Here is a 103,989-nt window from a genome sequence, read left to right on the forward strand (position 1 = left end):
TTGATGTCCGCAAGGCACTGAGCATGGCTGTTGACCGCGACCAAGTCACCAAGATCGGCATGAGCGGCTACGCCAAGCCCGCGGACTGCACTGGCCTTTCCGGGAACTACGAGAAGTGGAAGAACTCCGAGGTCAAGGACAACTGCACCTGGACCAGGCTGGATGTGCAGAAAGCCAACGAGCTGCTGGACAAGGCCGGCTACGCCAAGGGTGCTGATGGCAACCGCAAGCTGAAGGATGGCTCGCCGTTCGAGTTCAAGATCTCCGTGGGCGCATCGTCTTCCGACTGGCTTTCAGTAGCCAACGTGATTTCGCAGAACCTCGCCGAGGTTGGCGTGACGGCAAAGGTTGACTCGCCGGACTGGGCTGCCGTGGTTGCGGGTTACGAGACGGGCGATTTCGATTCCGGCATCGTGTGGAGCGCCAACGACCCCAGCCCGTACAAGTACTTCAACACCTCCATGGGCACGGCAACCGTGAAGCCGGTGGGAACCAAAACGTTCGATAACTACCACCGCTTCGGTGACACCAAGGCTGATGCCCTGCTGGCCGACTTTGCAGCAGAGTCCGACGAGTCCAAGCAGAAGGACATCGCCAACAAGCTCCAGGAAGAGTACAACGACGTCGCACCGCTGGTGCCGCTGTTCTCGGGCCCGGAATGGGGTGCCTTCAATGACACCCGCTTCACCGGCTGGCCCACCGAGGGCAACCCGTACGCAACCCTCTCGGTACGGTCACCCACCACAGTCCTGGTGCTGACCACGCTGGAACCGCGTAAGTAATCCCCACCGCCGCCCTAACCTCGCTGCGCTTCGGCCAGGGAACCCGGGCGGCGTGGGCCCATTCGCCTGAATGTAGGCCCCAACCGGCCTGACACTGCACGCCCGGCGGCGAGCCGCCACCTGGTAACCACCGCCGGGCGTGCCCCAAACTTTCCGTAATTCCCGAATGGAGGGAAACCGTGCGCTTTATCCTGCGCCGCCTGGGTTTCTACCTGATCGCCTTCTGGGCATCCATCACCCTGAATTTCCTGCTCCCGCGCTTCATGCCCGGCGACCCCGTCTCCCGCATGTTTGCCCGCTCCCAGGACAGAATGCAGCCCGAACAGATCGAGGCCCTGCGCAAGCTTCTTGGCGTGGACGATCGGCCCATTTGGGAGCAATACGTCGACTACATGCACAACATTTTCACGGGCCAGATGGGCGTCTCCATCTCCCGTTTTCCAACACCGGTCACGGAGGTTATCTCCTCCCAGATCGGGTGGACCCTCCTGCTGGGCGGGACCGCGCTGGTGATTGCCGCCGTCGTGGGTAACCTGCTGGGCATCCTGGCCGCTTGGCGGCGGGGCGGCGCAGTCGACTCGGCACTGCCGCCGGTGCTGGTGTTCATCGGCTCGTTCCCGTACTTCTGGCTCGCGATGGGTGCGCTGTACCTGTTTGGCGTGGTGCTGGGTTGGTTCCCGATCCGCCATGCGTTCACGGATGGTTTGGAACCCGGGTTTACGTGGGAGTTCATCGGCGACGTCGGTGCGCACCTCGTGCTGCCGGCGCTGACGATCGTGCTGGTTTCCATTGGTGGCTGGATGTTGGGCATGCGCAACACCATGATCGCCACGAACTCGGAGGACTACATCACCATGGCCGAGGCCAAGGGGCTCCGGCCGGGGCGCATCATGCTCCGGTACGCAGCCCGGAATGCGATGCTGCCGTCCGTCACGAGCTTCGGCATGGGACTGGGTTTCGTGGTGGGAGGTGCACTGCTCACCGAGGTGGTGTTCGCATATCCCGGTGTGGGCTACCAACTTCTCAACGCCGTCCAGGGTTTGGACTACCCCCTTATGCAGGGCCTGTTCCTGACCATCACCGCCGCCGTGCTGCTGGCGAACTTCCTGGTGGACATCCTCTACGTCCGCCTCGACCCGCGCGTGCGCAGCAACTAGAGGACTGATCATGACAACCGCACTTCTGAAGCAGCCAACTCCAACCCCGGCTGTCCGCAAGCCCAACCGCAGCTTCGTCCACGGACTCCTCACCAATAAGAAGGCCATGCTGGGCATGGCCGTGATGTTCGTGTTCATCGCACTTGCGTTGCTGGCGCCCGTGCTGTTCCCTGGCGACCCATCGCGCATCACCGGGATGGCCTCGCTGGAACCCTCCCCCGAGCATTGGCTGGGCACCACCGCCAAGGGACAGGACGTGCTCGCGCTGACCGTCCACGGCTCACGGAGTTCCCTCTTCGTCGGCCTGACCGTAGGCTTCGCGTCCACGTTCGTCGGCATCCTGGTGGGCCTGGCGTCGGCGTACTTCGGCAAGTTCATCGACGAAGCACTCTCCTTGGTCACCAACGTCTTCCTGCTCCTTCCCGGCCTGCCATTGCTGGTCATCCTCGCCGCATTCCTGCCACCGGGCCTTGGCACAGTGATCCTGGTACTCGTTGTCACGGGATGGGCCGGTTCGGCACGTGTGCTGCGCTCGCAGGCACTGTCCATCCGTTCCAAGGACTTCGTGGCCGCATCTGTGGTGTCCGGTGAGCGGGCGGGCCGGATCATGTTCCGCGAGATCCTGCCGAACATGGCCTCGATCGTCATGGGCACGCTGCTGGCTTGCGTCATTTACGGCATCGGTGCACAGGCCGGTCTGGAGTTCCTGGGCCTGGGCGACGTCAGCACGGTCTCGTGGGGCAACAACCTCTTCTGGGCCGGCAATGAGGGCGCCCTGCTGACCGGTAGCTGGTGGGTCTTTGTTCCCTCCGGTGTCTGCATCGCTTTGGTCGCCTTCGCGCTGGCACTTATCAACTACGCCGTGGACGAAGTTACCAATCCGCGGCTGCGGAAGATCAAAATCCCGAAAACTACCCCAAGGAGCGCCGCCAAGTGACCGTCTCCCAAGTCTCCTTCGGCTCCCACGAGCCCGTCCTGGATGTCAAGGACCTCACCGTAAAGTACGTGGGCGATACCCGCTCAACCACCGCCGTCGATCGCGTTTCCTTCAGCATCGGCACTGGTGAGGTGTTCGGGCTGGCTGGTGAATCGGGTTGTGGGAAGTCGACCATCGCCAACTCGATCATGCGGCTCCTGAAGGATCCCGCCAAGATCGCCGGGGGCAGCATCTCCTTTGGCGGCAAGGACGTCCTGGCCATGAGCCCGGAGGAACTGCGGCGCTTCCGGTGGCAGGACGTGGCGATGGTGTTCCAGTCGGCCATGAATTCGCTCAACCCGGTGCTGACCATCGGCGAACAGATCGTGGACATCTTCACCACCCACGCCGGCTACTCGCGCAAGGAATCCCTCCGCCGGGCGGGCGATCTGCTGGAGCTCGTGAGGATCGACCCCGCGCGCCTCAAGTCCTACCCGCACCAGCTCTCGGGCGGCATGCGGCAGCGCGCAGTGATTGCCATGGCCGTTGCCCTCAAGCCGTCGCTGCTGATCCTGGACGAACCAACTACTGCACTGGACGTTGTGGTGCAGCAGGAGATCATGGCCCAAATCAAGGAACTCCAGCGCGAACTCGGGTTCTCCGTCCTCTTCATTACGCACGACATGTCCCTCATGGTGGAGCTCTCGCACCGCATGGCCGTCATGTACGGCGGCCGGATTGTGGAGACGGCCAAGGCGCAGGACGTCTACGCCAACCCGCGCCACCCCTATACACAGGCGCTCATGGGTGCGTTCCCGCCTCTCACAGGTCCTCGCGTTCCGCTCACAGGACTGCCCGACGGCGTGAAATTCCGGAACATCCCGGACCTCACCGAGGTGGCGCCCGGCCATCTGGTGGCACCTTTTGATGCTTCGGTCGCTGCTTTAGCGGTGCCCGGCGCTTCAACGGTTGATCCCGCAATCCTGGAAGGAGTCGCACGATGAGCCACTCTGCACTGTCCCCTACGTCACTGTCCGCTGCGATCGAAGGTTCGGCCCGCCAAGCCGCTGCTTCCGAAACACCCGCCCTCGAAGTCCGCGGTCTGGGCAAATCGTTCCCCATCGGCGGCCTGTTCTCCCGGCAATCCGTGCGGGCCTTGCACGGCGTGGACCTCACCATTGGCCGCGGTGAAATCGTGGCACTCGTGGGGGAGTCCGGTTCCGGCAAGAGCACCCTGGCCCGCTGTGTTGCCCGGCTCGAAAAGCCGAGCTCCGGCGCGATCCTGGTTGACGGCGTCGACGTCCTCAAGCGCGACCGGTTCCAAGCGTCCCGTGCCTTCCGGTCACAGCTGCAGATGGTCTTCCAAGACCCGTTCGGTTCGCTGAATCCGGCCCACAGGATCGAGCACTTCCTGCGGAGGTCGTTGGCCATCCACGGGAAGGGCGGTTCGGAGTCCGAGACCCAGCGCCGTCTTGAGGAACTCATGACCACCGTTGGCCTGCAGGCCGACATGCTGAACTCCTATCCGCACGAGCTCTCAGGCGGGCAGCGGCAGCGCGTCGCGATCGCCCGTGCGCTCGCTGTGGAGCCGCAGGTCATCCTGGCTGACGAGCCCACCTCCATGTTGGACGTGTCCGTACGGATCGGTGTGCTGAATTTGATGCGCAAACTCCGCGACGAACAGGGCATCTCCATGCTCTACATCACCCACGACCTCGCCTCGGCACGCTACCTGGCCGACCGGACCGCCGTGATGTTTGCCGGCGAGCTCGTGGAGGAGGGGGAGTCCCTGGACCTGTTGGCCAACCCGGCCCACCCCTACACTCAGCTCTTGGTGTCGGCCGTTCCGGACCCGGCGCGCGCAGGTTCCTACGATCCTGTCCGCCGCGCTGAACTGCGGCAGGCCGTCATGGCTTCCACGGGTTGCGCTTTCGACGGCGATCCCCACCAGGCCTGCTCCGCTTCCGAACCTGTACGCCATCAGGTGGGCGATACCGCAAACCGCCACTGGGTGCGCTGCCACCTCTACCGGCCGCGGGCTGGAGCGGGCGGACATGCGCTGGCTACCGAACCGGCTGAGGCTGTAACGGCTGCGACGACTGAACACCTGGCGACCGAAACGACTGACAAGAAGGCTTCCGCATGACTGAACTGACCCACCCGCTCGCCACAGTTCCGCGTGACGAGCTGGTTGCCCGCGCCGAAGCCGATCCTCTCCGACCGCGATTCCACTTTGTTTCCCCGGCTGGCTGGCTCAACGATCCCAATGGCGTGAGCCAGTGGAACGGCGTGTACCACCTCTTCTACCAGTACAACCCCGAGGGTGCTTTCCACCACCGCATCCAGTGGGGCCACGCCACCAGCACCGACCTCGTCACCTGGACTGACCAGCCAATTGCCCTGGAACCGTCGTCGGGTCCGGATGCGGACGGTTGCTGGTCCGGTGTGTTGGTGAACGACGGCGGTACGCCAACCTTGGTGTACTCCGGACGAGCTGACGAGCGTGAGCTGCCCTGCGTGGCCGTGGGCTCTGCTGACCTCACCACCTGGACCAAAGTGCCCGAAAACCCGGTGATCGCGGCCCCTCCGGCCGGCGTCGACATCACCGCCTACAGGGACCACTGCGTGTGGCGCGAGGGCACCACATGGCGGCAGTTGGTTGGCTCAGGCATTCGAGGGCGCGGTGGGACGGCGTTCTTGTATGAGTCCTCGGATCTTCGTTCGTGGACCTATGTGGGTCCTTTGTTCATTGGCGACGCATCCCAGGGCGATCCTGCAGATACCGACTGGACCGGAACCATGTGGGAATGCGTGGACCTGTTCAGGACGGGTGAGGGTGCTTTGGGCTCTGTTGTCAGTCCTGGCGCGATCGCGTCCGTGCAGGCGGGCGAGGATCCTGATGTGCTGGTTTTCTCTGCCTGGGACGACGGCGAGACCCGCCACCCGTTGTACTGGACTGGGCGCTACTCAGGGGACACCTTCGAACCTTCCGCTCTGCACAGGCTCGACTATGGTGGGCGGTTCTTTTACGCCCCTCAATCGTTCGAGGATGAATCGGGTCGGCGCATCATGTTCGGTTGGATGCAGGAAGGCCGCAGCGATGCCGCCATGGTGGAGGCGGGATGGTCGGGTGTCATGAGCCTGCCGCGCGTCGCCACTTTGGCCGATGACGGAACCCTGGACTTTGCGCCGGTTCCTGAGATCGAGAAGCTCCGGCGGAACCACGTGAGCGTACCAAGCGAGGTGCTCGTCGGGGGCGGTACGCCTGTGGATACCGGTGTGTCCGGGAATCAGCTGGACCTTGAACTGGACGTGCAGCTCGCGCCGGGTGCTGTGCTGCGACTGGGCATTCTGGGGTCGGAAGATGTTGCTGAGGAGACGGTTATCGAACTCAGCTGCTCTCCTGAGGGCGAAAACGGCACCCTCCGACTCGACCGCACCAGAAGCAGCCTGGCTCCAGCCGGTGCTGACGGCCCTGACGTGGATGTGGAGGACAAGTCCGGCCCCGTCCCGATGCCCGACGGACGCGTGCGCCTGCGCGTCCTGGTGGACCGGTCCGCCATCGAGATTTTCGCGAATGGCAAGCCGCTCACGGCCCGGGTTTACCCAACTCTGGGCGGCGAGCGCGTAACCCTGACAGCCGCAGAGGGCACCGTCAGCTTGGCGAGCTTCAACGCCTGGACCATGGCCGACTCCTGGGGAGGCCCGCGCCCGCTCTTCCCGTAACACCGCCGCCCAACCATCCTTCTCTCACATCCCGAGCGTTTTCCGCCGATCTTCTCTCACATCATGGGAGGTTTTGGCGAACGCTCTCTCACCCCTGAGATCAAAGGCGATCTGAATGCATAAGAGAATAGTTGCCGGCCTCACGGCCGCGGTCCTTGGTGTTGGCTTGGCCGGGACGGGGGTCACTGCTCCGGCAGTGGCCCTCGACCCCGCGCCCGTCACCCTCAACAGCACCACGAGCCCCATTCCAGACGTCGTCGGAGTCAGCGGTTCGTGGACCCGGACAGCGCAGGGCGGGTACACCGCCGTCGCGCCTTCCGGCCGGAATGCGGCGGCCACCAGCGAGCAAATGGTTGCAGGAACCGCCCGATACACCGCCTCGGTGAAGGTCGACGCCGGGAGTCCCTACGGTGTGGGGGCGCTCGTCTTCCGCGCAACTCGCGACGCCGGTGCGGGTTACGCCGCGACGATCGACCCCAACCTGGACCGCGTGAGGTTGTTCGACCTCGCAACCGGACAGGACGTGGTTGCGCCGGTGTCCCTGCCACTGAATTCAGGGCAGTCCTACACCGTGGATGTTCACGTGGACGGCCCGCGGATCCATGTGGCCGTCGATGGCATCAGCAGGATTGACGCCACGGACTACCGCTACGAGTCGGGTCGAGTGGGCCTGCACGCGTTCAACGGAACCGTGTCTTTCGGCGCTCCCGGCGTGCGGACCATTGATGCGAACGTCAGCGGCTGGGCTGTCACAGCGAACGGCTGGCAGGCCTCGGCCACCGGCTTCCGCGGAGTCGCGCCGTCGAACAGCAACATCCGGGCCATCGCGACCGGGCAGTCACCCACAGACGTTGACTTTTCCACAGACATCCAAGTCACCTCACAATATGGCGTGGGCACGGCACTGTTCCGCACCAACGCCTCGGGCACATCGGGTTACGCCGCGGAGGTGGACCCGAACGCGGGACGTTTGCGCCTCTACAGGATCTCGGACAACGCCACGCTGGGGACGTTCACCACTGCCATCACCGTCGGCCAGGTCTATCGCCTTCGGGTCACCGCGTTCGGTAATCAGTTGGCCGTCTACTGGCAGACCGACTTCCTGGACCCGAACGGCGCCAACCCGGCTATTACCGCCACGGATTCCGCCCACGCTTCCGGCTATGTCGGGCTGGGTTCCTTCAATGGCACCGCCGTGTTCCAGAGCATGACGCTTCGAGGCCTTGAGACTTCATTGCAGGGTTGGCGCGTTGGCTCCGGCTCGTGGGAGCCCGATGCCAAGGGACTCCGCGCTTTCGTGGCGAGTGGCACCGCGGCGCGGTTCATCCCGGCGGTGGCGTCCGACGTCGTTGCCTCCTTGGACCTGACTGTCACCCAACCGGCAACCGCCTCAGTGGTGGTCCGCAGCGGTGCCGACGGCACGGGCGGTCTTGAACTCCGGATCGATCCCGGGGCGGGCACCGCGAAGCTGTACAACCGGGCCACCTCGGCGTTGCTGCATTCTGGCAACCTTCCCTCCACAAGCTTCAAAACCGGCCAACTCAACCGCGTCCAGCTCACTGTCCAGGGCAGCGAAGCGTCGGTGCTGATTAATGGCACGCCCGTGCTAAATGGGGCGGTTCCGATTTCATCCGGAGAAGGTTTCGCCCTGCTGGCCACCGGATCGGTGTGGTTCCAGAACGTCCGTGCAGACGATGTGGACCAATATATGAACGGCCTCTACCAGCCTGGCTACCACTACAGCCAGAACTCCGGGAACAGCTCCGACCCCAACGGGCTGGTCTTTTTCGATGGCGAATATCATCTCTTCCATCAGGACCGAGGACGCTGGGCGCATGCCGTCAGCACAGATCTGATGCACTGGAAGCAACTGCCGATCGCCCTGCCGCACATGGCGGCGGGGGAGTCGTGGTCCGGTTCGGCGGTGGTGGATGCCTCCGATTCCAGCGGCCTCTTCAACGGAGGATCCGGGCTCATCGCCTACTACACCAGCTTCAACCACGATGCCTGGAACGGCAACCAGTCCATCCGCGCCGCCTACAGCAAGGACAAGGGGCGCACCTGGCAGACGGTCCAGGCAGCTCCGGTAGTGGAAAACCCAGGCGGCCCCGACGGCGGGTGGGACTTCCGCGACCCCAAGGTCACGTGGGATGCGGCTTCCAGTAAATGGGTGATGGTGGTGGCCGCCGGCGACCACGTCCGCTTCTACTCCTCCACAGATCTCATCCACTGGACGTTCTCCAGCACCTTCGGCTACGGCGAGTGGGTCCGCGGGGGCGTGTGGGAATGCCCGGACTTCTTCGAAATGCCTGTGGAGGGACAGCCCGGCGTCAAGCGCTGGGTGCTGTGGTGGAGTACTGGAGCGGTCCGCTCTACCAACGGCTCCGCAGCGCAATACGTGACGGGCACGTGGAACGGTACCGCATTTACGCCCGACACTCCCTCTTCGCAGGTCCTGCAGGCTGACCATGGCCGGGACTACTACGCGGCGATGAGCTTCTTCGGGGCGCCCGATGGCAGGCGCATCATGATCGGTTGGATGAGCAACTGGGACTACGCGTTCAGCCCGCCCACAGGACGCTGGAATGGGCAATTGTCCATCCCGCGCGAGCTCAAACTCGCTGACGTTCCCGGCTCCGGGCTCCGGCTGACGCAGACTCCCGTTGTGGAGGAAGAGTCACTGCGCACGTCAACCTGGCAGGCCTCCGATGTCACGGTGACGCCGAACTCCGCGAACGCACTCGCTGGTGCTTCGGGCCGCTCCTTCGAGCTCGAGGCGGAGGTCGGGATTCCTTCTTCCGGAGGTGCCACTTCCTTCGCGTTCGGGCTGCGGAAAGGGACCGGATCAACTGGCGCTCAGGAGGCAGCCGCCCAGGAGACAACAGTAAAGTTCGACGCCGGCGCTGCCGCACTCACCGTGGACCGCGGTACTGCCGGACGGGAGGACTTCACCCGGTACTTCGCGTCCTCGGCGACCGACAATTCGACAGCACCGTGGAGTTCCACCGTGGTGGGATCCGAGCGCCGCGTGAAGCTCCGGGTTCTGGTGGACGCATCCTCGGTGGAAGTCTTCGGTGGGGACGGTACAGCGGCCATCACTTCACTGATCTTCCCTGACCCTTCCTCCACAGGCTTGTCCTTCACAGCCATCGGAGGGAATGCACGGCTGGTGTCCGTCAAAGTACACCAGCTCAGCGACGCGGCCCGGCTGACTACCGCGCCGCCGTCGAACGTTTTTCCTGCTGCGGGCGGGACGGCGCGTCATAACCTCGGCGCATATTCAGTGGTCCCCGGCGGCAAATGGGAGAGCACAGGCGCAGGCCTGGCAGGTACGTTCGACAAGGACTCGACGGCCATGGGCGCAGCCTCGTTCACTAATGTGCGGGTGCAGGCAACGGTGCGGTTCGGCGGCGAAGCCTTTGCTGGCGAGACGCTGAACCGGGACCTTGCTCCGGAAAAGGGCTATGGCGGTGCCGGCTCGGTGTTGCTGAGATCCTCCGCCGATGGAGCCAGCGCCTATTACGTGAATCTGGACCCAAATCTCCGCGTGGCGCGGGTGTTCTCGCTGAACAACGGCGTGTTTACGGTTCTCGCGAGCGTTCCGGCGGCCTTGAGCCATGGAGTGAGCTACGCCGTGGACACGTCAGTTGTTGGCAACAGGATCGCGGTGTCCGTGGATGGGGCCCAGCTGATTGACGTCACGGACTCCGCGCTGGCCTCCGGGAAGGTCGGTGTCAACGTGTTCGATGGACGTGCGGCCTACCAGGATGTGGTGGTCACGGCGCTGCCATAGGCTTGGCGCTCAGGCCGGCGAGCCCGATTCGATGACTCGCTGCAGACCAGACGACTCCTACCGTCTAGTGCGCAGCGAACCGTCTAATCGGCGGGTTGCTGGATCCGGAGCTTCGTGGGAGCCCCGGGCGCGGAAGCCGGGGAACCCGCGATGTTCTTAGGTTGGAAGCCCTGCCAACCCGGCGTGATCGAACCAAGGATGCTGGCATGGCGTGCCCCCGTGCAGCTGGCCACCGTACCAGGGAAGTTGTTTGCCGTCAGGTAGCCCAGAATGGCGAAGGCCGCGCCCTCCTTGGCGGAGGAGGGCATGCCGAGCTCGTCGGACGTCAAAAGCTCGACGCCGGCTGTTCCAGCACGGCCGAGTTCCCCGCGAAGAGTACCCATGAGCGAGGGGTTCTGCGTTCCGCCGCCAGAGGCAATGACCGACGTTCCTCCTGCGGCGGTTACGGCGTCTGCGACAGTGCGGGCCGTGAGCGCCACCAGGGTTGCCACGACATCCTCGATGGGCAAGGTCCTGGTTCCGGTAGCGTCCATGGCCCTTTCCAGGTAGGGCAGGTGGAATAGTTCTTTTCCGGTCGATTTGGGGGCAGGCAGGCGGTAGTACGGTTCGGCAAGCAACTCGTCGAGCAAAGCGGAGCTGACGCTGCCGCGGGCGCCGAGTTCGCCGTCGTGGTCGTATTGCTGGTGTCCCGCGGTCATGGAGGTGACCGCGGCATCGATCAAGGCGTTGGCCGGACCCGTATCAAAGGCAGTTGGTTCGCCGGAGGCTACGGTGATGTTGGCGATGCCTCCCAGGTTCAGCGCGACCGGCGTTCCCGGCAGTCCTCTAAGCCACAGGGTGTCGAAGAGGCTGACCAAAGGTGCACCTTGGCCGCCGGCGGCTACGTCCCGCGTACGGAAGTTGGATACCACGGTGCAGCCCGTCGCTTCGGCGATCCAAGCCGGTTCGCCGAGCTGCAGTGTTCCCTTGACCCCACTGGACTCCACCCAGTGGAACATGGTTTGGCCGTGGGAGGCGATCAGCTCTGCCCGTCCCTCGCAGAGCTCGTGGTTGGCCCTGACGGCGAGCTTGGCGAAGGCCTGGCCAACGCGGGTATCGAGTTTGCAGACCTGTTCCATGGAGCTCGTTGCGGGCGGCAATTGTGCCGCCACTTCCGCCCGCAACTCGTCAGGGTAGGGCTCGCTGACAGCCCCCAGGAGGGTCAGCACCAAGGCATCGCCGTCCCTGTCGACGTCGACGGCTACAGCGTCGATCGCATCGTAGGACGTTCCGGACATCATGCCGATGATACGCATGGCACTGCTCCCTTATCTGATTCTCTGTGTGGTCGGCTGGCGGCTGCGGGCTTAGTCCCGCAGCGCCTTCTTGTGGGCGGAACCGCGCAGGGTGGCCAACGCGAAGGCGCTGACCACGCACGTGGCCATCACGTAGTAGGCCGGAATGTCCTTGTTTCCCGTGGAAGCGATGAGGCCGGTGATGATGAGCCCGGCGGATCCGGAGAACACGGCGTTGGACAGCGAGTATGCCAGCCCCAGACCGGTGTAACGGACTGTGGTGGGGAACATTTCGGAAAGCATGGCGGGTCCGGGACCGGCCAGCATGCCAACGATCGCTCCGGCAAGGAAGACTCCTGCACCCATGAGCCACGGCGAACTGGTGGGGTCCTGCAGGACCTTCAGGAGCGGCAGCGCCAGCACGGCAATGAGGACTGCACCGGCGAGCATCACCGGTCGGCGTCCCCAACGGTCGCTGAGCATGCCGCTGGGGATGATGGAGGCGGCGAAGCCGGCATTGGCCAGGACGGTGGCGATCAGTGCGGCTTGGAAGGTGGCGTTCAGGCTGGTCTGCAGGTAGGACGGAAGGACCACCAGGAAGGTGTAGCCGGCGGCCGACCAACCCATGAGACGCCCGATTCCGAGCAGGATTGCCTTGGCCGTTTCAGCTTTGCTGGGGTGCACGACAACGACGTCGGAACCCGGGCTCCGCTGGGCGGCAACGGTCCGCTGGAAGTTGGGGGTCTCTTCGAGTTTCAGCCGCAGGTACAGGGCCACGAGGCCGAGGGGTAGTGCCAGCAGGAAGGGGAGGCGCCAGCCCCAGTCGGAGAGCTCCTTTGCGCTGATCGCGGAGGACAGGAGGGCAGCAACACCAGCGCCGGCCAAGAGGCCCAATGCGACCGTGAATGACTGCCACGCTCCATAGATGCCGCGCTTGCCCGTGGGGGCGAACTCGGTCATGAGCGATACCGCCCCGCCGAACTCCCCGCCAGCCGAGAGCCCCTGGAGAATGCGCACCAAGGTCAGCAATATGGGCGCCATGATGCCCAACGTTGCGTAATTGGGGAGGACGCCGATGAGCGTCGTGGCTCCGGTCATGAGCAACAGGACGATGATCAGGGTGGGACGCCTGCCGATCCTGTCGCCAATCCGTCCGAAGATCCAGGCGCCCACGGGACGGAAGAAGAACGCAATGGCAAAGGACGCGTAGGTCTTGATGAGTGCCTCGAAGTCGGTGGCACCGGCCGTGGTGAAGAAGTTGGCGGAAATGATGGTGGCGAACGAGCCGTAGATGCCGAACTCGTACCATTCGATGAAGTTGCCCACCGAACCGGCCACCAGGGCGCGCCGGGCCTGCTTGGCAGGTGGTTGCTTGACGAGTGTGGGATTACTCATGATGGTCCTCTGTGGTGTGGTGGGGATGGTGGGAAGTTGTCGTGGGGGTTGTGGGGTCCTGGAGTGCTTCGTCCAGGAGTTCCAGGATGTGCCGGTATTGATGGCCGGTTGCTTGTGTCATGCCTAGCTCGCAGGTCCGGTTGGTTGAGGCGTATGCGGTGTGTGGGCGTTGGTTTACTTCTCCGGCCTGAACGTCTGTTGCGGATGCCGTGAGTTCCGGGTGCAGCAGTCCGCGGTCCCCGGCATAGGCGCAGCAGCCCCAGCTGGGAGGAATGAAGACGTCCTCCGCCAGCGCAGCGGCAACTGCGGTGAGGGAATCGTTGATGCCGAGTCGAGTGGACGAACATGTCGGGTGCAGCGCAAGGGAGTCCATGCGCGCTGGTGTCCCGAGGTGTGGCAGGAAGTGTTCCTGGGCGAACTCGACGGCGTCGATGAACTGCAGCCGCGAGTAGACCTCGGGTGAGTCGTGCGACGCAGCCGTATCCCGCAAGGTCTCCAGCCCTTCCGTGCAGGACGAGGCATCGCAGATGATCGGCAGTCGCCCGTGATTGCTCGCTTCCCACAGTGCAGGAAGGACCGCGTCCCGCATGGAGTCGTAACCGGAAGTGAACCCCTTGGACTTCCACGGCGTTCCGCAGCAGAAGTCGCCGATTCCGTCCGGAATGACCACCTCGACGCCGGCCCGTCCGGCGAGGTTCATGAAAGCCTTGGTTACGCCTTCCCCGGTGCCGCGTCCGCCGTCGTTGGCTGGACGGAACCCTGCCGGACCAAACATGGCTCCGATGCAGGCGGGGAAGTAGACCGCCTCCGCCGTTGTTTTTCCTTGCGCGGACGGCTCATGGCTGGTTCGTTTGTGTCCGCCTCTGGGCAGTGCGCCGCTGTACAGGGGCACGTTCTCCGCGCCCAAGACCAGGCGTCCCGCCTGGGTGACGGCTTTGACCAATCGTTCTGGGAGTACCTTGGCAGTGCTGAGGCCCAGCGAACCGGCGGCGGAAACGGCGCCCCAATGCTTCGCGGCTACGGCCCAACCCTTGTCTGCGAGCCTGTTGCTGTTTTCGGCCCGGAGACGCCGGACGAGGTCTCCGGTATTGATGAGCACAGGGCAGGCGCGTTGGCACATACCGTCTGCCGCGCAGGTCTGGACTCCGTCGTACTCGTAGTCCTTGGTGAGCTTGCCCGCGAGCTCGTGGTCGCCACGCGCTTCCGCCGCAGCGATTTCCCGCCTGATCACGATGCGTTGCCGTGGGGTCATGGTCAGGTCCTTGCTGGGACAAACCGGCTCACAATAGCCGCACTCGACACATCGGTCCACCTCTTGTTCCACCACGGGCGCCGTCTTCAAATGGTCCAGGTAAGAGCGGTGGTCCTCGGACAGGACCACGCCAGGATTCAGCAGGCCGACGGGATCGGCCAGGCGCTTGACAGACGCCATGACCTCATACAGTTCGCGGCCGTATTGCCGCTCGACGAAGGGCGCCATGATCCGGCCGGTCCCGTGCTCGGCCTTGAGTGTGCCCTGCCTGCGAAGGACCAGATCCACCATGTCTTCGGTGAAAGCTTCGTAGCGGGACAACTGGGACGAGTCGTCGAATCGCTCCGTGAGCATGAAGTGGATGTTGCCGTCCTTGGCATGGCCAAAGATCACACTGTCCGGATAGCCGTGGAGATCGAAAAGGCCAAGGAGTTCCTCGCAGGTATCGGCAAGTGCGGGGACGGGAACAGCGATGTCCTCCAGTAGCGCGTTCGTGCCGGCTGGGCGGCTGCCGGCGACGGCGGTATAGAGGCCCTTGCGGATATGCCAGAGGGCCGAGCGCTCGGCGGGATTGCTGGACAGGTTGAAGGGCATGGCCAGGTCCAGGGAGTCGAAGAGTCCTTGGCTTTCGGCGCTCTTGTGGCCGAGTTCCGCGGTTGATGCGGCTTGGTGCTCCACCAGCAGCGCCGCGTGGCGATCGACATTCATTGCTGCCAGGGACGTGGGCGTGCCGGCTTGGAGCTGGGCCACCCGCAACGACGCGGCGTCCAGCAACTCCACGGTGGAAAGTCCCGAGGCAACGAGCTCAGGCAGTGCGGAGGCGGCAGCGTTCAGAGAACGGAACATCATCAGGCCTGTGGCGGCGTGCTGCAGGGATGGGATGGTGCGGAACGTGGCTCGGGCGATGAAGCCGAGCGTCCCCTCGGAACCGATCATAAGGTGTTCCAGGATCTTCACAGGTTCCTCGAAGTCGAGGAAAGCATTGAGTCCGTAGCCCATAGTGTTCTTCATGGAGAATTGGTGCTCAATGGTGCGGATCGAATCCGGGTTGGCCAGGATGCGGCGCCGGAGACGTACGAGGCCTTCATGCAGCTCGGGTTCCTTGTCACTTAACATCGGGCCGGCTGCGGGGTCCGCGGTGTCGATGACTGTCCCCGAGGGCAGGACAAAGACCAGGGATTCCAGGGTCTGGTACGTGTTGAACTCTGTGCCGCAGGACATGCCAGAGGAGTTGTTGGCAACCACCCCGCCGATCGTGCAGGCGCTCTCGCTGGCCGGATCAGGGCCGAGCTTGCGGCCATAAGCGGCCAATCGCGCATTCACGCTCCGCACTGTGGCGCCGGGTCCGACGCGAACCCGGGCACCGTCGTCGAGCACTTCCACGTTACGGAAGTGCCTGCGCACGTCCATCAGAAGGCCGTCCGTGATGCCCTGTCCGCTCAGCGACGTCCCACCGGACCGGAAAACCATAGGCATCCCGGATGCAGCGGCCGCGGCCATGACCCGTCCCACCTCGGACGGATCCACGGGCGCCACAATGGCCTGTGGCTCCAACAGGTAGTGGGAAGCGTCATGCGCCAACGCCAGGCGATCCAACTCACGGGTGGAGTACCCATTGAATTCGCTCAAGGCCGGGTGCGTGCCCTGCCCAGGGTCCTTTGTCCGTAGTGACATTTTGCTCAACGCGCTCTCTTGATGAGGGCGGCGGTGGCGCTGCGGACATCGCCGGACGCAGCCTCCAAGGCATCGCGGGCTTGTGTTGTTGCCTCGCCGGAGAGCATGGCCGTGAGCGCAACTTTCAGCTCGCCGTCGGCAGATTGAAGTGCTTCGCGGCAGCGTTCTTCATTCTCGCCGGTGGCCTCCATCAGGATCCGTACCGTGCGGGAGCGCAACTTCTGGTTGGTGGCAACCACGGACACCATCAGGTTGGACCAAGTGCGGCCGAGCTTGATCATGAGTGCCGTGGAGAATCCATTGAGCATGAGCTTTTGGGCGGTTCCCGCTTTGAGGCGGGTGGAGCCGGCCAAAGCCTCAGGCCCAGTGTCAGCGGCCAGCACGAAGTCGGCAAGGGGCCCGAGTTGAGGATCCGTGGCACAGGCGATGAGGGCAGTCACTGCACCGCGCTCGCGGCCCGCCGTCAAGGCTCCGCCCACATAAGGCGTCCTTCCGGAGGCCGCGATGCCCACCACAATGTCTCCGCTTTGAACGTCCGCCGCGGCTTCGGCTCCGGCTTCCCAGGAGTCTTCAACATTCTCAACGGCGCGGACCAAGGCATCGGCGCCGCCTGCATGGTGGGCGATGACGATGTTGTCCGCCAGGTTGAACGTGGGTTTCAGTTCCGCTGCGTCCAGGACGCCCAGCCGCCCCGAAGTTCCCGCGCCGAAGTAGTGGACACGACCGCCGTTCTGCACGGAAGCCGCCGCGGCATCAACAAGCCCGGCCATGGCCTGCAGGATCCCGCGGACCGCCTCCGGCGCCAAGCGGTCTTCATCGTTGAGGGCTGTGAGAATCTCCAACGTGGTGCGCTTGTCCAGGTCAAGGGTTCGTTCATTTCGTGCCTCGGTGCTGATTTCCAGCCAGGCAGAGTTCTCCTTGTGGCCCAGTTCCGTGCCCATCGTTGTCCTAACTGTCGTTTGGTGTTGCTGACTGTTCTGACTACGACGGTAGGACCCGGGTCACATGTATGTCAATGATTTACACAAACTCCATAAATTAGGTAAGATTCATACATTCGGTGGTAACCCACCACCGGGTAGCGTGTTCCATGACGGTTCGCAGAGGCGGGGCGCCAGAAGGAGGTCGTGTGGAAGGGCTCATGAACGAGGAATCGTCGCGGACGGTCCTGGTCAGGATCCGTGCCATCTTGCCCGCGTTGCGGCCCTCCGAGCGTGCCATCGCTGAAGTGGTGCTCGCAGAGCCATCGAAGGTTGCCACTATGTCCATTGGGGACCTGGCAGAACAATGCGGGACATCAACCACATCCGTGGTGCGCTTCTACAAGAAGGTGGGCTATACCGGATACTCGGAATTCCGCCTTGATTTGGCGCGGGAAGCAACCCGCGAGAGCGTGGTCAACAATGTTCCCGCTGACGTCTACGAGGACATCGACAAGTCGGATTCTCTGCAGGATGTCGTGTCCAAGATCGCCTTCAATGAGAGCATGTCCATCGCGGACACCGCACAACTCCTTGATGTGGGGAAGTTGGACGAGGCGGTGGCCGCAATTTCCGCGGCGCGAAGGACCGAGGTCTTCGGTGTCGGCGCAGGGGCCCTTGTGGGTCAGGACCTACAGCAGAAACTGCACCGGATCGGCAAGGTAGCCTTCAGTTGGTCCGAAGCGCATGCGGCCTGGACATCGGCGTCACTGCTCGATTCCACGTGCGTGGTAGTGGCCATCTCGCATTCCGGAACCACCATGGACACAGTTGAATTTCTGCGGATCGCCAAAACGGCGGGCGCAACCGCAATCGTCATCACGAACCATGCTGACTCGCCGTTGGGGCGGGAAGCTGACATCCTGCTCAGCACTGCTGCGCGTGAGACGCCCTTCCGTCCCGGCGCACTGGGCAGCCGTATCGCGCAGATGATGGTGATCGACGTCCTCTTCGTTGGTGTAGCGCAGCGTTCCTACGACGCGTCAATCTCCGCACTTCGCAAGACACACGCCGCCATTCAGTCCCGACGGCTGCCCCAAACGCCACGGAAGTAGGGCTGAGTCGCCCGATTCGATGACTCGCTGCAGACCAGACGACTCCTACCGTCTAGTGCGCAGCGCATCATCGAATCGGGCAACCAAGGCAGGCAAGCCGCCAAGCCCGCCCGCCAGCAAGAACTACACCGCGTCCAGATCCGTCTCCAACAAAGCCACCAGCGCGTCCAGGGCAGCGTCGGCGCCGTCGCCCTCAGCCCGCAGCACAACGACGTCGCCCTTAGCGGCACCGAGCGTCATGAGCGAAAGGATGCTGGCGGCGTCGAGGGCTTCATCCGCGGGTTCGCCTTGCATGGCAATAGTGACCTCCACCGGCTGCTCACCTGCCGCTTCGGCGAACAGGGCGGCGGGCCGGGCGTGCAGGCCGGAGCGGCTGGCGATGGTGGCTGTGCGTTCGGGCATGGGTTTCTCCTAGCGGTATTACGTAACGGAACGGAACTTAGAGGCCGAGCTCTTCGAGCACGGGGAGCTTGGCCCTGACCCACTCGCGGGCCTCGGTAGCGCTGGGCGCCGTGAGGGCCAGCCGGGCGAGTTCCTGCGCCTGCTCCAGGGTGACGGTTTTCAGCACAGTCCCGACGGCGGCCAGCGAGCGCGCCGTCATGGACAGTGTGCTGACGCCGAGTCCGGTAAGTACGATGGCGAGGGCCGGGTCCGCGGCTGCCTCGCCGCAGACGCCCACGGGTTTGCTGTTACCCTCCCGGCCGGACGCTTCCTTCGCTGCACCTTCCACCGTGAGCTGCACCAGCCTTAGGACAGCGGGCTGCCATGGGGTGTTCAGTTCCGCGAGGGGTCCGAGTTGGCGGTCGGCGGCCATGGCGTACTGGGTGAGGTCGTTGGTGCCCAGTGAAGCGAAGCCAACTTCCCGGAGCACAGAGGCTGCGGTCAAAGCAGCCGAGGGAACTTCCACCATGACACCAGGGGTTTGGATGCCGGCAGCAGCACACAGTGAGGCGAACCGTCCGGCCTCGGCGGCCGTGGAGATCATGGGGGCCATGACCCAGACATCGGCCTCGGATTCAGAAGCTGCCCGGGCAATGGCTTCCAGTTGACGTTCCAGAACACCGGGCGTGGTGAAGTCTGTCCGGTAGCCGCGAACACCAAGGGCAGGGTTGGGTTCGGTGGCGTCGGTGAGGAAGGGGAGGGGCTTGTCCGCGCCGGCGTCGAGGGTCCGCAGCACAACTTTCTTGCCCGGGAACGCGTCAAACACGGCCTTGTACGCTGCGGCTTGTTCATCGACAGAGGGTTCGGTATCGCGCTCGAGGAAGCAGAACTCGGTACGGAACAGGCCAACACCCTGGGCGCCGAGGCCAGCTGCTGCCACTGCATCCTTTGCTCCACCCACGTTGGCGAGGAGCGGGACCAAGTGGCCGTCCGCCGTCGTGCCGTTTCCGTCGAAGGCGGCAAGCGTTGCGGACGTTTCCGCCCAGGCGGTTGCTGCAGCGCGCTGCTCCTCCGAGGGGGAGATAACCACGAGGCCAGCTGCCCCGTCTACGTAAACCTCGCTGCCATCCAGAACAGAATCAACGCCATGAGCCGCGACAACAGCAGGAAGGCCGAGCGAGCGGGCGATGATCGCCGTGTGCGACTGCGGCCCGCCGCCCGAGGTGACCAAGGCCAGCACCTTCTCGGGGTCAAGAGTTGCGGTATCCGCCGGGGCGAGGTCCTCCGCCAGCAAAATGAAAGGCGTCTCCGAAGAAGGGATGCCGGGCGCGGGGACGCCCCGCAGCTCAGCCACAATGCGGGCACGCACGTCCAGCACGTCCGTGGCGCGTTCGGCCATGTAGCCGCCCAGGTTGTGCAGCATTTCGGAAACGGAGGCGCCTGCTTCCCAGATGGCCCGTTCCGCGGATGAGCCCGCATTGATGAGCTTGGCCGCGGATTTCAAGAGCATGGTGTCTTTGGCCATGAGCGCGGTGGCCTCGAGGACGGCCTTGCCGTCGCCGGAGGCAGAGTCCGCGCGCCCCTTGAGCTCGTCGTGGACGGCTTGCGCTGCGGCTTTCAAGCCCGCTACGGCGTCCTCCGGACTGATGTCTGCGGCCAACCGCTCGCCCGACGGCGGTTCACTCACCGGTTTGGGCATCTGGCGGACGGAACCAATGATGCGGCCAGGGCTTACCCCTACTCCTTGGAAATTCTGCACTGAATCCTCTGTTCCTGCGTGTTGGTTCAGACCCACCGGCAACGGCACCACGAGCCTGCGAAATTAGCCTACAAAATTCTGTTGTGAGCCACTTCATATAGCAACGCTATAGGTGCTAGGGTAGCGGTTATGAGTTTCGATGACCAGCTTCCGCCAAAAGTTCGGTTGCTCCGTGCAGCTGCTGAATTGTTGGCAAATTCGGAAGGGTCAGCGGTCTCCACGCGCCAGATCACAGCGTTGGCCGGGGTTACGGCCCCAACGCTCTACCACCACTTTGGAGACAAAGAAGGACTGTTCGACGCCGTCGTTTCCGCCGGCTTTGAAGAGTACGTTGCAGGAGAGCGGGACTTTGCCCCGTCCGGGGAGCCCTTGGAAGACGTCCGGCGGATGTGGGACAACCACGTCCAGTTCGGGCTGAGCCAACCCCACCTGTATCTGGTGATGTTCGGCAATATCAGGCCGGAAAGCCGCCCAGCAATCGTGGCCGATGCTGAAGCGCTTCTGGAAGAAATGCTGAACAAGGCCGCCATCGCCGGTCAGATCAACGTGCCGCCCCGTGAAGCGGCGCGAAGCATCCTCGCGGCCAACGTGGGTGTAACGCTCATGCTCATCGCCGAACCGGTGGAAGAAAGGAACCTCGAGCTCTCAACGATGACCCGGGATTCCATGATTTTCGCCGTCTCCACGGATACCGCCCGTGGCGCCGCACAGGAGGACTCCGGTAAGTCCTCCGTGGTTGTTGCGGCAATCGCCCTGAATGCGGCACTGCAGGCCTCGCATTCGGACCAACTTTCCAGCTCTGAATTGAAGCTCTTCCTTGAGTGGCTTCACCGCATTTCCAGCAGCTCCTAAGGCTGTTCTCTCTCGATCTATATCGACTGACCCCGCGACGCCGCGGGACACACGTTAGGAATTCACATGGCAACAGAGACCGTTGCGAAGCCCCGCACCAGCCTGCGCGTTGGCGTCCAAAAGTTCGGAACATTCCTGTCCGGCATGATCATGCCCAACATTGGCGCCTTCATCGCCTGGGGCCTCATCACGGCCCTGTTCATCAAGGAAGGGTGGATTCCAGTCGCGGAACTTGGCGGTTTCGGGACCAACGCTGAGGGAGTAACCAACCCCGGCCTGGTTGGCCCCATGGTCAAGTACCTGTTGCCACTGCTGATTGCCTATACCGGCGGCCGGATGGTCTACGACGTCCGTGGCGGCGTGGTGGGTGCCATCGCCACCATGGGTGTCATCGCGGGTACAAGTTCTCCGATGTTCATCGGCGCCATGATCATGGGCCCGCTGGGCGGCTGGACCATCAAGCAGCTTGACCGCCTCTGGGATGGCAAGATCCGTCCCGGCTTCGAGATGCTGGTGAACAACTTTTCCGCCGGCATTTGGGGCGCGGTACTGGCCTTGGGCGGCTTCTACGGCCTCTCATATATCGTCAAGATCTTCACCGACGGCGCAGGAACGGTGGTCCAGTTCCTGGTCAACAATGGCCTGCTCCCACTGACCAGCATCTTCATTGAGCCGGCAAAGGTTCTCTTCCTCAACAACGCCATCAACCATGGCGTCCTGACCCCACTGGGTATCCAGCAGTCCCTGGACCAGGGCAAGTCCATCCTGTTCCTGCTTGAGGCCAACCCCGGCCCGGGCATGGGTATCCTGCTGGCCTACATGTTCTTCGGCCGGGGCGCAGCAAAAGCATCGGCACCGGGCGCAGCGATCATCCACTTCTTCGGTGGCATCCACGAGATCTACTTCCCTTACGTACTGATGAAGCCGATCCTGATCCTCGCTGCCATCGGTGGCGGCATGACGGGTATCGCAACCCTGGCCATCACCAACTCCGGCCTCGTAGCTCCCGCAGCGCCAGGTTCCATCATCGCCGTCATTGCCCAGACGTCGCGTGACAGCTACGTCGGCGTGATCCTTGCGGTAGTCCTCGCCACCACCGTTTCCTTCCTCATTGCTTCACTGATCCTGCGCACCTCCAAGAACAAGGGCGAGGACGATCTTTCCGAAGCCACGTCCCGCATGGAAGCCATGAAGGGCAAGAAGAGCTCCGTCTCATCGGCCCTGGTGGGCGACCGGGCAGGCGACCGCAGCGGCACCGTCCTTACCCGTCCCGTCCAGAACATCGTGTTCGCCTGCGACGCCGGCATGGGCTCCAGCGCCATGGGCGCATCCGTCCTGCGCAACAAGATCAAGGCTGCCGGCTTCCCTGAGGTCAAGGTCACCAACTCGGCAATCGCCAACCTGAGCGATTCCTACGACGTCGTCATCACCCACGAAGACCTCACCGAACGCGCCCAGCCGAGGACAGCCAGCGCCATGCACTTCTCGGTGGACAACTTCATGAACAGCCCGAAGTACGACGAAATCGTTGAACTGGTCAAGGCGAGCAACACCGACGAAGGCACCGCTTCCGGCGCAAGCACGACGGCGGAGCCCACCGCCGGTGCGCAGCCCGCCGCAGCTGCCGGAGCCGGAGCAGCCGCCACGCACGGTGCCCATGCCGCCGAGCCGGCCGCCGCCGTCGGGGGTAAAGGAGTCCTGCTCCCCGAGAGCGTTGTGCTGAACGGAATGGCACACGACCGCGATGCGGCGATCGACGAAGCCGGGCAGCTCCTGCTGGACCGCGGCGCCGTGGATGTCAGCTACGTGCACGCGATGCACGAACGCGAGGAATCCGTGTCCACGTACATGGGCAGCTTCCTGGCGATCCCGCACGGCACCAACGATGCCAAGGAACACATCCGGCACTCCGCAGTTTCCATCATTCGGTACCCCGAGGGCATCGACTGGGGCGGCAAGCAAGTGAAGTTCGTGGTCGGCGTCGCTGGCCTCAACAATGAGCACCTCCACATCCTGTCCTCGATCGCCAAAATCTTCACCAACAAAGCCCAAGTGGCCCAGCTGGAGGAAGCGACCACGGTTGAGGAAGTACTGGAGCTGTTCGGAAAGGTCAACGCATAGTGAAGGCAGTCCATTTTGGGGCAGGCAACATCGGACGCGGCTTCGTGGGGCTGTTGCTGCACGAAGCCGGCTACGAGGTGGTGTTCGCGGATGTTGCGGACGCGCTGATCAGCCAGCTCGCCTCCGCCAGCAGCTACGACGTCCATGAAGTTGGCGAGAACCCTGCGGTCAAAACCGTGGACGGGTTCCGCGCGCTGAACTCGAGCACGCAGGAAGCGGCCGTTGTTGAGGAAATCTCGACGGCGGATGTGGTCACCACCGCAGTGGGGCCACACATCCTGAAGTTCGTGGCACCGGTCATCGCGCGCGGGCTCGCGGCACGGGAGCCATCATTGCCGCCGCTGCAGGTGATGGCATGCGAGAACGCCATCAACGCAACGCACCTCCTGCAGGTGGAGGTCCGGGCAGCTTGGGACGACTCCGCCGCTGATTTGGACTCTGTGGCTGTCTTCGCCAACACGGCAGTGGACCGCATAGTCCCTAATCAGGAGCCGGGCCAGGGCCTGGATGTCACCGTGGAGACGTTCTACGAATGGGTCATCGACCGCACACCGTTTGGTGATCACGTCCCCGCCATTCCGGGAGCGACGTTCGTGGACGAGCTTGGCCCCTACATCGAGCGCAAGTTGTTCACCGTGAATACCGGGCATGCATCTGCTGCGTACTTCGGCTACGCGGCGGGCCTGGAGAAGATCTCCGATGCCATGGCCGATCCGTCCGTGGCGGCGAAGGTCAGGGCTGTTCTTGAAGAGACAAAGGAACTGCTGGTGGCCAAACACGGATTCGTGGAGGCGGAGCAGGAAGCGTATGTGCAGAAGATCCTGTCCCGCTTCAACAACCCGTACCTGCCGGATACCGTGGTCCGCGTCGGCCGGGCACCGCTGCGGAAGCTCGGCCGGCACGAGCGGTTTGTCGGCCCAGCGGCTGAGTTGGCGGAGCGAGGTGTAACTCCGGTCGCGTTGCTGGAGGCGATGTCGGCCGCCCTTCGTTTCGACGACGGATCCGACGACGAAGCTGTGGAACTCGCAAACATGCTCTCCGAGCTGGACGCGGCTGCCGCCGTCGAACGCATCACCGAACTTCCGCCGTCGCACCCGCTGTTCCCGGCCCTCCAGAAGCTCATAGAGGATCGAAAAGCCGAAGCCTGATTCCTCTCTCACGTCGTGAGGCCTTTTGGCGGACGTTCTCTCACATAAGAGCGCGACATCGGCACCCAGCCTTGGGTGCCGACGTCGAGGGTTTTCCTACCAATCCGTCCCAGCCGCGATGAACTCACCCGAACCACGTTGGATGTGAGAGAACGTCGCCCACAAACCCGTGGGATGTGAGAGAACATCGGGAGGGGGTTAGCGCGCTGCCGCCGTTTCGGCTTCCGCCATCGCCTTCCATTCCGCCACGCGCGCCTGGTGCAGCGGTGATTTGCGGACCACGGCGTAAGCGATGCCAAGAACCGCGAACCAAATGGGCGTCACCAGCAGGGCCGTGAGCGTGTCCGGCTGCGTGGTGAGCGCCCAGACCAGGAAGGCGAAGAAGGCGAAAACAACCCACACCATCGGAATGCCGCCGGGCATCTTGAACGGCGACGCCGCGTGCTGCTCGGGACGGCGCTTGCGGTACACGAGGTAGCTGGCAAGGATGATGGACCAGACGAACATGAAGCAGACCGCGGACACCGTGGTCACCATGTCGAACGCCGCGCCGACGTCCTTGCCCGCGTAGAGGAGCACGACGCCGGCCAGCAGCAGGACGCAGGACAGGAACAGTGCGTTCTGGGGTACTTTGCGGCTGGAGAGGCGGCCGAAGACCTTGGGTGCGTCGCCATCGTTGGCCAGGCCGAACACCATGCGCGACGTCGAGTAGATGCCCGAGTTGGCCGAAGACATGGCCGAGGTGAGCACCACGAGATTGACCACGGTTGCCGCCATGCCGAGGCCTGCCAGGGAGAACATGGCGATGAACGGGCTGTGTCCTGCCTTGAACTCGGTCCACGGGGTGACCGACATGAGGATGATGAGGGCGCCTACGTAGAAGAGCATGACGCGCAGCGGGATGGCATTGATGGCGCGGGGCAGGTTGTGCTCTGGGTTCTTGGTTTCGGCTGCGGCGGTGCCCACCAGTTCGATGCCCACGAACGCGAAGACAGCGATCTGGAAGCCGGCCACGAAGCCCATGAATTCCTTGGGGAAGAACCCGCCATGGCTCCAGAGGTTGGTGAAGCTGGCGGCGCCGGCGTTGGACTGGAAGCCGGTGAAGATCATGACCAGGCCAACGACGATCAGCGCGACGATTGCAACGATCTTGATGAGCGCGAACCAGAACTCGGTCTCGCCGAATGCCTTCACGGTGGGGAGGTTCAGGAGGAGCAGGATGATGATGGTCGCAATTCCCGGGACCCACAGCTGAACGCCTGGCCACAGCTCATTGGCATAGCCGGCAATGGCGATAACGTCCGCAACACCGGTGACCACCCAGCAGAACCAGTAGGTCCAGCCGGTGAAGAAGCCTGCCCACGGGCCAAGGAGATCGCCGGCGAAGTCGCTGAAGGACTTGTAGTTCAGGTTGGACAACAGGAGTTGGCCCATGGCTCGCATGACGAAGAAGAGCATGAAGCCGATGATCATGTACACGAAAATCACGGAGGGCCCGGCCACGGAGATGGTTTTGCCCGAGCCCATGAAGAGGCCGGTTCCGATGGCCCCGCCAATGGCCAGGAGCTGGATGTGGCGGTTGCTGAGCGAGCGTGACAGGTGGGGCTCGCTGTCCCTGCTGGAGACGCCGGTCTGCGCCTGTGTTGTCTGATCGGACATTAGTTCAAGAACCCTTCGAAGAGCCCACCAAAATGGTGACGGCCGTTACAAATCTGTTTCGATAAAGCTATAGCTAATGTCTGACCAATGGCTAATCGGCTCTCACGGCGAAAGCTCCCCTGTGGAAAACGGGGGAGCTTAGGCCTGGTTCAAACGCCAAGTCCTTAGGCGATCTGCCGCCGATACGCTGCCGCCGCGAAAGCGTAGGCGAGCACGAGGATCCCCAGGCACCAGGCCAGTGCAACCCAGATGTCGCCGCCAACGGGACGCTGTGCGAACAGGTCCTGGATGGTGTTCACGATGGACGTGACCGGCTGGTTCTCGGCAAACCATCGGACCGGGCCGGGCATGGTCTCCGTCGGGACGAAGGCGGAGCTGATGAACGGCAGGAAGATCAGCGGGTAGGAGAACCCGCCGGCGCCGTCCACGGACTTCGCCGAGAGGCCGGCGATGATGGCGATCCATGTGAGTGCCAAGGTGAAGAGGGCCAGGATCCCCGCAATGGCCAGCCAATCCAGCACGTTGGCCGAGGTGCGGAATCCCATGAGGAGCGCCACCAGGACGATGATTACCAGCGAGAGCCCGTTGGCTGCCAGTGACGTGAGAACGTGGGCCCACAGAACAGAAGAGCGTGCGATCGGCATGGACTGGAACCGCTCGAAGATACCGCTTTGCATGTCCGTGAACAACCGGACTGCCGTGTAGGCGATGCCGGAGGCGATGGCGATCAGCATGATGCCCGGCAACAGGTAATTCACGTAGTTGTCCGTATCAGTCCTGATGGCGCCGCCGAACACGTAGACAAACAACAGCATGAGGGCGATCGGGGTGATCGCGGTGGTGATGATGGTGTCCACGCTGCGGAAGACGTGCCGCATTGAGCGGCCCAGCAGCACGGACGTGTCGGCGAAGAAATGGGTGCTCATGACCTGTCCTTTACTGACTCGTTGTTGCCAGTGCCAACCAGTGCAAGGAAGATGTCCTCCAGGCTCGGCTGCTTCTCGACGTACTCGATCTTGGCCGGCGGCAGCAGTTGCTTGAGCTCGGCGAGGGTGCCGTTCGCAATAATGCGTCCTTCATGAAGGATCGCAATTCGATCCGCGAGTTGCTCAGCTTCATCCAGATACTGGGTGGTCAGCAGGACCGTGGTCCCTCGGTTTGCGAGGTTCTTGACGATGTGCCACACCTCGAGGCGGGCTTCGGGGTCCAGGCCGGTGGTCGGTTCGTCCAGGAAGATCACCTTCGGGTTGCCGATCAGGCTCATGGCAATATCCAGACGGCGACGCATGCCGCCGGAGTACGTCGCCACTTTGCGGGAGCCCGCATCGCTGAGGCTGAACTGCGCCAGCAACTCATCTGCGATCCGGCCCGGGTTTTTCAGGTGACGCAGTTTCGCCACCAGGATCAGGTTCTCCTTGCCGGACAGGACTTCATCCACTGCCGCGAACTGCCCCGTGAGGCTGATGGACTGCCTCACCTGGAGCGACTCGGTGGCAACATCAAAGCCCTCGACGACGGCAGCGCCGGCGTCCGCCTTGAGCAGGGTGGACAGGATCTTCACCATGGTGGTCTTCCCTGCTCCGTTGGAGCCGAGGAGGGCAAAAATGCTGCCGGACGCTACCTCAAAATCCACCCCGCGCAGAACATGCAGATCCTTGTACGACTTCTCGATGCCGTCTACCCGGATTGCGGTTGCGGTCATGATTCAGCCTCCCGTGCTTTATCAACGGCCTTCGTGAGGCGCTCGCGTTCCTTATCAATCCAGCGCTTTCCGCCGTAGGCCTGGGCAAAAGCCTCGGCGAACTCGATCGGATCTTCGCCGACGATCCCGCTCACGGGCGTTCCGTCGATGGCGGCGCGTTCCCACAGGTCCGCCAGATCCGTGAACATCTGCACCATGGTGTCCCCTTCGGTAACCCCGCCGTAGTACATGAGGTACCGGTTGAAGGCCGTGGCCACCGTGAGGTAGGGCTCGGGCAAGGCATCCAGCCGCGCCTTGGCCTGCTTGTACTGCTTCTTCTGTTCGAGCGAACCGGTCACCAGTTCGATCCATTTTGCTGCCATCTCAGTTTCCTTCCTTGCGGAGCTCTTCAAGCCGTTCGGACAAGAAGCTCCAGGTGTTCCAGAATTCGTCCAGTTCGTTTTTGCCCTGCGCGTTGAGCGTGTACACCTTGCGGGGTGGTCCCTTTTCGGACGGGCGCTTTTCGACGTCTACCAGCCCCTTTTGTTCGATCCTGACGAGCAGTGCGTACACAGTGCCCTCAGCGATCTCGGTGAAGCCCTGCTCCCGGAGCAGCGTGGTGATCTCGTATCCATACGCTGCCTTTCCGGTCAGGAGGGCCAGCACTATGCCCTCCAATGTGCCTTTGAGCATCTCCGTCATCTGCTTGCCCATCGGACACCTCCCTCGCTACTCAGTATTACTAGCTACCACTACATAGTAGAACTAAGTACCGGTACTTAGCAATACTAGGTTCCAAATCAAGTGGCATGCTGGGGTGGTGACTACGGACCCCGCCGCCATACCCGCTTTGATGACTGCCGCCGTCGACTCTGGAACCTTCAGTCTTCGGCGCGCTACCAAGGCTGATTTGCCGCGAATCCTTGCGTTGCTGGTGGATGACCAGCTGGGCGCTACCCGCGAAAATCTGGACGACCTCGCGCCGTACGAGCGCGCTTTTGAAATGATCGACGGCGACCCTGCCCACCTTTTGGTGGTGGGCGAACTCGGCGGTGAGGTTGTTGCCACTTTTCAGCTCAGCTATCTCCCGGGCCTGTCGCGCAGGGGATCGTTGCGCGCCCAGATCGAGGCCGTCCGTGTGGACGATGCGCTGCGCGGGCAGGGCGTGGGTGCGCTCATGATCCAGTGGGCCATCGGCCAGGCGCGTGCGCGGGGATGCTCCCTGGTCCAGTTGACGACCGACAAGTCCCGTGCGGCGGCGCATCGTTTCTATGAGCGTTTGGGTTTTGTCGCGAGCCATGAGGGCATGAAGCTGAAGCTCTGAGCCGCTTGAGCTTGACTCTTAGGCAGCCTAACTATTAGGCTGCCTAAATATGACGAGCACTTCGGCTTCCGACCCCCGGCTTCTCCATATCGCGCAGGAATTCCGCGAGTCACTGCGCCTGGGCGTGTACATGTTCCGCCGTCTGGATCCGGAAGGTGAACTCACCGCGGCGCAGCTCAGCCTGCTCTCCATGATTTCCGATGGCGGACTCCGCGTCGGTGACATCGCCAAGAATTTGGGGATCAAGGTCCCCAGCGCCACCGAGCAGATCATCAAGCTCGAACGCTCAGGCCTCGTCAGCCGGCAGCCTGACGTCAACGATTCCCGCGCAGTCCAGGTGGTCATCACCAAAGCCGGGACCGCCGCCGTCGAATCTGCCAACCAGCGCCGAAACGCGATGGTGGCCGGGTTGCTCCAAGAGCTGAGCAGCGATGAAATCGAGCAGCTCGCCGCAGCGCTCCCCATCATCAGCAAGCTCAACAGCTCATTCCAGAACTAACCAGAACCAAACGCACCGACAAGGAGCCCTTGAATGTCACGCCAACTGGCTGACGCTTCAGAAAGCGCCGAGACAACAACAGAAACCACCCTCGAAGCTGAAAAAGCTTCACTCCTCAAACAGCCGAAGGCCGTGTGGGCCACCGCGCTCGCAGCCGTATTCGCGTTCATGGGCATCGGACTCGTGGACCCGATCCTGCCGGCAATCGCCAAGAACCTGGACGCGTCCACCAGCGAAGTTTCCTTGCTCTTCACGAGTTACTTCCTTGTGACGGCGATCGCGATGTTGATCAGCGGCTTCGTGTCCTCGCGTATTGGCGGGAAGAAGACGCTGCTGATCGGGCTGGCCGTGATCGTGGTGTTCGCATCGTTGTCCGGCTTGTCCGGCAGTGTTGAGCAGTTGGTGGGTTTCCGTGCTGGTTGGGGATTGGGTAACGCCCTCTTTGTCGCGACCGCCCTGGCCGTGATCGTCGGTGTGGCCAGTGGTGGTACCGGAACGGCCATCATTCTTTACGAAGCGGCGCTCGGCCTGGGTATCTCGCTGGGCCCGCTTCTTGGGGCATTGCTGGGCGGCTGGCAGTGGCGGGCACCGTTCTTTGGAACCGCAGTCCTCATGGCTGCTGCATTCATCGCACTGCTGGCTTTGCTTCCCAGGACGCCCGCTCCCGCCAGGAAGTCACGTCTGCGGGATCCGCTCCTTGCGCTGGGGCACAAGGGCCTCAGCACCACGGCAGCAAGCGCCCTGTTCTACAACTACGGCTTCTTTACCATCCTCGCCTTCACGCCGTTCATCCTCGGAATGGACGCATACGGCATCGGCGGAGTGTTCTTCGGTTGGGGCGTTGCCGTTGCCGTGTTCTCGGTGTTCGTGGCTCCCGTGCTGCAGAAGCGTTTCGGCGCTGTAAAGGTCCTGACCGGCACCTTGGCCGCGCTAATGCTCGACCTCCTTGGACTGGGACTTGCTGCCGGGCACTCGGTGACTGCCGTCGTCGTGCTTGTCATCGCGGCCGGTGCCCTGTTGGGCATCAACAATACGATTTACACCGAACTGGCCATGGGCGTTTCCGATTCTCCGCGACCCATCGCATCCGCCGGCTACAACTTTGTGCGTTGGATGGGCGGTGCGCTGGCCCCGTTCGCCGCCGCCCAGCTGGGCGAGCACTTTGGGCCGCAGGTGCCCTTCTATGCCGGTGCCGTTGCCATGGTGATTGCGATTCTCATCGCCTTCGGAGGCCGCGGGTACCTGAGGTCGCACGAACCGCACCTGGTGTAGTCCCGCCCTTAACCACGAATAAAGCCCGACGGAATCCGTCGGGCTTTTTCGTGTTATTTCGGCTCGTTGGACGTGACCGGCAGCGGCGCTACCGGTGCGCCCTTGGGAACGAATAGCGTCTCGGCCTGCTCCAGCGACATCCCGTTCGTCTCGGGAACCTTGAACATCACAAAGAAGAACGACGCCGCAGCGAACGCCGCGTACAAGGCGTACGTCAGTGGCAACGAACCCGCCGCCATGATGGGGAAGCTGAGCGTGATGGCAAAGTTCGCGATCCACTGGGCGGCCGCCGCCAGTCCGAGCGCGCGGGCTCGGATTCGGGATGGGAAGATCTCGCCAAGCAGCACCCACACGAGCGGGCCCCAGGAAGCACCGAAACTGATGACGAAGACGTTCGCCGCCACGAGGGCAACCGGGCCCCAAGCGCCGGGGAGGCTGATCTCGGAGCCCTTGCCAACAGCGGAGGAAAAGGCCAACGCCATGACGCCGAGCGAGACAGCCATGCCGATGGAGCCGGTCAGCAGGATGGGGCGGCGGCCAATGCGGTCCACCAGCGCGATGGCTACCAGAGTCACCAAAATGTTGGTCACCGAGGTGGCAACAGAGATGGTGAGGGAGTCCTTCTCCTGGAATCCGACCGCTTTCCACAGCGTGGTGGAGTAATAGAAGATCACGTTGATGCCAACGAATTGCTGCAGTACGGAGAGGATGATGCCGATCCAAACCACTGCCTGCAGGCCGAATGTCTTGCCGCGCAGCGAGCCCTTCTTGGTGGACAGCTGGTCCTGCTGGATGGACTCGCGGATGTCGCGGATGTGCCGCTCGGTATCGTCGTTGGGGATGAGGGTATCGAAGATTGTTCGAGCTTGGTCTTCCTTGCCGTTGAGCACCAGGAAATGCGGCGACTCGGGCAAGCGGAACGCGATCCAGCCGTACACGGCGGCCGGCACGGCGCAGGCGATGAACATCCAGCGCCAGGCTTCCATCCCGAGCCAGAACGTGCTGCCGGCGCTGCCGGCAGAATTAGCCAGGACGGCGTCCGACAGCAGTGCCGCGAAGATGCCGGTAGTGATGGCGAGCTGCTGAAGCGACGCCAAACGGCCACGCACGTGCCGTGGGGAGATCTCGGAAATGTAGGCCGGGGCGATGACCGAAGCAAGGCCGATGCCCAAGCCTCCCACCAAGCGCCAGAAGATCAGGTCCCACACACCAAAAGCCAGTCCTGTACCCACGGAGCTCACCAGGAAAAGGAGGGCGCCGATCTTCATTGCCGGAATGCGGCCGTAGCGGTCGGCGACTTTGCCGGCCAGGTAGGCGCCCAGCGCGCACCCCAGCAAGGCGACTGCGACAGCAAACCCAGTGACGGCTTCGCTCATGAGGAATTCGTCCTTCATGGCATCCACGGCACCGTTAACCACGGAAGAATCGAAGCCGAACAGGAACCCGCCCACCGCTCCAGCGACGGCCAGGCCGATCACTTTCCTGGACACTGGGGGCACGCCTTCGGTGCTGGGATTGGACATGGGTCTCCCTTGGGAATGGTGGTGTGGGATTCACGGTGCGGGACGTCGTCGGCTGTTCCGACGGGGACGCCGGTGCACACGCGCTACACAGTGTGGCACGCCCCATCCGCCAAGTTCCAGTCAAGGCGCTTCAGATGACGTGCATTCACTAAATTAACGCACGGATCCTGATTGGTGGCTGGGAGTGCGCTGGAAGGTCCGAAGATGCCTTCCCGAGGCCTGGAAGGTTGCCTTTGGCGTCACTACTTGAACGCAAAGCACGACGGCGGCAGCTGCGTCGCGAGTGGAACGCACCGTGCCGCCGTAGTCCGCTTAGGGCGCGTCTCCTAAGCTGGTGGCCAGATACGATTGCTCTGAGGACTGCTCCGCCGCGGTAGGTGAGGGCGAGTTTGTCGTAGCGGGTTGTCAGGGCCCGCCACTGCTTGATGCCGCGGTCGCGAAGATGGGTCCTGATGGCTCTGGACGAGTATGCCTTGTCACCGCGAATACGGTTTGGGCGGGTGCGTGGCCTGCCCGAACCGACGCGGTTGATCTTCAATGGTCCATCAGGTGGGTGAACATGGGTGCATCTCCGCCTTGTCCGGGGGCAACGAGCTTCTGTTTGCTGAGCCGGACGATCACACAATTGGGCGCTCCCGCGGCGGACTAAGCACCAAAATTCACGCCTTGGTCGACGGTAAAGGTAGACCGCTGATGCTTTTCATGTAATTCGAGTGGGCCCCGTGTGGCGCGGGAAATGCTGGTGGGCGCGGTTCACCGTCGAGTCGACTGAGATCGACGAGTCCACTTCACCGCGGGTATCCGCAGTTGTCAGCAGCGCCGCCAGGATGGTGTCCCAGTACCGTCTCCGCTGTAGCGGCGGTGACGCTTCCAGATCGTCTGCCATGGACCAAACTCCACCGGGAGATCCCGCCAGGCGATCCCGCACCGGTACCGGTAGATGATGCCCTCGACCACCCGGCGGTCTTCCCGGAAGGGACGACCTCTGCGGCCAAGCGAGGACGGCAGCAACGGCTGAACCTAGGCTCGGCAGAAGCTGTTCGACCAAGTACGAAGCCAAGTGTCCAAAGAACTTTGGACACTTGAACCGGGGTTTCTGAAGTGTCGTCTCGACTCATCCGCCATCCGAAATCAGGGAAACAGTGCAGAGAAATCGCTTGCCTACATGTCTTGGTTGGCGGGGGTAATGACCCACAACACTACGGCAGACTGGCTTCCGTGATTCGCAAATCCGTGTCCGACCTGCGGATCGATCAGCAGGGCATCGCCGGATTCCAAGAAATACTCGCGGCTGCCTGTTCGTACTGTGAGTGTCCCTTCGAGGACGATAATGCATTCCTCATCGCCTTGGTGGGTATACAGTTCCGGCCCCGACGAGCGTCCGGGTACGACGATGGTCTGATGGATCTGCAGTTTCCGTGCGTCACGCGGAGTGAGCATGAACTCGGCGCTGCCATCGGGGCGCAGGATACGCCGCCGGTCCCCGACGCGGACCAGTGGACTGCCGTTTTCCGTGTCAGCGGGATCGGCAAACAGCGCCCCCATAGGCTCACCGAGGGCTTGACAGATCCGGCGTAGCGAGGCCACGGACGGGCTTGCCTTGCCGCGCTCGACTTGGGACAGAAATCCCTCGGATACGCCGGCCTCGGCCGAAACCTGTCGGAGCGAGAATCCCTTGCCGCGACGAATCCTGCGAAGGCGGCGGCCGAGATCCAAATCATGGGGCGATTCCTGGGCCTCCCGGGTTTGATTCTCAGGCGGTTGCATTGGACCGGTACGGGTGGGCATGCGTGGGCTCCTCAACTGTTGATGGCTGCACGGCGACATGTTGCTCGAGTTCACTTCATCGTCTTGACTGTAGTGGAACTTCAGAATTCTTACATCTGCTCCAAAGCCAGGGGTGCTTTACTACTGAACTTATCTTTAGTCTGACTGCGGGTGGGGGAGTTCGGGTTTTGGACGACCAACACTCCTCCCGCCTCGCATTTCCCCGACACTTCAGGGATTCCGGCGTGATGGCGAAATCACTGCCTTCGATGTCTACAACCTCCTCCAGTCAGCCTCTTGCCAGAAACTTAAGTATGAGTATAGTCTCTAAATAGAACTTATGTGTGACTTAAGTCTCAAAGATTCGAGAGTTGCGTTCCAAGCAGACGGAGGCGGGAGCAGCGGCGCGAGGGTGCGCCACATGCTGATGACCCAGCGAGGTCCTGCCCTCCTCCGGCTCACGATGAGCGTCATATGGATCATGTCCGCTCGTCACTGCTATTTGCCTTTAGTTCCATTTTTCGAGACAAGACAGGTTGAATAATGCCATTCAGCAACAACTCCTTATCGCTTTGGCGGCGCGTCGGCCTTGGGGCGGCTTTGGCCGGCCTGATGTTGAGCAGCGCGGCGTGCTCTTCGCCGGAAAACGCGACTCAACCCAAACCATCGCTCGTCATCGCGAGCTGGGGCAACCCGCTCTCTGGAGCGACAAAGACCTACCTCGTTGACCCGTTCGTCGCCGAAACCGGGATCGAAGTCAAGATCGTCGACGCCCCCGGAAAGTACGTCGCGAACCTCGAGTCCCAGAAACAGGCCAACAAGATCGAATGGGACCTGTTGGATTCGACCTCGGGCCCGGATGCCTACATCGCTTATGACAAGGGACTCATCGAGAAGATGCCCGAAGACGTCAAGGCCCGCATCCTTCAGTCGCTCCCGCAAAGCGCCGTCACCGAGTTCGGTATCAGCTGGTCAGCCCTCGGATACGTCTCTGCATGTTCCACCCGAGCCGTCGAGAAGTGCCCGGCAAACACGACGGAGTTTTTCGACACTGCATCGTTTCCGGGTACCCGCACCAGCATCGCCACTTCCCCCTTGGTCAACCTGAGTCTCGCAGAGGTTGCGGCTGGGGTTCCCGTCAAAGATCTGGCCACCCACGAGATCGACCTTGACCGGGCATTCGAGACTCTCAAGAAGTTGAAGCCGTCTATGGGCACCTGGTGGTCGTCCGGCGATCAGAACATGCAGGTATTCGCATCCGGCGAGGCGGACATGGGAATCAGCTACAGCGGCCGAGCCTATGCCGTGGACAAGCAGGGGACTCCAATGACGGTTAGCTGGGACCAGGGACTCTATAACCCCGGCTTCTGGAACGTCGTCGCCGGATCCCCGAACAGCGCAGCGTCCTGGCAGTTTATTGAGTGGATCGCCAAGCACCCTGAGGCGGAAGCCAAGTGGGCCGAGGCCCTTGGCTATTCGGTGCCCAACCCCAAGGCTTTCGACTTCCTGCCGGCCGACGTTGCCAGCAAGCTCGCGGACTTCCCCGCCAACCGCGAGGTCCTGGCTGCCCTGAATTACACGTGGTACGTCAAGAACTACAAGGAAGTCAACGATCGCTGGCAGGAGTTCCTGCGTGGCTAAGCATCTCGTTGGTCAGTCGATGATGTGGAAAAGGAGAGCAGGATGCCTGTAATCAGTCCGCAGCCACAAATTGACTCCGTGAAGAGAACCCGACAGTGGAGTGCAGTACTGCCCACAGTTCCCAGCCTCCTAATGATCGCTCCGCTGGTAGTGGTTGCTCTCCTCTTCATCGTTTACCCTCTAGTGAAACTCGGCATCGATTCCTTTACCGGGGGCTCCGGCGGTTTTTCGAACTACGCGGCAGCGTTCGGTTCACCTGCCATAAGGAACGCGCTGCTCAGCACCTTGGTCATGTCGCTGACCGTAACGGCTCTGTGCCTAGTGCTTGGCGGAAGCCTTGCCTGGCAATTGGCGAAAGCGCAAAAGCCTGTGGCCAAGGCGCTGCTGTGGACAGCTGTGCTCTTGCCCTTCTGGATGGGAGTGGTAGTCAAGTCCTACGCATGGGCGGTGCTGCTGTCCAAGAATGGGCTCGTCAACACACTCTTGCTTCAGTCCGGCCTCATCGAGGAACCTCTGCCCTTGTTGTACACGCCACTGGCAGTGGTGCTGGGCATGACCTACACCATGCTTCCCTACGCGGTCTTGGCTATGTATCCGACAATGGTGAACTTTGACAAGGAACTGCTCAACTCGGCGAGCGTGCTGGGATCGTCCCGTACCTGGGCCATGCTTTCAGTCTGGCTACCCCTGGTACGCTCCGGGGCCGTCGCGGCCGGTGCCATCGTTTTCGCGATCAGCATAGGTTTCTACATCACGCCGGTCCTGCTGGGCGGTGCGCAATCGCCCTTCATGGCCACCGTTATCGGCGACGACATCTTCTCCTACTTCAATTACCCGCGGGCAGCCGCATCATCGGTCATCCTCCTGCTGACTGCGCTGGTGGTTCTGCTGGTGACATTCAAATTCGTCGGGGCGAAGGCTCTTCGAGAGGGAATCGGAAAATGATGGACACAATTCCAAGGTTCCGGAACCGGGCGCTCGATAAGGCCGCGGGCATCATTGGCCGGGTGCTCGTTGCCTGCGCCGTGATCTTCTTGCTGGGTCCGGCGGTCTTCATCGCGATCCTCTCTTTCTCCAAAGACCAGAGGGTTTCATTTCCGCCCAAGGACTGGGGGTTGGACCGGTACGTCGATGTGTTCACGTCAGGCAAATGGGGGGCTCCGACCCTACTCTCATTGGAAATTGGAGCGTACGTTTCCATCGGCTCATTGCTCGTCGCCCTACCTCTGGTCTTCGCCCTGAAGCGCAGCGCGCTTAAAGGCCGGGGCATCCTGGAAGCAACAGCGATTGCCCCGCTGATCATCCCGGCATCGGCCTACGCGGTGGGAATGTACGCCGTCTTCGCTCAGCTCGATCTGTTGGGAACAAAGCCGGGCATCGTCCTCGCACACACAGTCCACGCGCTGCCTATGGTCGTGATCGTGCTCTCAACCTCGCTCGACCAGGTAAGGACCGATTTGGAGCTGGCAGCGATGACGATGGGGGCCAGTCGCCTAAAAGCGTGGACAAGCGTAACGATCCGTCTCCTTGCCCCGTCGATCGTGGCGGCCATGCTGTTCGGTTTCATCAGCAGCTTCGACGAGGCCGTGTTCATCACGTTCCTCGGCGGTGCCGGCCTGGTTACGTTGCCGAAGTACATCTTCGATTCCGTTCAGTACGCGGTGGACCCCGCCATCACGGCGATGGCCACACTCCTCATGATTACGACCGCGGCAATCATGCTCGTCGGTTCCGCCCTCAGGAAGGACATCAAGTGATCACCTCGCCGCAGGCACCCGCCGTGGACATGCACAGCAAACCCGAACAGGACAGTGCACTTCACATAAGAGCACTCACCAAGAGCTTCGGAAACATCGATGTCCTCCGGTCCATAGACCTGGACGTGCGGCCCGGAGAATTCCTGACGCTGTTGGGGCCCTCCGGATCAGGAAAGACGACACTGCTGCGAATCATCGCCGGCTTCGAAGCTGCCACATCCGGAGTGCTGAGGCTCGGCGGCGTGGACATTGGAAGCCTGGCTCCATCAGAGCGCAGACTTGGGATGGTTTTTCAGAACTACGCCCTCTTTCCGCACATGACCGTGGCGCAGAATGTGGCCTACGGGCTGAAGCTGCGCAAGTGGACTGGCGCCAAACTGGATTCGCGCGTCCACGAAATGCTCGAGATCGTCGGACTGGGTCAACACGCCGGGCGCAAGCCAGGTCAGCTCTCGGGCGGCCAGCAGCAGCGCGTCGCCTTGGCCCGGGCGCTGGCCTATGAGCCGGACATCTTGCTCATGGACGAACCCCTCGGCGCCTTGGACCGAAGCCTCCGTCTGCAGATGGAGGAAGAGATAAAACGTGTCCACCGGCAGATCGGAACCACAGTCATCTACGTCACCCATGATCAGGAAGAGGCGTTGGTCCTCTCCGACCGGGTGGCAATTATGAACGAGGGTCGTTTCGCCGGGCTAGACACCCCTATGGCGCTCTACCATCGACCACCTAATTCGTTCGTCGCACGGTTCTTCTCAGACTCCAACGTTCTCCGAGGCGAACTACGGGACGGAACGGTTCATGCCTATTCGCAGAATTTCGCCACTACGGCGGATTTCGCCGGCCCAGTTTGCCTTGCGGTACGCCCCAAAGCCTTCATCCTCGGGGCAGGACGTTTCCAGGCCCCAGGACTGCACTTCCGCGCACGGGTCGAAGAACGCCATCTCCTGGGAGAGCACGAGCAGATCCAAGTAGAAGTGCCGGAGATCGGCCGCATCATCGTACGCCGTGATATCGACGGCGTGAGCGCGGTCGACACCGGCGATGAGGTCGACCTCTTTGTTCCCGCCGACGCCATCAACGTAATGCGCGACTAGCGCTACCCATTCAGAAGAATCACTAAATCCAGCCAGGAGAAAAATGTCTCAGAGAGTTGTCATTGCAGGAGCCGGCATTGCCGGACTTGCTGCCGCTGCCTCCTTCAGGTCGTTCGGGTTCGAGGTCGACATCTATGAACAAGCCACAGAGCCGCGTGAGATCGGTGCTGGCATATACCTAAAGGAAAACAGCTTTGCTGTGCTCGACCGTCTTGGGCTGTCCGACCTGCTGACGAAGAAGGGAGTCAGAATCCAAGCCGCACGCATAGTTGACGAGGAAGGGCGCGTGGTCACGAACCGTGATTTGAGCCAGGAACGACTGGTCGTCACCCTGCGGTCTGAGCTGCACAACTCTTTGCAGGAGCGAGCTCTGGATCTAGGCGCGCGCCTGCATACCAGCCGCAGGGTTGTCGGGGCAACGCCTGACGGAACGCTCCGGTTTGCAGACGGGACCGAGGAGACGGCAGACCTGGTCATCGGTGCGGACGGCCTCCACTCCCGCGTCCGCGACTCGCTGGATCTGGCCCGCTACAAGATCGGGCTGGGAGACGGCGCCACGCGAGTGCTAGTGCCCCGTCAGGAAGATGAGGGCCCGTTCAGCACCGAACATTGGTCCGGGCAGCTGCGCGTCGGCATCGCACCCTGCTCCGAGGACTACACGTACATGTTCATCATCGGCCCCGAGCGGGAGAACCGGGCAACCCGCGTCCCCCTGGACAAGTCCTACTGGACACGCCATTTCCCCCACCTTGAGGAACACTTTGCCGCAGTAACGCCCGAACTTTCCATCCACCACAGGCACCACCTCGTGCACTGTGACACGTGGGTTAAGGGAAACGTGGCCATCATTGGCGACGCCGCCCACGCCCAGCCGCCGAACTTCGGCCAGGGGGCAGGAGTTACTATCGCCGCGGCCTGGGAACTCGCGGAATGCGCCGCTTACGCACCCGATATCCGCACGGCTTTGTCAGACTGGGAAATCTCATCCCGGCCGCGCATCAACATGGTCCAACGGCTCACGACCGCCTACGACATACTCAACTACAAGTGGCCCCGCCCACTGACACCACTGCGAAGCAAGCTCTTCTCTGCCATCTCCAAGTCCCCCGTCCTCGGATCGCGCTGGGAGTTCTATTGGCGCGGCGGCGCCGTCGCACCACGGCCTCTGGGTAACACCATCCCGGCCGAACAGTGACCAAGGGAAGAGACAGATGCACCAGCACCAATTCGCTTTAGTCAACGCCAATATCCTGACAATGGACAACGAGAGCCGCGTCGCGGACTCGATTGGTATCCAGGGGGACCGAATCATCGCCGTCGGAGACAAGGCGTCCGTCCTTGACAGCCTCAGCCCAGATGCGCCCATCTTCGACCTCGGCGGTGCCACCGTCCTTCCAGGGTTTATCGACGTCCACACACATGTCGAGCTAATCACCATGTCGCGACATTTCTGGCAGGATATTCGGGCCCTGGACCGGCCCCAAATCCTCGACGAGATCCGGTCGCGATGCAGCACAACAAAGCCAGGCACGTGGCTTGTTTTCCAAGGAACATTCAGCCAGGACCTACCGTCTCGCGATGAGCTGGATCGGGTGGCCCCAGACCATCCAGTAGCAATTCGTTGGACTCTGCATAAGTTCGTTTTGAACGCTGCGGCGCTGGAGGCAAGCTGCATCTCGGAGGATACCGTTGCCCCTATCGGCGTCCGTCTTCAGAAGAACCCGGATGGGACTCTGAACGGAGTCATCGAAGAGGGGTGGGATCTCGTTGCTGCTCCCGTCCCTGAAGCCGACGCTCTTACGGAGGCCTTGGAGGAGACCCTCCGATCACTATTCATGAGGAACGGCGTAACTACCGTCCACGAAATTGCCGCATCCACCAAGGGGATTTCGGCTTTGAGGACGCTGGCCGCCAGAGGAAGCATCCCCCGGATGGGGCTGCTGCTGACCGCCGGACCAGGACACCAACCCCTCGCGTCAGCATCCGATGCGGCGTTTCGGGGACTCGGTTCCGGATTCGGCAACGACGATATCTGGCTTCAGGGGCTCAAGATCTTCATGGACGGCGGCCGAGACGGAGCGTTCCGGTCGGATCTCGTGGGGAAGGACGCTGAAAAATGGGGACTACTGACAAGGCTGTATCCAACGCTGGTGCAGGAACTTGTTGAAGCTACGAGCCACGGAGTCCAAGTCTGTACGCATGCCATCGGAGACCTCGCCCAAGAGATTGCGGTTTCAGCGGTGGAACGCGTCCACGACCTGTATCCGGAGCTGGACCACCGCCTGAGAATCGAGCATTTCTTTAACGAGAGCTTCGGTACCGCTCAGCTGAAGCGCCTGGTAGCGGCCGGCGGCATTGCAGTACCGAACCCAGGATTCGTCTATGCCGAGCCAGACGAGCCGGAACGGCGTCAGCCGCAGGGAGCCTCCAAGTACGCGCTCAAGACGCTTCGATCGATCCAGGGGATTCTTCCCGGGAACTCGGATACCGCGGGGGCCCAGCCTTTTACGACAAATCCCTGGTTCACCATGAGATGCATGCTTGAGCTGCGAAACAAGAATGGCGTCTCGGTCAATGATGCCGAGCGCGTCGACGTGCACGCCGCCCTACGCGCTTTCACCACGGATGCCGCATACGCCACCAGGCAGGAGACTCAGAAGGGAAGCCTTGAGGTGGGAAAGCTGGCAGATGTGATCGTTATTGGCAGCGACCCGCACCAAACCGACCTGGCAGAGTTCGACAAAATCGATACCAAGGTTTCCATCATCGGCGGCCGCGAGGTCTTCGGCCAGCTCACAGATATCACCGTGAAGGCGGCCCTATGATGGGCGAACGCATTGTCAACCTCGGCGTTGCTTCAGGGTGTTCGGCCTGTCCCTGATCAGGATGACCGGCGCCCATGCCCTCTAGCCGCAAAGATGTGTTGACTCCACCCGAACTGGCGTCCGGGCTTCAACGAAAGAACCTGGGGCCACTTGGCGGTCCCAGGTTCTTTCGCATGCCTCCGCACGCGATAAATGCCAATGCTTACGGACGAACGGGCGGTTAAGCATGAACGCAGATTCGCTGTCCGCCGCCAGCATGGCCGAAAGTACACAATGCCAAAAGGCCGATTCCGCCGCGCGGAAGCCGCCAAGTCAGTCTTCCGTTATTGACGGCATGCACCACGGTACGGTCGATTGATCGACGGCTAAAGATATACATTCGTCGATTAATGAGCACCCATATAGACGGATGTCCTCCTGTGAGTCCCTGATTCCTTGGCTACGGTGGATCCAGATACTTCACCCATCGACCGTCGTCAGGAAAGAGAACGCAGTGTCTGAAATCAACGAACCTCAGGTAGTCCCGCACTGGATCGGAGGCGCTCAGTCGCCGTCGTCCGGCGACCGCACCGCCCCCGTGTTCGATCCCGCCTTGGGCAGGGAGACAAAGGTGGTCAACCTTGGCAATGCCGAGGACATTGAGTCGGCCATCTCCTCGGCGCACAAGGCGTTCCCTGCCTGGCGCGACCTGTCCATCACCAAGCGCCAGCAGATCCTGTTCCGCTTCCGGGAGCTGCTGAACGAGCGCAAGGGCGAGCTCGCAGAGATCATCACCTCCGAGCACGGCAAGGTGGTCTCCGACGCCCTCGGTGAAATCACCCGGGGCCAGGAGGTCGTGGAACTGGCCACCGGCTTCCCGCACCTCATCAAGGGTGAGCATTCAGAGAACGTCTCCACCGGCGTCGACGTCTATTCCACCAAGTCGCCGCTGGGCGTGGTGGGTATCATCAGCCCGTTCAACTTCCCGGCCATGGTGCCGCTGTGGTTCCTGCCGATCGCCATCGCCGCCGGTAACACAGTGGTGTTGAAACCGAGCGAAAAGGACCCGACGGCGGCCAACTGGCTCGCCGCCCTCTTCACCGAGGCGGGCCTTCCGGACGGCGTTTTCAACGTCCTGCACGGCGATAAGGAAGCCGTCGATGGGCTCCTCGAGCACCCGGACGTGAAGGCGATTTCCTTCGTTGGATCCACCCCGATTGCCCAGTACATCTACGAGACCGCTGCCCGCAACGGCAAGCGGGTCCAGGCACTCGGCGGCGCAAAGAACCACATGCTGGTCCTGCCCGACGCCGACCTCGAACTGACCGCCGACGCCGCCATCAACGCCGGCTTCGGTTCCGCCGGGGAACGCTGCATGGCCATCAGCGTGGTGGTCGCCGTCGAGCCTGTTGCCGACGCCTTGATCGACAAGATCACCGCCCGCATGTCTACCCTGCGGATTGGCGATGGCCGCCGCAACTGCGACATGGGCCCGCTGGTCACCCGCCAGCACCGCGACAAGGTTGCCTCGTACATCGACGTCGCCATCGAGGACGGTGCCAAGGTCGTGGTCGATGGCCGCGGCATTGACGTGGACGGCGACGAGAACGGCTTCTGGCTCGGCCCAACGCTGATCGACGACGTCCCGGTCACCTCCCGGGTGTACACCGAGGAAATCTTCGGCCCCGTCCTGGCAGTGGTTCGCGTCGAGAGCTACGAAGAGGGCCTCCACCTGATCAATTCCGGCGCTTTTGGCAACGGCACAGCCATCTTCACAAACGACGGCGGTGCGGCCCGCCGCTTCCAGAACGAGGTTGAAGTGGGCATGGTCGGCATCAACGTACCGATCCCCGTCCCGGTAGCCTATTACTCCTTCGGCGGTTTCAAGGACTCCATCTTTGGCAGCTCCAAGGCCTACGGCCTGCAGGGTTTCCAGTTCTACACCCGCGAAAAGGCCATCACCTCACGCTGGCTCGACCCTAGCCACGGAGGCATCAACCTCGGGTTCCCGCAAAACTAGTGCATCCCTAATAGACGTCAGGGTGCCCTGCAGAAGCCCTGACAAACAGTGTCTCCGGCCCGCCGGCGCCGGAGACACTGCTGTCCTGCGCGCCTCGGTCAACCAAGTGTCGAATTCTCCGGTCCCACGATTTCGACGGCGGCATACAGTTCCAGTCGGTCGCGCAGGCTGTCGAGATTGAGACCCATGACGGCCCCGGCAGCATCGATCCGGTTCCTCAACGTATGCCGGTGAATGCCCAACTCCCGCGCGGTGCGGTCCCAAACGCAGTTGTTCCGCAACCACGCAGACACGGTTGGGAGCAATTGGGTTTGCTCGGTTTCGTCGTGCTTGGACAGCGGTTCAATGAGCCGATGTGCCACAGACTCCGCTCCGCCCACACGCAACAAACCCAGCATGCCGCCTTGGGAAATTTCCGCGAAGGAGACCAGTGGGCGGGAAAGCTCAATGGCCCGTCGCAAGGACCGTTCTCCTTCCTTTAACGCCTTGACCAAGTCCACAAAGCCGGTCTCTCCGGACTCTCCTGCAGGGGCGTTGTATCTTTCCAGGAGGACCCGGACTTTCTCCTGGAGTGCCGATCCTGCCAGGACGACGATGTTCTCGTTACGCTGGGCATAGAAGACGGCCCCGCGGTGATCGTCCGACAACAGTTCAAGAGCTTCGAGCAGGTTCTGTCCTTCTCCCGGCTGGTGTGCCACGGTCACCACCAAGGGCTCTGCCGGCAGCCTTCCCCAGACCTGACGGGCCGTCCGCTCGGCAAGATCCGCGCTTCCTGCCAGCAACTGTTCGAAAACCCCCGCCCGGAGGTGGCGCCGTGCGGTATCCAGTGTGCGGGTTTGCTCCAGTGCCAGGCTGGCCAGCGCGATCACGCTGTTGATGATGTCTGTGCGAGCCGGATCCAGGGGTTCAACCGCGCCAACCACCAATACGCCGCGCAGGTAATGCCTGCGCCCCAGCGTCTGCAAGGTGACTTGTTCGCCGTCGACCGTCAGCTGCGATACCGACCGTGATCCTTGATCCAACGCCTTTGTTACCGCCTCTTTCAACCCCGGCATCAACGTCGACGGCACAGGACGATTATTGGGCATCAGGATGTGGTTCCCGGCAGCGTCGAACAACGCCACCCAGCATTGAAGTTGGCGTTCAAGTTCAGCCAGAATCGATCGGAGCCCGTCAGGCCGTAAGGCTGCCCTCGCGATGGCACGCTGAGCCTGGAGGGACCACTCGGACCGTGCGTGCTCTTCCCTGGCGAGCCAGTCGGCCACGAACCGGATGATCGCAATGAACGGAGTCCTGTCCGGCACTTCGAGCAGTGGCAGCCCTCGCTGGCGGCAAGCGTCCTCCAAGCCCTGGGGCAAGGCTCCGTGGATCACCTCGGTAGCGAATCCGAGTCCGCTGATCCCATGGTTGACCAGCCGTTCCACGTACTCGCTGTACAGCGGCCCGGACGCGTCGTCGAGCGGAAACTGGGTCCCGTCCGTCAGCAGCAATTGCCCGGCATCGAGGAAGGGAGTGGGATCGTCCAGGTCGGAACTATGCACCCACGAGATGGGTGCGTCCAAGCCATGTTCCGAGGCATCCGGCGACACCAGCCGCAAGTTCAACGTCTTGTTATGAAGGATGGTGTTGATGGTTGGCGGCACGCTCAAACCCTCTCTGGAAAAACGTAGTTCCACGCTCTGCTAACTATACAAATGTCGAGAGACTTCCTGACGCCCTGAAGCACATTATGAAGGGGAAGCCCCACCATCCCTTTCGAGAGGACCTTCCAATGTCTCCCACCCGGACCGCGCTGGCCGCCCCGCTCACCAACTCCGAGGTGACATCCTTGGATACGGCCAACGTCTTCCACTCATGGTCTGCGCAGAGCACTTTGAATCCCCTGGCCATTGCCGGAGGGTCGGGCAGCACCGTGTGGGACCACGAGGGCAGGACGTACCTGGATTTCTCCAGCCAACTGGTCAACACCAACATCGGCCACCAGCACCCCCGCCTCATCGAGGCCATCAAGCAGCAACTGGACACGCTCGCTACTGTTGCGCCCTCCCATGCCAACCACACCCGCGCCATCGCAGCCGAAAAGATCCTGGCCCATGCCCCGTCAAACATGGACAAGGTATTCTTCACCAACGGCGGCGCGGACGCCAACGAGAACGCCATCCGCATGGCCCGCCTGCACACCGGCCGGGACAAAGTCCTCTCCCGCTACCGCTCCTACCACGGCAACACCGGCGCGGCGATCGTGGCCACCGGTGACTGGCGCCGCATCCCCAACGAATACTCCCGTGGCCACGTCCACGTCTTCGGCCCCTACCTCTACCGCACCGAGTTCTGGGCCGAGACCCCGGAACAGGAGGCCGAGCGCGCCCTCCAGCATCTGCGCCGCACCATCGAGCTCGAAGGACCACAGTCCGTCGCCGCGATACTCCTCGAAACCGTTCCCGGCACCGCAGGGATCCTGCTCCCGCCGCCCGGCTACCTTGAAGGCGTCCGCGCCCTCTGCGACCAGCACGGAATCGTCCTGATCCTGGACGAGGTCATGGCAGGATTCGGCCGCACCGGCGACTGGTTCGCCTTGGACGCCTACAACGTCCGGCCGGACCTCATCACCTTCGCCAAGGGCGTCAACTCCGGCTACATCCCCGTAGGCGGGATCATCATTTCCAAGGAAATCTCCGCGACCTTCGACGACCGCGTCTTCCCCGGCGGCCTCACCTACTCCGGCCACCCCCTCGCCGCCGCATCAATCGTCGCCTCCATCGAAGCCTTCGAGGAAGACAACATCGTGGAGAACGCCGCACGCATCGGCACCGACCACCTGGAACCCGGCCTGAAAGCCCTCGCTGCCAAACACCATGTCATCGGTGAAGTCCGCGGCCGCGGCGTGTTCTGGGCCCTTGAACTCGTCGAGGACCGCGACACCCGCAAGCAAGTCAGCGCCGCCTTCATGGGCAAGCTGAAAGCGGAACTGCTGGGCCGCGGACTGTTGCCCTTCATCGCCGACAACCGCGTGCACGTGGTGCCACCCGCCGTCGTCACCGCCGACGAAGTACGTCAGGCATTGGCTATTTACGACGACGCCCTCACCGCCGTCAACGGGTGACCGGATTAACTGGAGGTAGAAGTGAGCATCGACCTAGATAACAATCAGTTGGTTCTCAAGGTAGGCGAGTAGACGCATCAGGTTAAGAGAGCTCCTTCAGTGCCGCCGTCAGAAGGCTGCCCGGGCTGCCGAGCTGTGTGTGGACGCCGTGCGAGGCCACCAGGTCTCCGGCGATGATGACCTCGGTGACGTCGCTGGCTGTTGCGCTGAATGCCATCTGCAAAGGTCGGGACCCGGCAGTGCGGGTGGATCCCGGATCAATAACCATGAGATCGCAGACGGCGCCCACCTCAAGAGCGGACGGGGCAATAGGCGTAGCCATGGACCGGGCAGCTCCCTCCGTTGCGGCCCGCAGGAGTTCCTGCGGTGAGAACCTGCCCCGTTGGCCTGTGCCCAACCTCTCGCCGTGTTCCAACGTGCGCATCTCGGTCCATGGATCGATCACTGCGTGCTGGTCCGTGCCCAGGGCAATGGCTGCTCCCGCGTCGGCAAGCTGCCGCGCGGGACCTATCCCGTCTGCGAGGTCAGCTTCTGTGCTGGGGCACATGACCACGGTGGCGCCGGCGGTTCCGAGCAGCGCGATATCTTCTTGCGTCATGTGCGTGGAATGGACGGCGGAGAGCCTGCCCGAAAGCAGTCCGTGGCGTTCCAAAAGGCCCGCTGGCGTGGTGCCGTACGCCTCCAGGCAGGCTTGGTTCTCGGCAGGTTGCTCACTGAGGTGGATGTGAAGGGGGATATCTTCGGGCAGCTGCCTGGCCACAACTTTCAGGTCCTCTTCGGGGACGGCCCGGACGGAGTGAAGTGCCGCTCCGACGCTGACAAGTTCCTGCGGAAATTGCTCGGCAACAACCGCCCGGAGGGAGCCTAAGCGATCGAGCCAGGCGTGCACGTCCGCATCCCCGAACCTTGCCTGTTCGGGGTTGAGGGGTGTCCCGATTCCTCCTGCCAGGTACAAGGTGTCCAGGAGAGTGAGGCGGATCCCGGCAGACATGGCTGCACGGGCGAGCGCCAGCTCCATGGCATGGGGTTCTGCGTAGGGCGCGCCGTCGGGTTGGTGGTGGACGTAGTGGAATTCGGCCACGCTGCTGAAGCCGGTCACCACCATTTCAGCAAAGACAGCAGTGGCGAGCTTCTCGTATTTCTCCGGAGTCAACTCGGACGCGCTCCGGTACATCTGCTCCCGCCAGACCCAGAAGTCTCCGCGGCCTTCATGGGTTCGTCCGCGCAGGACTCTGTGGAAGGCATGGGAGTGGGCGTTGGCAGCGGCCGGGAAGGTGATCCCGCTCAGTCTCATGTCATCAGGTTGTGGTTCAGCATCAGTGGTAATGCTGGAGATCCGGCCGTTGTGCGTTTCGACGCGCACTCCGGCGGCAGCCTCTAGCTCAGGACGGTCCGGACCGTCAGAGTTGATGATGGCCGTTTCGCACCAGAACGCGTTCACAGGAGTCCCTCCAGAACATCCGCGAGGGCAACGGTGCCTGCCGAAGCATCTTCGTCGGCCACATATTCTTCGGGTGAGTGTGAGATTCCGCTGGGATTGCGGACAAAGAGCATGGCCGAGGGGACATATCCGGCCAAAACGCCTGCATCGTGCCCCGCTCCGGTCGCCAGCACGGGGGCTCCGGGCAGGAGCCCGCCGATGCGTCGGCTCAGCGCCGGGTCAAAGTGCACGGTGTCGCTGTAGGACTCTTCCGTGAGGGTTGCCGTGCACCCTTCGGCTGCGGCGACTTCCTGCGCCGTGCTGTAGATGGCTTCGATAAGGTGAGCGGTCACGGCGTCGTCGGGGTGGCGGGCATCAAGCCATAGATCGACGCGCGAGGCGATCACATTGGTGCCGCCGGGGACGGGCGATAAACGGCCGACCGTTGCGCGGGCATCGGGTTGTTTGGCGGCGGTATCGCGGACAGCCAGGACGATTCGGGCGGCAGCAACCATCGGATCGGCCCGGTCAGCCATGAGGGTGGTGCCGGCATGGTTTCCTTGACCGCGGACGCTGATCTTCCAGCGCCCGTGACCCAGGATCGAACTTCCGACGGCGATGGCCGGCCCGTCCTGTCCCAGTCCCTTGCCTTGTTCCACATGCAATTCAACGAAATCGCCGATCCGCGCCAAGGCCTCAGAGTCGGGGCCAACGTGCCGGGGGTCCAGGCCATTGTCCCGAGCGACGTCGGCGAAGGTGTTTCCGGCGGTGTCGCGCAGGTTCAATGCTTTGTCGACGTCGATCGCGCCGGTGAGGAGCCGGGAACCCAAACAGGCCACGCCAAAGCGGGACCCTTCTTCTTCAGGGAAGACCGTGATGGCCAAAGAACGAGGCGGCTGAACCCCGCGGGACTTGAGGATGTCGACGGCGGCCAGGGCCGAAGCGACGCCGAGGGGTCCATCGAAGGCACCGCCACCGGGAACGGAATCGAGGTGGCTGCCGGTGACGAGGGCCCCATCCTGTGGTTCTCCCCACCAGGCCCAGATGATGCCGTTGCGATCTGTCTCAACGTCCAGGCCGCGTTGTTTGGCTTGCTCGATGAACCACTGCCTGAGATCAAGTTCGGGCGTTGAGTAGACGGCCCTGGAGTAGCCTCCGCGCACCGCATCGCGGCCCACATCCTGTATTGAGGCAAGGAGCTGATTGACGGTTTCCACGTGTTCCTCCGATTGATGAAGACTGCCACCAAGTAAAAACCAGATACCACCAGATGGCAAGGGTTCGCGCGACTATTAACAGGCTCGAAACCTGCGCGCGCCATAAAGGAGCAAGCCACGTCTCACATCCCGGAATGTCACGTAATCTGCAGCGAACCCTTGCCATTCGATGAAAATTGATTTTTACTTAGTGGCAAGACATGGTGATTTGGACCACTTGAAAGCAGGTCAGGCAGTGGCAGCAGATTCCTCCACCCGCACAGTCGAAAGGGCGTTGGCTCTCCTTAGCGCAGTCTGCACTGATGGCTCCATCAGCCTGAGTGACGCCGCGCGGGTGGTTGACCTTTCTGCCAGCACCGCGCTCCGCCTCCTTCGCACTCTGGAAGGCAGCGGCTTCGTGACGCGGGATCCGGGCGGTAATTTCCGTCCGGGAGCCAGCGTCATCCAGCTGGGAGCCCTCGCCTTGGGACAGGAATCCCTGGTGTCGCTCTGCACGCCGCACATGAAGCGGCTCGTCGCGGAAACCGGCGAGTCCTGCTATTTGAGTATTCCCGGTCCTGGGGAAACCGGGATCTACATCGCCATCGTCGAAGGTACGCGCTCTGTCCGGCACACCAGTTGGGTCGGAAGGAGCATCCCCTTGGAAGGGTCCGCCGCTGGCAAAGTCCTCACCGGCGGACAGAATGGCCGCGGTTACGCCATTGTGCGAAGCGGCGTTGAAGACGACATCACTGCGGTTGCCGCGCCCATCGTGATCGGGGGCCGAACCGTGGCAGCCCTCAGCATCGTCGTTCCCAGTTACCGCTTGGACGAGGCGAAGGCCCAGACATTTGGCGAGGAACTGGTGAAGGTAGCGAACAACATCCTCGTGGAACCCGACGGAAACCATGAAGTGCCCCAGGAAAGCATGGAAGAGAAATGATCAAATTTGAAAATGTCACCAAGGCGTACCCTGACGGTACTGTCGCCGTCGATGGCCTCAACCTGGAGGCCCCGACCGGAAAGCTGACCATTCTGGTGGGCCCGTCCGGCTGTGGCAAGACCACCTCGCTGAGGATGATCAACCGCCTCATCGAACCCACCAGCGGCACCATCTACCTTGATGACGAGCCCACCTCCGGCATGGATGCAGCGTTGCTCCGCCGCAGGATCGGATACGTCATCCAGCACGCAGGGCTTTTCCCGCACAAGACCATCGTGGACAACGTCTCCACCATGCCGGTCCTTCTGGGTGAGAGCCGCCAAAAGGCGCGCACCAAGGCCCTGGAACTCATGGAGCGCGTGGGTTTGCCCGCAAGCTTCGCCAAGCGTTATCCGTGGCAGCTTTCCGGTGGCCAGCAGCAGCGCGTGGGCGTGGCCCGAGCACTGGCAGCGGACCCGGCGTTCATGCTCATGGACGAGCCGTTCAGTGCCGTGGATCCTGTGGTGCGCGGGCAGCTGCAGGAGGAGTTTCTCCGGCTCCAGCGTGAGATCGGCAAGACCATCATCATGGTCACCCACGACATCGATGAAGCCCTCAAGCTCGGCGATCAGGTTGCCGTGATGCGGGTGGGCGGCAAGCTCGCACAGATGGCAACACCGTTAGAGCTTCTCACCTCGCCGGCGGATGAGTTCGTGGCTGACTTCGTGGGCCGCGACCGCGGATATCGTTCCCTCGGCTTCACGAAGACCGCAGGCAGTGTGGCTATCGGCGAGGAAGCGGTGGTCCAGCTCGGTGCTTCCGCGGATGAGGCCCGCGCCAAGGCGTCGGGTGCTTGGGTGTTGGTGGTCGACGGCGGCCGGAAGCCACTTGGGTGGGCCCAACCCGAGCTCCTCAACGGTGAGCTCAAGCGTGAAAACCTGAACCTCAGCGGTATCCCGGCAGCTGCCTCGGGAACGATGCGCCAACTGCTGGACGCCGCACTCTCCTCGCCCAGCCGCCGCGGTGTCGTTGTCAACGAGCACGGTGAGCTGATCGGAACCGTAACGGCCACCGACGTCGTCAAGGCCATCGAAGCTGAACCACACCTGGAGACGGCCCGATGAACTTTGAGTGGCTGGGCCGCCAGTTCGACAATATCGTTTTCCTTCTCGGCTGGCACGTCCTGTTGGCCGTCATCCCCTTGGTCCTTGGCCTGCTGATCGCCTTGCCTTTGGGTTGGTGGGCGCACCGGAGCCGTCGAATCTATCCCCTGCTGGTGGGCGTCGCGGGACTCCTCTACACCGTCCCGTCCCTGGCCCTCTTCGTGCTGCTGCCCCTTGTCCTTGGCACCAAGATCCTGGACCCGCTGAACATCGTGGCCGCGCTGACCATCTACACGGTGGCGCTGTTGGTGCGAGTCGTGGCAGATGCCCTGGATTCCGTCCCTGAAGACACCGTCCAAGCTGCCAAAGCCATGGGCTACCGCGGTTACCAGAGCCTGCTGAAGGTCGAGCTGCCCGTGGGCGTGCCCGTCATCTGTGCAGGCCTTCGCGTGGCCGCTGTATCCAACGTCAGCCTGGTCTCCGTTGCCGCGCTGTTGGGTATCCCGCAGCTCGGCTCCCTGTTCACGCAGGGTTTCCAGCTCCGCTTCTTCACGCCGATCATCGCGGGCATCGTGCTCTGCGTCATTCTGGCCATGATCCTGGACGGGCTGATCATCCTTCTCAACCGGTGGCTGACACCGTGGACCCCCAAGGTGGTGGCATCGTGAACTACTTGTTCGACCCCAAGCACTGGAGCGGCGCAGACGGTATCCCGACCTTGATCGGTGAGCACCTCCTGTATTCCCTGATCGCCCTGGCCATCGCTGCCATTATCGCCGTACCGCTGGGCATCTACATCGGGGTAACCGGCAAGGGCGTGTTCATGATCGCCGGACTGGCGAACGCCTTGCGCGCCCTGCCGAGCGTCGGCCTGTTGATCCTTTTGGTCTTGCTCATTTCGCCCGCGTTCCCATCGAGAATGGGCTACATCCTGCCAAGCCTTATCGTTCTGGTACTCCTTGCAGTGCCGCCTATCCTGACCAACACATATGCCGGCGTGCGCGCAGTGGATGCTGCCGCCGTCGACGCCGCCCGGGGCATGGGCTTCCGCACCATGAAGATCCTCACGGATGTCCAGCTGCCGTGCTCACTTCCGCTGGTTTTGTCTGGTGTCCGCAGCGCCCTGCTGCAGATTATCTCGACCGCGACTATCGCAGCGTACATTTCGCTCGGCGGCCTGGGCCGGCTCCTGATCGACGGCAAAGCTCAAAATGACTACAGCCAAATGGTCGCCGGCGCTGTCCTCGTTGCTTTGCTGGCCCTGTTCTTCGACCAGCTTCTCGCTTTCATCACCCGTCGCGTTGTCTCACCCGGACTGACACGGCGAACCATCAAGTCGGTTCCAGTAGCCGAACCCGTGAAGACCCCCGTCACGGTCTAACCAACACCCGGCGCTGGTTCCGGCGCACAAGTTTCACCTCCACCCCACCCCCACCTGGCTGCTGCATGCCTGTAAGCGCCATTTCAGGAGAGTTGACATGAAGAAGTACTTGACCGGTTTCACCCTTGCCGCCGTTGCGGCCATCACCTTGAGTGCCTGCGGCGGCGGTGACCCTATGAGCACGTCCAACACTGCGGCAGCAGGAGGATCCGGCGACAACATCATTGTCGGTTCGGCTGACTTCCCTGAGAGCCAGCTCGTCGCCAAGATTTACGCCGAGGCCCTCAAGGCCAAGGGCGTCAACGTCACGGAAAAGCCCAGCATTGGCAGCCGCGAGGTCACCATCCCCGCACTCAAGGACGGCTCCATCGACCTCATGCCGGAGTACGGCGGCGCGCTCCTCCAATACCTGGATTCCGCTACCAAGGCAGTCTCTTCCGAGGAAGTCACCAAAGAACTCGCCACCAAGATCCCCTCTGGCCTGACCGTTCTGACCGCTTCCGAAGCGCAGGACAAGGATGTCCTCACCGTGAAGAAGGACATCGCCGACCAGTACAAGCTGAAGACCATCGAGGACCTCCAGCCCGTCGCCAAGGAACTCGTCCTGGGCGGGCCGCCGGAGTGGAAGACCCGCCTCAACGGCGTTGCCGGACTGAAGTCCGTTTACAACCTTGAGTTCAAGGAATTTTCAGCGCTCGACGCCGGTGGGCCGCTGACGCTGAACGCCCTCCTTTCCGGCCAGATACAGGTCGCGGACCTCTTCAGCACCGATCCGGCTCTGGCCGAGAACAACCTGGTGGCGCTCGAGGACAACAAGAACCTCTTCCTCTCAGAGAACATCCTGCCGGTCATCAACCAGAAGAAGTCCACGGATACCGTGAAAGCAACACTGGATAAGGTCTCCGCTGCACTCACTACGGAGGACCTCATCAAGATGAACGGCCGCGTGGCGAAGTTCGAGGACATCGGCGAGATCGCCAAGGAATGGCTCAAGAACAAGAACCTGGGCTAAACAAACGTCCCTCGTGGTTCCGCTGTCTTGCAGGATTTATAGGAGTAAAGAATGACTGCCGATTTCACTACTGGTGCCCGTCCGGTTAAGGCCGCGCGGGGTACTGAGCTTACTGCCAAGTCGTGGCAGACCGAGGCGCCGTTGCGTATGTTGATGAACAATCTGGATCCCGAGGTCGCTGAGCGTCCTGATGATTTGGTGGTTTACGGCGGCACGGGCCGTGCTGTGCGGTCTTGGGCTGCGTTTGATGCGATCACCCGGACCTTGGAGTCCATGGAGAAGGACGAGACCCTGCTGGTCCAGTCCGGGAAGCCGGTGGGTGTGTTCCGCACCCATGAGTGGGCTCCGCGGGTGTTGTTGGCGAACTCGAACCTGGTGGGCGACTGGGCGACGTGGCCGGAGTTCCGCCGCCTGGAGGCTGAGGGCCTGATGATGTATGGGCAGATGACGGCCGGGTCCTGGATTTACATCGGCACGCAGGGCATCCTGCAGGGCACGTATGAGACGTTCGCCGCCGTCGGGAACAAGCTCGCTGCGGAGGGACGCCACCCGGCGCCGGCCGCGGCTGGTTCCACCGAAGGGCCCCTCGCCGGGACGCTGACCCTGACCGGTGGGTGTGGCGGGATGGGCGGTGCGCAGCCGCTCGCGGTGACGCTGAACGACGGTGCGTGCTTGATTGTGGACGTGGACGAGACCCGTTTGCGCCGTAGGGCGGGCAAGCGGTACCTGGATGAGGTCGAAACGGATCTTGATGCTGCGATCGCGAAGGTCCAGAAGGCCAAGGACGAGCGCCGTGGCTGGTCCGTGGGGTATGTGGGCAACGCCGCCGAGGTGTTCCCGGAGCTGCTCCGCCGGCACAGGGCCGGAGAAGTCACGTTTGATGTGGTCACGGACCAGACATCCGCGCACGACCCTCTGTCGTATTTGCCGGAGGGCATCACCGTGGCGGAGTGGCATACGGAGGCCGCGGCGGATCCGGAAGGGTTCACCAAGAAGGCCCAGGCGTCCATGGCCCGTCAGGTGCAGGCGATGGTGGAGTTCCAGGACGCCGGGGCTGAGGTGTTTGATTACGGCAACTCGATCCGTGATGAGGCACGCAAGGGCGGGTACACCCGGGCGTTTGAGTTCCCCGGGTTCGTTCCGGCGTATATCCGTCCGTTGTTCTGCGAGGGCCTGGGCCCGTTCCGCTGGGTCGCGCTGTCCGGGGACCCGGAAGACATCGCCGTGACCGATGCAGCGATCAAGGAGTTGTTCCCGGAGAACACGCATCTGCACAAGTGGCTGGACGCCGCGGCGGAGCGGGTGGAGTTCGAGGGCCTGCCGGCACGTATTTGCTGGCTCGGGTACGGTGAACGCGCCAAGGCCGGGCTGCTGTTCAACCAGTTGGTCAAGGAGGGCAAGGTCAAGGCTCCGATCGTGATCGGCCGTGACCACCTGGACTCCGGGTCTGTGGCGTCCCCGTACCGGGAGACCGAGGCCATGGCTGACGGGTCGGACGCGGTGGCTGACTGGCCGTTGCTGAATGCCCTGCTGAACACCTCTTCGGGTGCTACCTGGGTGTCGATCCATCACGGCGGTGGTGTCGGTATTGGCCGGTCCCTGCACGCCGGGCAGGTTTCCGTCGCTGACGGAACGGACCTGGCCGCGGAAAAGCTCGAACGGCTCCTGACCAACGACCCCGGCATGGGCGTCATCCGCCACGTCGACGCCGGCTACGACCGCGCCGTCGAAGTCGCCAACGAACGCGGCGTCCGCATCCCCATGAACGAATCCGCAGAGAGCAAGTAAACCCAACCAAACCCAACTAGGTAGCAGCACATGCCGTTTTGAGGGCTGAAAACGACATCAACTGCTACCTGGTTGGGGGAGGATAACCGAATTCACGAAGGGATCATTTTCATGGTCGAGATCGACGGACGCCGGCTTGAACTTGCCGAGATCGTGGCAATTGCAGTTGGTGGCGAGAAGGTGGTTCTGGCTCCGTCGGCGATCGAACGCATGGCCGCCTCGCAGCGCTCAGCCCGCGCAACGGCACAGGCGCGGCCGGTTTATGGGCGCTCCACTGGTGTGGGGGCTAACCGCTCCGTGACCTTGGATACATCGGATGCGTCCGCAGACCAGCACGGACTCAACTTGCTTCGGAGCCATGCAGTGGATGCCGGAGGAGCCCTTGACCGCGAAACGGTGAGGGCCATGCTCGTGGTCAGAGCGTCACAGCTGGCGGCCGGGGCTTCCGGGATTAACCCGGCCCTTGCCGAGGCCGTCGTGCAGATGCTGAACGCAGATACCCTGCCGGAAGTGCGGGAATTCGGCGGTATTGGCACAGCAGACCTTCCTGCTCTGGCCGGAACGGCGCTAACACTCCTGGGTGAGCGTCCCACGATGGATGGCACCCGGGTGCCAACGGCTCTGGATTCCTGGGCTACGGAAGACGCGCTTCCGTTCATCAGCTCCAGCGCGCTCACGATCGGGCAGTCCATTCTTGCGCACCAGAAGCTGGCCACGATGATGGAGAACCTGACCACCATCAGTGCTCTGTCGTTCACAGCCATGTCCGGGAATCCGGAAGCGTTCGGCCCCGAAGTTGCAAAGGCCACAGAGTCGGACGCCATGGCTGATGTCGCTGGGACCCTGCAGGAACTGGTGGCTGGATCCGGCAAGCCTGCAAGGATTCAAGACCCGTACTGTCTGCGCATGTTGCCGCACTCTCTGGGGGCGGTCATGGAGGAACTCGAATCGCTGAGGGTCACCCTGGAGCGTCTGGCCGTAGCGGGCCATGAGAACCCCATGGTTTTTGGCTCAGTGGAAGACGGTACCAACGGCGTGGCCCATCACGGCCTGTTCCATATGTCCACACTTGCCCGGCGCATCGATGCCCTGCAGGTGGCCGTTGGCGCCGCGTGTACTACGACACTGGGCCGGATTACCCGTCTCTGCGACCCCTCTTTCACCGGCCTCTACCGATTCCTGGCAGGCAACGATGCAGGCCAGTCCGGTGTCATGATGTTGGAGTACGTTGCCGCAGCAGCGGTAGGACGTATTCGCGCCAACGCACAGCCGGTAAGCCTGCAAACCGTAAACCTGTCCTTGGGTGCCGAGGAAGATGCAAGCTTCGCAACTCTGGGTGCTGCGCAGTTGGAGTCCACTGCGCACGCATTGGCAACGGTCGCCGGCGTCGAGCTTGTTTGTGCGTCACGAGCGCTCCGCGCGCAAGGCAGGCGTCCGGGCGAATTCAGTAGCCCCAGGCTGCGAGCCATGATGGAGGCAGGCTTCACCTTGCCGTCCGACGTTCAGGACCGCGACTTGCGGGATGACCTTGAGCAGGCCCAGCGCCTTGTCCAGGACTCCTATTGATCTCCAAGCCCTGAACGACACCGGCTTCGAATAACAATGGCTCCAAAAAATAACGGCAGGCGGTCCGAGGACTGCCTGCCGTTATTTTTGGGAGCGGTAACGCCTAGTGGGCGGGGACCGATTCCTTGGCTGCCGCCTTGGGGTCCATGAGCTTCTTGTTAGGCAACGCGAAGCTGATGAGGAACGCGATGAGCATCAGGCCAGCTGCCGTAAGCATGACCGCGTCAATTGCTTGAGCGAAGCCCTCGGTGATGGGCCTGGTGAGGGTGCTGTTGGCTGCGTGAAGCCAGCTGGTGTCGTTCAGGGAATCGTTGTTGGCGCCATTCTTGAAGAAATCGAAGAGCTTGGCATTCGCAGGATCCGCCGCCACGGCCGGATCCTTCATGACCGCTTGGTAGTCCGGGCTGGAAGCAGCGCTCTTCATGCCATCGGCGATCTTGTCCGCGGCCAGGCTGAACAGCATGGAGATGAACACGGCGGTGCCCACTGCTCCACCCATCGAACGGAAGAATGCTGCGGTGGAGGTTCCGACGCCCATGTCCTTCGGCGGCACCGATACCTGCATGGCAAGTGTCAGCGGCTGCATGCAGAAGCCCAAGCCGACGCCGAAGAACACAGCAATGAGTCCGGGAACCCACAGGCCGGTATCCACGCCGAGCACAAGCCCCATGACGAGTGCGGCGCCAGTCAGGATTGCGGTGCCCAGGATGGGGAAGATTCTGTAAACGCCCGACGACGAAATGGTGCGACCGGCGCTGATGGAACCGAACAGGATGCCCACGGTGAAGGTGATCATCATCAGACCGGCTTCGGTGGGAGTGAGGCCCTTTACCAGCTGCAAGTACATGGGCAGCATGGCGATGGCGCCGAACATGCCGATGCCGATGATGAAGTTCAGCAGGGATGACAAACCGAACGTTGCGTTCTTAAAGAGACGCAAGGGGATCAGCGCGTAGTCCCCGGCCCGCATCTCTGCGAACAGGAAGGCCACTATACCGATGACGCCAAGGCCGTAGCAGAGCCAGGATGCGCCCGATGCCCAGCCCCAGGACCGGCCCTGCTCGGCGACAAGAAGGAGCGGAACGATTGCCAGGGTGATGGCTGCCGCGCCCCAATAGTCGATCTTCTGCTTCACGTGCCGTGCAGGCAGGTGAAGGAACATAAAGACCACGGTGAGTGCCGCCAGGCCGATGGGAAGGTTGATGAAGAATACCCAGCGCCAGCCATCGAAGCCCAGGATGGTCGATGTTCCCGCGAAAGCGCCGCCGATGACGGGACCAAGGACGGAGGAGATACCGAATACGGACATGAAGTAGCCCTGGTACTTGGCCCGGTCCTTCAAAGCAACGATGTCGCCGATGATGGTCAGTGCCAGCGCCAAAAGGCCACCTGCGCCAAGGCCCTGCACGCCACGGGCGATCGCAAGCTCCGTCATGGAATGGACGGACCCGGCATAGAGGGATCCGGCGAGGAAGATCAGGATGGCTGCCAAGTACAGCGGACGGCGCCCGAAGATGTCACTGAGCTTGCCGTAGAGCGGCGTACTCACAGTAGATGTGATGAGGTACGCGGTAGTGGCCCATGCCTGGAGTGACAAGCCGTCGAGGTCATTGGCGATGGTGTAGATGGACGTCGACACAATGGTCTGGTCCAGTGAGGACAGGAACATGCCGAGCATGAGTCCCACCATGACGGTGAGCGTCTGACGATGCGTCAGGACCTCGCCGGCGGCCCGGACGGGCGCAGATTTGGACATATCTTCTCCAGAGGTGGCAGAAAAGTGGATTTTAAGCAGGATAGTTGCTTTCAGTAACTATCCTAATGCCTGTTTGATTCCCGGAAGAAGAATGTTTCTTGAACAACTTTCGTAAGTCGGCCAGTCCCCAGGGTCAGCGTTCCACGAGAATTCCATCCGGATCGCTGTAGATCATTACTCCGGGTTGGATCCTCACTCGATCAATCACCAGCTGGACATCAACTTCACCTACACCCGTCTTTGCGCTCTTCTTCGGGTTGCTGCCCAGCGCCTTGATGCCCAGCGGCAGTCGCGCAAGGGCTTCACGATCCCTGACGGCGCCATTGATAATCACGCCCGCCCAACCATTGGCCACCGCGCTTTCAGCGATCATGTCTCCCATGAGGGCAGTCCTAAGTGATCCCTGGCCATCAACTACCAGAACGGCTCCCTCGCCGGGCGTCCCCAGGACGGTCTTCACCAGCGCGTTGTCCTCGAAGCACCTGATGGTACGTACCTGTCCACTGAAGTGCGTGTGACCGCCCAAGTTCTGGAACTGGACTGCAACCGATTCCAATTCCTCGCCCCGATCGTCATAGAGATCAGCCGTATTAATCTGCTCGCTCATGTCAGTCTCCTCCAAACGTTTGAGGCCACACTAACCCGTGCGCCACCGGAGCTGCACGACACGTAGTGGGCTATGTGGATAACTGAGTGAACATAGGTTCCATGCCCCTCACCCGCGCTAATCTGAATCCAGACGTTGAAACTAGGGGGAACCTGCCATGAGCCTGTCCGACCTTCCCGGTCCTGTGCCGGATCCTGCCATAGTCCGGGGCGGCACGGCCACTGCTCTCGCCGAACCAGTGGACCGCGTCCGCGCGCTGTGGATCACTGGCGTGGTACTCATCAACGTGGGCATCAACGCGGCGTTCTTCGGCCCCATCCAGGTTCTCCTCGGGCAGCAGGCGGTCCACTTTGACGAGGGCCAGAAGGAAGCCATCCTGGCCCTGGTCACCGGTTGCGGGGCAGCTGTCTCTTTGGTGGCGAATCCTTTGTTCGGCGCATTCAGCGACCGGACCGTCTCCCGCTTCGGACGTCGCGTTCCGTGGGTCCTCGTGGGAGCGATCCTGGGGGCAGCGGCACTCGTAGGACTGGCGGGAGCGCCGAACGTCGCAGTCATGACGGTGCTGTGGTGCTTGGTCCAGGCCGGATGCAACGGCGCTTACGCTGCCATCACGGCTGCGATTCCAGACCGCGTCCCGGTGCCCCAACGCGGCACCGTCGGTGGTTTGGCAGCCATGGGACAAACAGTTGGCATCCTGGCTGGCGCGGTGATTGCCGCCGTCGTGGCTGGAAACTTTGCTGCCGGCTACCTGGTGTGTGCAGCGGCGCTGCTGGCCGGCGTCGTGCTTTATCTGTTCAAAAATGACGACCAGCCGCTTCCACTCCAGGCGCGCCCACCGTTCAGCCTTGCGCGTTTTTTCCAAGGCTTCTGGGTCTCCCCGAAACGCTACCCGGATTTCGCGTGGGCATGGCTCACGCGCTTGCTGGTGAATATTGGTAACCACATGGTCACGCTCTATCTGCTGTTCTTCCTCAGCGATGCCGTGCACGTGAAGGAAACCGAGGGCATCGAACCTGCGTTCGGAGTGCTTATCCTGACCGGTCTGTATGCGGTCATGGTGATTATCACCAGCGTGATCGGCGGAACATTGAGCGACCGGATGGGCAAGCGGAAGCCTTTGGTGATCGCGTCGTCCGTGATCATCGCTATAGCGTCATTGATCCTCGGGTTTGCGCCGACGTGGGCCGGCGCCATTACTGGCGCGCTCGTCCTGGGTATCGGCTTTGGAGCCTATCTGGCCGTGGACTTCGCGCTGATCACCCAGGTCCTGCCGACTGCGCTGGACCGTGGCAGGGACCTGGGCGTGATCAATGTGGCGAACTCGCTGCCGCAGGTGGTGGCCCCGCTGATTGCTTTCCCGTTCGTCACTTACTGGGGAGGCTACGTCTCGCTGTACGTAGCCGCCGCAGTCATCGGGCTGCTGGGAGCCGTGTTCGTGGTGAAGATTAAGAGCGTTGTCTAGAAGACGGCGGTGAAGCCGCCCCAGCCCCAGCCGACCGCTGATTGGCCCAGCCAGTAGCTACCAGGCAGTCCTTGGGCGAGATAATCCGCGCCATTGCCGTAGTACATGGTGAGCTGGCCGCTGCGGTCGATGCCAAACACGTCAATCTTGTCGTCACCGTTGAAGTCCCCTGCCGAGCCGATCGTGGTGAGGGCCTCCCAGCCGTAACCGACCGTTGATCCCGTGTAGCGCTCGAACGACCCATTGCGGCTGCTGGAAAAGACCATCAGGTTGCCGTATTGGCCCCTCGCGGCAACCTGCAAATCGCTTCTGCCTTCGAAGTGGCCAACGCTCATCAGGGAGTCATATCGGCCCCACCCCCAACCGATGGTGTACGAAGGCAGCCAACCGCCATGCCCGTTGCCGGGGTAGAGGACGAGATTGGTCGATGCGTCCCGTGCAATGAGATCGTTCGTACCGTCACCGTTGAAGTCGCCAGCACCAAAAATGGCTGTAAATCCGTTCCAGCCCTGGCCGACTTGGATTGCCTTCTTCCAACCGCCGGACCCGTTTCCTTGGTAAAGGTACAACCGACCCTGCGCATCGCGTCCCATAACGTCAACGGTGCCGTCGCCGTCGAAGTCACCCGGTGAGAACAAAAGGTTGAAGGCATTCCATCCGGTTCCGATGACTTGGGTGGGTTGCCAATGTCCCCGGCCGTCTGTCGGGTACAGCAAGAGACGGCCGGCCGCGTCGCGGGCGAAGATATCCATGGTGTTGTCCCCATTGAATCCACGAGCGCGGGGCTTGGCGGCGATCCGCAGCGATTCACGGGCCTGAAGGGTCAAAGTTGACTCGACATCGTAGGTGACCGTTACGAAAGCGGTCACAACACGACCGTAGTCAGCTGCTGTAGCCCTGTATGTCTGACCGGTGGCCCCGGGAATGACTTGGCCGTCCCGCGTCCAGTAGAACGAGAGCGAAGGGCTTCCGCCGTCTGGCACTACCATCGGTGTGGACCAGCTAAGGTCGGCCTTGAGAAGTCCGCCGACTGCAGGTTCCCCGGTGAGTTCCGGTGGCGCCATGTAGATCTGCCGCATCGGCGCGGCCAGAACCGGAACTGCAGCGTGAGCGGGCAGGCCCGGAGCGATGAGAGCACCGGCCAAGGCCGACGCAGCAAGCAAAGTAGTCAGCCGGCGCAGTCGGTTAGGCGCGCTGAAGCGCGGAGCATTGCGAGAGTTCAAGATTTCCTCATGAAGAAAGTTGGCCGATGCGGCCATGCGAAGGTGATCAGAGCAGAATGCAGCTGGTCGCGGTTGGGAGATAAGGGAGGCTGTGACATCAGAAATGAATCCTAGAAGACGGCGGTGAATCCTCCCCAGCCCCAGCCAACAGTGGATTGGCCATACCAGCGGATGTCTGGCCTGGCGCTGGTCAGGTAATCACCGCCGTTGCCGTAGTACATGGTTAGTTGGCCCGCGGTGTCGATGCTGTAAACGTCCACCTTGTTGTCTCCATTGAAGTCACCGGCCGAACCGACCGTGGTGAAGCCATTGAATCCCCAGCCGATGGCGTTTGCGTGACCATCGAACCATCCGTTACGGGTGGACTCGTGAAGGACCAGGGTTCCCTGGATATCGCGGGAGACGATTCCGAGCTTGTTCTGTCCACCGAAGTGGCCCACCGTGAAGACTGGGTTCTGGTTGATCCAATAAGTGTCAACACCATAGGGCGGAAGCCATCCGCCGCGTCCGTTCCCGGGATAGAGAATAGCTTGATGCCACTGGTCCACGGCAAGGAGGTCGTTGGTCCCGTCGCCATTGAAATCACCTGCAGCAGAGATTGTCTTGAAGCCCTGCCATCCTTGACCAATCTGCAAGGCCTTCTTCCAGCCCCCGGTGCCGTTGCCTTGGTAAAGGAAGAGCCGGCCTTGACCGTCGCGACCCACGACGTCCACAGTGCCATCGCCGTCGAAGTCGCCCGGCGACACCAGGACGTTGAAGATGTTCCAACCCGTGCCGAGCACCTGAGGGGACCGCCAATTGCCGCGGCCGTCCGTCGGGTACAACAACAGGCGTCCGGAGGCATCCCGGGCGAAAATGTCCATGGTGTCGTCACCGTTGAAACCCCGAGCCCGGGGCTTGGCGGCTATCCGCAATGGATAGTCTGCCTGCAGGGTCAATTTCGATTCGGCATCATAAGAAACAGTGACGAACGCGGCGACTACGCGTCCTTGGTCGGCTTGGATTGCACGGTAGGTCGAGCCGGTTGCCCCTGCGATGGTCTGACCGTCCCGCGTCCACCTGTAGGTGAAAGTCGGCGTGCCACCCTCGGGTATAACGAATGGGGCATATCCCGCCAGATCGGCCTTCAGTAGACCTCCAACCGTGGGTTCGCCGTTTAAATGCGGTTGGCCCATGTAAACCTCACGGGCAGCTGCTGCAACAACGGTAGCCACTCGGGACGGCGCGGCTTCCGCGGGTCCAGCCAAGGTGCAGGCTGCAGCCGCACAGGCAACGGCGGAGGCGGTCAGCAAAGTCAAGAATCGACGACGGCGACTGGGTGCGGTTGGATACGAAGCAAGAGCTGATTCCATGGATTCCCCTGACAAGAAGGACAATTCTGAGGGGACCCCGACCGATGCCTTCGAACGGGGGCCTGTTGATGATGACTACTTAGAAAACAGCGTTGAAGCCGCCCCAGCCCCAGCCAACTACAGCCGAGCCCTTCCAACCGCCTGAGCCGTTGCCGTAGTACATGCGCATCTGGCCCGAGGTGTCGATGCCCCAGACGTCGTTGGCGCCATCGCCGTCGAAGTCCCCAGCGCCGCCGAGCTTGGTGATGGCGTTCCAGCCCTGTCCGATCACACGGCTGGTGGTCCAGCCGCCATGACCATTGCCACCGTAGAAGACGAGGTTTCCGGCGCCATCGCGGGCCAGGACATCCGGCTTGTGGTCGCCGTCGAAATCACCCGGGGAGAACACCGAAGTCATGCCGCCCCACCCCCATCCGATGGTAGAAGCAGCCTGGAAGCCGCCTTGGCCATTGCCCGGGTACAGCATGAGCTCACCGGAGGACTTGCGGGCAAGGAGGTCGTTGTTGCCGTCTCCACTAAAGTCGCCCGCCGCGAAGATGGTGCTGAAGATTCCCCAGCCCCAACCGATCTGTTGTCTCGGGTACCAACCACCGTGCCAGCCAGCGGGATAGAGCAAGAGCGAGCCGGAGCTGTCACGGGCGATCACGTCATTCTCGCCGTCGTTGTTGAAGTCGCCGGCAGCGAACATCGTGTTGAAGATGTTCCATCCCGAGCCGACTTCATATGCCTGCCGCCAAGTGCCATTTCCACCGGTGGGGAACAGGCCGAGGCGGCCCCAGGAGTCCCGGACGTACAGGCTCATCGTGTACGAATCCCAATACTCGGCACGGTAGAAGCCGGACGTGTGGGGACGATCGATGTCCACGGGAGTCACGTAGTTGAAGTCCAGGGCGTCCAAGGCCACGGCCGCGGTTCCGGATGCGGGGAGGTTGCCGGGGTTGTGGATCAGGGAACCGTCGCGCCAGTAACCAACCTCCTGACCAGCTGCCGTTTGAATCTGCATGTACTGGGCAAGGTAGGTTCCCGGCGGGGTCCCTTGTGCAAAGAAGACGTCGAACGAGTACGTCGAATCAGCGGAGCTGTACGAGCCCTGCGTCATCGTCGTGTGGAGTTTGCCCGTTGCTGTATTCCGGAACAGGACGTACACGTCGGTAATCGGACCGGATGCCTGGAAGGTAACGCGTGATGTTGCCTGCCCTCCAGCGCTGATCGCGTCTGGCGTCGTGGAGACCGCCACAGGTACTGGTGCGAAGGCGTCATCGGCGTGGGCTGCGGGTGCCAAAGCCAGCCCGCCGACCAAAATAACGCTGCCCATAAATGCGGCCAGCCAGCTGCGCACGCGGCGCAGAGGAGTGCTCCCCATGGTTCCCCCAATTCAGGCCGGTCCCAGACGGCCGGCGGGTGTAAGTGACTTGAGAGTACATGGACGGACGGACAGTCTGGGAATTTGCTGGCAAAAATTCACACGAAAGACAAGTCAAACCCAAAACGCAACCAAAATCGGCTTAGAAAACGGCAGTCAGGTAGCCCCAGCCAGTGCCGATCTCATGCGATTGGCGGTAGTAGTACCCGTCGGGACTCATCTCCTCGCCGCGGAAAGCACCTTGGTCCGTCACGTTAAAGAAGTAGTTGTACTGCTCCCACAAATTGAAACCACCGAGGGGACCCATATAACGGCTTGACCCGTAATTTCCCAGCAATACCCGTGAGGAAGACCAGCCACCCTTGCCATCGGGATAGTAGGCATGCAGTCTCCCGTCCGTTCCTCTGGCAAGAATGTCGGAGACGCCGTCTCCGCTGAAGTCGCCGGGTGTGAACACTTTGTTGAAGACGTTCCACCCCTGCCCGACCTGTGATGCTGTGAGCCATCCGCCACGACCGTTGCCCGGGTAGAGGAACAGCCGGCCCTGCGCATCGCGGGCAAGGATGTCGCTTGTTCCGTCGCCGTTGAAGTCACTGGCGGGAATGATCTCGCTGAAACCACCCCACCCCGTACCAATGACCGAAGAACCCAGCCAGCTGCCGCGTCCGTTGCCCCGGTAAAGCCATAGCTGTCCGGATGTATCACGGGCCAGAACGTCCATGCCACCATCGCCGTCGAAGTCGCCCGGGGATGACAAGGACGTGAAGTTGGCCCAGCCCCAGCCGATGTCTTTGCTCCCGCCCTTGAACTCGCCGCTGGCGCCCCCGGAGAACAGGGTGAGTGTGCCGTTCGGTTTCCTGGTGATAACGTCAGGCCTGGTGTCCCCGTCGAAGTCACGCAGGAGCGAGTGCAACTTGACCCTTGGGTCGCTCGAGCTGCGGAAGATACCCACCACACGTCCGGCGTAGCTGACCACCGCTGCCACACCGAGCTCCCTTCCTGCCTCACCTGGCTTGGGGCTGTAGGTGGCGCCGGTTGCTCCGGCAATAGGCTCTGCGACGTCCACCAGCCATTGGTAGCTGACCGTCGGCTTGGCTCCTGCCGGGAGCCCTTTGATGGTTGAGGCGTCGAACCCGGCCTTGACGGGGGTCCGCACGGAGACATTGGCTGGCAGGTGCGGATCAGCCGCGTCCACCAGGTAGAAGGGAGCGGTTTCCACTGTTTCCGGCAGGCGGCCCGCCGCCATTGCGGTGAGTTTCAAGGTCAAGCCGGACCCCGTACCGGCGAGGTTGTCTGGAACGTGGAACCAGCTGGCGTCCGAAGACTGTCGGATTCCGTCCCGGAACCACTCGTAGGTGTACGCCGTAGGTGGAGCGGACCATGTGCCATGCTGGACGTCGAACGACAAGTAGGAGTACCCGGCCTCTTTTCTGATCCCAAGACTGGGCGGAACCAGATTGCTGTTGGGCGTAAGGACACTGCCGGGGTTGTTAACGGTGAAATCGAGGCTTTCCCACGGAACAGAAAAGCTGTACTGGCTGGGCGTGCCACGGAAGTACGTCAGGGTTTCCGAGCCGTAGTTGATAATCACGCTCTGCAGTTTGTGCGACCCTTGGAAGAACGCGTCCGCAGTGACGGAGGCTGATGCAGTTGCAGTCAGCGGGCCGGCGGCGGGCGTCCCCGACCATTCAATGCGGTGTTCCGTGACGAGTGATTCATCCGTGAAAGTGAAAACCACGCGATCCGCCCGCTGGGCGAGGGTGAAGCCTATCTGCACTGTGGAGCCAGGGGTGGTAGTGCCAGGCGAAAAGCGTTTCAGGGACGTCAGCTGGGGCACCGGTTGTTCCGCCGCCACGGCTGGCGCACTTGTCAACACAGTTCCTGGTCCCACCAGGACGGTGGACATCGTGAGCCCCATGAGGAGAGCCAGGAGCCGATGCACTGAGGTTTTGCGTCGGCGCGAGCCGGCCGTAGTTGTAGTCAATTGATCCCCCGGGGAAGTGAAGTAGATGCCAGCAGCATTAGGTGCGTTAGAAGACGGTATTGAAGGCGTTCCAGCCCCAACCGATAGTGGCTTGGCGTTTCAGGGCGACGTGGCCCAATCCATAGAACATGGTCAATCGCCCATCAGGGTAGATGCCGTACACTTCCGGGACGCCATCGCTGTCGAAATCTCCGGGTGCACCAACCCGGCTGAAGCCTCCCCAGCCGTAGCCGGCGTAAGAGCTGAAGGCGTTGGGGGTCCATGAATTCTCGTGGAAGTAGCCGTTCCCGTCACCATCATATTTTCGGAGATTGCCGTCGCTGTCGCGGGCGAAGACAATCCTCGACGACGGTGAGACGAACGTATCGAACTGGCTCCATCCACCGCTCAGGACGTGCGGGGTGAGGAAGCCGCCGCGGCCGTTGCCCGGGTAGAAGACCATGGTGTTGAAGGCATCCCTGGCTATGAGGTCTGCTGTGCCGTCGCTGTTAAAGTCGCCAGGTGCCACGATGTCCTTCATGGAACCCCAGCCCTGACCGATCTGGAACGATCGGAGCCAGCCACCCTGGCCGTTGCCTTGGTAGAGGAAGAGCCTGCCCGCACCGTCGCGGGCAATGACGTCCACGTTACCGTCGCCGTCGAAGTCGCCGGGCGAAAGGAGGGCGTTGAAGCCGTTCCACCCTTGGCCAATCTTCTGGGCTGCAAGCCAGCCGCCGTTTCCGTTGCTGGGGTAAAGCCAGAGGTTGCCGCCGGCATCCCGCGCGAAGATGTCGCCTGTGCCGTCTGCGTTGAAGCCCTTGCCACGGGTTTTGTCTGAGACGGGACCCCTGAGGTCCACTACTTCGGTGACCGCCGAGCCTGCGTCGAAGCGAGCCGTTACTCCCGCCGTGATGATTACACCCTTGTCGGCAAGCGTTGGCCGGTAGTCCCGGGACGTGGCACCTGGAATAGGAGTCCCGTTGCGCTTCCAAACATAGGTGTAGCTGGGCTGCCCGCCCACTGGATCGACGCCGGCAGCATCGTGTTCCAGCCTGAGCTGGCCTCCCACGGACGCGTCACCGGTGATGCGTAGATTTCCAACCCAGACGCGGCGTGGCATTGGCCCGAATGCCAAAGTGGACACGCTGGCGGGCAGATATCCGGCCGCCCGCGCAGTCATCTTGACCCAGATCATGTTGCCGGGGTCGAAGGACATGTTGGACTGGTATGTGTCATTGACGGCGTAGTCGATGGGTGCACCATTCCTGTACCACTGAAAATCTGACAACGAGGCTTCCACCGGCCACGTTCCGGGGTTGATGCCAAGTCTGGTGTTGTAGACCATGTCGCCGGTGATGCTCGGGTTGACAGTGGGAGTGAGTTTCGACAGCACCTTGGCGGGGTTGTTCACCGCAAAATCACCGGTAGCAAGTCCTGCCCGCACAGCGGTACCAAATGGAACAGGTGACGTCCGCTCCAGCGTGCCATCACGGAGGTAAGAGTCTTTAGCCAGTCCATCGAAGTACGAGATTTCGACACGTTCCAGGGTGTACGCACCGGCAGCTTGCGCGGCCGTGACTGCTCCCGTCGCCGTAACGGTTTGGGGCCCCGGCGCAGGGTTGCCTGCCCACGCCAGCTCGAAAGTGGTGACCTCGGAAACGTCACGGTAGATCAACCGGACTGACTGGGCAAGCTGGGAGAGCTTCACCTGGACCGCGGCGGTCTGCCCAGGAGCGAAGATCGCCTTGGCCGGCAGAAGGGACGTTGGAACAGGCGCAACAAAAGGCAGCAGCGGGTTCTTGATTTTGAAGTCCTGCCCCGCGGAATCACCAAAAGGCGAGGCGCCCGTACCGGGCGGGTAGACGCCGCCGCCACGGTAGTACAGCTGGGAGGCGCCGTCAGTGGTAATAGCCTGGACGTAGCTGACCTCGATCGTGCCGTTCGGCCACGAGGACGGGGAAGCAACGCCGGCCACAGTCCCGGCCTTGGCGCCGGCGGAGGTCCAAGCCAGTATGTGCGTTCCGGCAGCGCTCCGCAGCCCAACCTCAACCCGCTTGACCGCTACGGAGGTTGTGAAGTTGAACGTGACTGGAGCGCCGGCGTCGACCGTTAAGGGGGAGGTCCGCACAAAAGTGGTGAGGACCGGCGCAGCGGCCAAGGCCGGTGATAGGGGCGTCACAACCACGGCCGCCACAACAAAGGCAAGCGTCAGCAGGAGCGCGCGGACCAAGGTGGACGCAGCACTAAAGCGCAGAGCAGGATGAGACCCCAAGATTTCCCCCAAATGGTGCAGACCAGAGCGGCCTGTCGAGGCCAATTGAGATGAGAATACAGCCCGGCCTCCCCGGGCACAGCTATTGGGATTGGATTATCCCTATTCACCCCAATGTGTCGTGGGTCAAACCCAAAACGCAACCAAAATCGGCTTAGAAAACCGCCGTGAACCCGCCCCAGCCCCAGCCAACAACTCCGGCGCCTTTCCATCCTCCGATGCCGCTGCCGTAGTACATGTTCAGTTGACCGGCGGCGTCGATGGCCCAGACGTCGTTGAAGCCATCTCCATTGAAATCGCCGGCCCCACCAATGCGGGACATGACGTTCCAGCCTGTGCCGATGGACCGGGCGGTTGTCCATCCGCCGTTGCCGTTGCCGCCGTAGAGCCGCAGGTTTCCTGCGCTGTCGCGCCCCAGGACGTCAGGGTTGCCGTCGCCGTCGAAGTCGCCGGGGGAGAAGACCTGGCTGAGGGCGTCCCACCCTTGGCCTACGGCGCCGGGGGATTTGAATCCGCCTGTGCCGTTGCCTGGGTAGAGCACCAAGGCGCCTAATGGCGTGCGGGCGAGGACATCGTTGTTGCCGTCGCCGGAGAAGTCGCCTGCGGCGATGATCGAATCGAAGACGTCCCAGCCCCAGCCAATTTGCTTGCGGGGGAGCCACCCGCCAGTCCCGTTCCCCGGGTACATGAACAATGCCCCATCGTGGTCCCTGGCGATGACGTCATTGAAACCGTCTCCGTCGAAGTCGCCGGCGTTGAAGACGATATCGAACACGTCCCAACCAAAGCCGATCGTCCGGGGAGCTTGCCAGTGGCCTGCGCCATCAGTGGGGTACAGAAGCAGGTTCGCCGCAGCATTGCGCGCTAACAGGTCCATGGAGGCCCCGGCGTCGAAACCTGCTGTGTGCGGTTTGTTCCGAACCACGGTGCGGCCGAAGACCGTAAACGGACGCGTGGCCGTCACAGGGTTGCCCGCTTGGACTACTGCCCGGAAGCCAACGACGGCGCCACGATCCGCTGACTGAAGGGTGTAAGTCTTCGTCGTGGCACCGGCGATCACCGTACCGTTGCGCACCCATTCGTACCTGACGCTGACGGGCCCACCGACTGTCCCGCTGGAGACACTGCCCTCGTTGAAGACGCCGGTGAGCTTCTCTCCGACGATCAGCCTGCCTTGGAGCGTGGGAGCGGTAGCTGTGATGGGTGACGTGGGCGTCAGCGGGAGCGAGGATGCCGACACAGCCCGGTAGCCTGCCCTCGTGGCCGTGACCCGTACTGACAGGGTCTGGTCCAGGTCTGCTTCTGCGATGCGGTAATTGTTGAGCGTGGCTCCAGGGATCGGCTGGCCGTTGCGCAGCCACTGGTAGGCAAAGCCCGTGGGCGGCTGGGTCCAAGAGCCGTTGTCCGTGGTCAGCACTTGGTCGTAGCGTGCCACGCCTGTGATGGTTGGCGGCTTGATATTTGGATTGTCCACCAACGGGAAATTGGGATTGTTGACGGCGAAGTCGACGCCGTCCAAGGACCCCGGCCGCTGCGTTGGTGCTTCCAGCCCTTGCGAGAGGAAGATGATATTGCCGTCGCGGCCGTAGCGGACAACCCCCTGGCCCAAGGGGAGCATGATGTTGACGCTGAGGAGTTTGTAGCGCCCGGTTCGCTGGAAGGCGCTCCCGTCCACGGGCACTTTGGCTTGCGCGCTGTAGGGCCCGGATAGCTGGCTGGTAGGTCCGTAGAGGGTGGCCTGCTCCAAGGTGTCCTCATTGACGTAGGTGAAACCTACTTCCTTCGCAGGACCGCTCAGTGTGAAGGACAAGGAGATAACGCTCCCGGGACCCACCGTGGCTGGCGAAGTACGGGTGACTACCGTGGGAAGCGGCACGTTTGGTCCGGCAGCTGTAGCGCGGGGCGGCGGGACTGCAATTGCCAGCGCGGAGCACAGGAGGATGGCTAGAAGGATGTGAAAACCCGTCCGTACTGAATGCACAAAAGCTGAACGCATAAGAGCCGCTGGGCGCACGGAAGAAAAAGCCGTCATGGTATCCCCCAATCCCTAGAACAAGGCGTTAAAACCGCCCCAGCCCCAGCCGATGGTCTGGGCGCCGTTCCAGCCGCCGTCGCCGTCGCCGTAGTAGGCCAGCAGCTGGCCGGATCCGTCCACTGCATAGACGTCTACATTGCCGTTACCGTCGATGTCGCCGGCGGCGCCAATGGCCGCCATGCCGTTCCAACCTTGCCCGATCACGGCCATGCCTGCCCAGCCGCCAGCTCCATTGCCCTTGTACAGGCGCAGGGCGCCGGACGTGTCGCGGGCCAGGATGTCCACGTTGTGGTCTCCGTTGAAGTCGCCGGGTGTGATGATCTTGTTGACCACGTTCCAGCCGCTGCCGACGACGGACCGGGTGAGCCAGCCGCCGTCGCCGTTTCCGGGGTAGAGGTAGAGCAGGCCGCCGGAGTCGCGGGCGAGGATGTCGTTGTTGCCGTCCCCATTGAAGTCGCCAGGGGAGACTATCGAGTTAAAGGCGTTCCATCCCGAGCCGATTTGGCGGCCAGCGAGGAACCCGCCATCTCCGGTTCCTGCGTAGAGGAAGAGGTTCCCGGCCGGGTCCTTGGCGAGGATGTCGTTGTTCCCGTCCCCGTTGAAGTCGCCAGGGGAGAGGACGGTCCCGAAACCATTCCAGCCGGGGCCAACGGTCCGGGCGGATTCCCAGGCGCCGCCAACGCGCGGATACAGCATGAGGGTGCCATCTGTGCGGCGGGCAAGCATTTCGAAGGCGCCACGCCCGGTGAAGCCGTTGGCCCGGTTGGAGGCGGAGATCTCTACAGTCTCGGCGCTGCCAACTTCCATGGGGTCACAAGGATAATTTGAGGCTACGTAAGCGGCGATGGTCTTGCCGCGGTCCTCTTCGGTGAGCTTGTAGTTCCACCACTCCCAGTGGTCCTCGGCATGCTCGCCGTCACGGGTCCAGTAGATGTGGTAATCGGGGCCGGCGGCCGCGCCGCAGCCCCGGTAAGAAGCGGGATCGATCTCCACGGTGAGCGTGGAGCCAACAAACGGCGCACCGTGAACCACGGGATCTGCGGGGTCCATGGTTGCCATGGCAGGTGCCGGGGCGAAAGCGACGGCGGCAATAAGCGCGGCCGCAATCCCGGCTACCGCTCGGCGCACGCCTGATGCACGGCATGATAGAGCGTTCATTGTGTCCTCCCCAGACTTATGCGGCTAATCTTACCGCGGCTGGGACTCAGCTAGAAGATTGCTGTGAAGCCGCCCCAGCCGTTGCCCACCACCTGGGATGTGCGCCATCCTGTGCGGCCATCACTGTAATAGATGACCAGCCGGCCCTGTTGGTCCACGCCGTAAACGTCCGGAAAGCCATCATTGTCGAAATCACCGGCAGCACCAGTGGTTTTGAGGACATTCCAGCCGACGCCCACCAGCCACGACCGCGTCCAGCCACCGGCCCCATTGCCGCCATAGAAATACAGGTAGCCGCTGCGGTCACGTGCCAACACGTCCACCTTGCCATCGCCGTTGAAATCGCCAGGCGTCAGCAGGGTGTCCATTACCTGCCAGCCCTGCCCGATGGCGGTCCTCGCCAGCCAGCCTCCGGAACCATTGCCCGGGTACAAATAGAGGGCGCCACCGGGTTCCCTGGCCAGGATGTCGTTGTTGCCGTCCCCGTTGAAATCGCCCGGGCTGACGATTGAGTCGAAAATGTTCCAGCCCTTGCCGATGGTCTGGGCCGGCTTCCAACCCCCGGTTCCGTCGCCGGCGTAGAGATAAAGAGTGCCTGCAGAATCCCGCGCGATCACGTCGCCCTTGCCATCACCGTTGAAGTCGCCGGGGGAAAGGACAAGGTTGAAGACGTTCCACCCCCAGCCCACGGTGCGGGCCGCATCCCAAGCGGCGCCTGTCCGCCCGTACAGCATCAACGAGCCGTCACTTCCGCGTGCCAGGAGTTCGAAGCTGCGGCCCGTGAATCCGTTGGCCCGGTTGGGCGCAGCGACGGGTCCGGTCTCGTCGCTGTGGAGCGTTTCGCCTCCGCACGCGGTTTTGCTGGCGGTCAGGTGCGCGGCCATCCGTGCGCCCGTGTCGTCCTGCTGCAGGAGGTAGCTGCGCCCGGTTTCGCCTGCCACCAGGAAACCATCCCTTGTCCAGTAGACGGTGAAATCAGGGCCCTTTCCGCCGCCGCAGCCATAGAAGGTATACGGGCCGATTTCAGTTGTCAGCGTCTTGCCAACAAACGCGTCGCCGATGACTATGGGGTCCGGCCCGTTGCTGGACGCGCCCGACGCCGGCAGGGGGCTAAGTGCCACCGCCGCCACGGCGGCGGTCAGCAACGCTGCTGCCATCCGGCGTCGAAACTTCCCCATGTTGGTCTTCCTCCCGTACGCGCACACAAATCTTCCTGCAGTGTATGTGTGGCACCCGCCCTTTCCCGGGAACGGCATGGACGCGTTCCAAGAAGGACGCTCTCAGCAAACGGTCATTTTGCTCACGTATCATTGGTGCGATCGGCCTGCCGCGGGTCCTGTGACCTGAGCCGGCCGTTTCCTTGCCAGCCTGCCAAGAGATCGCCGGAAATGCCCGAACCGTTTTCCCTGGAACCGTACTCCCTTGATCTGACGACGGGGTTGCCCCGTATGGCTGCCGCACCGACCACGCCGCGGCAGCTGCTGCGCTATGCCCGCATCCTGAAGACAGCGGCAGGCTTTGCCCAACGTCAGTTCGACACGTTGAGTTTGTCGGACATTGCCGCCAAAGCGGACGTCCCGCTGGGCACCCTGTATCGCTACTTCCCCTCCACAGCGCACCTGATGTTGGCCGTGTACCGGCAGCAATTGCGCGAGCTTCGGGACGGCGTGCGCCAGAGGAAAGGCAAGGGCCATGCACTGTCAGGTTTGATGATGGAGATCTTCCACCTGAGGGTTATGCAGCCCGGGGTGGAGCACTGCCTCATCCGGCCTGCCGGCAAAGATAGCGATACCGCCCAGCTGCTGCGGGAGATTGACCTCTTGTCCGAAGAAGTTGTGGGTTCCTTGAGCAAGGAGCCCGGAAATGACGCCCCGAAGGCCAGGATTCTGTTGCATCTGGTCAGTGGTCTGGTCCAGGCCGTCCGGTGTCGTCGTTTGTCGCTCTTTGAAGCCGAAAAGGACCTCAAGAAGGCGTGCAGCCTCATGACCGGTGAATGACGCTATAGCTCTTCCGGTCTAGACCACCAGCCCCTGAGAATGCGGTTTTTTGCGTGAGCTGGATCACTTTTGGATTTGCCTAAACGTTTTACTCTCGAATCGTCTCTGTTGGTATTGAATCTTGTACCCTCCCCGCTTCCCTACGCTGGAAATACCGAAGCGGCTAGCAGCCCATACCTGCAGATGCACTTCCGGGCCAGCCACCCTTGGTCCGAACCAGCAGTTCTGTTCCTGCCCGAACCATGCCGTGGGTCCACGGCTAGCCTGAGGAGACAAAGACGTGTCCATTGAGACAATCGCTACTGACAACGACGCCTTGGTACTGAGCGAAGAAGAGATCTTCGCAGCACACGAGGGCGGCAAGCTGACGATTTCCAGCACCGTTCCCCTGAACAACAAGCGTGACCTTTCCATTGCGTACACCCCGGGCGTCGCCCAGGTAAGCCGCGCAATCCACGCCAACCCCGAGCTTGCCCGCACCCACACCTGGGCTGAGCGCCTGGTTGTTGTGGTCAGCGATGGCACCGCCGTTCTGGGCCTGGGCAACATCGGTCCCAGCGCTTCCCTCCCGGTCATGGAAGGAAAGTCTGCCCTCTTCAAGTCCTTCGGCGACCTCGACTCCATCCCGCTGGTTCTCAACACCACCAACGTGGACGAGATCATCGAGACCCTGGTCCGCCTCCGCCCGAGCTTCGGTGCAGTGAACCTTGAGGACATCTCCGCGCCGCGTTGCTTCGAACTCGAAGAGCGCCTCATCGAAGCACTCGACTGCCCCGTCATGCACGATGACCAGCACGGCACCGCCGTCGTGGTTCTCGCTGCCCTGACCAACGCTGCAAAGGTGACCAAGCGCGAACTGTCCGGTCTGAAGGTTGTTGTTTCCGGCGCAGGTGCCGCCGGCATTGCCATTGCCGAGATTCTTCTTGCTGTTGGCATCGAGGACGTCATCCTGCTCGACTCCAAGGGTGTAGTCAACGCTGAGCGTGCCGATCTCGTGGCCGATCCTGGCAGCGTCAAGGCCCGCATGGCCCAGCGCACCAACCCCCGCGGCGTCACAGGTGGTCCGGGCGAGGGCCTGACCGGCGCCGATGTGTTCGTAGGCGTCTCCTCCTCCAAGCTGGACGAAGAACACCTGAAGTTGATGAACGATCAGTCGATCGTGTTCGCCCTGTCCAACCCGGACCCGGAAGTTCTCCCCGAGGTTGCCCAGAAGTACGCAGCCGTAGTTGCCACGGGCCGCAGCGACTTCCCGAACCAGATCAACAACGTGCTGGCCTTCCCCGGCATCTTCCGTGGCGCACTCGACGCCAAGGCCCGCCGCATCACGCCCGCCATGAAGATCGCCGCTGCACGCGCCATCGCTGAGTTGGCAGAAGAGGATCTCTCCGCGGACTACATCGTGCCGAGCCCGCTGGACGCCCGTGTGGCGCCGGCTGTCACCGCTGCTGTTGCCGCAGCAGTGACTGAGTAGCGGTTCCCAACTAAAAACCGACGACGGCGACGCCTCCCATGCTGGGGAGCGTCGCCGTCGCTGTTTGATGAGTCGTTGCTTGTTAAGGAGCAACGCGGGGTCACGTACGCACCGAAGTGGGGTGCCAAAGGGGGCCATAGGTGACCCCGCGTTGCTGGCCCATAGACTGGGGCCCATGAATGCCGAACTCGTTGTGACCATCCTGTGCGGCCTGGCCATTGCGGTTGGGGTTGCCGGGACCATCATTCCTGTCCTTCCGGGAAGCATCCTCATTGGTGCGAGCCTGCTTGCGTGGGCCATCTGGGGTGGCGCGGGAACGCTCGGCTGGGTGATCTTCGCCATCGGCATGGTGTTCGTGGTGTCGGGGATGGCCGCCAGTGCAGTGCTCACAGGGCGAAAACTAAAACAACACGGTATTCCCAACAGGTCTGTTGTGATTGGGATAGTTCTTGGCGTGGTGGGAATGTTTGTGATTCCGGTGGTGGGGCTGGTAGTGGGATTCGCCGTCGGGCTCCTGCTGAGCGAGGTCCAGCGGACCCGTGACTTCCGTACAGCTGTCCGCTCAAGCGGCGCCGCGCTCAAGGCGACCGGCATCGGGATTCTCGTGGAGTTCGGTCTCGCATGTGCCGCTGCGAGCACCTGGATCATCGGAGTTTGGATCAATGCCGTAAACGGTTGAACGCACTTCTTAAAACATTCGCCGGGATGGCAGCAGACCCCCATGTGCAGCCAGAACATGGGGGTCTGCTGCCATCCCGGCGAAGAGCTACCGGAGGGTGGGTACCCGCACCTGGGCAGGGCGGAATGAAGCGCCGGCTCCTGGGAACAAGGGGACATCGATCCGGGCGTGAGTGTGGATTTCCTGAACCGTATCCTTCGTGTGCTGTGCGATCTCTGCAAGGGTGGTGACCCACATGCCCTCAAGATCCTTGACCCGTTCGATCAGCTGCTCCAATGCGACAGCCCTGGATGGCCGGCCGGAGATGAACGGGTGGTTGGTCAGGACGAAGCAGCTGCCCTGGGCATGGTGCGCCTGGGCCTCAAGAGTCCACATTTCCAAAGCCTTGGCCGGGCTTTCGATGACCCCGCTTCCCGTGATGCCGGGGTAGAACGCGTACTGCTCCCAGTCATCCAGCGCCCAATCAACGGGAATCTCCACGATGTCCCGGGGATCGTCCTCGGCCACTGACATGCGGTAGGGGGCATCGCCGTCGAGCAGGCTTGAGTCGTAAAGGAAGCCTCGGTCCGCGAGCAGCGCGGGCGACTGCCAGTTCAACTCCCACCACGGAGCCCGGTAGCCCACTGGCCGAACACCGGCAACGTTGGCAAGTGCCTCCAAGCCCCGGTCCAGGTAGCTGGCTTCGGTTGCGGCGTCGATGCCCTGCATGGGCTCGTGAAGGTAGCCATGGTGGGCGATTTCGTGCCCACCGTCAGCGATCCTGCGCACCACATCGGGGTAGCTCTCCGCAGTGAACCCAGGGATGAAGAACGTTCCCTTGATGTCCTGGCGATGCAGGATCTTCAGGAGCCGCGGGACGGCGATCTTGGGGCCATACGACTGGTGGCTCATGAGGGACATGCGCCGGGTGCTGGATGGATCGTGGGCGATGGTGCAAGACTCGGCGTCGACGTCGAAGGTGAAGGACGCTGCGGCTTTGAAGCCCTCTGGCCAGGTGATCGGGTGGAGGGAGTCCGCGAAGGCGGGCTGACTCATGCTGTGGTCCTTTCGGGTACTACGGGAACTGCGGGATCGCCCGGAGCAGCTTGGGTGACGGAGACGTGGTTCGAGTCGGCAAGGACAAACTTTCGGTGCACCCGGGGCCCGAGGATTGCGTAGGCCGCCGCGCTGGTCAGTCCGCCAGCCAGCCATGAAAGATCCCAGCCACCAAGTGCCACGGCGATGGGGCCTTGCATCACTGGTACCAGCCCGTACATGAACAGCCACGTGCAGAAGATGCCAACCAGCAGGGAGACTATGCCGGCCCAGTTGATCACCGGGAGACGCTTGGTCCCGACGCCGTCGAAGAGCCGTTCAACCTTTCCAGGCCAGCGCTTCTCCAGCCAGAAGTAGTGCACCAACATGACGCCGCCCCAGGCAGCGACCCAGGCCACCAGACCGATCAACCAGGCATCCAGTACCGAGGCGAAGTCCTCCTGGAAGATGAAGAACACGACGGCGAGGAGCGAGAAGACGCCGACGAACAGGTTGAGCTTGCGGCGATTGATCTTGATATCCAAGGCCTGTGTAGCCACCGAGAAGGTGTAGATGTTCAAGATGTTGGTGGCGATGGGGCCATGCAACACCATGAGGAGGACGGGAAGTGCAAGGACTCCGAAGTTCTGGACGATCAGCTTGCCGGGGTCGATCTCGCCGCTGTTTGTGGCCAGGCTCGCGCCGAGGACACCGAGCCAGACCACGGGAATGAACTGGCCAAGGACCGAGGCCAAGTAGACCTTGCGCTTGGGAACCGAGGTGCTGACGAAGCGTGAGTAGTCCGCGGCGTAGGTGAACCAGGTGATGCCCCAGCCGATGCCGATGGCGGTCATCACAGCACTCATCGCGGCTATCCGCTCGGATCCTTCAAGGATGTTGCCGGCCGGACCCGCATAACCCCAGTCGATCTTCATGCCGAACCACGCCACTGCGGACATGACGGTCAGGATGATGATGGTGGGCGGGACGGTCCACTTTTCGAAAGCGGCGATGGCCTTGTAGCCGAACCAGGCAATGGCAACCTGGGCGGCCATGATGACAGTGGCCACGCCGATCTTCCAGGCGTAGTTCTTTGCGGTGGGATCCACCCAGCCCAGCGTTCCGAAGAGCGCCATGACCAGGTCCAGGATGATCCATGTATTGACTGCGCACCACCCGATGACCAGGAGTGCCTGGATGGCGGCGGGGAGGTAGTTGCCACGGCGGCCGAAAGCGGCCCGTGCAAGGACCATGCCTGTGGCGCCGGTCTTTTGGCCAAGGAGGACGAAGCAGCCAAACAGCAACATGCCGATCAGGTTGCCCAGGACGAGGACAAAGACGGTGTCGGCGAAGCCGAGGCCGAGGTGGATTCCGAGTGCGCCCAGCACCCAGTTGATTGGAGCAAGGTTGGCGCCGGCCCAGATCCAGAACTGGCCTGAGACCTTGCGCGTGCGGTCTGACTCGGGAATGGGCTGCAGCCAGGCTTCGCTGTCATGGCCCGGCGCCGTTGCCGGACCTGACTGCGGTGAGCCCGGCTGCAGTGAGCCTGCAGCCGCTGAGCCTGGCTGCTGTGAGACAGGGGAGAGGTTGTCTTGCATGAGGGAGATCCTCCGTGTGTGAAAGGGACTCTTTCAGCGTATGTGCCACAGATCACAGCAACAAGATACGATGTGTCTAAAGAAACTCTCTTGCGCCGTACGGAGTGTCATGTCTATTCTTCTGGGCCAAGCTTTGGAGCGTGAAAGTCTCAAAGCCGCCGAACCGCGTCTCCTTAACTCAGTGGCCGACGCCCTGACCCGCCCCGTCCGTTGGGTGCACTCCAGCGAGGTTTTGGACATCGCTCCGCTCCTCAGCGGTGGCGAACTGCTCCTCAGCGGCGGCCAGGCGCTTGCCCTTGAGAGCTCCGAGCGGCAAGCCGAATACGTACGGGAACTAGCGGCCCGCGGCATAGCCGCACTGGCGCTGGAAACCGGACCGACACTGCCCGAAGTTCCTGGCCCCATGCTGGAAGCCGCCGAAGCCGCAGGCCTGCCCGTTATTGAATTGCGTCACGTTGTTCCGTTCGTCGCCGTCATGCAGGAAATCAACTCGATCCTGGTCAGCGAATCCGTCGAACAGCTTCAACGCGGCGACCAAACCAGCCACGCGATGGCTGCCGAACTCGCCCATGGCGGCGGGCTGGATCAACTCCTGGCTGTCTTGGCAGAAAGGACAGGTTCCAGCACGCGGTTGGTATCGCCGTCGGGCCTTACCCTTGGTTCGGCAGCAGGTTCCGCAACGGGATCCGCAGCAGGCTTAGCGCCGCCGGCGGAGGAACGCGCGCTCATCACGGTTGATGTGCCGGTCCGTGGCGTCCTCGCCGCCCGCTTGGAGCTGCGAGTGCCCGACGACGGCGATAGTGGCCTGGCGCGCGTGGCGGGAGAGCGGTCGGTGGACATCCTTGGCCTGGCCCTGTTGCAGCGGATGCCGCCAGGATTGAAGGAGCTGGCGGGCATTGAACTGATGCGTGCCATCAATTCCGGGAGCCAATCGTGGCAGCTCCAGCAGCTCGGGCCGGCGTCGGGCTTTCCCGCCAATGGCCGGGTTGCTGCGCTGGTGATTCGCTCCACGGGTGCAGGGCATCTCCGCTCGGCCTTGGATGCCTTGCTGCGTGCGAACGTGCCGCACAGTGCCAGCTATGCAGATAACGCGGAGCTGATCGCACTCGCTTCCGTTGGCGATCGCGCTGCTACCCGGGCGGCGCTGATGGATGCGCTCCGGGCATTGGAGACGCCAGCCGGATCCGCGATAGCGCTTGGCCCGGTGGGCAAGGGGATCGATGAGGCCCCGTGGTCACTGGCCGAGGCGCGCCGGACCCTGGACCTGGATCTGGTGGGAGGTGGCGTGGTGGATGCTGAAGCCTTCGCCGTGGAGCGCCTCGCCGAGGAACATCTGGACCCAGCCACTCGCGAAGGGTTCGTGCAGCGGCAGTTGGGTGCCGTCGTCGAGCATGACCAACTACGGCGATCCGAGCTTCTGCGGACGCTGACCGTCTGGTTGGACACAGGGTGCAACACAGCCCAGGCAGCACGCGAACTGCACTTGGAACGGCAGTCCATGCATCACCGGTTGCAGCGGATCTTCGAGCTGTGCGGTGGAGATCCCCGGGGAACGGGCAGGCTCGCGGCCCTGCACCTGGCGGTGCGGCTGGCGCGTTTGTAGGCGCCTTAAACGCCTTAAACGCCAAAACGACGGCCCGCTGCGCACTCGACGATTTAAGACGTCTACTGCGTAGCGGACCATCGAAATGGGGCGCGCAAGGCCTTACTTCAGCACAATCGTCCTGTTCCCATTCAGGATGATCCGCCCTTCGCAGTGCCAACGAACGGCGTTGCTGAGGGCCTTGCACTCCGTGTCCCGACCGGCGGCTACGAGATCGTCCGGTCCGAACGTGTGATCCACCTCAACCACCTGCTGGGAGATGATCGGGCCCTCGTCCAGCTCGCCGTTGACGTAGTGGGCGGTGGCACCCACGGTCTTCACTCCGCGGGCGTAAGCCTGGTGGTACGGCTTGGCACCCTTGAAGCTCGGCAGGAACGAGTGGTGGATATTGATGGCGCGCCCGTCGAGCTTGCGGGCGAGATCGTCGCTGAGCACCTGCATGTACCGGGCCAGGACAATGAGTTCCACGTCCAGTTCGTCGATGATGTCCAGCAAACGCGCTTCCGCCGCAGGTTTGGTAGCGGCGGTGACAGGGACGTGGAAGAAGGGAATCCCGTGCCACTCCGCCAAACCCTGATGGTCCGTGTGGTTGGACACGACGCCCACCACATCGATCGGCAGTTCACCGATCCGCGCACGGAACAGCAGGTCATTGAGGCAGTGCCCAAACTTCGAGACCATGATCAAAACGCGACGCTTGGACCCTTGGCGTTCCAGCTGCCAGTTCATGGAGTACTTCTCGCCCACCGGGGAAAACGCGGCACGCAGTGCATCCACAGTGGTCTCGTCACCGGAGGACGCGAAGTGAACCCGCATGAAGAAGTGGCCCTCAGCGCGGTCACCGTACTGCTTGTTGTCGATAATGTCGCAGCCGTGCTCCAGCAGGAAGCCGGACACAGCGTGCACGATTCCGGGACCTTCAGGGCAGTCCAAGGTAAGGACGTGCTCCACGGTGGTTCCGGCGGAGGAATCAGTAGAAGATTCGGTTTGGATGGCAGTCATGGCTAGCACTCCACTACGTTGACGGCGAGTCCTCCACGGGAGGTCTCCTTGTATTTGGATTTCATGTCGGCGCCTGTTTCGCGCATGGTCTTGATGGCTTTGTCCAGGGATACTTTGTGGCTGCCATCTCCGTGCAGGGCCAGGCGGGCAGCGTTGATCGCCTTGACGCTGGCGATGGCATTGCGTTCGATGCAGGGGATCTGCACCAGTCCGCCCACGGGATCGCAGGTGAGGCCCAGGTTGTGTTCGATGCCCACCTCGGCAGCATTTTCCACTTGCTCAGGCGTCCCGCCCAGGATCTCGCAAAGACCAGCAGCGGCCATGGAGCAGGCGGAACCCACCTCGCCTTGGCAGCCCACCTCGGCACCCGAAATGGAGGCGTTGATCTTGAAGAGAATTCCGACGGCGGCCGCCGCGAGCAGGAACCGCACGACGCCGTCGTCGTTGGCTCCGGGAACAAACTTTGTGTAATAGTGCAGCACCGCAGGAACAATCCCGGCAGCACCATTGGTCGGTGCAGTGACAATCCTGCCGCCGGCTGCGTTCTCCTCGTTGACCGCCAACGCGAACAGGTTCACCCATTCCATGGCGAGCAAGGGGTCCGCTGAGGATTCGCCCTTCAGGTCCGCGTCGGTTTCGGAAAGCTTCTTGAACAAGGACGGCGCCCGTCGCCTCACTTTCAAGCCTCCAGGGAGGATTCCCTCGGCGGAGCAGCCGTTGTCCACGCATTCACGCATAACAGCCCAGATACTGAGAAGACGCTCGCGGAGCTCCTCTTCGGACCGCCAGACGAGTTCGTTGGCCAACATGACATCGGAAATTGACATGCCCTCGCGTGAACAGATGGCAAGCAACTCGTCTGCAGTGGTGAACGGGTAGGGGAGGACCGTGTCATCGGCTACTACTTTGTCCGTGCCTGTGGCGTCCCCATCCACCACAAAGCCGCCGCCGATCGAGTAGTAGCTGCGCTCACGCAGTACTGCCCCGGTGTGGTCAAGCGCCCGGAACGTCATGCCGTTGGGGTGTGCCGGAAGGGACTTGCGGCGGTGGAGGACCACGTCCTCGTCCCAATTGAAGTCGACTCGGTGGTCGCCGCCCAAGCGCAGTTCGGCGTCGAGGGCTGCAGCTGCCACTTGGTCGTCAGCCGTTTTGGTGTCGACGGTTTCCGGTGAGTGGCCCTGCAGCCCCAGCACCACGGCTTTGTCGGAGCCGTGGCCCCGGCCGGTGGCGCCCAAGGAGCCGAAGAGCTCAGCCTGGACGCGCACCGTGGCCGGAAGCTGGCCGGACGATTCAAGACCGTCCGTGAACTGCTTTGCCGCCCGCATCGGGCCGACCGTGTGTGAAGACGACGGCCCGATGCCAACAGAAAACAGATCAAGCACACTCAGTGCCATTAGGGGACCTCGGGGGAGGCGTACTCCCGCATGGCGTCGAGGAGCCAGCGTCCCAGGAAATCGGCAAACGAGGCCCGGGGAAAGATCCGGTAGTTCTCGTCCGAGGTCTTCCACAGCATCACGGGGATGTGTGCGAGCTCCGTTGAGACGGCTGTGCCGGCCTTGAAGACGCGGGGGTGAAGGTCCAACGAGCACGTCTTTTCGAGCACAGCGCGGGCGTGGCTGCCGGAGAGCTCGAACGTGGTGCGGTTGGCGGACAGGTCCACCACCTGACCTTCATCGCTGCCCAGTGCCGTGATCAGGTCACTGACCAAGGAGCCGCCCAGCGAGTCGTGGGACTCCTCCGGAGCGACCACCAGGAACTCGGTAGGGCCAAGCCAGAGTGCGTTGACTGAGCCAGAGCCCGTCACTTCACCGCAAGCGGCCGGCAAGCCGCCGGTGATGGACGCAACGCGGGTTCCGGCGTCGGACGTTCGCTCAACCCGGATACCCACCATGGCCTGGTACGGGATTTCCTTGAGCGTCACCGTGCCCGGCACTGAGCCGGAGGTGAAGGCGTCAGCCAGGTGCTCGGCCGGGCTGCGGCGGGCACCCCGTACGCGGTCGACGTGTGCGGTTTCTGCTGGTGTTGCTGTTTCAGCCATCTTTGCGGGTCCCTTCAGCATCGAAAAGTACGGTTTCGCCGACAACCACGTCCACCAATTGGTCTCCCACCGAGGCCACGAGGGTCTCGCCGATGCGGTTGCGGCCGTTCTGGATCAGGGCCAGGCCGAAGGAACGGCCCAATGCGGCACTGTGGTAGCTCGAGGTCACGAAGCCTTCCATGGGGACGGGTCCGTACGCCGGGTTGACGGGGATGCCCTTCTCCACAAGCTGCGTGCCTTCCGGCAGCCTCAGCGAGTGATCCACGGGAAGGACGCTCACCAGGTGCTTGCGGTCCTCGCGGCTTGCGTCCTGGCGGAGGTAGGAGCGCTTGCCGATGAAGTCCTTGGCCTTGGAGACGATCCAGTCCATGCCGGCGTCCTGCGGGGTGACCGTGCCATCGGTGTCCTGCCCGACGATCGGGTAGCCCTTCTCGGCGCGGAGCACGTGCATGGTTTCCGTGCCGTAAGGGGTGATGTTGAACTCGGCACCTGCGGCAGCAACTGCTTCCCAGGTGTTGAGCCCGTACCAGGACGGGATGTTGATTTCGTAGGCCAGTTCACCGGAGAAGGAGATCCGGCAAACACGAGCCTGCACTCCTGAGGCCAGGGTGGTCTCGCGGAATGTCATGAACGGGAAGGCTTCTGCGTCCAGGCCACCGTTTTCGGCGAGCTGGGGAGCAACCTTCGCGATCACTGCACGGGACTTGGGACCGACGACGGCGATGGTGCTCCACTGCTCCGTGACGGATGTGAAGACCACGTCGAGTTCCGGCCACTCCGTCTGGTGCCACTCTTCCAACCAGTCCAGCACCTTGGCTGCGCCACCGGTGGTGGTGGTCATGAAGAAGCGGTCGTCGTCCAGGCGCAGGGTCACGCCGTCGTCGAAGATCATGCCGTCCGGGGTGCACATGACGCCGTAGCGGGCGGATCCCGGTGCGAGCTTCTTGAACGCGTTGGTGTACACACGGTTCAGGAATTCGCCGGCGTCCTTGCCACGGATCTCGATCTTGCCGAGCGTGGTTGCGTCCATGAAGCCCACGGAATCGCGGACTGCTGCGCACTCACGCAGGACTGCCGTATCCATGTCCTCACCGGACTGCGGGTAGTACCAAGGGCGCTTCCACTGTCCGACATCTTCGAACAGCGCACCCTGGGCTACGTGCCACGGGTGGATGGAGGTCACTCGGGCGGGATCGAACAGCTCACCGCGTTGGCGACCAGCCAAAGCGGCGAATGCGACCGGGGTGAACGGTGCGCGGTAGGCGGTGGTGCCGATCTCGCCGACGCCAGGAACGCTTTCCGCGCCGCCGAACTTCAACGCAGCAGCGATGACGCCGATTGCGTTGACGCCGGAGGTCTTTCCTTGATCGTTGGCGGTGCTGATGGAGGTGTACCGCTTCACGTGTTCCACGGAGCGCATACCGGCCCCGGTGGAGCGGAGGACATCGGCTACGGACTGGTCGCGCTGGAAGTCAACGAAGTGGTGGTGCCACTCGCCCGGCTCACCGGTCTGACCGGGAACAAGCCACAGCTGACGGGTCGGGGCGCTCGCGACGGGTGCCTGCAGGTCCACCGGGGTGGTTGCGGACTCAAAACCAGCAGCGATGGATGCTGCCGCTCCGGCCGAGATGCCCTCTGCCAGGCAGTCCTGGAGTTCGTAGCTGCCACGGCCTGCGCCAACAACCTGCTGGTCCCGAACCACCGTGGAAGGAACAAATGCGGCGAGTTCATCGTCCCAGCGCAGCTTGCCTTGGCGCTGGCTGTGGAGGTGCACCACGGGGCTCCAACCACCGGAAACAGCAAGCAGATCGGCCGCGATGTGCTCCACGCCCGAGGTGAGTTCGCCGTCGTCGTTAATGCTGCGGACGGTGACGCCATTCAGGCGACCCGCGTCATCGGCGCTCGTGTCAGCAACCGCGCTGCCAATGAGGACCCGGACACCGGACTCGACGGCGGCCGCGGCCTTCGCGCTGATCTGGGGACGGGCATCGACGACGGCGGCAATCGCCACGCCTGCTGCCTTCAGGTCCGCGGCGAGCAAGTAAGCGGAGTCGTTGGTGGTGCTGATAACGACGCGTGAACCGGCGGCGACTGCGTAGCGGTTGAGGTACGTGCGGACAGCCGAGGCGAGCATGATGCCCGGGCGGTCGTTGTTCTCAAAGACCAACGGACGCTCGTGGGCACCCGGTGCCAGGACAACCTGCTGTGCACGGATGTGCCAGATACGCTGACGCGAAACGCCCGGAGCGGCCGGAACGGTCAAGTGATCCGTACGGTTCTGGGCTGCGATGAAGTAGTTGGAATCGTAGGAACCGAAGGCGGTGGTGCGGTTCAGCACGGTGCATTCTTCGGCGGAGACCAACTCGGCTTCCACATCGGCAACCCATTCCAGGGCCGGCTTGCCCTCGATGGTTTCCTGCAGGCCTTCGGCCGTGGAACCGGAGAGGAGTGCACCGCCCAGTTCGGGCTGGTCGTCGATCAGGATGACGCGGGCGCCGGTGCGGACTGCTTCGCGGGCAGCTGCAAGGCCTGCAACACCGCCGCCGACCACCAGGACGTCCGTGTGGACGTACTTCTTGTCGTACTCAGCCTTGTCCTCGGCAGGGTCAAGCTTGCCCAAACCGGAGAGCAGCTCAACGTTCATGCCGTCCACGAGCGAGACTGCGGTGGCGGGGAGCATGGATTCCGCGACGTGGCCCGGGAAACGGGGAGCGATCTTGACCAAGGCGTTGGACTCTTCCACGCCGGCGGCCATGATGCCGCGGGGGCGGTCCTCGTAAAGGGAGTTGCCTGCGTTGATGTGGCCGTTGGCCAGCAGCGCCGAGGCGATGGTGTCGCCGGGGTGGCCGGTGAATTCCTGGCCGTCCACAGTGAAGCGCCAAGCGATGCTGCGGTCAATGCGTCCGCCGGTGGCGAGGCGTGCGTTCTTGCTGGTCACTTCTAGACTCCTTCCGAGGAGGTGGGGGCGGCAGTGGCCGTCGAGGTAGTGGGCGCGCCGGGAGCGATGCCTGTTTGCGTATCGGGGCGGGGCTGGCCCATCGCGTAGATGGAGTGGATGTCGTAGGTCACGGTGTCCCGCAGCATGTTGAACCACTGGCGGCAGCCCGTGCTGTGAACCCAGCGTTCAGCGAAAGAACCCTTGGTGTTCTCGCGGTAGAACAGGTATTCAGCCCACTCGCGGTCCGTGAGGTCGTTCGGGTTCTCCGGGTAGGCAACGTGTGCCTGGCCGCCGTAGTGGAATTCGGTTTCGTCGCGTGGCCCGCAGTTGGGGCATGAAATGAGAAGCATGTCTTTTCCCGTCCTTACTAGTGGGCCACGGCTGCGGCGCCGTGTTCATCGATCAGGGCGCCGGTCTCGAAGCGTTCCAGGGCGAAAGGCTTGTTGAGCTTGTGCGGGGCGCCGGTTGCGATGGTGTGCGCGAAGGTCAGGCCAGCCGCAGGAGTGCCCTTGAAGCCACCCGTTCCCCAACCGCAGTTGACGAACATGTTCTCCACGGGGGTGAGGCCAACAATCGGCGAGGCGTCCAGCGTGGTGTCCACGATGCCGCCCCAGGTCCGGAGCACGTGGGCCCGGGCGAAGATCGGGAAGAGCTCCACGGCGGCTGCCATCTGCTCCTCGATCACGTGGAACGATCCGCGCTGGCCGTAGCCGTTGTAGGAGTCCACGCCAGCGCCCATCACCAGTTCACCCTTGTGTGCCTGAGAGACATACACGTGGACGTGGTTGGACATGACCACCGTGGGGTGGACCGGCTCGTGCAGTTCAGACACGAGCGCCTGGAGCGGGTGGGACTGGATGGGGAGGCGGAAGCCGGCCATCTCTGCGAGGACCGAGCTGTGGCCGGCGGCGCAAAGGCCCACCTTTTCGGTGTTGATGTTGCCACGGCTGGTCTTGACGCCGGTGACCCGGTTTCCGTCCTTGATGAAGCCGGTGACTTCGCAGTTCTGGATGATATCCACGCCGAGTTCGTCGCACTTGCGGGCGAAAGCCCAGGCCACGTGGTCGTGCTTGGCGATGCCGGCACGCGGTTGGTAGGTAGCGCCCATGACGGGGTAACGGATGTTGTCGCTGGTGTTCAGGATGGGGCAGAGTTCCTTGACCTGGTCAGGCTCCAGCCACTCCGCGTCCACACCATTGAGGCGGTTGGCGCCTACGCGGCGCATGCTCTCACGGACGTCGCCCAGGGTGTGGGCGAGGTTCATCACGCCGCGCTGGCTGAACAGGAAGTCGTACTCCAGCTCTTCCGGCAGGATTTCCCACAGTTTGAGGGCGTGCTCGTAAATTGCAGCACTCTCGTCCCAGAGGTAGTTGGACCGGATGATGGTGGTGTTGCGGGCCATGTTGCCACCGGCCAGCCAGCCCTTTTCAAGGATGGCGATGTTGGTCATGCCATGGTTCTTGGCCAGGAAGTAGGCCGTTGCCAGGCCGTGCCCGCCGCCGCCGACAATAACGGCGTCGTAGCTCTTCTTTGGGTCCGGGTTGCGCCAGAGGAAGTCGGGGTGTTCGGGGAGGTGGTCCGCGCTCACTGGGCTGCTCCAATCATTTCTTCGAGTTCAGTTGCGGCGTCGTTGCCGTTACTGAGGTGTGGGTAAAGCGGGAATTTGTCGGCCAGGGCGGTTACGCGGCGGCGGAGTTCGACGGCGGTGGCTTCGTCCAAGGTGACGTCACCTTCGGTGCTGCTTGCTTGGGTGCCGCTGTTCGCTGCGGCGATCAACGCCGTCGCAATGATGTCCGAGACTTCGGTGAAGTCCTCAGCACCGAAGCCGCGGGCGGCGAGGGCGGGGGTACCGATGCGCAGGCCCGAGGAAACCATCGGCGGGCGGGGGTCGAAGGGGACGGCGTTGCGGTTGACCGTGATGCCGATGCGGTGCAGCGTGTCCTCGGCCTGCTGGCCGTTAAGGACGGAGTGGCGGAGATCGGCGAGCACCAGGTGGACGTCGGTCCCACCGCTGACCACGGAAATGCCGGCTGCGGCCACGTCGTCCTGGAGGAGGCGATCGGCCAGGATCTTGGAACCCTCAAGTACGCGGACCTGGCGTTCCTGGAATTCGGGCTCAGCGGCCATCTTGAAGGCCACAGCCTTGGCTGCGATGACGTGCTCCAGCGGGCCACCCTGCTGTCCGGGGAAGACGGCGGAGTTAACCTTCTTGGCGATGTCGGCGTCGTTGGTCAGGATCACGCCACCGCGGGGACCGCCAAGGGTCTTGTGCGTGGTGCTGGTGACAATGTGGGCGTGCGGGACCGGGCTCGGGTGCAGTCCAGCTGCAACCAGGCCGGCGAAGTGGGCCATGTCCACCATGAGGTAGGCGCCCACCAGGTCCGCGATGCGGCGGAATTCAGCGAAGTCCAACTGGCGGGAGTAAGCGGACCAGCCGGCGACGATCAGCTGCGGCTTGCTCTCGAGGGCGAGGCGCTCAACTTCAGCCATGTCTACGGTGTGGGTGTCCTCGCGGACGCCGTACGGAACAACCTTGTACAGCTTGCCGGAGAAGTTGATGCGCATGCCGTGGGTCAGGTGGCCGCCGTGGGCAAGGTTCAATCCCATGATGGTGTCGCCAGGGTTGATCAGTGCGTGCATGGCCGAGGCGTTTGCCTGGGCGCCGGAGTGGGGCTGGACGTTGGCGAATTCTGCGCCAAACAGGGACTTCAGGCGGTCGATGGCCAGCTGCTCGATCACATCAACGTGTTCGCAGCCGCCGTAGTAGCGCTTGCCCGGGTAACCCTCGGCGTACTTGTTGGTAAGGACCGAGCCCTGTGCTTCCATGACGGCCGTGGGGGCGAAGTTCTCAGAGGCGATCATTTCCAGCGTGGACTGCTGGCGGATGAGTTCCAGGGCGATCGCCTGATCGACCTCCGGGTCCGCCTGTGCGAGCGGGCGGATCAGCGGTTCAACCATGGTGTTCTCCTTCAAAAGCTTGTCTAGTGGCCGACTGTTAGGCAACTGATATATTAGAACTATTGCCATAGTATGTTGAAGATCACAAGGTCGTCAACAGGTCTGCGGTAACTCATCCAGCAGACTGAAGTACGACAACGGGAGAGAGCAATGAGCGCCGCATTGGAAGCACTGGAATCAGCTCCGCAGGGTTCGTCCCTGGCGGAGAACGCCTACCTGCTCCTGCGCGACAGGCTCATCATGCTGGACATCAAGCCCGGTGACCCTATCAACGATGGCCAGATTGCTGCAGAACTGGGCATTGGACGTACGCCCGTCCGCGAGGCCATCAAGCGTCTCGAAAGCGACCACTTGGTGGTCTCCTACCCACGGCGTGGGACGTTCGCCACCGGCGTGGACATCACCCAGCTCGCTGAGGTCTCCGAGATCCGCGAGCTGCTGGAACCGTTGGCGTCAAAGAAGGCTGCCCGCATGGCCAGCCCTGCCATGCGTTCAGAGCTCCGCGCTGTCGCTGGTGCAATTCGTGATCTTGAAGGCCAGGACAACTCCTCCCAGGAACTCATGCGCTACGACATCCAGGTTCACCGCCTGATCTACAAGGCCTCGGCGAACGCACACCTGGAAGACGTCCTGATCAGGTACGACAACCTCGCTACCCGCATCTGGTGCTACATGCTGGAGCGGATGCCCTCCGTCTCAGGCCACATCTCCGAGCACGCTGAACTGCTGACAGCCATAGCCGACGGCGACGAAGACCGCGCCGCCGAGCTCGCCCTGCACCACGTGGTCAGCTTCGAAGAGACAATCCGCAAGGTCCTCTAGGGTCTCATCTGCTCGGCCTCGCCGCCTGAGTCGCCTCCGTCCGCTGCCGCCTGCCTCCGGCGGCGGGGGCATTCTCTGCGCGCTCGCTCGTACCTCGCTTAGGCGCGCGCTCCCGGATAACCCCGCCCCTCCCGGTGCTCTCTCACATCCTGCGGTCTTTTGGCGGTCCTTCTCTCACGTCCAACGGCCTTCTGGCGGATCTTCTCTCATGTCCTGCGGTCTTTTGGCGGTCCTTCTCTCACGTCCAACGGCCGTCTGGTGGATGTTCTCTCATGTCCTGCGGTCTTTTGGTGGATGTTCTCTCATGTCCTGCGGTCTTTTGGTGGATGTTCTCTCATGTCCTGCGCCCTTCTGGTGGATGTTCTCTCACGTCCAACGGCCTTCTGGTGGATGTTCTCTCACGTCCTGCGCCGGCGGCTGAACAGCTGTCACTCGCCAAAGCCCGACGTCGGCACTCGCCGTGGGTGCCCGACGTCGGGCTTTCTTGATGAAAGTGAGAGAACGTTCCGAAATGGGCCGCGCGATGTGAGAGAACGTTCCGAAATGGGCCGCGCGATGTGAGAGAACATCCGGAGGGTTTGAGGCGGTTGCCGCAACTTAGTCGCTTTGAGTGCAACAACTGCCAGATCGGGTTCACTATCGTTGAACACACCTGGACCGCCCTGAACTGCCTAGAGTGACTTTTGAAAACACTCTTGACCGTGACGCGGCCCACACGTAGTCTGGTGCAACAGCGTTGCTTCTAATGCAACCCCAAATATTCTTGGTGGACACATGAGTAATGAACTTTCCTCTGTGGCAGCCGCGCCGGGAGATCGGTCCAATGACGGACACGGCACCTCTCCCGAGCCCGGCCCCAATCACACAGTCAGCAAAGACACGCGCCGACGCGTCGTCATTGCAAGCTTCATCGGCAACTTCGTGGAGTGGTTCGACTACGCCGTCTATGGTTACCTGGCCGGCATTATCTCGACCGTTTTCTTCCCGGAATCCGATCGTCAAACAGCACTGCTCGCCACGTTCGGTGTCTTTGCAGTCAGCTTCTTCGTAAGGCCGCTTGGCGGATTCATCTGGGGCCACATCGGAGACAGGCTGGGCCGGAAGCAAGCGTTGTCGCTCTCGATCGTCCTGATGTCGGTGGCCACGTTCTGCATCGCCCTGATCCCGGGGTACGCCACTATCGGCGTGATGGCCCCCATCCTGCTGCTGCTCGTAAGGGTGGTCCAGGGCTTCTCCGCTGCAGGGGAGTACGCTGGTGCGTCCGCCTTCCTGGTGGAGTATGCGCCGTCGAATCGTCGCGGACTCTATGCCGCCGTCGTGCCTGCCAGTACCGCAGCGGGTCTCCTGCTGGGCTCCTTGCTGGCCGCCCTGCTGAGTTCAGTCCTGACGCCAGAACAGCTGAACGAGTGGGGTTGGCGCCTGCCGTTCCTGTTGGCGGCGCCCATGGGCTTGATCGGCAGGTACATCCGCACCAAGCTTGAGGACACCCCTGCGTTCCGTGAGCTGTCCGAGAAGGAATCCGCAGTCAAGGCTCCGGCCCTGGCCATGTTCAAGACCTACCGTAAGCAACTCATCATCGCCACGGGCGCAGTGCTGTTGAACGCAGTGGGCTTCTACGTGATCCTCAGCTACATGCCCACATACCTTTCAGTGGAACTGGGCTTCGGAGCGGCGGAATCGTTCCTGGCTACAACGATCGCCCTGGCCAGTTACATCGGCTTCATCTTCCTGACCGGCATCGCGTCGGACAAGTTCGGCCGCAAGCGGATGCTCATCACCGCGTCCGTCCTGTTCGTGGTGCTGACCGTCCCGGCGTTCATGCTCCTGGACACGCGCAACTTCCTGGTGATCGTGCTGGTCCAGATCCTGCTGGGCGGAATGCTCACCCTCAACGACGGCACCCTGCCCAGCTTCCTGGCCGAACTCTTCCCGACGAAGGTCCGCTACACGGGCTTCGCGGTCAGCTTCAACCTCTCCAACGCGTTGTTCGGCGGCACCGCGCCGTTCATGGCAACGCTTCTCATCGGCATGACCCACAATCAGCTGGCGCCCGGCTGGTACCTCGTGGCTGCCGCCCTTGTTTCCCTCATCGCAGTCCTGTTCGCCGCCGAGACTTCCAAGAAGCCACTGCAGCAGGTCTGAAACCAACAACCCCTTGAAAGGAACAACCATGACCATCACCGAGAACGAGGCCGTCAACGATGTGGCCAAGCTCGATCGACTCAAGGTCCTCAACAACGGCGAGAAGGTCTCCCTGACTTTCTCCGATGCAGAGTTTGAGCGTCGCCTTGCCGGGCTTCGCAGCATCATGGCCGAGAAGGACCTCGACGCCGTCATCCTCACCAGCTACCACTCCATCAAGTACTACTCCGATTTCCTCTTCACCTATTTCGGCCGCTCCTACGGCATGGTGGTCACCAAGGATGACACCGTCACCATTACGGCAAATATCGACGCCGGTATGCCTTGGCGCCGCAGCTACGGCGACAACCTGGTGTACACGGACTGGCGACGGGACAACTACATCCACGCCATCCAGGAAGTCCTGCGCACCCGCGGCATCAACCCCCGCCGCATCGGCGTCGAAGACGACTCCCTGCCGCTGGACAACCGCAACAAGATCCAGGCCGCATTCTCCGGAGCAACGCTGGTGGATGTTGCCCAGGCAGCGATGCGCCAGCGCATGATCAAATCGGACGAGGAAATCGCCGTCATCAAGCATGGCGCCCGCATTGGCGATCTTGGCGGCGAGGCAATCCGCAGCGCCATCACCGCCGGCATCACTGAGTACGAGGTCGCCTTGATCGGCACCGAGGCCATGGTCCACGAGATCGCCCGCACCTTCCCGGACTCTGAAATCCGTGACACGTGGGTCTGGTTCCAGTCCGGCATCAACACCGACGGCGCGCACAACTGGGCAACCACTCGAAAGATCCAGGAACACGACATCCTGTCCCTGAACTGCTTCCCGATGACCAGCGGTTACTACACGGCTCTGGAACGCACCCTGTTCTACGGCGAACCGGACGCGCGCTCATTGGAGCTGTGGAACATCAATGTGGAGGTTCACAAGCGCGGCCTGGAACTCATCAGGCCCGGCGCAGTCTGCAAAGACATCGCGGCTGAGCTTAACGAGATCTACGTCGGTCACGGGCTCCTGGCAAACCGCACGTTCGGCTATGGCCACTCCTTCGGCGTCTTGAGCCACTACTACGGACGCGAAGCAGGCCTTGAACTGCGCGAAGACATCGATACCGTGCTGGAACCGGGGATGGTGGTTTCCATGGAACCGATGATCACAGTCCTGGACGGCCAACCGGGCGCCGGCGGCTACCGCGAGCACGACATCCTTGTGGTGGGTGAAGACGGTGCGGAGAACATCACCAAGTTCCCCTTTGGCCCTGAGTACAACATCGTCGGAGCCTAGGGGACCGGGGCGGTGGACGCAGTGCACGGCGTCCACCGGCCCAGCCCGGTCACTGTCCACCGACTTCAGCCAAATATAGTGAACCCATGACTCCCACGGAATCCAACGACGTTTCAGGCAACGGCGAAGCCAAAGGTACCTCGGTCATTGTCAATGCCATCGCGGTCCTGCGGAGTTTCAGTGCCGAAGAGCCGCTGTTGGGGGTCACTGAAATCGCAGGGCGCATTGGCCTGCACAAGAGCACAGTTTCCCGCATCCTGGCTACGCTGGAGCAGGAGCACTTGGTGGAGCGCGACGTCGATTCGCGCAGGTTCCGCTTGGGGCTGGGAATGATCGCCATGGCGGGCCCACTCCTGGCGGAACTCGAAGAGCGGCGCGTGGCGTATCCGGTACTACGCGAACTGACCGAGCGCACCGGGGAGACCAGCGCGCTCATGGTCTGGAACGGCACCGAATCCATGAGCGTTGAGCAGATCCCCAGCCGACACCAAGTCAAGCATCTAGCCCCGTTGGGAGTACGTTACAACGAGGCACTCAGCTCCTCTGTTCAGGTCTTCCTGGCCGCGGAGGACAAAGATCGCGTCCGTAATCTACTCCGGAGCGGTGCGGTCAGCCTTCCGGGCTTCGATGAGGAAGCAGTGGAGGCGTATCTGCAGCGGTTGGAGGACTCCACGAAGCGCGGCTGGGCTGTGAACTTTGGCGAGACGTCCATCGAGGAAGTGGGCGTGGCCTCGCCCGTCTATGACCACAGGGGAAACATTGTGGCGGCCGTGCTCATCCCCGCACCGAAGTTTCGGGTCTCGCAGGACACGCTTACGAGTCTCGGCGAAGCCTGTGCCGATGCCGCAGCCAAGGTCACCACACGGCTTGGTGGCCGCGCCCCGCACTGAGCTGCGGGACGCGCAGGCCACAGGACGCGCAAGCCACAGGACGCGCGAGCTGAAAGGCGCGCAGACCACACGAGGCGCGCAAGCTGAAAGGCGCGCAGGCCACACGAGGCGCGAGCTGAAAGGCGCGCAGGCCACAAGAAGCCGCTGGCCCAGAGGATGAATCTTCTGGCCCGCAGGTGGAGATCGGTTGCTGGATAGGTCATTTGGCCCAGAGTCGTGTTCCAGCGTGGATAGTCTGGCTGGCATGGAAAGAACACTGAGGGTATTCCGGCGTTGGGGCGCCCCTGCGGCTGCCGTGATCTTCTTCGTGCTGTGGTGCGTAGCTGAGGCTGGACGCATGGGTCCGTGGCCAGGCCTGCCCAATTGGCCGGGTACTGTCTCGCTGGTCTTGATGACCATAACTATCGCGCTTTCCGCGTGGAGGCCCTACTTTTCGCTGACCTCCACAGCCGCCCTGTTGCTTGGACAGCTGCTCTACGTGCTTCCGCCCGTGTTATCCAATCACTGGGCAATCTATTTGGGGTCGTTCATAGCACTGGGCTTCATTATGTGGAGGGGTTCCAAACTCCAACGAATCGCGGCTGCGAGCTCCAACCTCGTGTTTGCAGCCATCATGACTTACATGATGATCTCCTTGCGGTATGGACAGGGTGTTGGGTGGTTCAGGCCCCTGTTCATGGGAGACCGCATTGCCCTCAGTCAATATTGGTGGCAGTTGTTCCCTCTTCTACTGCTTGTAGCTGCTGCGTGCGGAACCGCAGGGATCCTCCTGGCGCTGTACGAAGATCGAGGGACGTTGTCCAAGGCCCAGGCAGTCACGCAAGCCAGCTTGAGGGAAACTGAAATCGAATTGGTAGTGGAGCAGGAGCGCACTCGCATAGCGCGGGACCTGCACGATGTGTTGGCTCATTCTTTGGCTGTCATCGCCGCACAAGCAGACGGCACACGGTACTTGAGTCAGGGCCAACCCAAACCTGTTCTGGAAGCGCTGGAGAACATAGCTACATCCGCCAGGCACGCCTTGGTTGATGCGCAACGAGTCATTGAAGGTGTTCGGGACGATGGGTTAGTCAGTCCCCAACCCCGGATCAGCGATGTAGAACCTCTGATGGAACGGATGCGTCACGGCAACCTCAATATTCAGCACAGCGAGAGCGGCGTACCCGTTGAACTCGGCGCAGGGCAACAGCTGGCAGTATTCAGGATCGTCCAGGAATGCCTCACTAACGCGTTGAAGCATGCAGGCCGGGGTACGGCAGTGCGCGTGCACTTCGACTGGAGTGGACCTGGCCTTACACTCCACGCTTCCTCAGAGCTTCCGGTGTCCGTTTCATTGGGGGAAACGGACGCCGGTCATACCGAAGACCGGGTGGGGCGGGGCATCCCGGGGATGCGTGAGCGCGCCCATCTGGCAGGAGGCTGGTTGACGGCTGGGCCTGACGGGGAGCAGTTCCGCGTCACCGCCTTCCTTCCCTACGGGGCACGGGCAGGGATGTCGCCTCTCCCACCGGAGCCCCCACTGGTGCTTGAGGAGTTGGCTGCTGTTCCGGAGGCCGCTGAGCGTGGCTGACTCGTCCGCACTTATTACCGTCGCCTTGGTGGACGACCAGCCCCTGTTTCGCGCTGGAATCCGGATGTTGGTGGAAAGCCAACCGGACATGGGGTTGGCTTGGGAAGCATCTGACGGCAAACAGGCCGTGGAATCCGCAGCCGAGCAGCCGCCCGACGTCATTCTCATGGACCTGCGGATGCCAGAGATGGACGGCGTCACGGCAACCCGCCTAATCATCGGGTTGGCGCAGATGGGCGGTTCCGACCAACCCAAGATCATTGCGTTGACGACCTTTAATCGTGATCACGCTGTGGTGGAGGCCGTTCAGGCCGGCGCCAGCGGGTATCTGCTTAAGAGTGCTGAGCCGGAGTTTCTGTTGGCCGCCATTCGCACGGTCCACTCCGGCTATTCCGTGATCGCGCCCGGTTCTGTGCACGATCTCTTCCAGCATGCGGCGCGAACAGTGCCGGTTGCTGGCCCCAATCTCTCTGTTTTGGAACCTCTATCGGCTCGGGAGAGGGACGTTTTCCTTCTCGCAGCAAAGGGTTTGGGCAATGGCGAGATGGCGGAGAGCCTGTTTGTGTCCGAAGCTACTGTGAAGAGCCATCTGCGAAGCGTGCTCACGAAGCTTGGCGTCCGGACACGTCTCCAACTCGTGGCATTCGCCTACGAAAACAGGTTGCTCGGCTAAACGCCGAGGCAAGAAACAGAGGCAAAAAATAACGGCGACCGTCCCCACTAGGGGGCCGACCGCCGTCGTTCGTTGAGCCGACGTCCGCGAGGTTACATCCTCCGCCGTGCCGTCGTTGTCTCGTCCATGGCATCCCTGCCCAGCCAAGCACCCAGACCGATCATGGCCACGCCAAGAACAAAGTGCAGCCAGTTGTCAGCGGTGTTGAACGGAACAAAGTTGGCGCCCGTTTCCTGGTTGATGATCAGGCCGTAGATCCAAAGAACGAGATATACGGCGCCGCCACCAATGAGGAAGAGGCGAGCCATACGTGCTGTCCTGGCCATGGCCAAACCGGCCACGCCAAACAGCAGATGGACGATGTTGTGGAGAATGGATACTTGGAATACTCCAAGCAGCATGGCGCCGGATTCATGTCCCGCGAAGGTCATGGCGCCGTAATTGGTGGTGATACCCGGGATAAAGCCCAGAACACCCACCAGCAGAAAAACAATGCCAACGCCCATGGCGGTGTTGTGAAGCGTCAACCCCATCGCATGATGGTGTTCGGTGGGGTGCGAAGCGGTGGTCATGAAGTCCTCCCTTTCACGCTGTTAAACGGCTCTTCTCATGGAGAGCCGTCCCGCGGCAAGGGTGTCGGAAAACCTTGCCGACGCCGCAATAATACTCCTGAAATGCCTCCAAATGCAGGGGAATGGCCACTGAGGTGCCAGTTAGCATGGGTTCATGAGCCAGGCTCCCAACGGCGATTTCCAATCGATCTTCCATGACACCCGGGATCTCACTCCCTTCCGCGAAGGATACGTGCGCACACCCGTCCGCGGATTGGCCGATGGCGTGGGTGAAGTGCTGTCCGGCGTCCTGACTGGCCGGGACCCCGCCCGCCTTTCTGTGCTGGGCGATGTTCCCCGGTTGAAGCGCCTGTCCACCAAGCAAGCCAAGGCAATGCATGAGGCCGTTTTCACCTCTACGGAGCCTGATCGGCTTATCTCCCTGGGTCGCCTCTACCCGGGGTGGGCGGGCTTGTGTTACGTGATGGCGGGACTGTTGGCGTACAAACACGGCGGCTATCTTCGGGCGTCGGAGTTGCTGCGGCGCGGCTTAACCACAAGGATCGACGACGACGCGAGCCAGTTCTCGGCTCTCTACCTTGGGCAGGTGGTCACCAGGGTTGAGGTGGCCGAACGCATTGAAGTCCCGGTTTTGTTCAGTGAGGAGTCCGTCTTCCTCGCACTGGCCCATTGCCTTCGGGAGATGGGAATGATCGAGGCGGCGTTGGAAGCGGTGGTGGGTTTGCCGCCGTCGTTGCCTTCAGCCCTGGCGCGCTGCACCGCAGCGTTTTCGCTGGACCGGCACAGGGACGTGGTGATGTGTACGGAGGGGTTGTTGAATACGGATGATCTCTCGGCAGCCTTGCTGCTGATCCGGGCCAGGTCGCAACGGGCTCGTGGCGATTTTGAATCGGCCCAGGCGGCGCTGAAAGAGGTCCTTCGCCGGAGGAAGACCAGCCTGGCATTGCGTAATGATGCCCTCACGGACCGCGCCCTTCTCGCGCTGGACCAAGGTCGGCGGACGTTGACTCCCCGTTCCAGGCGCCCTGCCCCGCCGGCAGAGCTGGAGGCCTTGGAAGTGATCCGGAAGGATGCAGAGATGCGTCGTTTGTGGGAGAACGACTTCAGGCAGCTCAGCGGGGAATAGGGGCATTGTGCAGGAGCTGATGCAAGCGTAACCTTGTAATCAACCAAGTGATTGATAAAGCATTTGGTTGACAAAGAAAGGTCGCGCAGGGTTATGGATCCAGACGCTCTGGACAAGGCGTTCATGGCCCTTGCTGACCCCGTCAGGCGGGGAATCGTCGCCCGGCTGTCCCGGGGAGACGCAACTGTCAATGAATTGGCGGAGCCCTTTGCGATCACCAAGCAGGCCGTTTCAAAGCACATCCAGGTCCTGGAGCATGCAGGCCTGGTGACCCGCTCCCGCGACGCCCAACGCAGGCCAGTGCACCTGGACGCAGCCGCCCTCGAAGAGCTGACGGCGTGGATAGATCAATATCGACTGATCGCCGAGCGTCGCTTCCGGCTGCTCGACGAACTCCTGGCCGAATCCGGCCCCGGGGTCCCTCAGGGGTCACAACAGAAAGAAGAAGAGGAATTGAAATGAGCAATCCAACGGCAATCACTGCTGATGACGGCGTTCCGTTCGTCGATACTGTCCGCGAATTCGATGCACCAGTCAGTGCCGTATTCAAGGCGCACGTGGACCCGGATCTCCTGGCCAAGTGGCTTGGTCCGCGGGACGCGAGGCTGAACGTCACCGAATACAACGCCACCACCGGCGGCAGCTGGCACTACGAAAGTGGCCACGACAATGCGATGTACGGATTCCGCGGTGTCTTCCACACCGTAGACACCGACGAGCTGATCATCATGACCTTCGAATTCGACGGCGCCCCGGGCCAGGTGGGGATCAGCACCACGCGGTTCGAGGAAATCGACGGTCGCACCAGGATCGTCGTCCGCGAGGTCTACCCATCGGTGGAAGCGCGTGACATGGCGCTGGCTACAGGCATGAACTACGGCGTGATCGAAGGGTACGAGCGGCTGGATGAGGTACTTGCCGCCTAGCCCCGCACCACGATGGGAAGGAGTTGCTCCGTCAACAGCACTGCTCCCAGCCCAATCATGATGACCCCGCTGGCCAGCGTCACCACGCGCGCGGCGCCGGGACGTGAAGCGAGCAGCTTCCGCGAGGTCAAGGCGACCCCGGTGTACACCAGACCGGCGAGGATCACGAAGGTCAGCCCTAGCAACCCGGACTGAACAGGAACAGGCAGTGCGGCTTCGGGGCTGACGAATTGCGGCACCAGCGCCACAAAGAACAACAGGCCTTTGGGGTTGATGCCGCTGGTGCCCATGCCTTGGAAGAACGTACGGAGCTGGTTTCCTGACTGCGCGACGGCGCCTTCCGCGCTGAAGCTCGCCCCTCGCCATGAGCGCACGGTGGTGAAGCCGAGCCACAACAGGTACGCGGCGCCGGCAATCGTGAGCCAGCCCAGGAGGCCCGGGACTCCCGCCAGCAGGGCCGCCAGTCCTGCCGCCATCAGGACTGTGTGAACCACATATCCGCTGCATAACCCGGCGACAGCAGGCACGAAGCTGCGCTGACGAAGTCCAGCCGAGATGGAGTAAGCCCAATCGACGCCGGGTGTGCAGGCCAACGAGACTGCGACGAGCATGAAGGCGAGGAACAGCTGTGGGTTCACGATCTCTCCAGGGATGTAGTGGGTAGGAAAACTCTAGGGAAAATCGCCCGATAAGTGTTCCCTGATTTATCCCTGAAACCGACTATTTGGGTAAGATCATTGCGTGATTGACCACATTGACAAAAATATTTTGCGCCACCTCCAGGAGGACGGTCGAATGACCGCCACCGCCTTGGCATCGAAGGTGGGATTGACGGTGGCTCCGTGCCATCGAAGACTCCGGGACCTGGAGTCTTCCGGTGTGATTCGGGGCTACCGCGCGGACATCGATCCAGCTGCAGTAGGGCTCGGATTCGAGGCAATCGTGTTCGTCACGCTCCGCCAGGTGGAACGCACCATCATGGCGGAGTTCGAGGAACGCGTGACTGCAAGCCCCAACATCGTTGAGGCGCAGCGGCTGTTCGGCTCTCCCGACTATTTGTTGAAGGTCATCGCGGCTGATCTTCCTGCCTACCAGCGCTTCTATGACGACGAACTGGCAGCCCTGCCGGCTGTTGAGCGTCTCACGTCCACGTTGGTGATGAAGAACCTGAAGACCAACATTGGGCCGCCGGTGTAGGCGTTATTCCTTCTCGGCGTTATTCCTTCTAGGCTATTCCTTCAGGAGCCCGGTAGTCCGGTAGGGAATCACTTCGCGTAGGAACATACTGGTGGACGTGCGCACAATTCCCGGGCACAACCTGATTTCCTCCGAGACGCGGTAGAGGTCGTCCGGGCTCTTGGCTACCACCCGGATGATGAGGTCGGTATCGCCGGCAGGAGCGTGGCATTCCAGTACCTCAGGGATCTCCCGGAGCGCTGCGATGGCTTCATTAAGGTGGCTTTGATCGAGTTCGGCGCTCACAGCAGCAGCCACACCCCGGCCAAGTGCCGAGGGCAGCACGCGGCTGCTGTTGGGCCGCAACGCTCCCGACGCCGTCATCCGCTCCAGGCGGGACTGGACCGTGCCACGCGCCAGGTGCAGTTTCTGGGCCAGGACCATGATGGGGACGCGGGGATCCTCATCAAGGGCGGCGATGATCCTGCGGTCCGTCGCGTCGAGTTCCTGCAAAATGACCACTTCCTGTCTACAATTTCAACTCTGATTAGTCAGATCGACCACTCAATGCCACGTCTATTGCACCAACTGTATGCGTACTGCTGAAATGGTGACAACGAAGCAGGGCGAGGCTACCGCCGGATCCCGCAGGCAGCAGGCACCTGGAACACCACCCGGATCCCTGTACAGGTTTCCCGCAAGGAAGCAGCCGCTGATTGACTCTTGTTCACAGCATTGTCATTCTGCACCCGCCCGTCCTGACGGGCAGCACAGCAAGAGCCCCTGAGCCACCGGATCGTTGCGGTAGCTGAGGGGCTCTTGTGTTGTGCGCGGACGCATAGGCTTGGATCATGACGTCTGCAGGCCGCTTCGCCCCGAGTCCTTCCGGGGCACTGCATGTAGGCAATCTCCGCACGGCGATCCTCTCCTGGCTCTTCGCTAAATCGACTGGCCGTGACTTCCTGCTGCGCGTTGAGGACCTGGACCGGGCCCGGTCCGGCGCGGAAGCTGAGCAGCTCCGCGACCTGAAGGCGGTCGGCGTCAGTTGGGACGCCGCCGTCGTACGTCAGACTGAGCGCGGACCGCTGTACGAGGAAGCGATTGAGCGCCTGACAGCCGAGGGCCGCACCTACGAGTGCTTCTGCACGCGCCGCGAAATCCAGGAAGCGCCGTCTGCGCCGCACTCTCCACAAGGCGCGTATCCGGGTACGTGCCGGAGGCTGTCCGAGGCTGAGCGCGAGATCCGCCGGGCGTCGCGTCCGGCATCGATCCGCCTCCGATCGGAGGTCGCCCAGTGGGCTGTTGAGGACCAGTTGCGCGGCCCCTACGTGGGTGTGGTGGACGACTTTGTGCTGCGCCGCAACGATGGCGTCACGGCGTACAACCTGGCAGTTGTAGTAGACGATGCCGCCCAGGGAATCGACCAGGTGGTCAGGGGCGATGACCTCCTTCCGTCCACTCCGCGGCAGGCGTACTTGGCCACCCTGTTGGGCTTGACAGTCCCGGAATATGCCCACGTTCCGCTGGTGGTAAACCACGACGGCGTGAGGCTGGCAAAGCGCGATGGCGCAGTGACGCTGGGCGACCTCGCCGCCGTCGGAGTTTCAGCGGAGCGCGTACGCGACGTCCTCCTTGAGTCGTTGGGATTACCCGCTGGTTCCTTGCAGGGTGCCGTACCGGAATTCGAACCCCGAAGGCTGCCGAGGGAGCCCTGGGTGTGGAAAACCCCCAGAGGTTGAGTGCGGGCCAAGTAGGCTGTCTGGATGCATTCACAGGTGATCGCCCCAGGTTTCGAATCCGTAGCCGAGCTCTTCGAGAGTTTCCTCGAACGAGACCCTGAATATTCCGCCCAAGTGGCGGCGTACCATCGGGGCGTCAAGGTGCTGGATCTCAGCGGCGGGCCTCATATTCGTCCTGATTCAGTCACGGGTGTTTTCTCGTGTTCCAAGGGCATGGCCGGCCTTGTCATGGCTCTGCTGGTTCAAGACGGCGAACTGGATCTCGACGCGGAAGTGGCCAAATATTGGCCGGAGTTCGGTGTTGAAGGAAAGGCCTCCATCAGTGTTTCCCAACTTCTTTCGCATCAGGCCGGACTGTTGGGCGTCCAGGGAGGCGTGAGCCTTGAGGAAGTTAACAATTCCGAACTCGCGGCCGCGAAGCTCGCCAAACTTCCGCCCCTCTGGAAGCCCGGCGCGGCGTTCGGCTACCACGCCCTGACAATCGGCATTTTCATGGAAGAGCTGTGCCGGCGCATCACCGGTTCAACGCTCCAGGACGTCTTCGAACAGCGCATCCGGTCCGTGACGGGTGCCCACTTCTACCTTGGGCTACCGGATGCTGAGGAAGAACGTTTCGCGCCTTTCCGTTGGGCGGCCGACCCCGCGTCGCCGTGGGTGGACCCCGCCAGCCACTTCGGTTTGGCGGCCAATGCTGCAGAGGGCGACATCCTGGATCTTCCCAACATCCGCGAGGTCCGCGCCGCGGGTATGAGTTCGGTAGCGGGCGTTTCCAGCGCTGAGGGGATGGCCAGGATCTACGCTGCAGCGGTGACGGGGTTGGCGGCCGGCGGTCAGGCCGACGTCGCACCCTTCCTGACGGAGGAGACCATCCGGATGGTTTCCGCTGAGCAGGTGTTCGGGATCGATCGCGTCTTCGGCGAGACCGGTTGCTTTGCCACTGTCTTCATGAAGTCGCACAGCCGGATGCCATTCGGCAGCTACCGCGCGTTCGGGCACGACGGCGCCAGCGCGTCTTTGGGGTTCGCGGACCCTTTGTATGAACTTGGTTTTGGATACGTCCCGCAACAGGCTGAGCCCGGAGGAAATGGATGCCGCAACCTCCTGCTCAGTTCCGCCGTTCGGGAGGCGATTGCGCGGCTTGCCTCTTAGTTTTCTGTCTCGAAAATCTAAATGTTATTGAGACACCGGTATGGTCCCGATCCCGGCCAATAGCTGGCTGCAGAAAAGCGCCATAGTCCGCTAACGCTCGTCACGCTGTACTGTCTTAGCAAGTCATCTCACAGTGAAATGTCTCGCGTGCGCTGTGTGGGCGGGTTCTTGAGGCAGTATCGCGGGACGAGGATGCTTGCCTACACGAGGGTGAGTACCGCAGGCCAGGACGCGCAGCTGCAGTTGGACTCGTTGGTCTCTGATGGGGTGTAAAAGCGGGATATCTTCTCCGATGTCACGTCCGGCAGTAGATCCGTGGCTGAGCGGTCTGGGATGAAGAAGCTCCTTGACTATGCAGAAGCAGGTGACACCTTCCAGGATCGTTCGGACGAGAGTTTTCCGGTTCAAAGGAAGTGGGAGACCAACTGAGCCTCCCTCGAACAGCGGGAAGCCCGTCCCGTTACCTGAACAGCAGCCACAGATCTATGGCTGCCCTGACCGCAGCAACCAAGAGGGCAGCGGCGGAGATCCAGACGCTGGCGATCTGCCAGCTGTTGGCGCGCGGCCGCGGTTGTTCGTTCATAGTTCTCCGCTCTGTAGGGAGAACCATCGTAGAGGTGCTGGCCTGGCAGC

Annotated in this window: 86 protein-coding genes and 2 pseudogenes (1 of these 88 only partly in view); 48 read left to right on the forward strand and 40 right to left on the reverse strand. The window is 62.4% G+C overall.

The features are described 5' to 3' along the window. The 7 genes from ABIE18_RS11820 to ABIE18_RS11850 form a co-directional block, all read left to right on the forward strand. Positions 1–782: the end of an ABC transporter substrate-binding protein gene (locus ABIE18_RS11820; protein ID WP_499722968.1), read on the forward strand. Its footprint begins 895 nt before the window's first position; 782 of the gene's 1,677 nt are visible here — the last part of the coding sequence; its start codon lies beyond the left edge, outside the window; the stop codon is at positions 780–782. Positions 783–961: 179 nt separating this feature from the next. Beyond that, complete coding sequence (locus ABIE18_RS11825; protein ID WP_431117056.1) at positions 962–1,939, forward strand: ABC transporter permease; 978 nt, start codon at positions 962–964, stop codon at positions 1,937–1,939. A 10-nt stretch (positions 1,940–1,949) separates the two neighbouring features. Beyond that, positions 1,950–2,876 carry an ABC transporter permease gene (locus tag ABIE18_RS11830; RefSeq protein ID WP_499722969.1) on the forward strand — a complete coding sequence of 309 codons (927 nt, stop codon included), beginning with the start codon at positions 1,950–1,952 and terminating at the stop codon, positions 2,874–2,876. Next, a complete protein-coding gene (locus ABIE18_RS11835) occupies positions 2,873–3,859 on the forward strand; it encodes an ABC transporter ATP-binding protein (RefSeq protein ID WP_499722971.1) in 987 nt (328 codons plus the stop codon). The genes ABIE18_RS11830 and ABIE18_RS11835 overlap by 4 nt, the downstream gene beginning before the upstream one ends. Continuing rightward, on the forward strand, positions 3,856–5,001 hold the full coding sequence (locus ABIE18_RS11840) for an oligopeptide/dipeptide ABC transporter ATP-binding protein (RefSeq protein ID WP_499722972.1): 1,146 nt from the start codon (positions 3,856–3,858) through the stop codon (positions 4,999–5,001). Before ABIE18_RS11835 ends, ABIE18_RS11840 begins: the two co-directional genes overlap by 4 nt. Beyond that, the gene (locus ABIE18_RS11845) at positions 4,998–6,581 is read left to right on the forward strand and encodes a glycoside hydrolase family 32 protein (protein WP_499722973.1); all 1,584 of its coding nucleotides are present in this window, start codon (positions 4,998–5,000) and stop codon (positions 6,579–6,581) included. Before ABIE18_RS11840 ends, ABIE18_RS11845 begins: the two co-directional genes overlap by 4 nt. 115 nt (positions 6,582–6,696) lie before the next feature. Further along, on the forward strand, positions 6,697–10,374 hold the full coding sequence (locus ABIE18_RS11850; protein ID WP_499722974.1) for a glycoside hydrolase family 32 protein: 3,678 nt from the start codon (positions 6,697–6,699) through the stop codon (positions 10,372–10,374). Between the two features lie 83 nt (positions 10,375–10,457). Here ABIE18_RS11850 and ABIE18_RS11855 read toward each other — a convergent pair whose 3' ends face one another. Genes ABIE18_RS11855 through ABIE18_RS11870 form a run of 4 tightly spaced genes read right to left on the reverse strand, consistent with a single transcriptional unit; the run spans position 10,458 to position 16,910 of the window. Continuing rightward, positions 10,458–11,669 (reverse strand): anhydro-N-acetylmuramic acid kinase, encoded by a 1,212-nt coding sequence (locus ABIE18_RS11855; RefSeq protein ID WP_499722975.1) that lies wholly within the window; start codon positions 11,667–11,669, stop codon positions 10,458–10,460. Positions 11,670–11,720: 51 nt separating this feature from the next. Then, positions 11,721–13,043 carry an MFS transporter gene (locus ABIE18_RS11860; protein ID WP_499722977.1) on the reverse strand — a complete coding sequence of 441 codons (1,323 nt, stop codon included), beginning with the start codon at positions 13,041–13,043 and terminating at the stop codon, positions 11,721–11,723. Continuing rightward, on the reverse strand, positions 13,036–15,969 hold the full coding sequence (locus ABIE18_RS11865; RefSeq protein ID WP_499722978.1) for an FAD-binding and (Fe-S)-binding domain-containing protein: 2,934 nt from the start codon (positions 15,967–15,969) through the stop codon (positions 13,036–13,038). The genes ABIE18_RS11860 and ABIE18_RS11865 overlap by 8 nt, the downstream gene beginning before the upstream one ends. A gap of 5 nt (positions 15,970–15,974) precedes the next feature. Continuing rightward, positions 15,975–16,910 carry an N-acetylmuramic acid 6-phosphate etherase gene (locus ABIE18_RS11870; RefSeq protein ID WP_499722979.1) on the reverse strand — a complete coding sequence of 312 codons (936 nt, stop codon included), beginning with the start codon at positions 16,908–16,910 and terminating at the stop codon, positions 15,975–15,977. 200 nt (positions 16,911–17,110) lie between these two features. Here ABIE18_RS11870 and ABIE18_RS11875 point away from each other — a divergent pair, with 200 nt between their 5' ends. Further along, entirely contained in the window at positions 17,111–18,004 is an 894-nt protein-coding gene (locus ABIE18_RS11875) for a MurR/RpiR family transcriptional regulator (protein WP_499722980.1), read from the forward strand. Positions 18,005–18,127: 123 nt separating this feature from the next. Here ABIE18_RS11875 and ABIE18_RS11880 read toward each other — a convergent pair whose 3' ends face one another. Both ABIE18_RS11880 and ptsP read right to left on the reverse strand, forming a co-directional pair. Continuing rightward, positions 18,128–18,406 (reverse strand): HPr family phosphocarrier protein, encoded by a 279-nt coding sequence (locus ABIE18_RS11880; protein WP_216926282.1) that lies wholly within the window; start codon positions 18,404–18,406, stop codon positions 18,128–18,130. A 37-nt stretch (positions 18,407–18,443) separates the two neighbouring features. Further along, positions 18,444–20,144, reverse strand: a complete 1,701-nt coding sequence (ptsP, locus tag ABIE18_RS11885) for a phosphoenolpyruvate--protein phosphotransferase (RefSeq protein ID WP_499722981.1) — start codon at positions 20,142–20,144, stop codon at positions 18,444–18,446. 129 nt (positions 20,145–20,273) lie between these two features. On the opposite strand from ptsP, the gene ABIE18_RS11890 reads away from it, so the two are divergent. The 3 genes from ABIE18_RS11890 (at position 20,274) to ABIE18_RS11900 (ending at position 24,265) form a co-directional block, all read left to right on the forward strand. Beyond that, entirely contained in the window at positions 20,274–20,996 is a 723-nt protein-coding gene (locus ABIE18_RS11890) for a TetR/AcrR family transcriptional regulator (protein WP_499722982.1), read from the forward strand. A gap of 66 nt (positions 20,997–21,062) precedes the next feature. Then, positions 21,063–23,117: a PTS mannitol transporter subunit IICBA gene (locus ABIE18_RS11895; RefSeq protein WP_499722983.1), complete on the forward strand. Its 2,055-nt coding sequence runs from the start codon at positions 21,063–21,065 to the stop codon at positions 23,115–23,117. After that, positions 23,117–24,265 carry a mannitol-1-phosphate 5-dehydrogenase gene (locus tag ABIE18_RS11900; protein WP_499722984.1) on the forward strand — a complete coding sequence of 383 codons (1,149 nt, stop codon included), beginning with the start codon at positions 23,117–23,119 and terminating at the stop codon, positions 24,263–24,265. Before ABIE18_RS11895 ends, ABIE18_RS11900 begins: the two co-directional genes overlap by 1 nt. A 198-nt stretch (positions 24,266–24,463) precedes the next feature. Here ABIE18_RS11900 and cycA read toward each other — a convergent pair whose 3' ends face one another. From cycA to ABIE18_RS11925, 5 genes are all read right to left on the reverse strand, one after another. Then, positions 24,464–25,924, reverse strand: a complete 1,461-nt coding sequence (cycA, locus tag ABIE18_RS11905) for a D-serine/D-alanine/glycine transporter (protein WP_499722985.1) — start codon at positions 25,922–25,924, stop codon at positions 24,464–24,466. 164 nt (positions 25,925–26,088) lie between these two features. Continuing rightward, positions 26,089–26,850 (reverse strand): ABC transporter permease, encoded by a 762-nt coding sequence (locus ABIE18_RS11910; protein ID WP_499722986.1) that lies wholly within the window; start codon positions 26,848–26,850, stop codon positions 26,089–26,091. After that, entirely contained in the window at positions 26,847–27,626 is a 780-nt protein-coding gene (locus ABIE18_RS11915) for an ABC transporter ATP-binding protein (protein WP_499722988.1), read from the reverse strand. Before ABIE18_RS11915 ends, ABIE18_RS11910 begins: the two co-directional genes overlap by 4 nt. Beyond that, on the reverse strand, positions 27,623–27,988 hold the full coding sequence (locus ABIE18_RS11920; protein ID WP_499722989.1) for a DUF1048 domain-containing protein: 366 nt from the start codon (positions 27,986–27,988) through the stop codon (positions 27,623–27,625). Before ABIE18_RS11920 ends, ABIE18_RS11915 begins: the two co-directional genes overlap by 4 nt. A gap of 1 nt (position 27,989) precedes the next feature. After that, positions 27,990–28,319 carry a PadR family transcriptional regulator gene (locus ABIE18_RS11925; protein ID WP_431117042.1) on the reverse strand — a complete coding sequence of 110 codons (330 nt, stop codon included), beginning with the start codon at positions 28,317–28,319 and terminating at the stop codon, positions 27,990–27,992. 139 nt (positions 28,320–28,458) lie between these two features. On the opposite strand from ABIE18_RS11925, the gene ABIE18_RS11930 reads away from it, so the two are divergent. The 3 genes from ABIE18_RS11930 to ABIE18_RS11940 are packed head-to-tail and all read left to right on the forward strand — an operon-like array spanning position 28,459 to position 30,700. After that, positions 28,459–28,929 carry a GNAT family N-acetyltransferase gene (locus ABIE18_RS11930; protein ID WP_499723074.1) on the forward strand — a complete coding sequence of 157 codons (471 nt, stop codon included), beginning with the start codon at positions 28,459–28,461 and terminating at the stop codon, positions 28,927–28,929. 49 nt (positions 28,930–28,978) lie between these two features. Beyond that, positions 28,979–29,428, forward strand: coding sequence for a MarR family winged helix-turn-helix transcriptional regulator (locus ABIE18_RS11935; protein WP_477515477.1), 450 nt, complete (start codon positions 28,979–28,981; stop codon positions 29,426–29,428). Positions 29,429–29,461: 33 nt separating this feature from the next. Further along, positions 29,462–30,700, forward strand: coding sequence for an MFS transporter (locus ABIE18_RS11940; RefSeq protein WP_499722990.1), 1,239 nt, complete (start codon positions 29,462–29,464; stop codon positions 30,698–30,700). Between the two features lie 53 nt (positions 30,701–30,753). Here the strand turns inward: ABIE18_RS11940 and ABIE18_RS11945 are convergent, their stop codons facing one another. Beyond that, entirely contained in the window at positions 30,754–32,223 is a 1,470-nt protein-coding gene (locus tag ABIE18_RS11945) for a sugar porter family MFS transporter (RefSeq protein ID WP_499722991.1), read from the reverse strand. Between the two features lie 606 nt (positions 32,224–32,829). On the opposite strand from ABIE18_RS11945, the pseudogene ABIE18_RS11950 reads away from it, so the two are divergent. Then, positions 32,830–32,922 (forward strand): annotated as a pseudogene (locus tag ABIE18_RS11950) (IS5/IS1182 family transposase); the annotation flags it as partial. A 1-nt stretch (position 32,923) separates the two neighbouring features. Here the strand turns inward: ABIE18_RS11950 and ABIE18_RS11955 are convergent. The 3 genes from ABIE18_RS11955 to ABIE18_RS11965 all read right to left on the reverse strand — a co-directional run bounded on the left by ABIE18_RS11955 (position 32,924) and on the right by ABIE18_RS11965 (position 34,011). Further along, the gene (locus ABIE18_RS11955; RefSeq protein ID WP_499723076.1) at positions 32,924–33,109 is read right to left on the reverse strand and encodes a hypothetical protein; all 186 of its coding nucleotides are present in this window, start codon (positions 33,107–33,109) and stop codon (positions 32,924–32,926) included. Next, a complete protein-coding gene (locus ABIE18_RS11960) occupies positions 33,034–33,234 on the reverse strand; it encodes a transposase (RefSeq protein WP_499722993.1) in 201 nt (66 codons plus the stop codon). The genes ABIE18_RS11955 and ABIE18_RS11960 overlap by 76 nt, the downstream gene beginning before the upstream one ends. A 150-nt stretch (positions 33,235–33,384) precedes the next feature. Further along, positions 33,385–34,011: a helix-turn-helix domain-containing protein gene (locus tag ABIE18_RS11965; RefSeq protein WP_499722995.1), complete on the reverse strand. Its 627-nt coding sequence runs from the start codon at positions 34,009–34,011 to the stop codon at positions 33,385–33,387. A gap of 522 nt (positions 34,012–34,533) precedes the next feature. On the opposite strand from ABIE18_RS11965, the gene ABIE18_RS11970 reads away from it, so the two are divergent. The 7 genes from ABIE18_RS11970 (at position 34,534) to ABIE18_RS12000 (ending at position 43,306) form a co-directional block, all read left to right on the forward strand. After that, complete coding sequence (locus tag ABIE18_RS11970) at positions 34,534–35,631, forward strand: extracellular solute-binding protein (RefSeq protein ID WP_499722996.1); 1,098 nt, start codon at positions 34,534–34,536, stop codon at positions 35,629–35,631. 78 nt (positions 35,632–35,709) lie between these two features. After that, positions 35,710–36,576 carry an ABC transporter permease gene (locus tag ABIE18_RS11975; protein ID WP_499722998.1) on the forward strand — a complete coding sequence of 289 codons (867 nt, stop codon included), beginning with the start codon at positions 35,710–35,712 and terminating at the stop codon, positions 36,574–36,576. Beyond that, positions 36,573–37,388: an ABC transporter permease gene (locus tag ABIE18_RS11980; RefSeq protein WP_499722999.1), complete on the forward strand. Its 816-nt coding sequence runs from the start codon at positions 36,573–36,575 to the stop codon at positions 37,386–37,388. Before ABIE18_RS11975 ends, ABIE18_RS11980 begins: the two co-directional genes overlap by 4 nt. Beyond that, complete coding sequence (locus ABIE18_RS11985) at positions 37,385–38,482, forward strand: ABC transporter ATP-binding protein (RefSeq protein WP_499723001.1); 1,098 nt, start codon at positions 37,385–37,387, stop codon at positions 38,480–38,482. The genes ABIE18_RS11980 and ABIE18_RS11985 overlap by 4 nt, the downstream gene beginning before the upstream one ends. A 43-nt stretch (positions 38,483–38,525) precedes the next feature. Then, complete coding sequence (locus tag ABIE18_RS11990) at positions 38,526–39,677, forward strand: FAD-dependent oxidoreductase (protein ID WP_499723003.1); 1,152 nt, start codon at positions 38,526–38,528, stop codon at positions 39,675–39,677. A 16-nt stretch (positions 39,678–39,693) separates the two neighbouring features. Next, on the forward strand, positions 39,694–41,307 hold the full coding sequence (locus tag ABIE18_RS11995) for an amidohydrolase (protein WP_499723004.1): 1,614 nt from the start codon (positions 39,694–39,696) through the stop codon (positions 41,305–41,307). 493 nt (positions 41,308–41,800) lie between these two features. Next, on the forward strand, positions 41,801–43,306 hold the full coding sequence (locus ABIE18_RS12000) for a CoA-acylating methylmalonate-semialdehyde dehydrogenase (RefSeq protein WP_499723005.1): 1,506 nt from the start codon (positions 41,801–41,803) through the stop codon (positions 43,304–43,306). Between the two features lie 98 nt (positions 43,307–43,404). Here the strand turns inward: ABIE18_RS12000 and ABIE18_RS12005 are convergent, their stop codons facing one another. After that, on the reverse strand, positions 43,405–44,949 hold the full coding sequence (locus tag ABIE18_RS12005; RefSeq protein ID WP_499723006.1) for a PucR family transcriptional regulator: 1,545 nt from the start codon (positions 44,947–44,949) through the stop codon (positions 43,405–43,407). Positions 44,950–45,077: 128 nt separating this feature from the next. On the opposite strand from ABIE18_RS12005, the gene ABIE18_RS12010 reads away from it, so the two are divergent. Beyond that, positions 45,078–46,409, forward strand: a complete 1,332-nt coding sequence (locus ABIE18_RS12010; RefSeq protein ID WP_499723007.1) for an aspartate aminotransferase family protein — start codon at positions 45,078–45,080, stop codon at positions 46,407–46,409. 82 nt (positions 46,410–46,491) lie between these two features. Here ABIE18_RS12010 and ABIE18_RS12015 read toward each other — a convergent pair whose 3' ends face one another. Then, complete coding sequence (locus ABIE18_RS12015; protein WP_499723008.1) at positions 46,492–47,850, reverse strand: formimidoylglutamate deiminase; 1,359 nt, start codon at positions 47,848–47,850, stop codon at positions 46,492–46,494. After that, the gene (locus ABIE18_RS12020) at positions 47,847–49,046 is read right to left on the reverse strand and encodes an allantoate amidohydrolase (RefSeq protein ID WP_499723009.1); all 1,200 of its coding nucleotides are present in this window, start codon (positions 49,044–49,046) and stop codon (positions 47,847–47,849) included. The genes ABIE18_RS12015 and ABIE18_RS12020 overlap by 4 nt, the downstream gene beginning before the upstream one ends. Positions 49,047–49,236: 190 nt before the next feature. On the opposite strand from ABIE18_RS12020, the gene ABIE18_RS12025 reads away from it, so the two are divergent. The 7 genes from ABIE18_RS12025 (at position 49,237) to ABIE18_RS12055 (ending at position 56,797) form a co-directional block, all read left to right on the forward strand. Next, positions 49,237–49,968, forward strand: a complete 732-nt coding sequence (locus ABIE18_RS12025; RefSeq protein WP_499723075.1) for an IclR family transcriptional regulator — start codon at positions 49,237–49,239, stop codon at positions 49,966–49,968. Continuing rightward, positions 49,965–51,071 carry an ATP-binding cassette domain-containing protein gene (locus ABIE18_RS12030; RefSeq protein ID WP_499723010.1) on the forward strand — a complete coding sequence of 369 codons (1,107 nt, stop codon included), beginning with the start codon at positions 49,965–49,967 and terminating at the stop codon, positions 51,069–51,071. The genes ABIE18_RS12025 and ABIE18_RS12030 overlap by 4 nt, the downstream gene beginning before the upstream one ends. Further along, positions 51,068–51,718: an ABC transporter permease gene (locus tag ABIE18_RS12035; protein ID WP_224093363.1), complete on the forward strand. Its 651-nt coding sequence runs from the start codon at positions 51,068–51,070 to the stop codon at positions 51,716–51,718. Before ABIE18_RS12030 ends, ABIE18_RS12035 begins: the two co-directional genes overlap by 4 nt. Then, positions 51,679–52,431: an ABC transporter permease gene (locus ABIE18_RS12040; protein WP_499723012.1), complete on the forward strand. Its 753-nt coding sequence runs from the start codon at positions 51,679–51,681 to the stop codon at positions 52,429–52,431. Before ABIE18_RS12035 ends, ABIE18_RS12040 begins: the two co-directional genes overlap by 40 nt. A gap of 97 nt (positions 52,432–52,528) precedes the next feature. Next, positions 52,529–53,443 carry an ABC transporter substrate-binding protein gene (locus ABIE18_RS12045; RefSeq protein ID WP_499723014.1) on the forward strand — a complete coding sequence of 305 codons (915 nt, stop codon included), beginning with the start codon at positions 52,529–52,531 and terminating at the stop codon, positions 53,441–53,443. Positions 53,444–53,494: 51 nt separating this feature from the next. After that, a complete protein-coding gene (gene hutU / locus ABIE18_RS12050) occupies positions 53,495–55,231 on the forward strand; it encodes a urocanate hydratase (RefSeq protein WP_499723016.1) in 1,737 nt (578 codons plus the stop codon). 111 nt (positions 55,232–55,342) lie between these two features. Next, the gene (locus tag ABIE18_RS12055; protein WP_499723017.1) at positions 55,343–56,797 is read left to right on the forward strand and encodes an aromatic amino acid ammonia-lyase; all 1,455 of its coding nucleotides are present in this window, start codon (positions 55,343–55,345) and stop codon (positions 56,795–56,797) included. 103 nt (positions 56,798–56,900) lie between these two features. Here ABIE18_RS12055 and ABIE18_RS12060 read toward each other — a convergent pair whose 3' ends face one another. Further along, positions 56,901–58,553, reverse strand: coding sequence for an MDR family MFS transporter (locus ABIE18_RS12060; RefSeq protein WP_499723019.1), 1,653 nt, complete (start codon positions 58,551–58,553; stop codon positions 56,901–56,903). A 133-nt stretch (positions 58,554–58,686) separates the two neighbouring features. Next, positions 58,687–59,160, reverse strand: coding sequence for a ribonuclease E activity regulator RraA (gene rraA / locus ABIE18_RS12065; protein ID WP_216926304.1), 474 nt, complete (start codon positions 59,158–59,160; stop codon positions 58,687–58,689). 157 nt (positions 59,161–59,317) lie between these two features. Between rraA and ABIE18_RS12070 the strand changes: the two genes are divergently transcribed. Further along, positions 59,318–60,622: an MFS transporter gene (locus ABIE18_RS12070; protein ID WP_499723021.1), complete on the forward strand. Its 1,305-nt coding sequence runs from the start codon at positions 59,318–59,320 to the stop codon at positions 60,620–60,622. On the opposite strand, the gene ABIE18_RS12075 is transcribed toward ABIE18_RS12070, so the two are convergent. The 8 genes from ABIE18_RS12075 to ABIE18_RS12110 all read right to left on the reverse strand — a co-directional run bounded on the left by ABIE18_RS12075 (position 60,619) and on the right by ABIE18_RS12110 (position 73,166). Next, positions 60,619–61,845 carry an FG-GAP repeat domain-containing protein gene (locus tag ABIE18_RS12075; RefSeq protein WP_499723022.1) on the reverse strand — a complete coding sequence of 409 codons (1,227 nt, stop codon included), beginning with the start codon at positions 61,843–61,845 and terminating at the stop codon, positions 60,619–60,621. The two genes, ABIE18_RS12070 and ABIE18_RS12075, sit on opposite strands and share 4 nt — an antisense overlap. Positions 61,846–61,955: 110 nt before the next feature. After that, positions 61,956–63,143 (reverse strand): FG-GAP repeat domain-containing protein, encoded by a 1,188-nt coding sequence (locus ABIE18_RS12080; protein ID WP_499723024.1) that lies wholly within the window; start codon positions 63,141–63,143, stop codon positions 61,956–61,958. A gap of 133 nt (positions 63,144–63,276) precedes the next feature. Then, on the reverse strand, positions 63,277–64,560 hold the full coding sequence (locus ABIE18_RS12085) for an FG-GAP repeat domain-containing protein (protein WP_499723025.1): 1,284 nt from the start codon (positions 64,558–64,560) through the stop codon (positions 63,277–63,279). 142 nt (positions 64,561–64,702) lie between these two features. Further along, a complete protein-coding gene (locus ABIE18_RS12090) occupies positions 64,703–66,544 on the reverse strand; it encodes an FG-GAP repeat domain-containing protein (protein ID WP_499723026.1) in 1,842 nt (613 codons plus the stop codon). 46 nt (positions 66,545–66,590) lie between these two features. Then, on the reverse strand, positions 66,591–68,795 hold the full coding sequence (locus tag ABIE18_RS12095; protein WP_499723028.1) for an FG-GAP-like repeat-containing protein: 2,205 nt from the start codon (positions 68,793–68,795) through the stop codon (positions 66,591–66,593). A gap of 154 nt (positions 68,796–68,949) precedes the next feature. Continuing rightward, positions 68,950–70,671 carry an FG-GAP-like repeat-containing protein gene (locus ABIE18_RS12100; protein WP_499723029.1) on the reverse strand — a complete coding sequence of 574 codons (1,722 nt, stop codon included), beginning with the start codon at positions 70,669–70,671 and terminating at the stop codon, positions 68,950–68,952. Positions 70,672–70,842: 171 nt separating this feature from the next. Next, positions 70,843–71,988, reverse strand: a complete 1,146-nt coding sequence (locus ABIE18_RS12105) for an FG-GAP repeat domain-containing protein (protein WP_499723030.1) — start codon at positions 71,986–71,988, stop codon at positions 70,843–70,845. Between the two features lie 50 nt (positions 71,989–72,038). Further along, on the reverse strand, positions 72,039–73,166 hold the full coding sequence (locus tag ABIE18_RS12110) for an FG-GAP repeat domain-containing protein (protein ID WP_499723031.1): 1,128 nt from the start codon (positions 73,164–73,166) through the stop codon (positions 72,039–72,041). A gap of 210 nt (positions 73,167–73,376) precedes the next feature. Here ABIE18_RS12110 and ABIE18_RS12115 point away from each other — a divergent pair, with 210 nt between their 5' ends. The 3 genes from ABIE18_RS12115 (at position 73,377) to ABIE18_RS12125 (ending at position 76,135) form a co-directional block, all read left to right on the forward strand. After that, positions 73,377–73,985, forward strand: a complete 609-nt coding sequence (locus ABIE18_RS12115) for a TetR/AcrR family transcriptional regulator (protein WP_499723032.1) — start codon at positions 73,377–73,379, stop codon at positions 73,983–73,985. A 280-nt stretch (positions 73,986–74,265) separates the two neighbouring features. Then, positions 74,266–75,456, forward strand: coding sequence for an NAD(P)-dependent malic enzyme (locus tag ABIE18_RS12120; RefSeq protein ID WP_431117021.1), 1,191 nt, complete (start codon positions 74,266–74,268; stop codon positions 75,454–75,456). 175 nt (positions 75,457–75,631) lie between these two features. Then, the gene (locus tag ABIE18_RS12125; RefSeq protein ID WP_499723033.1) at positions 75,632–76,135 is read left to right on the forward strand and encodes a DUF456 domain-containing protein; all 504 of its coding nucleotides are present in this window, start codon (positions 75,632–75,634) and stop codon (positions 76,133–76,135) included. Positions 76,136–76,222: 87 nt separating this feature from the next. Here the strand turns inward: ABIE18_RS12125 and ABIE18_RS12130 are convergent, their stop codons facing one another. Together ABIE18_RS12130 and ABIE18_RS12135 are read right to left on the reverse strand one after the other, a co-directional pair. Further along, positions 76,223–77,170, reverse strand: a complete 948-nt coding sequence (locus ABIE18_RS12130; RefSeq protein ID WP_499723034.1) for a polysaccharide deacetylase family protein — start codon at positions 77,168–77,170, stop codon at positions 76,223–76,225. Further along, the gene (locus ABIE18_RS12135) at positions 77,167–78,747 is read right to left on the reverse strand and encodes a purine-cytosine permease family protein (protein ID WP_499723035.1); all 1,581 of its coding nucleotides are present in this window, start codon (positions 78,745–78,747) and stop codon (positions 77,167–77,169) included. The genes ABIE18_RS12130 and ABIE18_RS12135 overlap by 4 nt, the downstream gene beginning before the upstream one ends. 109 nt (positions 78,748–78,856) lie before the next feature. Between ABIE18_RS12135 and ABIE18_RS12140 the strand changes: the two genes are divergently transcribed. Further along, complete coding sequence (locus ABIE18_RS12140; protein ID WP_499723036.1) at positions 78,857–80,350, forward strand: PucR family transcriptional regulator; 1,494 nt, start codon at positions 78,857–78,859, stop codon at positions 80,348–80,350. A 102-nt stretch (positions 80,351–80,452) separates the two neighbouring features. Here the strand turns inward: ABIE18_RS12140 and purU are convergent, their stop codons facing one another. Genes purU through glyA form a run of 7 tightly spaced genes read right to left on the reverse strand, consistent with a single transcriptional unit; the run spans position 80,453 to position 89,286 of the window. Beyond that, positions 80,453–81,352: a formyltetrahydrofolate deformylase gene (purU, locus tag ABIE18_RS12145; RefSeq protein ID WP_431117016.1), complete on the reverse strand. Its 900-nt coding sequence runs from the start codon at positions 81,350–81,352 to the stop codon at positions 80,453–80,455. 2 nt (positions 81,353–81,354) lie between these two features. Next, positions 81,355–82,746 (reverse strand): L-serine ammonia-lyase, encoded by a 1,392-nt coding sequence (locus ABIE18_RS12150; RefSeq protein WP_499723037.1) that lies wholly within the window; start codon positions 82,744–82,746, stop codon positions 81,355–81,357. Continuing rightward, positions 82,746–83,390, reverse strand: coding sequence for a sarcosine oxidase subunit gamma (locus tag ABIE18_RS12155; protein WP_499723039.1), 645 nt, complete (start codon positions 83,388–83,390; stop codon positions 82,746–82,748). The genes ABIE18_RS12150 and ABIE18_RS12155 overlap by 1 nt, the downstream gene beginning before the upstream one ends. After that, on the reverse strand, positions 83,383–86,328 hold the full coding sequence (locus ABIE18_RS12160) for a 2Fe-2S iron-sulfur cluster-binding protein (protein ID WP_499723041.1): 2,946 nt from the start codon (positions 86,326–86,328) through the stop codon (positions 83,383–83,385). Before ABIE18_RS12160 ends, ABIE18_RS12155 begins: the two co-directional genes overlap by 8 nt. A gap of 2 nt (positions 86,329–86,330) precedes the next feature. Beyond that, entirely contained in the window at positions 86,331–86,678 is a 348-nt protein-coding gene (locus ABIE18_RS12165; RefSeq protein WP_477515498.1) for a sarcosine oxidase subunit delta, read from the reverse strand. A gap of 17 nt (positions 86,679–86,695) precedes the next feature. After that, complete coding sequence (locus ABIE18_RS12170) at positions 86,696–87,916, reverse strand: sarcosine oxidase subunit beta family protein (RefSeq protein ID WP_431117011.1); 1,221 nt, start codon at positions 87,914–87,916, stop codon at positions 86,696–86,698. Beyond that, positions 87,913–89,286 (reverse strand): serine hydroxymethyltransferase, encoded by a 1,374-nt coding sequence (gene glyA, locus ABIE18_RS12175; protein WP_499723042.1) that lies wholly within the window; start codon positions 89,284–89,286, stop codon positions 87,913–87,915. The genes ABIE18_RS12170 and glyA overlap by 4 nt, the downstream gene beginning before the upstream one ends. Before the next feature lie 150 nt (positions 89,287–89,436). On the opposite strand from glyA, the gene ABIE18_RS12180 reads away from it, so the two are divergent. The 6 genes from ABIE18_RS12180 (at position 89,437) to ABIE18_RS12205 (ending at position 96,668) form a co-directional block, all read left to right on the forward strand. Further along, positions 89,437–90,108: a GntR family transcriptional regulator gene (locus tag ABIE18_RS12180; protein WP_477515500.1), complete on the forward strand. Its 672-nt coding sequence runs from the start codon at positions 89,437–89,439 to the stop codon at positions 90,106–90,108. A gap of 774 nt (positions 90,109–90,882) precedes the next feature. Further along, the gene (locus tag ABIE18_RS12185; RefSeq protein WP_499723044.1) at positions 90,883–92,250 is read left to right on the forward strand and encodes an MFS transporter; all 1,368 of its coding nucleotides are present in this window, start codon (positions 90,883–90,885) and stop codon (positions 92,248–92,250) included. 28 nt (positions 92,251–92,278) lie between these two features. Continuing rightward, the gene (locus ABIE18_RS12190) at positions 92,279–93,535 is read left to right on the forward strand and encodes an aminopeptidase P family protein (protein WP_499723045.1); all 1,257 of its coding nucleotides are present in this window, start codon (positions 92,279–92,281) and stop codon (positions 93,533–93,535) included. Between the two features lie 86 nt (positions 93,536–93,621). After that, complete coding sequence (locus ABIE18_RS12195) at positions 93,622–94,425, forward strand: IclR family transcriptional regulator (protein WP_499723046.1); 804 nt, start codon at positions 93,622–93,624, stop codon at positions 94,423–94,425. A 244-nt stretch (positions 94,426–94,669) separates the two neighbouring features. Then, positions 94,670–95,995, forward strand: coding sequence for a sensor histidine kinase (locus ABIE18_RS12200; RefSeq protein ID WP_499723047.1), 1,326 nt, complete (start codon positions 94,670–94,672; stop codon positions 95,993–95,995). Next, positions 95,988–96,668, forward strand: a complete 681-nt coding sequence (locus ABIE18_RS12205; protein ID WP_499723048.1) for a response regulator — start codon at positions 95,988–95,990, stop codon at positions 96,666–96,668. Before ABIE18_RS12200 ends, ABIE18_RS12205 begins: the two co-directional genes overlap by 8 nt. Before the next feature lie 92 nt (positions 96,669–96,760). Here ABIE18_RS12205 and ABIE18_RS12210 read toward each other — a convergent pair whose 3' ends face one another. Then, positions 96,761–97,240, reverse strand: coding sequence for a DUF4383 domain-containing protein (locus ABIE18_RS12210; RefSeq protein WP_216926327.1), 480 nt, complete (start codon positions 97,238–97,240; stop codon positions 96,761–96,763). 154 nt (positions 97,241–97,394) lie between these two features. Here ABIE18_RS12210 and ABIE18_RS12215 point away from each other — a divergent pair, with 154 nt between their 5' ends. The 3 genes from ABIE18_RS12215 to ABIE18_RS12225 all read left to right on the forward strand — a co-directional run bounded on the left by ABIE18_RS12215 (position 97,395) and on the right by ABIE18_RS12225 (position 99,292). Then, a complete protein-coding gene (locus tag ABIE18_RS12215) occupies positions 97,395–98,366 on the forward strand; it encodes a hypothetical protein (RefSeq protein WP_499723050.1) in 972 nt (323 codons plus the stop codon). Between the two features lie 93 nt (positions 98,367–98,459). Next, entirely contained in the window at positions 98,460–98,828 is a 369-nt protein-coding gene (locus ABIE18_RS12220) for an ArsR/SmtB family transcription factor (protein WP_499723052.1), read from the forward strand. Beyond that, complete coding sequence (locus tag ABIE18_RS12225; RefSeq protein ID WP_499723053.1) at positions 98,825–99,292, forward strand: SRPBCC family protein; 468 nt, start codon at positions 98,825–98,827, stop codon at positions 99,290–99,292. The genes ABIE18_RS12220 and ABIE18_RS12225 overlap by 4 nt, the downstream gene beginning before the upstream one ends. Here the strand turns inward: ABIE18_RS12225 and ABIE18_RS12230 are convergent. Then, the gene (locus ABIE18_RS12230) at positions 99,289–99,930 is read right to left on the reverse strand and encodes a LysE family translocator (protein WP_499723055.1); all 642 of its coding nucleotides are present in this window, start codon (positions 99,928–99,930) and stop codon (positions 99,289–99,291) included. The two genes, ABIE18_RS12225 and ABIE18_RS12230, sit on opposite strands and share 4 nt — an antisense overlap. Before the next feature lie 103 nt (positions 99,931–100,033). Here ABIE18_RS12230 and ABIE18_RS12235 point away from each other — a divergent pair, with 103 nt between their 5' ends. Continuing rightward, positions 100,034–100,489: an Lrp/AsnC family transcriptional regulator gene (locus ABIE18_RS12235; RefSeq protein ID WP_431116996.1), complete on the forward strand. Its 456-nt coding sequence runs from the start codon at positions 100,034–100,036 to the stop codon at positions 100,487–100,489. Positions 100,490–100,522: 33 nt separating this feature from the next. On the opposite strand, the gene ABIE18_RS12240 is transcribed toward ABIE18_RS12235, so the two are convergent. Then, the gene (locus tag ABIE18_RS12240; protein ID WP_431120058.1) at positions 100,523–100,981 is read right to left on the reverse strand and encodes an Lrp/AsnC family transcriptional regulator; all 459 of its coding nucleotides are present in this window, start codon (positions 100,979–100,981) and stop codon (positions 100,523–100,525) included. 338 nt (positions 100,982–101,319) lie between these two features. Here ABIE18_RS12240 and gluQRS point away from each other — a divergent pair, with 338 nt between their 5' ends. The 3 genes and pseudogenes from gluQRS to ABIE18_RS12255 all read left to right on the forward strand — a co-directional run. Continuing rightward, entirely contained in the window at positions 101,320–102,207 is an 888-nt protein-coding gene (gene gluQRS / locus ABIE18_RS12245; RefSeq protein WP_499723057.1) for a tRNA glutamyl-Q(34) synthetase GluQRS, read from the forward strand. A gap of 24 nt (positions 102,208–102,231) precedes the next feature. Next, a complete protein-coding gene (locus ABIE18_RS12250) occupies positions 102,232–103,356 on the forward strand; it encodes a serine hydrolase domain-containing protein (protein ID WP_499723059.1) in 1,125 nt (374 codons plus the stop codon). Between the two features lie 138 nt (positions 103,357–103,494). Beyond that, positions 103,495–103,728: pseudogene (locus tag ABIE18_RS12255) on the forward strand (recombinase family protein); the annotation flags it as partial. Between the last annotated feature and the right edge of the window lie 261 nt (positions 103,729–103,989).

The organism is Arthrobacter sp. 2762 (assembly GCF_040548745.1).
In the GTDB taxonomy this organism is placed as follows: Bacteria; Actinomycetota; Actinomycetes; order Actinomycetales; family Micrococcaceae; genus Arthrobacter.

Excerpts from the sequence above, each read along its gene's own strand:
- ABIE18_RS11830 (WP_499722969.1), top strand. The coding sequence starts at position 1,950 with ATGACAACCGCACTTCTGAAGCAGCCAACTCCAACCCCGGCTGTCCGC.
- ABIE18_RS11840 (WP_499722972.1), top strand. The coding sequence starts at position 3,856 with ATGAGCCACTCTGCACTGTCCCCTACGTCACTGTCCGCTGCGATCGAA.
- ABIE18_RS11845 (WP_499722973.1), top strand. The coding sequence starts at position 4,998 with ATGACTGAACTGACCCACCCGCTCGCCACAGTTCCGCGTGACGAGCTG.
- ABIE18_RS11850 (WP_499722974.1), top strand. The coding sequence starts at position 6,697 with ATGCATAAGAGAATAGTTGCCGGCCTCACGGCCGCGGTCCTTGGTGTT.
- ABIE18_RS11855 (WP_499722975.1), bottom strand. The coding sequence starts at position 11,669 with ATGCGTATCATCGGCATGATGTCCGGAACGTCCTACGATGCGATCGAC.
- ABIE18_RS11860 (WP_499722977.1), bottom strand. The coding sequence starts at position 13,043 with ATGAGTAATCCCACACTCGTCAAGCAACCACCTGCCAAGCAGGCCCGG.
- ABIE18_RS11865 (WP_499722978.1), bottom strand. The coding sequence starts at position 15,969 with ATGTCACTACGGACAAAGGACCCTGGGCAGGGCACGCACCCGGCCTTG.
- ABIE18_RS11870 (WP_499722979.1), bottom strand. The coding sequence starts at position 16,910 with ATGGGCACGGAACTGGGCCACAAGGAGAACTCTGCCTGGCTGGAAATC.
- ABIE18_RS11875 (WP_499722980.1), top strand. The coding sequence starts at position 17,111 with ATGAACGAGGAATCGTCGCGGACGGTCCTGGTCAGGATCCGTGCCATC.
- ABIE18_RS11880 (WP_216926282.1), bottom strand. The coding sequence starts at position 18,406 with ATGCCCGAACGCACAGCCACCATCGCCAGCCGCTCCGGCCTGCACGCC.
- ABIE18_RS11890 (WP_499722982.1), top strand. The coding sequence starts at position 20,274 with ATGAGTTTCGATGACCAGCTTCCGCCAAAAGTTCGGTTGCTCCGTGCA.
- ABIE18_RS11895 (WP_499722983.1), top strand. The coding sequence starts at position 21,063 with ATGGCAACAGAGACCGTTGCGAAGCCCCGCACCAGCCTGCGCGTTGGC.
- cycA (WP_499722985.1), bottom strand. The coding sequence starts at position 25,924 with ATGTCCGATCAGACAACACAGGCGCAGACCGGCGTCTCCAGCAGGGAC.
- ABIE18_RS11910 (WP_499722986.1), bottom strand. The coding sequence starts at position 26,850 with ATGAGCACCCATTTCTTCGCCGACACGTCCGTGCTGCTGGGCCGCTCA.
- ABIE18_RS11915 (WP_499722988.1), bottom strand. The coding sequence starts at position 27,626 with ATGACCGCAACCGCAATCCGGGTAGACGGCATCGAGAAGTCGTACAAG.
- ABIE18_RS11920 (WP_499722989.1), bottom strand. The coding sequence starts at position 27,988 with ATGGCAGCAAAATGGATCGAACTGGTGACCGGTTCGCTCGAACAGAAG.
- ABIE18_RS11925 (WP_431117042.1), bottom strand. The coding sequence starts at position 28,319 with ATGGGCAAGCAGATGACGGAGATGCTCAAAGGCACATTGGAGGGCATA.
- ABIE18_RS11930 (WP_499723074.1), top strand. The coding sequence starts at position 28,459 with ATGACTGCCGCCGTCGACTCTGGAACCTTCAGTCTTCGGCGCGCTACC.
- ABIE18_RS11935 (WP_477515477.1), top strand. The coding sequence starts at position 28,979 with ATGACGAGCACTTCGGCTTCCGACCCCCGGCTTCTCCATATCGCGCAG.
- ABIE18_RS11940 (WP_499722990.1), top strand. The coding sequence starts at position 29,462 with ATGTCACGCCAACTGGCTGACGCTTCAGAAAGCGCCGAGACAACAACA.
- ABIE18_RS11945 (WP_499722991.1), bottom strand. The coding sequence starts at position 32,223 with ATGTCCAATCCCAGCACCGAAGGCGTGCCCCCAGTGTCCAGGAAAGTG.
- ABIE18_RS11955 (WP_499723076.1), bottom strand. The coding sequence starts at position 33,109 with ATGGCAGACGATCTGGAAGCGTCACCGCCGCTACAGCGGAGACGGTAC.
- ABIE18_RS11965 (WP_499722995.1), bottom strand. The coding sequence starts at position 34,011 with ATGCCCACCCGTACCGGTCCAATGCAACCGCCTGAGAATCAAACCCGG.
- ABIE18_RS11970 (WP_499722996.1), top strand. The coding sequence starts at position 34,534 with ATGCCATTCAGCAACAACTCCTTATCGCTTTGGCGGCGCGTCGGCCTT.
- ABIE18_RS11980 (WP_499722999.1), top strand. The coding sequence starts at position 36,573 with ATGATGGACACAATTCCAAGGTTCCGGAACCGGGCGCTCGATAAGGCC.
- ABIE18_RS11990 (WP_499723003.1), top strand. The coding sequence starts at position 38,526 with ATGTCTCAGAGAGTTGTCATTGCAGGAGCCGGCATTGCCGGACTTGCT.
- ABIE18_RS11995 (WP_499723004.1), top strand. The coding sequence starts at position 39,694 with ATGCACCAGCACCAATTCGCTTTAGTCAACGCCAATATCCTGACAATG.
- ABIE18_RS12010 (WP_499723007.1), top strand. The coding sequence starts at position 45,078 with ATGTCTCCCACCCGGACCGCGCTGGCCGCCCCGCTCACCAACTCCGAG.
- ABIE18_RS12030 (WP_499723010.1), top strand. The coding sequence starts at position 49,965 with ATGATCAAATTTGAAAATGTCACCAAGGCGTACCCTGACGGTACTGTC.
- ABIE18_RS12035 (WP_224093363.1), top strand. The coding sequence starts at position 51,068 with ATGAACTTTGAGTGGCTGGGCCGCCAGTTCGACAATATCGTTTTCCTT.
- ABIE18_RS12045 (WP_499723014.1), top strand. The coding sequence starts at position 52,529 with ATGAAGAAGTACTTGACCGGTTTCACCCTTGCCGCCGTTGCGGCCATC.
- hutU (WP_499723016.1), top strand. The coding sequence starts at position 53,495 with ATGACTGCCGATTTCACTACTGGTGCCCGTCCGGTTAAGGCCGCGCGG.
- ABIE18_RS12055 (WP_499723017.1), top strand. The coding sequence starts at position 55,343 with ATGGTCGAGATCGACGGACGCCGGCTTGAACTTGCCGAGATCGTGGCA.
- ABIE18_RS12060 (WP_499723019.1), bottom strand. The coding sequence starts at position 58,553 with ATGTCCAAATCTGCGCCCGTCCGGGCCGCCGGCGAGGTCCTGACGCAT.
- rraA (WP_216926304.1), bottom strand. The coding sequence starts at position 59,160 with ATGAGCGAGCAGATTAATACGGCTGATCTCTATGACGATCGGGGCGAG.
- ABIE18_RS12070 (WP_499723021.1), top strand. The coding sequence starts at position 59,318 with ATGAGCCTGTCCGACCTTCCCGGTCCTGTGCCGGATCCTGCCATAGTC.
- ABIE18_RS12085 (WP_499723025.1), bottom strand. The coding sequence starts at position 64,560 with ATGGGGAGCACTCCTCTGCGCCGCGTGCGCAGCTGGCTGGCCGCATTT.
- ABIE18_RS12105 (WP_499723030.1), bottom strand. The coding sequence starts at position 71,988 with ATGAACGCTCTATCATGCCGTGCATCAGGCGTGCGCCGAGCGGTAGCC.
- ABIE18_RS12110 (WP_499723031.1), bottom strand. The coding sequence starts at position 73,166 with ATGGGGAAGTTTCGACGCCGGATGGCAGCAGCGTTGCTGACCGCCGCC.
- ABIE18_RS12115 (WP_499723032.1), top strand. The coding sequence starts at position 73,377 with ATGCCCGAACCGTTTTCCCTGGAACCGTACTCCCTTGATCTGACGACG.
- ABIE18_RS12125 (WP_499723033.1), top strand. The coding sequence starts at position 75,632 with ATGAATGCCGAACTCGTTGTGACCATCCTGTGCGGCCTGGCCATTGCG.
- ABIE18_RS12130 (WP_499723034.1), bottom strand. The coding sequence starts at position 77,170 with ATGAGTCAGCCCGCCTTCGCGGACTCCCTCCACCCGATCACCTGGCCA.
- ABIE18_RS12135 (WP_499723035.1), bottom strand. The coding sequence starts at position 78,747 with ATGCAAGACAACCTCTCCCCTGTCTCACAGCAGCCAGGCTCAGCGGCT.
- ABIE18_RS12140 (WP_499723036.1), top strand. The coding sequence starts at position 78,857 with ATGTCTATTCTTCTGGGCCAAGCTTTGGAGCGTGAAAGTCTCAAAGCC.
- purU (WP_431117016.1), bottom strand. The coding sequence starts at position 81,352 with ATGACTGCCATCCAAACCGAATCTTCTACTGATTCCTCCGCCGGAACC.
- ABIE18_RS12150 (WP_499723037.1), bottom strand. The coding sequence starts at position 82,746 with ATGGCACTGAGTGTGCTTGATCTGTTTTCTGTTGGCATCGGGCCGTCG.
- ABIE18_RS12155 (WP_499723039.1), bottom strand. The coding sequence starts at position 83,390 with ATGGCTGAAACAGCAACACCAGCAGAAACCGCACACGTCGACCGCGTA.
- ABIE18_RS12165 (WP_477515498.1), bottom strand. The coding sequence starts at position 86,678 with ATGCTTCTCATTTCATGCCCCAACTGCGGGCCACGCGACGAAACCGAA.
- glyA (WP_499723042.1), bottom strand. The coding sequence starts at position 89,286 with ATGGTTGAACCGCTGATCCGCCCGCTCGCACAGGCGGACCCGGAGGTC.
- ABIE18_RS12180 (WP_477515500.1), top strand. The coding sequence starts at position 89,437 with ATGAGCGCCGCATTGGAAGCACTGGAATCAGCTCCGCAGGGTTCGTCC.
- ABIE18_RS12185 (WP_499723044.1), top strand. The coding sequence starts at position 90,883 with ATGAGTAATGAACTTTCCTCTGTGGCAGCCGCGCCGGGAGATCGGTCC.
- ABIE18_RS12190 (WP_499723045.1), top strand. The coding sequence starts at position 92,279 with ATGACCATCACCGAGAACGAGGCCGTCAACGATGTGGCCAAGCTCGAT.
- ABIE18_RS12195 (WP_499723046.1), top strand. The coding sequence starts at position 93,622 with ATGACTCCCACGGAATCCAACGACGTTTCAGGCAACGGCGAAGCCAAA.
- ABIE18_RS12200 (WP_499723047.1), top strand. The coding sequence starts at position 94,670 with ATGGAAAGAACACTGAGGGTATTCCGGCGTTGGGGCGCCCCTGCGGCT.
- ABIE18_RS12210 (WP_216926327.1), bottom strand. The coding sequence starts at position 97,240 with ATGACCACCGCTTCGCACCCCACCGAACACCATCATGCGATGGGGTTG.
- ABIE18_RS12215 (WP_499723050.1), top strand. The coding sequence starts at position 97,395 with ATGAGCCAGGCTCCCAACGGCGATTTCCAATCGATCTTCCATGACACC.
- ABIE18_RS12220 (WP_499723052.1), top strand. The coding sequence starts at position 98,460 with ATGGATCCAGACGCTCTGGACAAGGCGTTCATGGCCCTTGCTGACCCC.
- ABIE18_RS12225 (WP_499723053.1), top strand. The coding sequence starts at position 98,825 with ATGAGCAATCCAACGGCAATCACTGCTGATGACGGCGTTCCGTTCGTC.
- gluQRS (WP_499723057.1), top strand. The coding sequence starts at position 101,320 with ATGACGTCTGCAGGCCGCTTCGCCCCGAGTCCTTCCGGGGCACTGCAT.
- ABIE18_RS12250 (WP_499723059.1), top strand. The coding sequence starts at position 102,232 with ATGCATTCACAGGTGATCGCCCCAGGTTTCGAATCCGTAGCCGAGCTC.